Genomic DNA, 80,799 nt, shown 5'->3' with positions numbered 1-80,799 from the left:
CCTAAACAGGCTGGCATACAGCCGCCTAAAACACAAAATTAAAGTAAAAATCTCTTGACTTTTAACACAGAATCTCTATAAAGTCTCTATAAGCTGGGAGGAAATGTAAAATTTAGCATAGAAAATGTAGCATATAAAACCGGAGTCTGCTGAAATGGAAGAAACAAAGTGTTGAGATATGGAAAGATCGTATTTGATGTAAAGGTTATGAAAGTGGTGTTCTTAGTACTTTTGAGCTATGCAAAAGAAGAAACTCGTTGTATTAACTGGTGCTGGTATTAGTGCGGAGAGCGGATTAAAGACATTCAGGGATTCTGAGGGTCTTTGGGAAGGGTATGATATTGAGGAAGTGGCTACGGCTACTGCCTGGCGAAGGAACCCTGCATTGGTTCTGGAGTTTTACAATATGCGCAGGCAAAATGTTAAGGATGCCCAACCTAATGCCGCTCACATAGCATTAGCAGAATTACAGCAGGATTTCGATGTTCATATTATTACCCAGAACATTGATGATTTACATGAACGGGCGGGCTCCGAAAATGTATTGCATCTGCATGGTGAAATTTTTAAAATGCGCAGCGAAAAGAACGAGAACCTGATTTACCAGATAGAAGGATCTATAGAGTTAGGTGATTTAGCAAGTGATGGAGCTCAACTTAGGCCTCATATTGTATGGTTTGAAGAGCCTGTGCCCATGATTGAAAGAGCAGCGCAGTTGGTCCGTAAGGCTGAAATTTTTGTAGTCATCGGAACTTCTTTGGTTGTATATCCAGCAGCAGGGTTGGTAGATTATGCTCCCTGGGAAATTCCCAAATTTATAATTGATAAAAAAATCCCATATACTTCTTCATTATATAACCTGATTAGTATAGAATTGCCGGCTTCGGCAGGCTCACTGGAGCTAAAGGAAAGACTCAAGGGAATGTAGACAGAATAACGAATGAATAAAGGGGTTGAAAGCGAGATGGACAGAATCTATAAATTTGAATGTTCTTCATTTGCAAATGATTATAGAAATGTGAAAGAATCTCTAATCATCGAAATCAAGTTTTACAATTGAACTGCTTCCTTTATTTTGACCTAACTTTGCACCGTCTATAAACGCACCATGAAAAAAATTCATATTGTCATCCTGATTCTAATTATTGCTGGGATTTCCGGAATGTCTTTTTTTGTTAGGGATTTAACAACTTATGAAACTTTTGCCTCTGCAATGGAGAGAAAGGAAAAGTTTGTTGTTATTAAGGTGAAGCTGGATAAGACTTCTCCTATAGAATACGATCAGCTCAAAAACCCTAATTTAACTGTTTTTTACGCAATTGATCAGGATGGTCAAAAGAGTAAGATTGTTTACAACAATGCAAAACCTACTGATATAGAGAAAAGTGAAGGGATTGATTTGAATGGTTATATGCGCGAGGGCCATTTTGAATGCACTAAGCTGCAAATGAAGTGTCCTTCGAAGTACAAAGATGATATGCAAGCAGCTCAGAAGAACCTGCCTGGTGCCTCAACAAATATTGAATACAAATAAGAACTAATGGATTTTATCGGCGAAAACCTTTTGCCCGGAAGACTGGGTCACTTTTTTATTATCCTTTCCTTAGTTTCATCTATTGCGGCCTCGTTTACTTATTTCAAAAGCACCCAAAAAAGGTTAACTGATGACGGCCGGCAATGGAAAAGGCTGGCAAGGATCTTCTTTATCACAGAAGCCGTATCAGTTTTTGCCATTTTTGGAATCATTTATTATATAGTCAGTAGTCACCTATTCGAGTACAAATATGCATGGCAGCACAGCAGTATAACACTAGAACCTAAATACTTATTAAGTGCCATTTGGGAAGGGCAGGAGGGTAGTTTCCTGTTGTGGAGTATCTGGCATTGCGTTCTTGGTCTTATTGTAATCAGGAAGGAAAAAGAATGGGAGGCACCGGTTATGGCCGTATTGAGTTTTGTGCAGTTCTGCCTTGCAACCATGATTTTAGGTCTTAAACTCGGCAGTTTAAAAATAGGGTCAAATCCTTTTGTATTGCTGCGTAATGAAATGGATGCTCCTATCTTTTCCAGACCAGATTATCTTAGCCTAATTAAGGATGGTAATGATTTGAATCCGCTATTGCAAAATTATTGGATGGTGATTCACCCTCCGGTTTTGTTTTTAGGATTTGCTTCTACTGTTATTCCTTTTGCTTTTGCTATTGGTGGTTTGTGGACGAAGGATTTGAAAGGCTGGACAAAACGAGCTCTACCATGGTCATTGTTTTCAGCGGGAGTTTTATCATTGGGTATTATGATGGGTGCTGCCTGGGCCTATGAGTCATTAACTTTTGGAGGTTACTGGGCATGGGACCCGGTTGAAAACGCATCTCTTGTGCCCTGGTTAGTTTTGGTGGCAGGTATTCATACTTTATTGATTTACAATCACACAGGTCATTCTTTGAGGCCTACTTACCTGTTTTTCATACTTTCTTTTCTACTTGTTCTATATTCAACTTATCTTACCCGAAGTGGCGATCTGCAGGATACATCGGTTCATGCTTTTACTGATCTGGGCATGAACTGGCAATTGAGAACTTTCCTTTTTCTTTTAGTTATACCGTCCTTTATACTGTTCTTCAAGCGTTATAAACATATCCCTTATATAGCCAAAGAGGAAGAAACCTCTTCCCGTGAATTTTGGATGTTTGTAGGGGCTTTAGTATTGCTTTTATCAGCGGCATCAATTATCCTGATGACCTCGGTGCCAGTGTTTAATAAGCTGGTCAGCTTTTTTGCAGGTAAGGACACTGAAGTTTTCACTCCGTTGGCCTTTGGAGAAGATACTGAATTTACATATAACCGTATCCAGATATTTGTTGCCATTATTGTTGGCCTGCTCACAGGATTTGGTATGTACCTGCGCTATAAATCAACAGGTAAGTCAAATTTGAAAAGGCTGCTTTGGCCAAGTGTTGTTGCCCTGGTGGTAGCATCACTTATTCTGGTATTTGGAGATGTCAATTATAGAGAACATGGAATTGGATATCTAGGAGCTATTTTCCTTGCAATTGTTGCCAGTGTATTTGGTGTAATAGCTAATGCGTCTTATATATGGATTGGCATGAAGGGCAGTATGAAACGTTCAGGCGGAGCTTTGGCCCACCTTGGGTTTGGATTCATGTTGGTTGGTATACTGATATCTTCTTCAAAAAAGGAAGTAATTTCTCACAATACAAGTGGTGTTTTTATCAATTTTGGAGAGGGCGCTAAAGAAAAGCCAGGAGAAAATCTTACGCTTATTAAAGGGATTCGGAACGATATGGGCAACTATTGGGTGACGTATGAACGGGACTCTGCACATCCAGAAAAGCCTTTGTGGTTTTATCATGTTCGTTTTGAAAGCAAAAACGGAAAAGACAATTTTGTATTGACTCCTAATGCCTTTGTGAACTATAAAGGAAATGAAGGTTTGATGGCCAACCCGGATGCCAGGCATTATTGGGATCATGATATTTTTACCTACATAACATCTTTGCCTGATCCGGAGAAAAATAAGGATACAGCTTCTTTTGTTGCTAGAACGGCTTCAATTGGTGATACCATTTTTTACTCAAATGGTTTTGCAGTTCTGGCTGATCTGGCAAATCATAAAAATATTCCCGGAGTTGGTTTAGGCAGCCAGGACAGTGTTACTGTAGCTTCTTTAAAGGTATATGCTAAAACAGGGTCGACCTATGACCTCGAGCCAGTTTTAATTAATAAGGGCGGGCAGTTATTTGCCGAACCCGACACTGTTAATGCAGAGAGCCTCGTGGTACGTATCCAAAAGGTATCAGGTAAAAAAGTAGAACTAGGATTAAAAGAATCTAATTCTGTAATGCAGTACATTACTCTGAAAGCCTACAAGTTTCCATTTATCAATATTCTGTGGATTGGAACTATCCTGATGGTCTTAGGCTTCATTATCAGTATGATGCGCAGGATTGAAACCAACCGTTTGAGTTTGAAGAAAATTTAAAGTTTATTTAAAACAGCAATTTGGGGTAAGGCTGTGTCTATATCTATGATTAACTTACAATAGTTTTTCAGAAATAATGAACCGTCTGATTTATACCCTTTTATTATTCCTATCCTTCACATTTGGGCAAAGTTTATTTGCTCAAACTGGAACTCAGTCAAAGTGGGGGCCTAATGATACAATTATCGTTCAGGCAATCATTTATAATGGCGAATCTATGCCTTACAAAGAGCTGGAAATGGTATACGTTTCCAATTTGCCACCTAATCAATTAGCAAAGGCTGTGGAAAAGTATAACCGTCTGCGTAATGCTGTATATGTAACATATCCATATGCCAAAACTGCAGGGTATACATTGAATGATGTAAATGCCCATCTTGAAGGTATTGAGTCAAAGAAAGAAAAAAAGGCTTATATAAAATCACGGGAAAAAGAATTGAAAGATCAGTTTAGTGATCCTTTATCTAATCTATCCATTTACCAGGGTAAAGTTTTGATGAAACTGATTAACCGGCAAACTGGCAATAATTGCTATGAACTTATCAAGGAATACCGTGGTGGTTTAAATGCGAGAATGTATCAAACCGTAGCATTTTTCTTTGGAAGCAGCCTGAAACAAGAGTATCGGTATGAAGATGATGCTTATGATAGACAGATAGAAACAATTGTTCGGGAAATTGACGGTGTTTGGTATAATAATCCTTATAAACCAGGTATCAGATCTACTGCCAGCCAATAAGCTTTATTAAAGAAAAAGCTCATTTTCATCCTATCTCTGCAACCTTTTTACTAAGTACGTACTTTTGCAACCTGGTTAAGCTATTAAGCAGAATTTTTACGACTATTGAAAAGATTTTAGCAACTAATGAAATTAGACATATTAGCAATAGGCGCACATCCTGACGATGTAGAATTAGGGTGCTCAGGTGTAATCATTAAAGAAATAAAGCGAGGAAAAAAAGTTGGTATTGTTGACCTGACAGAAGGTGAACTTGGTACCAGGGGAACAGTAGAAAGCCGGTATCAGGAAGCAGCTGACGCCGCCAGAATAATGGGGGTTCATGTTAGGGAAAACCTGAAAATGCGCGATGGTTTTTTTCAAAACGATGAAGTACACCAATTGCAAATCATTAAGGTTTTAAGAAAATATCAACCAGAAATAGTTATCGGTAATATTTTAGATGATCGTCATCCTGATCATGGCCGTGGCGGAAAATTGATTTATGACTCTTGCTTTTTATCAGGGCTTAGACAAATAAAAACCTTAAGTAACGATGGACAGGAGCAAGAAAAATGGAGACCTAAATATTTGCTTCATTATTTACAGGACCGGTTTTACGAGCCCGATGTAATTGTCGATATCAGTGATGTTTGGGAACAACGTCTGGAAGCTATAAAAGCATTTAAAACCCAGTTTTATAACCCTGAGAGCGATGAGCCTCAAACTTACATATCCAGTCCAGAGTTTTTAGAATCCATTATTTCAAGGGCAAGATTATTAGGCAAACGAATAGGCGTGCAATTTGCCGAAGGATTTCTTTCAAAAAAGAACATTGGAATCAGCAATCTTGATGCTCTTGTTCTTAAGGAAACCTGAAATATATAAATCCTTATTAAGTAAAAAAATCCGTTCAGCTTCGAAACTGAACGGATTTTTTTACTTAATAAGTAGTGTTCTTAAGAATATGAGTCTGTACCATATCCACGTACTGAGTTGCTCACTTCAGCTTTCTGGTTCAGTCCACCAAGAGCTAAAGATGTTAGCTGTTCGTCACCCTGATGTTCTTCATCCAAAGTTTGTTCTAGCAATTGTGCAACATTGACCAAGTTCAATTGCCGTGCATAGGCCCTGGCTGTTCCGTAGCCACAAATTTCATAGTGTTCAATTTTTTGAGCACATGCAATGATTGCAGCATCCATAACTTCAGGGTTCATATCTTCTCCCATTATTTTTTCGCCTTCATTAATAAGTCCTTCCATTCCCTTACATGTCACACTATCTCCAAACAAACCCGCGAAAAATCCAGTATCTTCTTTTTTATCGTATTCTCCTAATAACTCTTGTACCTGAACCAACCTGTCCTTATGCGTTCTTGTATCCTGCAGGTGCATTTCGAGCGCTTGTTTCAGCGTTGGATTATTAGCTTTTTCGATCATTGCAGGCATGGCATCCAAGATTTGTTCTTCAGCAGAATACAAATCTTTGATTTCATGCTTTAAGAGATCTCTGAGGTCTTTCAACTTGTCCATATTAAGAATTTTAGTGAATAATCTATATTAAAAAACTGTGCCTCTACTAACACAATTTTTTTGTAAATGCAGTTGAAATATGTATTCAGATTTATTAAAAAGCCAATTTCTTACTAATGTTACCCTTATGCAATCACCTTTCCTTGCTTTTTTCAGGTTGTTGTTGTGAATCAAACCGAGGATTACCTACGGTGCCAGAAGTTCGTTCCCTGTAAGGCTCACGTCTTTGTTCAAAATTTACTTCATCAAAGCCCAGCAATTGTCTTTTTCGCTCTGGTGATTCGCTGTTTTCATTTGGCTCATATTTCCTGATTCTAGGAGGATTCATGTTTTTATTACTTTTCCTATTCTAATTATCGAAAAAATAGTGCCGTAGTTAATATGCTTTATTTTGCCTTTGCTAAGAACAAAATGGGAAAAAATAGCAGCAGCCTTAGTCAGAATTCTTTTAGATTACTTTCAGGAAGTAGTGATCAGGAAAGGAAAAAGAAGGTATAGTTCCTTTTTCAAAGATGCCATACACAGTTGAGCCGCTTCCACTCATAGAAGCAAACACCGCACCTTTATTATAAAGTAGTTCTTTGATTTGCTTGACTTCAGGAAAAGCCTCAAATACAGGCCATTCAAAATCATTAGTAATATAATTTTTCCATTCGGTTATTGGCGAGTTAATTACATCCAGAAGAGAGTAGGGCTGATTTCCCGGTTTAATTTTGGAAAAGGCCCAACCCGTATTGATGTGGATTTGGGGATTTACAATTACAAAAAAGAAGGAACTTAAATCCAGGATTACTTCTTTCATCACTTCGCCCCGGCTTGTGGCAAAGGAAGGTACATTTTTAATGAAAAAAGGGCAATCGCTTCCCAGTGTGAGGGCATAAGATATTAATTGATCTTCGGTTAAGCCTAAATTGAATTTTTTATTGAGCAGCAGTAGTGTAAAAGCTCCATCTGAACTGCCTCCGCCCAGACCGGCGCCTGTAGGAATTACTTTATGCAGATGAAAATTAACCGGAGGAAGATCTGGAAAGTCTGACTTCAGCAGGTAATATGCTTTTAAACAAATATTATCTTCCGTCTTTCCTTCGATTGAGTTGCCCGTTAAATGGAAGTTTGTTTCATTATTTTGTCCGTTTTGGACAATTTCTAAAGCGTCTTGTAAACCAATTGGATAAAAAACAGTTTGCAAGTCATGAAAACCATCCGGCCGTTTTTTCAGAATGTTAAGGCCTAAATTAATTTTGCAATTAGGGAAGACAATCATGAAATTAGGGTCGGAAGGAGTTCAATTAAGAAATATAATCGGTGAGGTAGTAATTAAGGGTTCTTTTTTCGACTGTTTATTTCATCCCGGATGGCAATAGCTTTAATATAATCTTCCTGCTCCAGCACTTCTCCTAACATTTTATTGAGCTCATCGAGGCTCATAGCTTTTAAATCATTTTTTTCGCCTCTTTCTTCAACTGTAGCTTCCTTCCTTTTTTTGGTACCGGAAGTTTCTTCCATCAGGATACCTGCACTTTCTAAAATGTGTTCAAAAGTATAAACGGGGCAGTTAAAACGAACAGCAAGGGCTAATGCGTCTGACGTACGTGAGTCAATTTCTACAGTGTCATTATCAGATGTACATACGAGTTTTGAGTAAAAAATGCCTTCCTGCAAATCTGTAATCACCACTTCATGCAGTTCGATATTAAAGGCATTCATAAAGTTTTTCATCAAATCATGTGTCAGAGGGCGACTGGGTTGCATTTTTTCCAAAGCGACTGCAATTGCCTGGGCCTCAAAACCGCCGATAACTATAGGTAAGCGTCTAAGCCCATTTACTTCGCCCAGTACAACAGCATAAGAATGTGTTTGGGTAATACTGTGCGATAAAGCCACGATTTCCAATTCTATTTTCTTCATAATACTAAACCTGAAAGACCAAAAATAGTGCAGGTTTACAAACCTACAGCATTTCAATAAATAAAAATGGCACAGATTCTAATATGATTACAGTAATTGTTTAACATTTAGAATAATGCCAATAAATAATTCAAGCGCAAGTTACTCTTTCCCAACCCAAGCTAAATGAAAAAGCTTGGGTTGGGAAAGGCTATATAAAATCTACGCTATTCCTTTTACCTTCTTTACAGCCTGGGTCAGTTTAGGCACAACTTCAAAAGCGTCGCCTACAATGCCATAATCTGCTGCTTTAAAAAATGGAGCTTCAGGGTCTTTGTTAATAACGACAATCACTTTACTTCTATTGACTCCTGCCAGGTGTTGTATGGCACCACTTATGCCAATGGCTATATAAAGGTTGGGTGCAATGGCTATTCCTGTTTGACCTACGTGTTCATTATGAGGCCGCCAGTGTGCGTCTGCAACCGGGCGGCTACAGGCCAATGCTGCGCCAAGCGTGGAAGCCAAATCTTCAATAATTTTCCAGTTTTCAGGGCCCTTTAATCCCCGACCGGCACTCACCACGGTTTCTGCTTCTGTTAATGATACAGTTCCTTTCGTTTTATTTGTACCGATTACTTTGACCTTTGGCGCTTCCACATCAATATTTAAGGAAACTACTTCAGCGTTTCCTGTTCCTTCACTAACCGAAAATGCATTTACATTTAAAGCAATCACTTTTATTTCAGTTTTAACTTCAACGTTAGCGAATGCTTTCCCGGAAAAGACATTTTTTCGAACATTGAAGCCATTACTTGTTTCCGGGAGCGCAATTGCTCCTGAAACATAGCCAGCATTCATGCGGACAGCGACCTTAGGGGCCAATGATTTTCCTGCGGAGTTATTTGAAAATATAATGATTTTTGCGCTTGTTTGCTGCGCTACCTGTGCAATTACTTTGGTATAAGACTGTGCATCAAAAATTTGCAGCAAACTGTTTTGAATATGGTAGACTTTTTTTATACCAAAATTTCCAAGGCTGGGTAAATCAGTTGAAACATCTCCCAACAAAACTCCTTCTGCAACCGCTCCAATTTGTTCTGCAATTTTAACTCCATAACTTAAAGCTTCCATTGAGGATTTCTTTACCTGGCCATCTGAATGATCTATATAAATAAGGACGCTCATGACAATTAATTAAAAAGTGAAGATTAGCAAATAATTAAAAAGTGAAGATTAGCAAATGAGCAAGCTGATAAAATAGTTACACTATCCCTCGCTTGCTGGTGAAATGAATTAGATTACCCTTGCTTCTTCATGAAGCAGACGAACAAGTTCCTCTACGTTTTCTGAGGATACTAATTTAACTCCGGCTTTAGCAGGAGGGAGGTTAAAGCCGGAAAATACTGTTTGGGTTTCTGTTTGTTTGGGTTCTACCACTTTAAGGGGTTTCGTACGAGCTGCCATAATACCCCGCATATTTGGAATGCGTGCCTCGGCAACTCCCTTCTGGCAACTTACGACCACAGGTAAGGGCACTTCGACAGTTTCTTCACCTCCTTCAATTTCCCTTGTAATTGTTGCTGTTTTGCCATTCAACAAAAAGCTGGTTGCAAGCCCTACGTAAGGAAGGTCAAGCATTTCTGAAAGCATTGCACCAACTGCACCTCCGTTATAATCAATGGTTTCTTTACCTGTAAAAATCAGATCATAACCTTCCTGACGGGCAAACTCTGCTATTTGAAATGCTGTGCTATAGCTATCTGCAGGCTGTGTATTGACGCGGATTGCTTCATCGCCACCTAAAGCAAGCGCTTTACGGATAATAGGATCGGAATCGGCATTACCGACATTGATTAGATGAATTGTTATTGATGGGTCTGCTTCTTTTAATTCAATAGCCCTCACTAAAGCATACCATTCATCATAAGGGTTGATAATCCATTGAACACCAGTTTCGGCAAATTTCGTGTTGTTATCTGTGAAAGCTATTTTTGCCGTGGTGTCAGGAGTTTTACTAATGCAAACCAAAATTTTCATACGGAATGTTTTCGTTAATGGTTGTTTATGCAACTAATATACAATAATTATTGAAGAAAAACACCCCATCAAAATAAGACTTTGGAATATGGAAAGGATTGTTCAATTAAAAGAATTTTTGGCAGCAAACCCAAATGATAGCTTTGTGCAACATGCGTTGGCATTGGAGTATATAAAGCGAGACGACGATGTTTCTGCCCAGCAATTGTTTGAAGATTTATTGGATAAAAATGAAAATTATATTGGCAGTTACTATCACTTAGGAAAATTGTTGGAACGAAATAATAATTTAAGCGGAGCCATAGCGGTTTACGAAAAGGGATTACGTAAAGCCAAAGAAGCCGGGGATCAACATGCCTATAATGAACTACTGGCTGCTTATGAAGACCTTGTATATTAAGTATCACAATTACTAATAGTGCTTTTTTATTTGATTTAAAGCTTTTTATCTGAATTTATTATTACATTTTACCGAATTCATAAAGGAACATCAGCTTTTTCATCCATCTGATAGGTTGTTGCTAGCCGTTAGTGGTGGTGTTGATTCAACTGTACTATGCCAATTATGCCACGAGGCCGGATTTTCCTTTTCCATTGCTCATTGCAATTTTGGCCTCAGGGGTGAGGAAAGTATACGTGATGAAGTTTTTGTGAGTACCCTGGCAGAGAAATATAAAGTACCTCTATATTTAAACCGTTTTAATACCAAAGATTTTGCAGAAGCTCATAAATTATCTATACAGGAAGCAGCCAGGAAATTGCGCTACGACTGGTTTGAAGATATATTAAAGAAAAATGATCTGAATTACCTGCTCACTGCTCATCATTTAGATGACAATATAGAAACTATTTTAATGAACTTTTTTAAGGGAACCGGTATCAGTGGTTTGAGGGGAATTCTTCCAAAGTCAGGTAATATTATTCGTCCCTTATTGTTTGAAAAACGGGAGGAAATAGAATCATATGCTATTGAGAAAAATCTTAGCTGGGTGAATGATAGCAGCAATGACGAATCAAAGTATACACGTAATTATTTCAGGCATCAAATTATACCTTCCATAGAAAAAGTGTTTCCGGAAGCCATCACCAATATGGCTCAAAATATTCCTCGTTTTATGGAGACTGAAATCCTTTACCGCCAGGCTGTTGCAATACATAAAAGGAATTTACTCCAATTGAAGGGCGCTGAAGTCCATATTCCGGTATTGAAACTGTTAAAAAGTAATCCTCTTTCAACTATCGTATTCGAGATAATTAAAGAATATGGTTTTAGTGGCAGGCAAGTCAATGAAGTCATCAGGTTATTGAATAGTGAAACTGGTAAGTATATCCAAAGTGTTTCACACAGGATTTTACGAAACCGGAAATGGCTCATTATCTCACCATTAAAAACAGAAAATGCTCAAATGATCATTATTGAGAAGGACCAGACTGAGGTTTTTTATGACGATCAGAAAATGTTAATTCACTTTCAGGAAGAGCGTCCTATTTCCTTTAGTAATGATAATAAAGAGGCTGTATTAGATTTTAAAGATATTCAATTCCCTTTAATAATAAGAAAGTGGAAGCCGGGAGATTACTTTTATCCTTTAGGGATGCCTAAGAAGAAAAAGCTTTCCCGTTTTTTTATAGATTTAAAATTATCTAAGGGAGGAAAGGAGCATGTTTGGGTCTTGGAGTCCAATAAACGAATTATCTGGGTGATTGGATTGCGGATCGATGATCGCTTTAAGGTAACTTCATCAACAAAAAAAACATTACGGCTACAATTAAGAGATGTAAGTCAGTGATCATTAATCGAAAGGTTACATCCAACCCTTTGACATTAAATAATATTTCACCCCATTTATAAAAGCTCTTATTGCATCATAACCAGCCAGTTTACCCGCAACAATAATGAAAAAAAGGCCAAAAATTGCACCCCAGATATGTGCAGAGTGATTAATGTTATCTCTGCCATTTCTATCTAAATAGGCGGAAATCAGCAAGTAAAGTGGTGCAAATATGAAGCCTGGTATAATTGGCGGTATGATAAAAAAGCCTACTTCTACGTAGGGCGCTATCATTAAACCGGCAAAAACAACAGCGCTTACTGCACCAGAAGCGCCAAGGCTTCGATAGTAATAATCATTTTTATGCTTTGCATAAGTAGGTAGCAGGGAGGCCATTAAAGCTGAGACATACATTACCAGGTAATACCATTTGCCTACTTCACCAAAAATTTGTAGAAATGAACCTTCTACGAATCTTCCAAACAGATACAAGGAAAGCATATTAAATAAAAGGTGGGTAAAATCGGCATGGATCAACCCACAAGAGAAGAAACGGTACCATTGTTTTTGTGCTGTAACAGCAGGAGGATAAAAAATTAAATCATTGGTTATCTTCTGATTGTTGAAAGCACTAAATGATACTATTGAAGTAATAACAATTATAGCTAAAGTAATGGAAAACTGCATATCGGTTTAAATATATTGAGGCTATGAACTTAATATTAATAAACAAGGAAATTTATTTATGGTGGTATTTTTCGTTGCGCAAAATAGTACAAGCGCGGTAAATCTGTTCAGAAAGTATCAATCTGACCAGTTGGTGAGGAAATGTAAGTTTAGAAAGGGACCATTTGAATTTGGCTCGTTGAAGTACCTGGTTATCAAGTCCAAAGGCACCCCCAATTAAAAAAACCAGTGATTTAGCACTTTCATTTGATCGTTGCTGAATGAAGTTTGCTAGTTCTTCTGAAGTGAGTTCTTTACCTCTTTCGTCAAGTGCTATCAAATAATCATCAGGCTTTAACAATTGCAGGATCGTATCAGCTTCCCGCTTCTTTAAATCCATCTCAGAAAGCATTCCTGAGTTTTTGGGCACAGGAATTATGTTCCATTCAACGGGGTAATATCTTCCAATCCTCTTTGTGAACTCATCAATACCATCTTTTACAAATGTCTCATTTGCCTTGCCAATTGACCAAAATGAAATTTTCATGTAAGTAAAATTAACGTGTTGTGTTATATTATTTCTTCACTTCTGACGCCCGTTGCCAACTCCTTTCTGATTCAAATCTGTCTGATTCAAATCTGTTAATTCTCCATAAATTATGGCTCTGATCCATATCTTTGCGACCGGAATTTTGTTCACCCTGCAAGTGACCTTAAAATTTCTATTTATGGCAGTATTACACAATCGTATCTCTCAGAAAGAGCTCAAGCAACGTCTGCTTCAGGAAACCGAGCACCGCGTTACAATTTCATTCTACCAGTACTTTCACATTGAAGATTCCAAAGCATTTCGCGATACACTATACAAAGCACTGAAAGGGCTAAACGTATTTGGCCGCATTTATGTTGCCCAAGAAGGCATTAACGCCCAGATCAGTGTACCTGAAAGCAATTTTGAAGCCTTAAAAAGCTATTTATACTCTATTGAGCCCTTGAAGGACCTTCGCCTGAACATTGCAGTAGATGATGATGGCAAATCTTTCTGGGTACTGAAGATTAAGGTGCGTGAAAAAATCGTTGCTGATGGTATAGATGATTCTACATTCGACATGCGCAATCGGGGTAAATATGTGAATGCAGATGAATTCAACACGCTAACAGAGGACCCCAATACAATTGTAGTAGATATGCGCAATCACTACGAGTATGAAGTTGGGCATTTCCAAAATGCTATTGAAGTCCCTTCAGACACTTTTCGAGAGCAACTACCAATGGCCGCAAAAATGCTGGATGAAGCTAAAGATAAGAATATAATCATGTATTGTACCGGCGGCATCCGTTGCGAAAAAGCCAGTGCCTACATGTTGCATAAGGGTTTTAAAAATGTATTTCACCTTGAGGGTGGTATTATCAACTACGCTAATCAAGTGAAAGAAGCCGGCTTAACCAATAAGTTTAAAGGCAAAAACTTTGTCTTCGACGACCGTCTGGGGGAAAGAATCACAGAAGAAATCATCGCCAAATGCCACCAGTGTGGTAAACCCGCCGACACACATGTGAACTGTTTCAATGAAGGCTGTCACCTGCTCTTCATTCAATGCGAGGAGTGCAAAGAAAAATGGGAGGGATGCTGTAGCAAAGAATGCCAGGATTTTATCCATTTACCACAGGAAACACAAAAAGAATTAAGAAAAGGCATTGATAAAGGCCGGAACATTTTCAATAAATCCAGGGCTCGTCTGCGTCCCAAATTATCTGAAATAGAAAAGGGTGCCCACTAGTACCCTTTTCTATTCATGTGTATTTCCCATTTGCGGAAATAAGCTAGGATTTTGGTAAAGCATTCAGAATCCGCTCAAATGTCTCTTCCTCACTCAGTTGCTCTGGCACAAACTTTTGGCCTACCACCTTCTCATATAGCTCAATATACCTTTGAGAAATTGTTGCAATCCAAGTATCTGTCATTTCAGGTACTGTCTGTCCTTCCTTACCCATAAATTCATTTTCGATCAGCCACTCACGCACAAATTCCTTACTTAACTGCTTTTGTTTTTCACCTTTTTGCTGACGTTCTTCAAACCCTTCTGAATAAAAATAGCGGGAGGAGTCAGGCGTATGGATTTCATCCATTAACACAATTTTGCCGTCTCTTTTGCCAAATTCATATTTAGTATCAGCCAAGATCAGTCCCCGTTTACCTGCTAACTCGTTTCCTCTATTAAATAGCTGCAATGCATACTGCTCGATCTCCTTCCATTCCGCTTCGTTAGTTAGTCCTTGTTTTAGAATTTCCTCTACCGAAATATCTTCATCATGGCCTGCACTTGCTTTGGTGGTTGGTGTAATGATTGGCTGGGGGAAAAAATCATTTTCCTTTAAGCCTTCAGGCATCAGCACACCACATAAAAACCTTTGTCCACTACTGTAAGTCCGCCAGGCATGGCCACATAAGTTGCCACGCACCACAACTTCAACCTTGAATGGCTCGCATTTAACCCCAATTGAAGCGTTCGGTGCAGGAACTTCCAGAAGCCAATTAGGGCATAGATCCTTCGTTTGTTGCAGCATATAAGCAGCTACCTGGTTCAGCACTTGTCCTTTATATGGTATAGGCTTGGGGAGAATAACATCAAAAGCTGATATCCTGTCCGAGGCAATCATGACAAGAATATCGTCATTGATGGTATAAACATCTCTTACTTTACCTTGATAAAAATTTGTTTGTTTAGGAAACTGAAACTGCGGCATAAAACTTTATTCTTAATTGAACGATTGCTGCAAAGTTGCAACACTGAAGCCTAATTACTAAAAAAAATAATTTTGAAACAGGGAAAATCTTAAATTTAATTCATAGAGGGTATAAAAACCGTATCCAAATTAACATCCACACCTAATCTGCTTATGTCAATGCTGTAAACTAATTGCAGAACTAAACCTCCTTATTATGTTTAAACGCTTGCGTCTCGCTGCAGTAACAATTGCTGCTTTCCTTCTATCTATTCAATTATTTGCTCAAGTTCAATTGACCGGTACCGTTAGAAATAGTAGCAATTCAGACTTGATCCCGTCGGCTTCAATTACAGTGAAAGGTACGATGTTGGGAACATTGACCGATGATAACGGAAACTTTAAACTCACAGTTCCCAAACTGCCGGTCGTATTGGTAGTAAGTTCTGTTGGTTTTATGCCTATGGAATTGAACATTGAAAATGGTGCTTCAGCTATTAAAGTGAGTCTTAAGCCTGGAGCTGCATTAGGCGAGGAAGTGGTGGTTTCCGCTTCCAGAATGGCAGAAAGGATATTAGAATCTCCCGTTACTATTGAACGTATGAGTGCCACAATTTTACGTACCAATCCAACACCCAATTATTACGAAGGCATTCAATACCTGAAAGGTGTGGATATGCATACCGCTAGTCTAACCTTTCGCACGGTCACTACTCGGGGATTTGTCAGCAGCGGTAATACGCGCTTAAATCAGTTGATTGATGGTATGGATAACCAGGCTCCCGGGCTTAACTTTTCTGTAGGAAATGTCATTGGTTTAACCGAATTGGATGTTGATAATATTGAATTACTCTCGGGAGCCTCTTCTGCTTTGTATGGCTCTGGGGGCATGAATGGAACATTATTGATCAATGGTAAAAATCCATTTACTTACCAGGGGCTAAGCTTTCAGGCAAAGCAGGGTGCAATGCACTTTAACGACCGCCAGCAGGATGTAACTCCTTTTTACAACTGGAGTCTTCGTTATGGAAAATCGTTTAATAACAAATTCGCTTTTAAAATAGCTGGAGAATATATAAAGGCTGATGACTGGCAGGCATATGACTATGATAATGTATTGAGAAGTAATGTCAGAAGTAAAGTTGTACCTGGCGATCGTCAAACAGATCCTAACTATGATGGAGTAAATGTATACGGCGATGAAACTTCTCAGAATATGTATGCTATTGCAAATCTTGTGCAGGGCGCCACAAGACAAGGAATTTTAAATGCAACCAATAATATGGTTGATATCGTTGCAATTATGAACGCTCTGCTGCCGTCCAATCCCACCCAGGCTCAGTTAAATGCTTTTATCAATGGTTTGCCTCCGCAATTACAAACGCCAGTAACAAATATGCTTCCTTTTTATTATGGTCTACGTAATCAGCTCCTTGATCCTTCTCAAAATGTATCACGTACAGGTTATTTGGAGAAAGACCTGGTCGATTACAATACAGAAAACCTGAAAGTGTCGGGGGGGGTGTATTACAAGTTTACTCCGGGAATTGAAGCTTCATTTAATTCTTATGTGGGGACTGGCACAACTGTCTATACAGGCGCAGACCGTTATTCTTTAAAAAACCTGAAAATTGCACAGCACAAATTGGAAGTCAAATCAAATAACTGGTTCATCAGGGGCTATACCACCCAGGAAAATGCCGGCGATTCCTATAATTCTACTGTTTTGGGACGCTTGATCAATGAGTCCTGGAAGTCGAGCCAGGTTTGGTACCCGCAATATATAGCTGCTTATGTGTTGGCGAGAAGCATAGGTGCTTCTGATGCCCAGGCTCATAATTCAGCCCGCTCTTTTGCTGATCAGGGTATGGTTTTGCCAGGAACTGATCAATTCAATAAAACAGCCGATTCACTTAAAAGTCTCCCAATTCCAAGAGGAGCAAAATTCTTGGATAAATCCGACTTGTGGGCTGCAGAAGGTCAACTGACTTTTTCAGAAGTATTTAACTTCTCCAATATTGTAAACATGATCGGCGGCTTCCAGTGGAAACTGAACGTACTCAATTCACAGGGTACATTGTTTGCCGATACTGCAGGATCTTTAAAACCATATGAATATGGTGGATATCTTCAATTAAAGAAAAAGTTATTTGATGATTTGCTCACACTAACTGTTGCAGGCCGATACGACAAGCATAGGAATTTTGAAGGTAGATTTACCCCTCGCGTCACTGGTGTATTTCAGGTGGCAAAGGACAACTTCCTGCGATTATCTTATCAAACAGCTTATCGCTTTCCAACCAATCAGAACCAGTACATCAATCTGAATGTTAGTTCAGCTATTTTGATTGGAGCTTTACCAGAGTTCCAAACATATTATCAATTAAATACTAATCCTGGCTATACAGCAGAAAGTATCACAACATACAGAACAACCCGCAATCCTGCCGATTTGCAGAAATATGATTACAAAATGATAAAGCCAGAAACTGTTTCGTCTTTTGAAGTTGGTTATAAAGGTGTAATTGGAACTAAGCTTTTGTTGGATGTATATGGTTATTATGCCACAAACAAAGATTTTATTGCTACAATAGCTGTTGGACAGTCAGCAACAGGAACTCCGCAAGGATTTTTAAATCCTGGTACTACTAATAATTTCTCTTATAATCAGAACACAGATCAAAATGTAAAAACATATGGCTGGGGCGCGACTGCTGAATACCAGCTTCCAGGAAGATATGTCGCTTATGGAAATATTTTCTCAGATAAATTGAGCGATGTACCCCCTGATTTCGTAGCCTTCTTCAATGCACCATTATATAGATTTAATCTTGGCCTTCGGAATGAGACTGTATGGAAGAATATTGGTTTTAATGTTGTATATAAATGGCAGGATGTGAATCAATATGAAGGCACTTTCGTTTCAGGCACTTTACCTGCTTTTGGCTGGCTTGACGCACAGGTTTCCTATAGATTTCCAAAGTATAAAAGTATGATCAGACTCGGTGGCACAAACGTTTTAAACAATTATCAGCGCACCGGATACGGCAGCCCTTATGTGGGAGGGCTTTACTATATAAGCTACGGCTACAATGTCTTTTAAATTAATTGAATGAAAAAGCCCTGTCCTTATGCAGGACAGGGCTTTTCGATCAAAGGCAGATTCAATTATCCAAAAATGCCACCTTTCTTAAGACTTCTTACACCTTCACCGATTTTGAAACCATTTTGATAGATTTCAATTTTGTAGTTTCCGGTTTGGAAATCATTTTGACGCAAAGGAACTTGAATGGTCTTACGTGTACCTTGTTCGTAATCTACTGTTGTTTTAAAGGTATAAGGTTTATCACCTTCAGTACGAGTAGTCAGCATTCCAGAACCCATTGATGCATCAGAAATTACTTGACCGTTAGGACCAGTTACAATTACATAGATGTCAGCAGGTCCGCTTCTTGCAACTCTGTTTTCAACATCAAAGGAAATCATCAACTTGTCAACACGACGAGCCGTTGAAGTTTCTTTCTCCTTACCATTCTTCTTTTCGTTGATTGGTTTGATGTTGAAGTTAGATGCAGAGAATGTAGATGCAACATCAACAGTGCTTGCTAATTCATCTCTTTCTGCAGTAGAAGTTTGCAAATTGGTTTCCAACACTTGTTTTTCTGCACTCAACTGGGTATTGGCTGATGCTAATTGTTGGTTTTCACCAGTTAAACGGGCAACTTCCTGCTCGAGATTTTCAATCTTGCTGTTTAATTGCGCAATCAGTGATTTAGCTCTAGCTAGTTCAGCCTGAGAAGCATTTTTCTTGGCAAGAATGCTGTTAATTTCTCTCTTTAATTTAGTGATTTCACTTTGGCGATCACTCAACTGTCCTTGAAGGTTATTGTTGCTACCTGTAATAGAGTCAAGTCGGGTTAAGGCTTCATTGTAAATCAACTGAACAGAATCTCTTGATGACATAGCAGTGTTGGCCTGAGCCTGTGTAATCTGAATTTGCTCGTCTGATTTGTTCCTGTCATATAAAAAATATCCCCAAGTTCCCAAAAGACCGGCTGCTAATAAGCCAATCACTATATTTTTGGTGTTAGAATTCCCGGACGGATTGTTTTGCGGATTCGCAGAAGGATAGTTTGTGTTTGCCATCATTTAAATTTTTGAGTTAGATATTGTTTTAAGAGACTGTAGGTTTGAATTCGATGCACCTTTTTCTAAAACCATGCCAGAAAATTTATTTGAGTGAATTTATAGCATTACAGTTAAGAAAATGTAAATAAAAAACAACATTTTATAAAAGATTATGACACCGGAAAAAATTATAGGCGACCTTAAAAAAAATATTCATAAACCAATTTATTGGCTGGAAGGAGAGGAGAGCTTTTTTATTGATAAGATCGTGCATTTTGCCGAGCATGAGATCTTAAATGAAAGCGAAGCAGGCTTCAACCTGACAGTTTTTTATGGAAAAGATGCTGATTGGACCACTGTAGTGAATGCCTGCCGTCGTTACCCTATGTTTTCAGAAAAACAGGTTGTTTTGATTAAGGAAGCCCAGGAAATGAGGGGAATTGAAAAACTCGAATCATATATCGAAAAGCCATTGTTGTCCACTATTCTGGTAATAGCCTATAAAAACAAAAAAGTTGATGGCCGAACAAAATTGGCAAAAATCATAAAAGACAAGGGTGTATTACTAACAACTAAAAAGTTATATGATAATGAGCTGCCTGATTGGACCCAGCAATTGGTAAAATCTAAAGGCTTTACCATAGCAGGAAAAGCGCTCTTTTTATTAATTGACCATATCGGAAATGACCTAAGCCGGCTAAATAACGAAATCGACAAGCTCGCCCTGAACTTGGGCGAAAGAAAAAACATTACAGAAGACGATATTGAAGCTTACGTTGGTGTTAGCAAGGAATTTAACGTGTATGAATTACAACATGCTCTTGCCACACGTGATCTGTATAAAGCTATTCGCATTGCTCAGTACTTTGAAGCAAATCCAAAGGCAGCGCCGCTACCCCTAATCTTTCCTTCACTTTATAATTTTTTCAGTAAGGTTTTGATGGTATACTCTGTACCAGCTAAAGATGAAAAAAGCTTGGCTGCGGCCATAGGAGTACATGCTTTCTTTGCTAAGGATTACCTACAGGCTGCAAAAATATACAGGCAGCAACAAGCAGAAAACATTATACTCCTCCTGCATGAATATAACCTCAAAAGCATCGGTATCAACGATTCCGGCACAGACGATGCTTTATTATTAAAAGAAATGATCGTAAAAATGATGAGTTAAAGAACTATCTAAATATGTTTCTCAAAAAAAGATTGACGCTTATTTAGTTGCGCGTGTTTGGGAGTTTATGTTATATATTCAAAAAAATAAAGCCTCGAATAAAATAATCAATTTTTTGAATGCTTATTACTATTGCTCTCAACAATTAATCCTTTAAGACCTTCAGGCTGTTTATCTTATCCTTGTCAATCTGTGCTTTCAAAGCATCCAGATTAGGGTATTTTTCCTGTTGCCTGAGGTACTTTTTGACGATTACTTTTATGGTTTGACCATATATATCACTGTCAAAATCAAAAATATTTACTTCCACTCTTTCCTTAATATCGTGTAAAGTAGGCCGCTTACCAATGCTGAGCATTCCTTTTTTAAGCACATCCTCAACTTGTACATATACTGCATATACACCCTCACCTAAATGAATTTTATCCTCATCGGTATACTCCAGGTTTGCTGTAGGGTATCCCAATTGCCTTCCCAATTTATCTCCGCTGACAACTTTCCCTTCAAAAAAGAAATCGTAACCCAATAATTTATTAGCAGTAAGCACATCACCTTCAAGTAAAGCATTCCGGATCTTTGTAGAACTGATCTCGATCTCATCCAAAACATGCTGAGGCACTTCAATAAGTTGATAGCCGTACACTAGACTTTTTTCCTCCAATAACTTAAAATCTCCAATTCGGTTCTTTCCAAACCGGTGGTCGTATCCTATAATAATTGAATGGGGATGAAATTTATTAATCAGGAACTCTTTTATATAATCATCTGCACTTAACTCAGAAAAAGATTTGTTAAAAGGAACCACAACAAGGTGATCAATTTGATGTTGCTCTAATAATTGGATTCTTTCTTCAGGAGTGTTTATCAGTTGAAGCGCAATATTGCTGTTAACAATTTTACGTGGATGTGGGTGGAAAGTGATAATAATCGTCTCACCCTGAATCTTTTGAGCTTCTTCCTTTAATGCATTGATAATCTGTTGGTGCCCGCGGTGTACCCCATCAAAAGTACCAATAGTGAGCACAGCATTCCGAAACTGAGGCAACGATTCAATACTGCTATGTACCTTCATACGACTGCAAATCTAAGAGTTGGAACTTGGAATCAGGAATTCTACCTCAGAAATGAGGCTTGGCTTTAATCCTCAACATATATATTAATTAAGGCAAATAACCCTTTCCTGCCAATCCTCAATAATTCTGTAAATATTAAAGCTCATTCTTCCTTAATTTTTCAAACTCACCCATATCTCTGCCCACTTTTACCGGAAATGGCCATTTATTATCGCTATTGGCTACTTTCTCACAAAGCATCCTTCATTGCTCCGCCATACCAACTCCATACTTACTTCGAACCTAAGCCTAGGTAAAGGCATTGCAACCCTATTAATTCCCAATCCAAATTCCTATTTCCCATCTTCATCCCATAGATTTGCAGCCTAAAAAGGTCAAAAATGTCATTATACGCCAAACGCGGGGTTTCTGCACAAAAAGAGGAAGTTCACGCTGCAACAAAAAACATTGATAAAGGTCTGTTTCCAAAAGCATTTTGTAAGATCTACGAAGATGTATTGGGCGGGGATGATGCTTGGGTTAATGTAATGCATGCTGATGGTGCAGGTACCAAAAGTATACTGGCCTATTTATTCTGGCGTCAAACCGGTGACCTTTCTGTATGGAAAGGCATAGCTCAGGACGCCATAGTCATGAACACTGACGACCTTTTGTGTGTAGGCATTTATGATAAAATGCTCTTTTCTTCTTCAATAGACCGTAATAAAAACCTGATCCCAGGCGATGTGCTGCAGGCTATTATAGAAGGTACACAGGAGTTTTTTGATACAATGCGCTCCCATGATGTCAATATTACTTTCATGGGCGGTGAAACAGCCGACGTTGGTGATGTGGTGCGTACTATTGCAGTAAATGGGACAATGGCGGCACGTTGGCCCAAAAACAAGGTAATTACCAACGAGAAAATAAAGCCAGGTAATGTCATCGTAGGTTTCAGTAGTTATGGAAAGGCTGTTTACGAGTCTGAGTACAACAGTGGTCTTGCAAGCAATGGTCTTACCAGTGCCCGCCATGATGTACTGAATAAAAAGTACAAAACAGGCTATCCTGAATCAATGGACAATCTGTTGCAGGATGATGTTGCCTATATTGGCCCCTACGACATGACAGATGAAGTTGCAATTAATTATAGGAATCAGACGTTTAATACCTTAGTTGGAAAGTTGTTATTGTCTCCAACCCGGACTTTTGCTCCCTTGGTTAAACAGATCTTAATACAGCATTTTGATTCGGTAAATGGAATGATTCATTGCAGTGGTGGTGGCCAAACCAAATGCATGAAATATGTACCGGAAAATGTACGTATTGTAAAAGACAACCTTTTTGCTGCTCCAGAGATATTTAAGATCATTCAGCAGTCAAGTGGAGCTGACGATAGGGAGATGTATCAGGTATTTAATATGGGTTGCAGGCTGGAAATCTATACTGATGAAAAGACGGCTGACCAATTAATTAATATTTCAAATAATTTTGGTATAGAGGCTCAGGTAATTGGACGGGTTGAAGAGGCTCCGAAAAAAGAGTTGAAAATTATTACGAATCAGAAAGAAATCGTGTATTAACTTCATTTTCAGAATTGAATAAAATGAACGACGCAATCATTAATATAAGGGATGCAAAGATTTACCAAGGTGATAATTTGATCTTAGAGGATGTAAACTTATCGGTAAATAAAGGGGAATTTGTTTATCTGGTTGGTAAAACAGGGACAGGGAAATCTAGCCTTCTGAAAACTTTATATGGAGAACTGCCCTTGAAGGAAGGACAAGCTACAGTAGCAGGATTTGACCTGCGACAGTTAACCTGGAAAACTGTTCCTTTTCTCAGAAGGACTTTGGGTGTTGTATTCCAGGATTTCCAATTATTAACAGACAGAAATGTCAATGAAAACCTGAAGTTTGTCCTGAAAGCCACAGGCTGGAAAGATGAAAAGTTGATGAATGAGAAAATTGCAGATGTGCTCGATAAAGTCGGCTTAAAATCAAAAGGTTTTAAAATGCCCTTCGAGCTAAGTGGGGGAGAACAGCAACGTATTGATATAGCCCGTGCACTGCTGAATTCACCAAAACTCATTCTTGCTGATGAACCTACAGGAAACCTGGATCCTGAAACTTCAGATGAGATCATGCAATTACTGTTTCATATCTCGAGAGATTACGGTACAGCAGTAGTAATGGCTACGCACGATTACATTGTGATTAGAAAGTTCCCCGCACGTATGGTTCGGACAGAAAAGAATAGAGTTTTAGATAATGCCAGTATAGCCTAGTTCTGCAATAATCTTCCTTGCATTTATATCATTATTATAGAGCTGTAACAAGTCCTGCCTTAAAGCAGACTCCCTCAGAGAAAAAGGAGTCTGCTTTAGGGTGTTAATAATTTTAATGTATTCATCGGCATCTTCAGCAATTAGACAGGCTTTCTCAAGTCCGCTACCTTTTATTCCTCTTTCATTTGTAATACAAAACCTGCCATTAAAAAGAGCATTAAGCAACTTTAGTTTAACACCTGTTTGATTTAATGAAGGAAGTATATGTACATGTGCGTTAGTTATTAGTTCATCTAATTTAGTTGTTGAGGGATCATCAACAATTGTAATGTTTGAGAACTGTTTGACTTTTGATTGTAATGCTCTTGAAGCATTTTTCCCTGCAATTATAAATGGATAATTAACATAAGAGAAGACGTTCTCGATGAGCCAAATAACGGATTCTTTATTTTCAGCAACAGTTAAGTTTCCATGATACAATCCATAGGAGCCAATTCCTTCCAAGGGTTTAATTATTTGCCAGGGCAGAAAACTGGGAACAAATTGAGTATATTGAAGTTTATTTCTGCTTGAAATATTTTTTTTATCTAATTCAGATATAAATGCATAAGTACAAAAATTAGGCAGTGTTCCTTGATATTTTGACAATAACTTACTCTCAATCTTGCAATATACTTTACGCAACCAGTTCCTTTCACTAATTGCTAAGAAATGATAATAAACAGCTTCATCATTATGCACCCTAATTATTATCTTTCTATTATCTTTTTTTAGAAATGGAATGATTCCAGTACAATGAAAGCCCTCTAATAAAACCGGATGATTATCTCTATTTAAATTATTTATTAATTGTTTATTTATTCTTGAAGCAATAACATATGGTTTATTTAATGCAAAACCAGCAATACTTGTTTCTCTCTTGTAAGCTGTGATTTCGCTGCAGTATTTCTCAAGTCCATTAATACTTCTCTCTTTTTTATAATGAAAATAATGCAGCTTAATCTTAATCCCTATTTCAGCCAAAGACTTTATTTTATAAAACATATCAATGGCTCCGCCATAGTCTGGTGGGGATGGGGCATCAAGGCAAACTATATGAAGAAACTTACTCAATTGTCAAAAACTTTATTATAAAACGATAACAACCTCTTTTCTTCCTCCTGCCAGTTTAATATTTCACGTGCCTTCAGGCAGTTCTCATGAAGTTGCTTCCATTTAACTTTATCTGTCATAAGACCATTAATCTTGGTTACAATTGTTTCTTCATTTACATCATCAATTAATAATGCTATTTCAAACTGCTGATTGATAAAACTATATTCAGGAAAGTTCATTGTTATTTGTGGTATGCCTGCATGTATATAATCAAAAAATTTATTTGCTAAAGAAAGATATTGGTTTAACCCTCCCCGCTCAACCAAGTTTATTCCTAATGCACATTGTTGGGTTATATGAAATAGTTCATTAGGTAAAATCATCCCTTTTAATTCAATCTTATTTTCAACTTTATATTTAATAATAAGTTCCTTCAATTGATTCATAAAATTACCGCTCCCACATACAATCAATTTGTAATCGAGAGATTGCATGGCTGGTATTAACTTTTCCAGACATCTACCCTCATTTACAGCACCCTGATAAAGTAATTTCTCGTTCCTTTGAATATCCTTGGGTAAGGACTTTAGTAAAGGCATGTTCCTAATTATTTCAAAATGCTTATTATATCGCCTATTAAATTCATTCGCTATGCCTTGTCCTACAGTATAACTATAATCAAAGTGTGGCACAGAAATACGTTCTACTAGGGTCCAGATCTTAAATATATGAGGTCTAGTTCTTACTTCTTTAAGTTCTGTAAATAACTCATGTGCATCATAAATACGTTTCTTGTTTTTAAGTTTAGAAGTAATTAAACAAGGAAGAATTGTATCAAGATCAATTGCACATATTGCATCTGTTTTTTGGAATAGGAGGAAGAGAAAAAGTCTGATATTGTACTCTGCATAAAATAAAAAACCCTTTGTAAAAAAACAATAAAGTCTTTTCTGACTATAATTTGACTGGCAAAGAGGTTTAGAAGATTTAAGTTTCCGACCAACCAAAGTTATCCTGTAACCATTGGAAGCCAGCGAATTGCAAATGCGTTGCATGCGCTGATCAAATGAAAGATCGTTTGTAACAGTAAAAGTAATATGCTTCAAGATTGTTAACAATCAATTTTATAAATAGATCTGTATATGGTTTCGATTGTTTCTACCGTTTTCATTCCATCAGAAGTATTTGTAAATTTGTGATCATCATTTTCAAGCGATAAAATTAAATTGTCATAAACCTGATCATGATGGCTATTGTTTCTTCTATTTATTTCTTTCATTGAGGCATCATTCCGGAAGTCTGTAAGTAAATTCAGGCTTTTTAATTGATTTAGAAATTCCCCACCTATTGCTATAATTCCTCTTTCTGCAATAACGGTTAATCCAATTTCAAAGTTTTTTTGAAAAGTATTTACAGACCAATTCAGCGTACCTAATATACCATTATTAAGCAGGAGAGAAGCCACGCCTGTATCTTCAAATTCCATTGAATCTTTATGGGCTGCATTAGTGGTAAAGCCTGTCACATTTTCCAAACTACCAAAAAGCCAGAGCATTGCGTCGATGTAGTGACTAAACTGCGTAAATAGTGTACCTCCATCAGGAAAGCGCTTACCATGCCAACTATTTTGATAATACTCTTTGGGTCTATTCCAGAAACAATTTAATTGAAAACTATAAATATTGCCCAAATCTCCATTTGCGATAAGCCTTTTTAATTCTTGCAGCAATGGGTTGAAACGCATTGACTTTACAACAAATAACTTTCTATTATATTTCTTTTCAGCTTCAATAATATCCAGCGCTTCAGATTTTTTGAGACACATGGGTTTTTCGCAAAGGACATGTTTGCCAGCCATTAATGCCTTGATGGAATGCTCGGCGTGGTAACCATTGGGAGTGCAGATTACAACTATATCTATTTCAATCCCTGATTGGAGAAGTTCTGTTATAGACGTGAAAGCTTGGGCATTGTATGTTTGGGCAAATGAGTTTGCCTTCATTTCGTCAATGTCACATACGGCAACAAGTTTTCCAACACGAATGATGTTTTCAGCGTGACGGATTGCAATTCTTCCACAACCAATTAGTGCGAATCGGAACATAAATGACAAAAATAGTTTATAGTTTCCGGTTTATTGTTGCCGATTATGACAAAATGATAAAAAGGAGGGACTTTCAACAGAAAGTCCCTCCTTTTTAGTTATTAAAAAATTAATGTTATTTATATTTTAGAAGTTCATTCCTTCTGATCCCTGGTCTCCTCCTTCTTCACGATTGTTCTTACGTTTGAATAAGTTTGCGTCGAACTTACCAAAGCGCCAGTTGAAGTTAAGACGCAGAATCTGAGGGTCTCTCCGGCGGAACACATCTTGAGTGAAGGAGAGCGACTGGGTATGACTGTCAAACTTTCTGGTTCTGAATACATCATTCATGCTCAAAGAAATAGATGCGGCCCTGTCTTTTAGGAAATCATAACGGATAGCTGCATCAACATCAAATTGAGGACGTATATAACCCTGCGCGGTGGAACCTCCACCACCAAAACCTCCTCCTCCAAATCCGCCGCCCCCGCCACGGCCTCCACCTCCGCCACCACCGCTGCCTCCGGTTAGGCGTTTAGAATCATAATCTCCGGAAATCTGAATTGAAAAGTTTTTAGGAAGCTTCAAGTTATTGTTCAACTTTATAAAATAACTAAGAAATTGATCAGGGTCAGCTACGTCTTTCAAATCAATTTTAGATGTATAAAAATTGACATTTGAGGTTAGTTCCCACCACTTTGTAATCTTGTTTCTAGAGGTAAGTTCCAGGCCTGTAACATAGCTGCTATTAGCATTTACATAAGATGATACAATTACTTTCCTGTTTATCACTGTATCGTATTCTTGACTGATATAGCGAGTAATAAGGTCGTTTGTATTCTTGAAATATAAAGAGGCTATAAAGTTATCCCTGTTTTTAAAGCTTTTTGAATATGAAAGCTCAAAAGAATTGGTGAACTCAGGTTTTAAGTTCGGATTACCCCGACTTATGTTCAATGAATCAGCATAATCGGTAAATGGTATTAACTGCCAGAAATTAGGGCGGTTTATCCTTCTACTGTAGTTAAACTGCAGTTCATCATTGTCTGTGACTTTTTGAGAGAGGAAAACACTTGGAAATAGGCTAATATCATACTTGATCTTAAAGGATTGTCCCTTATCTGTTATATCACCATTATATTCTGAATTTTCTGCCCTTAAGCCTAACTGATAACCAAAGTTTTTTATGCGGCTTGCATAATTTATATATCCTGCATAAACATTATCATTGCTTTCATAGGCAATGCTTTGACGTGTTATTGGTAATTTGATCCCTTCTTCACTTATGGAATAAAAGTTATTGGTACTACTTACTGAACGTATGGATGCACGGACACCTGCCTCAAACTTGGAATTTTCATTTAAGGGATTAACATAATCACTCTGTAAAACCAAGTTTTCATTAATACCGTTTCCAATTTGCTGTTGCTGGTAAGTTCTGTCAAATATTTTATCTCCAGTTCTATAATAATCTGTCTTGATCAGGTTTTCGTTATTATTTTCCCCCTGATTGTAAGTCGCATCAGCTGTCCATTCATGACCTGATTTAGGGAAATTATGTTTGAAACTTATTTGACCACCCCAATTTTTAAATTCATTATTAGAATTGGAGGTTCGATCATTATTGGACAACGAATCCCAATTATCATATTCGTGTGAAAAGGAGATACCGCTATTTGTGTTGGGCCTCATTTTTCCTCCTGAATAAGTGCCACTTACTGTTAAGGTATTACGGTTATTGATAAAGTAGTCAAAGCCAGCTCTTCCAAAACCAAACACCCCTTTATTAAGTGATCTATCGTTTTGGATAGAATGGACAATTGAATCATTCTGTGTTATGTCATTTTTAAAAAATTCTGTACGATCGGTAGTTCCTGTGCTTTTTGATTTTCGGGGAAATATATTCGCACTCAGGAAGGTGTTGAACTTACCCTGCCGTAGGTTTACATTTCCGCCACCGCCAATCCTTCCTCTGGAATCTGCACTTGCCCGAACATTTCCGCTATATCCAACTCTTTTGTTTTTCTTTAAAATTATATTCAGTATACCTGCGGTGCCACCAGAAGCGTCGAATTTAGCTGAGGGGTTTGTAATGATTTCCACGCTTTCTATGGCGTCTGCAGGGATTTGTTCCAGCGTCATTGTAGTGGGGCGACCATCTACAAAAATTTGAGGAGCGCTGTTTCGTACGCTTATATTACCATCAATGTCTACAGAAACAGATGGCACATTGCGCATCACATCAATAGCTGATCCACCAGCAGAAACCAGGTTTTGCTCTACATTGAATATTTTACGATCAATCCCCAACTGCAATTGGGGTTTCGAACTTGTAACTGTTACATTATTTAATAACTTATCATCTACTTGCAATTTGATGTTGCCCAAATCCTTATCCAGAGCTGCCATCATATTGTTTTGTCCACCAGTAGACTGACTTGGCCTTTCAAATGCAACAGGTTGTTCATGTGGCTTGAAACCGATACCCGTGATTCTTAATAAATAACGGCCACGAGCAGGTACATTCTCAATACTGAATTCTCCATTTGGTTTTGTAAGCATACCACCAATGGTCGTTTCTTTTCTTTGTTGGGTAGCACTATCCATGCGTACCTGCAGGAGGATGACAGAAGCTGCATCAACGCCTTTATTGGAGGCATCGACCACTCTACCATAAAAACGTCCATTCAACTGTTGGCCATTGCGGCCTTGCATTTGGCTAAATGAATTAAGGCTGAAAAAAGCAATTACAATTAACACAAGAAATCTTCTCATCTACTTCAATTTTTAATAACCTAAGGTTCTGGAGCTTATTATCTACTTAAAAAGTTTAAACGAGGCAAGTTACTTTCTTAATAAGTGATGCTGTTTGTAATTAACCTTATTTAACCATTAATAACATGGCTTGAAGAGAGTATATGTAGTTGGTAAAAATTAAAAGCCCCGAAATACATCGGGGCTTTTGGGTGACTGACCGGGTTCGAACCGGCGACCCTCAGAACCACAATCTGATGCTCTAACCAGCTGAGCTACAATCACCGTTTATTGGGATGCAAAAATAGGGAAGTAGGAATAAAAAAAGAAATACTAAAGAAGATTTTTTCATCACGTAATTCAAATTTTTGAAAAGAAGGCACTAAAGGAAAGTCTCTATTCTTGAATTTATTCTCACAGGTTTGGCTGTTTCTGATACGGAGTGCAGCCTTTGGAAACTAAATATTATATAGAAAAGTAGTGCATTGAGATGCTAGAGATGCTGGAAACTGGGAATCCGGTAGATAGGATTAAAACTGGTGGTAAGAGAACTGGGATTGAAAAATACCATTTTCATACACTCCTCATACACTATCCATACACCATCTATGCTTCATCTATACTCGGGTATGCTTCAGCAACAAAGGAAGAATTGACTGAATGTGGATTTAGGAGATCAGGGGATGGGAACAAAGGGGAAATTTACCATTTTCACGCTTTATCCTGGGCTTTGGGTGGGCTTTGATAGGGAGTATCCTGGGAGTATCTATACAGGAGGTAGCTTTAGCGTGTATGAGAGAAAAGAATAACGAATGAATTGAATCCGTCAGTGGCGGACAAGTTTGAATGAGGAATGGGAGTAAGGTAAAGTGAGGGGGGCAAAACTTTGAAAGTGGGGGTTGATTTTGTACCTTTAGACCCAGTTCCCTTGACTCCGTTCAGGGCTTTTTAGGGCGTTCTGCCTTCAGGTTGTTTTCCCCTTATTTATGAGCATTTGCTGCATTTAGATCGAAGCATAGTCGAAAGATGGTCGAAGGATAGTCGAAGGATAGTCGAAGGATAGTCGAAGGATAGTCGAAGGATGATCGAAGTAGCCTCGGCTTAGATACGGCTGATGTACGGCTTAAGTACGGAGTTGGTAAGGAGTAGACAGGGAGTACATATGGAGTTACTATGCAGTAAGTTCTCTATAAATCGGAGGTGGAAACTGTAACTTGCAGCAGCTAACCTGTAAAAATTAAACTGGGAATTAGTGATAAGTAACGAATCGCAATATTTGTGGTGATAATTAATGCGATCAGACAACCGGAAAGATTGGGTTGGAGGTGAAGGGTTATTAATGATGATATTGGGTTATTCGTTTTAATCCGGACTTTCGAGCGCCAGGAAGGGCCAGTCATAAGTAGTTAAAGGAGGGTGGACAAAATATGGAATATTTATTATAAAAAATAAATATGGGTTAAACGTTCAGGAAATTGGATATGCGTGGCGGTAGAAAGGAAATTTCCAGATTGTCGTTTGTAGCTTTCTGTGATTTATCTAATTGGTTTGAAATTTCAATAAAGCATTCGAGGGAACGTATTTTGTTAATTTTTAGAATCTTTGGCAAGGTGCAGAACTTAATTAGGAATTTTCCTTCGATTTGCTTTGTTTTAGGTATAACGTTTGATAATCCATATAATATACAAGTTAACTTCCAACCCAATTATTAAATTATCCTTCCCTTTGATTTGATGGAGATTTGGTTTTGTGAAAAATCGTTAAGAGAAAATCTATGTTTTTAATAAAAAACAAAAACTATAAACATGTTTAATCATTAAATGGTAAAATTTTCGACCAACCGTTCATCAAAAACGTTTGTTAAACAGCCATTACTTATTTTTAAACCTTTTTTTTCTCCTTAAATTTGATATGTATGCCTCAGGCAATCAAATATTTATTTAGTATGAAGAGACTCCCCTTATTGCTGCTAATGCTTGCTGCCGGAATATTTCTGACCTTTAGTTCTATGGGTAAGGACAAAAAAGATCCCCCATCTAAGTATGAAAGAATTTTGCGCAATGTTGGAGAAATGCTGACGCAGGGCCATTTTAGTCCAAAGGATATCAACGATAATTTTTCCAAAGAAGTTTTTAAAAAGTACCTGGAAGAACTTGATCCAGAGAAAAATATTTTAATGCAACAGGATATTCAAATCCTGAAGAGGCATGAAACGAGGATTGATGATGAGATAAAGGGGGCACCCGTTGAATTTTTTATTGAAGCCGGGAAGCTGTTTAACCAACGAATAGAAGAAGCTGCCAAAATTTACAAGGAAATTCTTTCTAAACCCTTTGACTTTACAGTTGATGAATATATTGTCACAGATTCTAAAAAGATTGAATTTCCAGCTAATGATAAGCAGCGTTATGATTCCTGGCGTAAGCGATTAAAATATATGGCGCTTGAACGCTATGTTGAATTGCAAGATCTAAGGGCAAAAAATAAGGGTAAGGATAGTTTTGCTGTAAAGACAGACGCAGATCTTGAGAAAGAAGCAAGAAGTAAGGTTACTAAGATCATGGACCGAACTTTTGAGCGCTATCGCTATAAATTCAATGATGATGACAAGTTCGCCCTGTATGTGAACACTATCACACAAATGATGGATCCATATACAGAGTTCTTCCCTCCGGCTGATAAAAGGTATTTTGATGAGCAGTTGAGTGGAGAATTTTATGGAATTGGTGCTTCTCTACAATATGATGACGGCAATATTAAGATTAACAGCTTACTTACAGGAAGTCCGGCATGGAAGTCAGGACAAATTGAAGTAGGAGATGTTATCATGAAAGTTGCACAGGGCAATGAACCTCCGGTTGAATTGACAGGGTATGTGGTTGAAGATGCGGTAAAACTGATTCGTGGAAAGAAAGGCAGTGAAGTGCGGTTGTCATTAAAAAAGAATGATGGCACTTTAAAAACAGTAACCCTGATCCGCGAAAAGATTGTTCAGGACGAGACTTTTGCCCGTAGTGCAGTTGTGCAACAAGGAACTTCCAAAATTGGATATATTTTCTTACCTGAGTTTTATGCCAACTTTAATGATCCTAATGGCAGCAGGAGCGCAGTAGATGTTGCTAAAGAAGTTATAAAACTGAAGAATGCCAAGGTTGATGGTATTGTCATTGACCTCAGGAATAATGGTGGCGGCTCATTGTATGATGTAGTGCAAATGGCAGGGCTGTTCATTGAAGATGGTCCAATTGTACAGGTAAAAGACCGCGAAAACAAGCCTACTGTGATGCGTGACAAAGATGGATCAGTATTGTATGATGGTCCATTAGCTGTTATGGTGAATGAATTCAGTGCTTCTGCATCAGAAATCTTTGCTGCAGCAATCCAGGATTATGGCAGGGGTGTTATCATTGGCAGTACCAGCACTTATGGTAAAGGAACTGTTCAGCGTTCAATTGGGTTGGATCCAGATAATTTTATGGCTACCAATTCTGAATTAGGTAGCCTGAAGTTGACACTTCAGAAATTTTACCGTATCAATGGAGGGTCTACGCAATTGAAAGGAGTTATTCCGGATATTGTAATTCCTGATCAGTTTGAATATTTACGTTTCCGTGAGAAAGATAATACTAATGCTTTGCCATGGGATGAAGTGAACAAGGCTTCTTATAAGTCATGGAATGCTGGTTACGATTTGCAGGCTATTAAAAACCTGAGCAATAACAGGTTGTCTAATAATGAAACCTTTAAAAAGATCAAATCAAGCACTGAATGGCTGGCTAAACAAAATGACAAAGAATATCCATTGAATATTGATAAGTTCCGTAAGGAACAGCAAAGCCTGAAGACAACTGTACAACAATTGGATACACTTCTTAAATTAAAGGATGAAATGAATGTTTCTTACCTTCCTGAAGATAAGGAGCGTTTCACTGCTGATAAAGACAGAAGCGAACGCTATAATCAGTGGTTAAAGAATCTAAGCAAGGATATTTACCTGGATCAGGCCATGAAGGTAATAGGAGATATTACTACTCAGCAGAACCTGGCAAAAACAGGTGGGGTGAAAAAACAAGAAGGAATGAAGGCATTCTAGATAAGTGCCTTTTTAATTATAGTAAAGGGGGCTGTCTCAAACTTGTGAGACAGCCCCCTTTTTTGTTTGAGATGGTGTATTATAAATATCTTTCTAAAAGAACTTTTTTATGATGACGACAATGGCCGATGATTACAAAACCGATTCCTTCTACATAAATATTTTTGTTATTTGCAGACCCTTCGGCCTGTAACTGTTCTTCATCAAAACTTGCAAATAGCCTAGCTGAAGAATTTTGTACAGCTTCCAGCTCTTCTATCAAATCCTGAGGAGTTCTGCGATCCGCTTTGGAAACTTCAGCATAATGGTTTTCATCAAATCCGGGTAACACCTTTTCATCTTTTCGGGCAAAGGTTAAGGCCCTATAGCAAAAGATGCGTTCTGCATCTATAACATGCTGAATCAGTTCTTTGATGCTCCATTTTCCTTCGGCGTATCTATAATCCCATTTTTCAGCAGGAATTCCTTTTAAGAGGGAGATGATTTCCTGTGAATAATTCTTAAAGGCTGTTTGAAGGTTGTCTTCTGTTACTAGTTGTACGTATGTGTGGTAAGAAGCAGGTACTTTTTGGAGGTTTATTTGTGCCATATGGTTTCATTGAGAAGACGAAAATATAAAACCTATGATTGATCATAAAAAAAAACAGGTTTTAAAAGTTGACAGCGCTAAGTTGATAATACTTAGTTGTAGCAACTTTTAAAACCTGTTATAAAAGTTCAGTTGTAAACGTTTGTCTTTGGGAATATATGAAGAACAAACGTTACTGTTTATTTTTTATTTCATTGCTTTTTGTGCTTTTGGCTGATTGGCTTTAGCAGGTTGTGATTTACCTGAAGAGATGCTATCGGCCAATTTCACGGCTTCAAAGGCATTAAGGATACCACCTGTTACACTGAGATCTGACAAAGAAACAGATTCGTCGGAACCAGGACTTACAACTTTCAAGTCAGTCTTTACTGCACTGTTTTCAATTACAGATTTCACCTGCTGAGGTGTCAAATTAGGATAATACGAAAGGATCAATGCTGCCACACCAGCCACTACCGGAGATGCCATACTGGTTCCCTGAGCATCACCATAAGTATTGCCGCCAGGAATTGAAGAATAGATTTTCACGCCTGGGGCGAACACATCCACTTCTTTTTTACCATAGTTGGAAAAACTTGCCACTAAGCCACCTGCTTTTGGGTCGCCACTTGCGCCAACAGTAATCCAGTTTGCTGCCTTTCCAGACTCATCTTTAAAAAGAGGATTGGGATAGTTTTCTACTGAATCAACATTTGCAGCGTCATTGCCAGCAGCATGTACCAATAATACGCCTTTGCTGGCTGCGTATTTAACAGCATCATCTACCCATTGTTTTTCGGGAGAAAAGCCTTTACCAAAGCTCATGTTGATCACTTTTGCACCATTGTCGACTGCATAACGGATTGCGAGTGCAACATCCTTGTCATGCTCATCACCATCAGGGACCGCACGAACAGCCATAATTTTTACATTATTAGCAATGCCATCGATTCCTTTTCCATTGTTGCGAGCAGCAGCGATGATTCCGGATACGTGGGTACCATGGAATGGAGTATTTGCCATTACATCGTTATTGCCATAATAGCGGTCATTGAAATCGTCGTAATTGTCTTTTACGATTTCGCCCCTATAATCTTTTGGAGCCTTATCGGCAGCTTCGGCCTTTTTTTCTTCACTGTCGAGGTAGTTTTTAAAATCATCCATTAATGCCGTATTGGTCATATCCATAACATTATTGGAAGTAAAGAAAATGAGCAAGGATGTTTTTGCCTTTTTTTGCTCATCAGTGGTTGGGGTGAAGGCCTCCAGGTCTCTTCCTGAGTAAGTTGGTTTTCCGATGGCCTTTTGAAGAATGGTATCATTCTTAACAGCAGCCTGAAAAGTTCTTTTCAAGATCAGGAGTTCCAATCCACTTTCTTTGCCACCTCCGGTAACTTGCTTTTCAGCTTTTTTCCACATTTTATAGGTGTAAAGGTCTTCCTTGCTTAAAGAAGCCGTATCAGAAACGTTTTCAAATTTAGCTTTGAACTTGTGGTAAACACGGGCCGCTTCATATGAATCTTCTTTCACATTGCGACCATCTTTACCGCCTATAAAATTCCAGCCATGAACATCATCCACATAACCGTTCTTGTCATCATCCTTGCCATTGCCAGGAATTTCTTTTGGATTGGTCCATAAAACAGGTTTCAAATCTTCGTGCAAAGTATCTATACCAGAGTCAATAACTGCTACAATAACAGTATTGCTTTTTTTATTTTTAAGGAAATCGTAAGCTTTATCAAGGCTAATGCCGTATAAGCCATCGCTGTTCAAATCTTTCAAGTGCCAACCTTTTGGTACTTCATTCACTGATGTCTGAGCTGATGAAGCCAACCAAAAACCAATAGCTAAGGATGCTAATACAGACTTTTTCGTTTGAAATATCATTTTTAATTATTTAATACTTACAAAGATGGTAAGGATGTAAAAATAATAGTTACCGCTCATAGAAATTTGTGAAAAAGGATGTGGTAGTGTTGGAATGTTGTTAGATTTTCCTTACAATGCTACCAAGCTACTTTTTCATTGAGCAAGAAGTAACCATGCGGCATGTTTTTGGAATCAATTATGCAACTTGAATATTCATGGAAATCCCATCAGATTTATATAAAAAGCTGATTATTAAAGAAATTCGGCAGGAGAGGAGAGATTTTAAGGATCTTATTTTTGAAGAAAGTTCACCGATTTCCTATAAAGCAGGTCAATATTTGACTTTTGTTGATTTTGTATATGGTGAGGAAGTGAGGCGTTCTTATTCAATTATTTCTTCCCCAGAGTGGAACGAGCCTTTAGGAGTAGGTGTAAAGAGAATGGAAAATGGGTATTTCTCAAGGAAATTGGTTGATCATGCTCAAATTGGCGACCAGGTTATTACGACCGGTGCGGGAGGACTGTTTACCTTGCCTGACGAAATTCAACCTTTTAAACAAATATTTTTTTTTGCAGCGGGAAGTGGTATCACCCCCATTTTTTCATTAATTAAATCTGCATTATTTCTATTTCCAGCTATCAAGCTTACCTTAATTTACAGTAATCCATCTCCTGAGCAAACAATCTATAAAAAGGAAATTATACAGATTGCAGAAAGATTTGCTCAACAATTTCATGTAGAGTTTTTATACAGCAATTCCAGAAACTTACAAAAAGCAAGGCTTTATCCAGAGCTCCTGATGCAGTTAGTGCAAAGCTTTTCGATTTCAGATAAAGAGAACATCCTGTTTTATGTATGTGGCCCCGAAAGTTATATGCGCATGATCATTTTTACCTTACAAAGAGAAAGAGTGCCTTCTATAAATATTAAGAAAGAACATTTTCTTGTGTATCAGAAGGCGACACCAACGGCGGAGCCTCCTGACAAAGAACAACATTTTGTAACTATACATTTTAGCGGTAAAACTTATCATTATCCGGTGCAATATCCCCAGACTATTTTAAGTGCAGCTAAAAGGGAAGGTATTTTATTGCCTTATAGTTGTGAAGTTGGCAGATGTGGGAACTGCTTAGCAAAATGCAAGGAAGGTACCGTATGGATGTCGTATAATGAAGTACTTACAGATAATGACTTGAATAAGGGAATGACTCTGACCTGTGTAGGTTATCCTGTTGGGGGAGATGTTACTCTAACAATTTAATTTAAATTGCCATTCATGAAATTTCACCACGTATTATTTAGTTTGTCAGCACTAATATTATTCTATTCAGAAAGCAAAGCTCAGCAAAAACTTGTTTGGTCAGACGAATTCAATTATTCCGGGTTGCCAGATAGCACAAAGTGGGGTTATGACGAAGGAAGTCATGGTTGGGGCAATAATGAGCTTCAATATTATACTGTAAATCGCAAGGAAAATGCAAGGGTAGAGAATGGCCATTTAATCATTGAAGCCAGAAAAGAAAAGTTTGGTAAGGCGAATTATACTTCTGCCCGTTTAGTAACGAAGGGAAAAGGAGACTGGAAATATGGCCGGGTAGAAGTAAAAGCAAAATTGCCAAAGGGAAAAGGCATGTGGCCGGCCATATGGATGTTGCCCACTCAATGGGTTTATGGTGGTTGGCCCAATAGCGGAGAGATCGACATTATGGAAAATGTTGGATATATGCCTGATTCTGTTTTTGGGAGTGTACATACCAAATCGTTTAACCATATACTTGGCACACAGACAACAAAGGGACTATGGCTTAATGATCTTTCTTCAGCCTTTCATATTTATGCAATAGATTGGGATGAGCAAAAGGTTGATTTTTTTGTTGATGATCAAAAATATCTAACCTTTTATAACAACAAAACCGGAAAGGATGCGTGGCCCTTTGACCAATCCTTTCATCTATTACTTAATATAGCAGTTGGTGGTAATTGGGGAGGCAAATATGGCGTAGATGACGCCATATTTCCACAAAAGATGGAAGTTGATTATGTAAGGGTTTATGCACCGGCGCCAGTCCCGGCCACTAAAGGGAGCCTCAGCCTAGGCTATAGGTTCTGATGGTTTTTATTGGTAAGGAAATTATAGATTTCTTCCTGGGAACGGACGGAAGTGCTGTCAGGAAAAAGTTCATTGTTGCGTAGAGCGTCATCGATTAGAACGGCCTGGGTGTTGTCTTGTAATTGGATGTTGATAATTTTTATTAGTTCTTGTTTGATCGCTTCATCGTATATAGGAAAACAAACTTCTATACGGCGGTAGATATTACGATTCATCCAGTCTGCAGAGCCGAGATATACATCTTCTTTTCCATTATTGTGAAATATAAAGACTCTTCCATGCTCCAGATACCTATCAACAATGCGTCTAACCGTTATATTCTCACTCATACCTGAAATGCCCGGGATCAGACAACATATACTACGAACAAGCAGGAATATTTTAACACCGGCATTTGATGCATCATACAGTTTTGAGATAAGTACTTTTTCTTCCAAGTTATTCAGCTTGATGATTATTTTAGCAGGCCTACCATTCTTTGCATTTTCTATTTCATTGTCAATTAAGTCTATAAATCGTTGTATCAAGTTGAACTGTCCTACCAGTAAAAAGTTGAAAGGAATGAACCTGTCTTTGGTTGGTTTTTCTCTTTTGCTTAAAAAATGGAATAACATTTCCGCTTCCTGTAAGAGTGCGCTATTTGAAGTTAGCAATATGTGGTCTGTATAGTATCTTGCTGTACTTTCATTGAAGTTGCCAGTAGCTAATAAGCCAAAAAATTTCACCATTTCATTTTTCCGCATCTTGACTAAGGCAATCTTAGCATGCACTTTCAGAGTTGGTATACTGTAAATGATTTTGATACCAGCCTCTTTCATCTTTTTAGACCATTTGAGATTGTTAGCTTCATCAAACCGCGCTTTCAACTCAACAAATACAGAAACTTTTTTGCCATTCTTTGCAGCACTAATTAACGCATTAGCTATGCGGGAATCAGATGCAACACGGTAAAGGGTAACTGCGATTTCCTCAACAGACTCATCGATTGATGCTTCATTAAAAAATCTAAGGACGGGGTTGTATGAATGAAAAGGCGTATGAATTATGATATCCTTTTTCAACAATTGCAGCAATAAAGACTCTTTTACATGAGCACTGCAAAGTGAAATTGGATGCATTTTGGGATATGAAAAATGTGAAGCTTTTATTGGTAAAAACAAAAGGTCTTTCAAATTGTGATAACGCCCCCCTCTAACCATTATTGCATTGGGTATACGCATTACAGATACTGCAGTGTTGACAAATTTCATAGGAGATACTGGTTCATACAGAAAGCGAGTAGCCAACCCAAAGTCTCTTTTCTGGATCTGTTTTTCAATCTTATCAGCAATATCTCCAGAAAATTCATCATCAATATTTAATTCAGCATCCCTGGTAATTTTTAAATTAAAACAAGCTTTAACCGTGTAGTCTTTCAGAACTTCTCCAATGTTCTCTTTAATTATATCTTCAATAAAAACAATATATTCCACTTGTCTCACCTTCACAGAATAAAAACGAGGTAAATCGCTAGAAGGCACATTCACAATAATAAATTCTTCTCCATTCTTTCCTTCTACAATGATAGCCAGATACAATTTATTATTTTCCGGAAAAAAGTTCTGCCCAGATCGAGATGCATTTACTATCTGTAAGAAAGCAAGTATTTCGGAGAAGAAATATTCAGTTGTCTGAGGTTTTATTTCATCAGGAATTGGTTCATCGTATAGAAGGTAAAAACCTGTTTCTTTTAATGATGGAATTAATTGTTGCGTAAGGACTTTCCCAAAAAAGTCGAGTTGTAGTTGAACAACACCTTTGACCTGGAATTCGATATCGGGATAATGTCGTTTTACAGACTTTTGAATATTGTCTTTCTTGTGCAGCTTATGTAAAGCCATCAATGCAGGCATTCTGATCCTGTAAAACTCATCCAGATTAGAGGAATAGATGGAAAGAAACTTGATTCTTTCCATTATGGGAACATTGGTTTTGGAAGCTTCCAAGAGCACACGTTCATTAAAGGACAACCAACTTATATCGCGATTAAAGAATGAATACTTACTCATAAAAGGGTGATCATGCAATTTATATAAAGTTTAGGAGTAATAAACGACTAGTGATGAGTTTAGAATGAGAGCCAAGGTTATTATGTTGAAGAATTAAAAGTTTAAAACAACAAAAATCAATTGGAGCTATGGAATTGATGTGTAAATATGAGAAATTGTATGGATGGGCAAAGCTTCAAAATAAAGTGTTATTTGGATTAATGGCATAAAATTTTCCTTAATAAGCATGTTAAATCATTAAACTATGAAAAAGTATGTTTTTCCATTAATGTTGCTGGGTACAACCGTTGTTATGTCTTGTGGTAATGGTGGCAATAAGGAGTCTGAAACAGATACTACTACCACTGTAACTACTACCGACACATCCACTTTAGCAGATAATACAGTTACTACGGGAACTACTTATAGTTCAACGCCATTAATAGGTGCGGACACCACTTTTGTTAAAGAAGCTGCCAGTGGAAGTTTGATGGAAATTGAATCAGGCAAGCTGGCTCAGCAGATTGCAATAAATCCAAGAGTTAAAAGTCTTGGAGAAATGATGGTACGTGATCACTCTAAGTTATATGATGAGTTGAAAAGTCTTGCATCAGCAAAAAACTTGATGCTTTCCGATTCGCTAAGCAAAAAAAGTAAAGATCATTTAGAAGCGATGCGTAAGATGACTGGAAAAGATTTTGATAAACATTATCCAGAAATGATGGTCAAGGATCATACAGAAGATGTGAGGAAGTTTGAAAAAGCTTCTAATAGTGCCAACGATAGTGATTTGAAAGGATGGGTTGATAAAACGCTGCCTGTTCTTAAGGTGCACCTTGATTCAGCAAAGGCAATTAATCAATCGAAGATGTAAGTGCTGTGAGCGAAACAGATTTGTGAAGTCGAATTCTGCTCGTTTATGCTCATAAAAAATGACGGTTAATTTATTGACCGTCATTTTTTTTCTTATTGAAAATTCTATAATTTATTCAGTAAGAACTATTTAGTAGTTGAATAAGTCTTTATCTAAGAAGAGTTCGAAACTGTCACTGCGCAGTCCTATTCGCATGGTTTCGAGGGGAATTACTTCGGAAGGTGCAATATTTCCGAGATTGGCATTGCAGCCAAGAAGTTTTATAAAGAACAATTGCTGGTCTTTGCCTGGGGCTTCCCAGATGATCTTTTCTGCAGGGATTTTGGTCAAAATTTCTTCTACAAGACCTTCGCGTACTTCGCCTGAGTTTCTATATAAACCTACTGTTCCAGTTTCTTTTGCTTCCGCTATGACGTATGATGAACCTGCGTCCAGTTCGGCTTGCATCAATTGGATCCATTTATAAGGTGGTGTGATGTGTACTTTATCTTTATCTTCTGAACCGATCTCACTAATCACAGTTCCGATTTTACAAAACTGACGGATGAAATCACATTTTTGTTCATGCGAAATTTTTATAGCACCGTCGGAGACTTCAATCAACGAAATATTATAATCTTCAATCAATTTCATGTAATCATTAAACTGGTTGCGTATTACAAAGGCTTCAAATAAAAGTCCTCCGAAGAAAACAGGAATGTTGTATGATTGATAGAGCTGAATCTTTTCTTTTAAAAATGGAGTAACCATCGCAGTTCCAAATGCCAGTTTTGCCATGTCGATATAAGGAGCTGAGATAGATAATACAGATTCCGTTTCTGCTATGCTTAACCCTTTATCACTAATAATTGTAAGTCCTGTTGTTCTTGGTTGCGTGGTTCGTGATGGTATATCGTTCAATGTAAAGTTCATACTATAAAAATAAGGAAAGAATTTATTGTAGTAATTTCCTGTATTTAGCAGTATTATAGTTATCACTTCCGTCGATTCGGTGGGTCAACTTGCCTTTTTCGTTAAAGATAAATGTTGTTGGTATTGACCGTACATTAAATAAAGGAGGCAAATTTTCTCCCGGATAATATATCGGGAGGTTCAACTTTTGCATCTGTTTGTATTTTATCGCTCTATCGAATGTATTGTCCAGTGATATCATCACAAAAGCAACTTTACTAGTGTCTACAGATTGTGCAAGTTGTTCTATAGAAGGCATTTCACTTCTGCATGGAGAACACCATGTAGCCCAAAAGTTTACAAATATTTTTTTCCCTTTGAAGTTTTGTAAGTTGATATTGTTCCCGTTGATATCCTGGATTATGAATAAAGGCAGTTCAGCAGGTGGTTTGGCTGGCTTTGAAAAGGTTAGTAAAAATAAAAGAATGATTTGCAGAATCATTATAATATATATTTAAATGGATTGGAAAATTATGCATCAATGTGGTAACTTCTCTCTAAAATAACCATATGTCCAAGTTCCGGCAATTGCACTTAGAAGAACGACAATGGCTACTAATGCGCCTGTACCAATTTGCGCAAAAATAGGTCCCGGGCATGCCCCGGTCATTGCCCAACCGAAACCAAAGATCAGGCCTCCAATAATTTGTCCTTTATTAAATTTTTTGGGGTGGAACTCTATTTCTTCGCCATAAATAGTCTTGATATTGAACTTTTTTATGAGCCAAACTGAAATCATAGCAATTATTACAGCAGTTCCAATAATACCATACATATGAAAACTTTGCAAGCGGAACATTTCCTGTATGCGGAACCATGAGATTACCTCAGCTTTCGTAAATGTAATACCGAAAATGATACCCACTAAAGCATATTTTATATTGTGGTACCATTTGTGTTGTATATGTGAATCATTTATGCATAAAGTATCCAATGACCTTACTTCATAATCAGTATCTGTCATTAAAATGCTTCTATTTTTATCTTTTTCAATGATAGTTGTTTCCATCTAATACGTTTTTCAATTTGACAATTACAATTTCATAATAATGGGTAAAAGTAGATTGGCCATTATAAAACCGCCCACCATAAAACTAATGGTAGCAATGAGTGAGGGTTTTTGCAGGTTGCTTAATCCCATGATAGAGTGGCCACTTGTACATCCGCCAGCATAGCGAGCACCAAAGCCAACCAGGAAACCACCACCTACCAAGAGTATGAGGCCGCGCAAGGAGAGGAGACTTTTGAAATTATAAATTTCAGAAGGCAATAATTTACTATAATCATTGATGCCATAATCTTTCAATTCCTCTACCAGCTTTGGATTCACCTGAATTGGGGCTGGATTAGATAAAAAATGTGAAGCTATGAATGCCCCAATTATAATTCCTCCAACAAAGAACAAATTCCACACTTCTTTTTTCCAATCATATTTAAAAAATTTGATATTAGCAGGCAAGCATGCTGCACATGCATGTCGGAAATTGGCTGAAATTCCAAAATGCTTGTTTCCCAATATAAGCAGTGCAGGGACTGTTAAGCCGACAATTGCTCCAGCGACATACCACGGCCAGGGCTGTTTCAATAGCTCAATCATTATTTTTTATTTTGATTTTTGTTTTATTCAGATGTTAAAATGAAGTTTATTCAATTTATCAGGATTCATTTTATTTTAAAGTTGAAGGAAATACATGATCTGTTATTGGTATGTATTTTACTTCTTTAATTGCTTTAAGACCTCCTTTTATGTCAATGATGTTATTAAAGCCCCTTGCTCTCATGATGGAAGTAAAGATCATAGAACGATAACCACCTGCGCAGTGTGCGTAGTAAGTTTTTGTACTGTCGATACGAGACATGTTTTCATTGATATAGTCCAACGGAAGATTTTCAGCATTTTTGATATGTTCGCTTTTATATTCGGCTTCCCTTCTGACATCGAGGATGTTCACATTGCCTTGTTTCATTTGCTGGGCTAATTCTTCAGGGGTTATAGATGTAATTGTATCCACTTCTTTACCAGCTATTTTCCATGCTTCGAAGCCTCCTTTCAAATAACCGATGGTATTATCAAAGCCAACGCGGGCAAGCCTAATGATTACCTCATGTTCTCTACCGGTTTCATCTACAATCAGAATCGGTTGTTTGATATCCGGAATCATTGCGCCAACCCAAGGTGCAAAGGAGCCATCGATACCTATATTGATAGAGTTTGGAATAAATCCCCTGGCAAACTTTTGGGCATCACGCGTATCAAGAATCAAAGCACCAGTTTCATTTGCAGCTGTTTCAAAAGCATCCGGAGATAATGCGTGTTCTCCTCTTTTCAATACCTGATCTATACTTTCATAGCCTTGCTTATTCATCATAACATTTATTGGAAAATATGTAGGAGGTGGGGTAAGACCGGAAAGCACTTCTTTCACGAACTCTTCTTTAGTCATGTTGGGTCTTAAAGCATAATTAGTTTGTTTTTGGTGCCCTAAGGTGTCTGTGGTTTCATTACTCATGTTCTTTCCACAGGCACTGCCGGCTCCATGTGCTGGATAAACAATTATATCATCGGACAGAGGCATAATTTGATTTCGTAGAGAATCGTATAGTGTTGCGGCCAGCTCTTCCTGGGTCATGTGGGCAGCTTTTTGGGCCAAGTCCGGGCGGCCAACATCACCTATGAACAAAGTGTCTCCGCTAAATAATCCTACGTCTTTCCCTTTTTCATCTTTGAGCAGATAGCATACACTTTCCATGGTATGTCCAGGGGTATGTAATACCTTAAAAGTAACGGTGCCCAGCTTAAATTCTTCACCATCTTTTGCAATGTGCGCGGCAAACGAAGGAGCTGCAGAAGGGCCATACACTATGGTTGCCCCGGTCTTTTTAGCTAAGTCAATGTGTCCACTCACAAAGTCTGCATGAAAATGTGTTTCAAATACATACTTGATCTTTGCATTGTTACGTTTTGCTTTTTGAACGTAAGGCTCTACTTCACGCAGGGGATCAATGACAACTGCTTCACCTTCGCTTTCGATGTAGTAAGCGCCTTGAGCAAGGCATCCTGTATAGATTTGTTCAATTTTCATATTTACGCTATTAATCGTTGTAAAAGTATTTATATATGCTGAAAGAAGATTTCTTTAATAATTATATATATGCCCATTATAAGAACAAACCAGCCAAAGACAAATTCCAATTTTTTTGAAGATACTTTATGACTTAGCCAGTTGCCAATAAAAATTCCAATTATGGCCAGAAAGGTTACTGAAATCAATAATATCCAATCCATCTGGTAATTAGATAAATCTCCAATAAATCCAATCAGAGACTTTGCAGCAATGATTAGCAGGGATGTGCCAATGGCTTGTTTCATAGGAAGGTTGCTTAAGAGCACTAAGGCAGGAATGATCAGGAAGCCGCCACCCGCTCCAACAAGGCCGGTCACCATTCCAACGACGATACCCTCAACCATTATTACAGGCACATTAAATTTTTGAACTTCAACTTTTTTTTCTTCAATATTATCTTTTTTATTTCTGATCATTGAAACTGATGCTGTAACCATGAGGATCGCGAATAACAGCATCATTAAAATGTTTTTAGTAATCAGAAATCCACCAAGAGAGATCAACTCTTCAGGGATCATAGGGACAATGTATTTACGAGTCGCAAAAACAGCAGCTATTGAAGGTGCTCCAAAGATCAGAGCCGTTTTTAGATTGACTAGTCCTTTCTTGTATTTTGGTAAGGCACCAACCAGACTTGTACTACCAACAATGAATAAAGAGTATGCAGTTGCCATAACGGGGCTAATACGAAAGAGGTAGACTAACACAGGCACTGTTAAAATGGAACCACCGCCGCCAATAAGTCCGAGCGAGATCCCGATGGCCAATGATGCTATATAGCCAATGAAATGCATTAGGTTATTCGTTTCTGCAAAAGTCGATTTATTTAATTTTTTAGTACGTGATGAAAGTCACGTAGGTGAAATGCGTAGTTTCTGTTATATATTGTAAGAGAACTCTGTTTTAATAGGGAGTTACAAAGTAATGACGGTAATCAGTAAGAAGAGTGAGTGATATTCTTGTTCTATAACTAGCTGAAGGATACTTTAGAGTAAGTATGATTTCATTCACTTCAAAAACTGCTGTTATGAAAGACGTAAACAAAGTATTAATAGCTGCTGCCATTGGCCTTGTTGCTGGTAGCGTTTTAGGTATTTTAATGGCGCCTGAAAAAGGTTCAGGATTAAGGAAGAAACTTGTTTCGAGGGCTAAAGAAATATCTGCAGATATCTTTGAGGATGCCAAAGAACGCCTAACTTGTTTGCAAGAAGAAAAGTCAAAGCAACCTGTATCTGTGAACTGAAGAATATAAAATAAAAAGTGGGCGTGTATTAAACGTCAAACAAATTGGTTTCAGTTTGACGTTTTTTATTTGTTATCAGCCCTGGAATAGGTTGCTACTGACATACCTGTCGCCCCGGTCACATACGATGAAAACTATGAGGCCTGAGGAAATTTCCTTTGCCAGTCTAATAGCGGCTGATGCGGCACCGCCACTGCTCATTCCAGCGAATATGCCTTCAGCATAAGCCATTTTTCTTGTCATTTCAGTGGCTTCGGCCTGAGACACATCAATAATTTTGTCGACCCGTTTGGGATTATAAATTTTTGGCAGGTATTCTTTCGGCCATCTCCTTATTCCTGGTATTGATGAATCTTCAGTTGGTTGGCAACCCACTATTTGAATATTGGGGTTCTTTTCTTTAAGAAACATTGAAGCGCCCATAATTGTGCCTGTTGTACCCATTGCGCTTACAAAGTGGGTAATTTCTCCATTTGTATCTTTCCAAATCTCGGGGCCGGTTGTTTTAAAGTGAGCCAGATAATTATCGTTATTGGAGAACTGGTTTAAGATGAAGTATTCACCTGTGGCAGCTTTCTCTTCTGCATAGTCGCGGCATACCTCAATCGAATCCATCAAGGTAACTTTTGCACCAAAGGCCTGCATTGTCAATAACCGTTCACGGGTAGAGGTTGAGGGCAGGGCGAGTTCTATTTCCAAATCAAACAGTCGTGCTATCAACGCTAGCGCTATACCAGTATTGCCGCTAGTGGCTTCAATAAGCTTGGTTCCAGGACCTATATCACCCCTTTCCCAAGCGCTCTTAATCATATTCAAAGCGGGCCGGTCTTTTACACTGCCCCCTGGGTTATTTCCTTCCAATTTTGCAAATATCCTAACTGCCGGGTTGGGGCTCAGCTTTTGGAATTCTACCATCGGAGTATTGCCTACCAAATCTAGTATTGTTGCCATGATTATGAAGATTGTAAATGGTCAATGGTGAATGATCAGTCAAATAAAATCTTTCCTTCTACAATAGTAATTTCAGAATTGTGGTATACCATTGAACCGGGGGGCACACTTTTCGTTAGCCAAACGTTGCCTCCAACCACACTGTGATGGCCAATTACTGTTTTTCCTCCCAATATTGTAGCATTGGAATAAATAATGACGTGGTCTTCCACTGTAGGATGGCGTTTTGTAAATGCCAAGCTTTTGTCTACACTCAATGCCCCAAGCGTAACTCCTTGAAACAGTTTAACATGTTTACCAATTTTGGTTGTTTCCCCGATCACAATGCCGGTGCCATGGTCAATGTGAAAGTATTCTCCAATTTCCGCTCCCGGGTGAATATCGATTCCTGTTTTAGAATGAGCCCATTCGGTAAGGATGCGAGGTATGAGTGGTACATCAAGTTTTTGAAGGGCGTGTGCCATGCGGTAGAAAGAAAGTGCATAAAATGCAGGGTAGGCTCTAATGACCTCAAATTCACTTCTTGCAGCCGGATCGCCGTTCAAGGTTGCGTTTATGTCTGTATTCAGGATTTTGCAAATGCGCGGCAGTTCTTCGAAGAAAGCTTCTGCGATGTGTTTTTTGTCTTGCTCTTTGCAAGCACTGGTAGCGTTCAGGATGGTGCCGAGGTCATCTTTTAATTTTTGCCATTCGCTTTCCATTTCCTCTACAGAAAAGAAGCGATTCATGGAAACTTCAGGGAACAGCAAGCTGATCACCTGCAAAGCCCATGTAGCAATATCTTCGTTTGAAGGCGTGGCCTCTATTTGTTTTTGTTTATCGAAAATATGTAGTAGAAATTTTTTTTCCATCGTTCTTTTTGCTTTTGACAGCGGTTAAAGGTAGGAAGGATTTGAAATTTGCGATTTACGAATTAAGATTAATGATATGCGATCAGGTTTTGGAAAATTGCCTGATAGCTTCTACCAAGACATCAAGCTCTCCTGTTGTTGTATAAACGTTAGGTGTAACACGTACGCCTTTCAGGTTTTCCCATTCAATGGGAGTTGTATGAATCCGGAATTTATTAAAAAAGAATGCATCCAATTCCTTTGGAGGTACTCCATCCATACCTATCAGCCCTATGGCACATCCAAAGCCAGGCTTCTGTGAAGTATAAAGTTTAACCTTTGGAAAATCATGAACTTTAGTCATCCAGTAATTTTTCAAGTAAAGAAGTCGCTCTTCCTTTCTTTTACTACCAATCATCTGGTGAAAATCAATAGCCTTACCGATGGCCTGTTCAATGTAAAATGGCCTTGTTCCTGTGTTCTCAAACTTACGAATGTCATCCTTTGCAGGATCATCAGAAGCAAATAGAGGGTACAAGTTCTTTATCTTTTCTTTTTTAACGTAGAGAAAGCCGCTACCAATACAGGCGCCTAGCCATTTATGGAGGCTAGTGCCGAAGTAATCTGCCCCAAGTGCCGCTATATCAAATTGAAAGTGAGCGAAACTTTGGGCTCCATCAACCAATACTTCTATGCCTTTTGCATGAGCAGCATCGGCTATATTTTTTACCGGGAGAATTTGCCCGTTCCAATTGATCATGTGGGTTATATGGACCACCTTTGTCCGTGGGGTAAATGCGCGAATATATGTTTCGGTCAAGTATTCGTTGTCTTCACTTGGCAGTTCCATGTTCACCCAGACAAGTTTGATCCCTTCCCGTTTTTCCCTTTGTTTCCAAGCATTAATCATATGAGGGTAATCCTGTTTGCTTAGTACTACTTCGTCACCTTTCTTCAGATTAAGGCCAAAGATCACTGTTTCCAAAGCTTCAGTGGCACTACGGTGAATTGCTATCTCTTCGGTATTACAACCTGCCAGTTTAGAAAGGTTTCCACGAAGAGTTTCCCGTCCCTGATCCAAAATCCGCCACATAAAATAGCTAGGTGCTTCGTTTGAGAAATCGAAGTAGCGCTTCATGGCATCCTGTACCACTTTGGGAGCGGGCGCCACACCTGCGTTATTTAAATTGATGATAGAGGGTGAAACAGTATAAGACTGCTGGACATAGCGCCAAAAGTCCTCGTCGCTTGCCAGTTGGGTAGGTGGAATACTGGCGGTTTGTTGCAATGCGTGCTGGAGGTTGCGGCTCCAGGCAGGCTGAAACAAGCTGGAAAAGAAGGCGACAGATGTGAGGCCTCCCCATTTTTGAATGAAGGAACGGCGGTTGAAGGGCATGGGTTTTACGTTTAAACGATGGGGAAATTAAGAAGGGTAATGTAAAATGAAAAATATAAAAATAAAATTGATAGCATGGTGGGCCGTTAACAGCCAGTTTGAAGCTGCGATTTACCAGGGAATGGGAGCAGCCAAGAAAGTGATTGCAAATTCAGGTTAATTATTATTCAAAATAAAGGCAGTTCATTATCATTCTTTTGTATTTTAATGCTAATATTATTACAAAAGTTCGTAATTACCGTATTGAAGAAGGCTAAAGAAATTGCTGTAAAGTAAAAGCGATTTTTATAAACTTTACCGTACCAAAACTTGATCAATGGATATAATCATTCTCATAGCTTTATTTATCATTTTTATTTTATTGTATAATTTAAAGTCTTTTTATAAAGATTCCCTAAAAGGATTGTTACAAACGGTTGATCAGCTGACCAAGGAAATCAGGGGCCTGAGATCGGAAATTAATAGTTTGAAACAATCTTCATCTACGATACTCCCTCAAGCGAAGCCTGTTACGCCCAGAGAGGCAATAACTCCTACAGAAGTTGAAGAAGTTCAAAAAAAGACACCAATTCCGCTAACAGAAAAGTCTACTGAGCAGTCCAAACCATGGTCGATACCACAACCGAAACCAGGGCTTGTACGTCAATCCTTATCCCAGCCGGAAGCGGTACAAAGACTTCCCGAACCTTCCCATGAAACCAAAGACAGCTGGTTTGATAACTGGTTGAGAAATAACTCTGACCTAGAGAAATTCATTGGAGAAAACCTGGTAAATAAAATTGGTATTGCAGTTTTGGTATTGGGTATTGCGTTCTTTGTAAAATATGCGATCGACAAGGATTGGATCAACGAAATCGGGCGTGTTTGCATAGGTTTGTTGTGCGGGGCATTACTTGTGGGCATTGCACATTACATGCGCAACAGTTATCGCTCGTTCAGCTCTGTATTAGCCGGTGGAGGTATTGCTGTATTCTACTTTACCATTGCTTTCGCCTTTCATCAATATCATTTGTTGTCGCAAACTGCTGCTTTTATCATTATGGTGGTGATCACCTCTTTTGCTGTAGTTCTTTCTGTTTTATACAATAAAATTGAGCTGGCTGTTATTGCGTCTATTGGCGGTTTTATCACACCATTCCTAGTGAGTACGGGAGAGGGTAATTATATAGTGCTTTTCACTTATCTTGCTATTTTGAATATCGGCCTTCTTTCGCTTTCTTATTTTAAGAGGTGGCCTCTGGTCAATGTTGTTTCTCTTTTCTTTACGGAATTTATTTTTGCCGGCTGGCTGATCCAAACTTTGACCAGTTCCAAATCTATTTCATATCCTATAGCATTATTTTTTGCAACGGCGTTTTACCTTATTTTCCTGGGTATGAACATGTTGTATCAGATTAAAAACAGGCTAACCTTCCGGGCTTTTGATTATTTCATCCTTTTGTTTCTCACAGCAACTTTTTATGCTGCAGGAATGGTATTACTCCACTACTGGAACGATGGTGCTTACCAAGGATTATTTACACTTGCGATAGGAATGCTGAACCTATGTTTTGCGTGGTATTTCTTTAGAAAAAATCTTGCCGAAAGGAATTTGCTTTACCTGCTGATCGGACTTACACTTACGTTTATTACCCTGACCATCCCTGTGCAATTGCATGGGCATGTCATTACACTTTTCTGGAGTGCAGAAGCCGTATTGCTACTTTGGCTGTACCAACGTTCACAAATCATTCTATTTAAAAAGTCATCAGCATTTATTGGATTGTTGACCATGGTCAGCCTGATGATGGACTGGTCTAATGCAGCACAAAATTCCACTTACCACCTTGATGTTGTCTTTACTGATTTTAAAGGCATTGTCACCAATATTGTAACCATTATTGCCTTTGGGACCTATGGCTGGTTGCTCAGTAAAGGCAGCCCCAATGAAGAATTCTTATTCACATTCAGAAATGAAATAGCAAAAAGAATGGTATACATTTTATCTGCTACTCTACTATTTGTTACTTGCATTTTTGGTGTAAATCTTTATTTTGGAATGCTGGATTCGTATAGTGTACCCAATGTATATCACCGGTTTATCACTTACACTTTTGGTATTATCTTTTTTGTCATTCATCAAAAGACGAAACAGCGAGCTGGATGGTTGCCGATTATAGTCGCTGCCATTTGTCTATTTGTACATTTTTTCAGTCACAGTCTTATTATTACTTTAAGGAATTATGTACTCGATGGAAAATATGACTGGCTCCACTTGATTGCGCATTGGATCGGTGTTGTAGTCTTACTGTATGTTGCTTTCCAAGCAATACATTATATCAAAAGCAATCAACAACATTTTGAGCGACGTCTGAACGTGTTGTCCTGGGCCATACCTGCCTTGCTGGTCATTTTATTCAGCAGAGAATGTTTGCATTTGTATGTTGTAGGTGGATATAGAGCTTATCCTATTGCAAGCTTACAACAGCAATACGGAAAAGCTGTATTGACCATTTTATGGGCAGTATGTTCATTCACATTGATGTGGCTTGGCATGAGGTTCAGAAACAAGACTTTGCGTATTGCATCTTTAAGCCTTTTTTCATTAGCCTTACTGAAACTGTTCTTCGCGGATCTGAGGGGGATTTCGGAAGGAGGTAAAATTGCTGCATTTATTCTTCTTGGCGTGTTGCTGCTGACGGTATCTTTTATGTACCAAAAACTAAAAAAAATGATTATTGATGATGTACAAGCATAATAAAACTGTTATTATATTTCTTTTATGCTGCATTGGAAAATTGTTATTTGCGCAAGATTTCAAAGTAAAAGCTACATTAAATACTGTGGCATCAACGGGATTTTACAAAATACCTGTTCATCCTGAATTGACAGCTCATACCAAAACAGATCTTTCTGACTTGCGCATTATTGATCAGAGCTATAAACAGGTTCCGTTCATCATCAGGCATTCACTTCCCTTAAATCCCGGGGGAGTCTTTATGAATTTCCAGATTCTGAAAACGACCATAGATTCCTTATCAACGACAATTGAGATAGTTTGTCCTCTCGAATCAGGTACTGACCGTATTTCGTTACACATTGGCAATAATGCAGTGGAAAGGATTATTTTCATCAGTGGCAGCAATGACCGGAAGCAATGGTATATCATTGAGGAAGGGGTTCCTTTCAGCCGGTATTCCTATTATAAGCTGGTGATCAGAAATGGCCATTCTGATCCTTTAAACATTATAAAAGCCGGTGTCTACACCAACAATAAAGATACAGGAACGCAACAATTTACTACCAACCCACCTGTATCGTTCGTTCAAAGAGACAGCAGTAATGGCTGCTCTTATATTACAGTAACACAAAAAGATTTTTATCATTTGGACAGGGTGGCGCTAAATATACATGGACCAAAATACTATAAGAGGGCAGCCCATCTTTATAATTTGGATGAAAAAGGAAACAAAATCCATTTGACAAGTTTTGAGATTTTAAACAGTCATTCACCTGTGGTATCATTTGGCACAGTTAAGGCAAAGCAATTGCTGATTGAAGTGGAGAATAAGGATGATCCGCCTCTAGTGATCGAACGAGTCAGCACAGAACAGAGCAGCAAATATCTGGTTGCTTACCTTGAAAAAAGAAAAAACTATTTTATTGTTGCCGGAAATGAAGATTTGAAAGCGCCTGAGTATGATTTGCAGAAATTCAGTGATAGTATACCGAATCTTCTGGCCTCGATTTCATATCATGATTTAAGATTGAATGGTGAGGTTTCTAGAAGTCAAAACAAAATGTATTGGAGCCAATGGCTTTGGCCTGTTATTATTTTATTTTTATTTGCTTTGGGATTTCTAACATACAAATTAATGGCCGATATGAAACGGTCCGGGTTTTGATTTATTTTTTTTATGCAGAGACGAACCTTTATTAAAAATACCGGAAGCGTAGGTTTGTTTGCTTTGTGGACGCCCTCATTTGCTTTAGAAACCCTAAGTGGGCAAGTTGTTCAGGAACTAGAAAATGATTTTGTAAGACCACCGCTTTCTGCATATCCTCAAACTTTGTGGTTTTGGATGAATGGGCATATATCCAAACAGGGCATCACCTTGGACCTGGAAGCTATGATGGAGGCAGGTATTGGAGGTGTCTATAATTTTGATGCGGGTACCGATATTCCAGCTGGTCCTATAAAGTATTTAAGTTCTGAATGGCTAGCACTTAAAAAACATGCCATCCTAGAATGCGAGCGACTTGGGCTCCATTTTGTGTTGCATAATTGTCCTGGCTGGTCTTCAAGTGGTGGTCCCTGGATCACTCCAGAATTGGCCATGCAGCAGGTGACCTGGAGCGAGATGTATATCAAGGGTGGTAAGGAAATAAATATTAGCCTACCCAAGCCTTTCCATAAATTAGATTTTTACAAAGATATTGCCATACTTGCCATTCCTTCATTAACAGGTGAAGCTCTCTTGCAGACTTTCCGTGCTTCAACAGCCAGTGGTTTTGTTGACAAGAAACAGTTAACTGGAGAAAATCCAGAGGGTATAGATCTACCTGTTGACGAAAAAAGCAAGGTTAAATGGATAAAATTTGAATTTGAAGCACCTTATGAAGCCCGATCAATCACGTTCTTAATTTCTTCTCCAAACAGTCCAGAAGCAAGCAGACGAGTAGATTATAACGACAGAACTTATGTTATACTGCAGTCTTCGCAAGACGGGCAAAGGTTTAAAGATGTAGTAGCAATCAATACAGGCCTGGAGTCTGAACTTGCAGCAGGTTATAAGTTTATAACATTTGATTTTCCAGCCACAAAGGCAAAATTCTTCCGTATTACTTCCAAGCATAGCCGAAGACTTGCCCAAGTAAGATTTTCCGAAATCACACGATTGGATCAATGGATGGAAAAAAGTGGTTATCGCTACCAGTTTTCAGGTGAAGGGACATCGCCTATATATAAAGATAACCATCAACAGGTTGAAAGTGGGTCTATTGTAGCTTTAGAGGAGATTGCTGATATTTCAGAGTTTGTCGATAAAGAAGGAAGATTGCAGTGGAATGCGCCACCAGGAGACTGGACCCTATTAAGAATTGGTTATACGCCGGTGGGTACACTAAACCGTGCAGCTCCAGACCAGGGAATCGGACTTGAATGTGACAAGTATAGTTCTGAAGCTTTTGAATTTCACTTTCAAAAAATGATGGAGTCATTTTTGCCTTTGCTCAAAACACTTGCATCCAGAGGTGCTGCTGGCGTAGAAATTGACAGTTATGAAGCCCGTTCGCAAAACTGGACCCCGTTGTTTCATCAAGAGTTTAAACAGCGCAGTGGCTATGAAATCACTAAATATCTTCCCATCCTTACAGGACGGATCATAGAGGATGTTGAGACTACCGAACGATTCTTGTGGGATTTCCGCCGCACGCAAGCAGGTTTAATTGCAGATCATTATTATGGACGATTTGCTGCCTTATGCAGGGAACATCAACTTACCCCTTATATTCAGCCTTATGACAGAGGGCCGATGGAGGAGATGCAAATCGGGGCAAAGGTGGATGTGAATATTGGAGAAAGCTGGTATGGTCTTCATTCTGTTTTACAAAGTAACCGTACATTGGACAGGACATTGAAGCTGGCAGCTTCCATTGCACACACTAATGGTCAAAAGTTTGTAGGTGCAGAGGCGTATACTGCTGAACCAGAGTCTGGGCGCTGGCAAGAATATCCTTTCGCAATGAAGGCATTAGGAGATAAGATGTTTACGAAGGGCATCAATAGGTTGATTATACACCGTTTTGCACATCAGCCGCATCCAACAGCTGTCCCCGGAATGACCATGGGGCCCTGGGGTATTCATTTTGACCGTACCAATACCTGGTGGAAAGAAGGAAGAAGTTGGCTCTCCTATATTGCCAGATGTCAGGGCATACTGCAACAAGGATTAGTTGTTGCTGATCTAGTTTATTTTTCAGGTGAAGATGCCAACTTATATACTAAAGTAAATCGATCGGATTTACATCCATCACCACCTGAAGGCTATGATTATGACATGATCAATGCGGAAACCATCATTCAAAAAGTGACTATCAAAAATGGCAGGTTAGAATTGAATGATGGAATGAACTACAGAGTGTTGATATTACAAGAATTTAAAGCTATAAGCCTGGAGCTACTTCTCAAACTCCGTGCACTAGTTCAGGAAGGCATGGTGATGGTGGGTGCAAAGCCACTACATTCATTAGGATTAAATGACTTTGCAGATAGAGATGCCGTTTTTCAGAAAGTTGCTCAAGAAATATGGGGAGGGATCGATGGTGAAGCCGTTACAGTGAATAAGTTTGGAAAAGGCTACGTTTATTATGGGCAATCATTAGTCAGTATATTTCAGGAATTAAAATTAAAGCCCGATTTTGAAGCATTAAGTCAAACGGGTAAAGCCCCAGTATGCTATATCCATAAAAAATCCGGTGACACAGACTTTTTTTTCATCAGTAATCAAAGAAGGACTTACGAACAATGGATCTGTACTTTTCGAATTGAAAATAAACAACCAGAACTTTGGGATGCGGTTACGGGCCGAATCATCAATTTGAATATTTATGAAATAGTTGAAGACTGTATTCGTATGCCTTTGCAATTGGAACCTTATGGCTCGGTCTTTATCGTTTTTCGTAAACCTGTTTCTTCCAGGAGGTTGCATGCTGTTTTAAAGGATCAAAAACCGCTACTTAGCACAGATATTTATCCTCCTTCCGCTTTTCAGCTTTACCAAAATGTTGTCAATAATTTTTCTATCAGTTTTTGGGCAAAGCCAGAAATGCCTGTTATGCTTCAATCCAGTATTTTTTCGGAAGGCATCAAACATCCCTGGACTGATTATTATGCCATTTATCCATTGAATGGCAAAGAAATTTATGGTGAAGGACATGTAACATGTGGAATTACTGTTGGTCGTAATGGTGTAGCCGTATGGGAACATGGTGGAGAAGCTCCCATTCTGATTTTAGCGGTTCCTATTTCCATTAGTGGTTGGACACATATTGCCCTTATTTATCATAATGGTGAACCAGTAGTTTATGTATCAGGGAAAAAAGCCGGAGAGGGTACAAAGGGAAAATCTATTGTTCATCCTCCATTGGGAGATATGAGCACTGAAAATATTTCCTATTATAATGGGGATATGACCAAGCCAGAGTTTATTTCAAAAGTCCTAAATGAAGAAGATGTCAAGCAGTTGGCTACTCATTTATCAGAATTGCAACATCCTCCTTTTGCGGTTGAAATTACGGCTTATAAAAAAACAGCGCTTCTTTTCTGGCAGAATGGGGAGTATAGTTTGTGTTATCATTCTGGAAAACAAAAAAAGTTTGTTGTATCAGAAATTCCAGAAACAAGAAAACTTGAAGGCCCCTGGGAAGTTCAATTCCCATATGGGAAAGGTGCGCCTTCAAATGTAATATTACCATTACTATCTTCCCTACACAAGCACGCAAATGCTGGTGTAAAGTATTTTTCAGGTACAGCGGAATATAAAATTTCATTTTCTACTTCATTCCAGAAGAAGAAGTCCGAGCTTCGCTATTTTTTGGATTTGGGAAGGGTAGAGGTCATTGCCGAAGTATTATTAAATGGAGTAAACCTTGGAATATTTTGGAAGCGACCATACAGAATTGAAATTACTAAGGCTGTTCAAGCAGGTACCAACACTGTAGTTATCAAAGTAACTAATCTTTGGCCTAATAGGCTTATTGGGGATGAACAAGCACCAGATCCTTATCGATTTTCTCCTGGGGCAGGCTCGAGTGGTATGGAAAGTCTTTTCAATGGTGGTATTTTGGAAGTTCCGGAATGGTATACCATAGGTGCTCCGAAACCTGAAGATGGTCGGGTGACCTTTACAACATGGAAGCATTATCATAAAGATTCACCTTTGTTGGAATCTGGCTTGATAGGACCGGTGTTATTGCTTTGTGGGGTTTTAAAAGAGGTATAGTTTGTATATTAAAATATGAGTATATGTATTTTATTCTTTGTTCCAAACAGCAAACAAATGTTAACTTTACAAAAGCTGTATATTCGATTACAAACACCAAATTCAATCAAACATGCTAACTACTGAACTGCTTATTATTTATGGGTTTGATAAGGTTGTAACTACACCTCTTGAAAAATGGTCATTTGAGCATTTAATTCTCCATATTGAAAAGAAATCAGGCAGTATCTATTTCCGTATTTATGATATTCATGAACCATCCATTAACCTTTGTATATATACAGAAGATCATTTCCTTCAATTCTTAAGAATCGTTGATAATGAAGGAAGTCTTGCTGATTATGTGTCAGAATCAAACTTGTTACATTTAAATGATACAGCAATAAAGCATCATCTCCAAGATATTCAGCTTTGCCAAATGAATTGAGGCAATAGACTATTCTGCTGGACCTGTAGTGGGCTTTCTTTGCAGTATTTTTTAACCTTTTAGTAAATAATAACCAATTATCTGTTCTCTGTGAAGTAAAAAGATGTGAATTAGCATTTTAGAAAAACAGATTATGCAGCATACAAAGAAACCTCCGTATTCTCTACTCTTCATATTTGGTGGAAGTGGAGATCTGAATTACCGTAAACTTATTCCAGCTCTTTTCAATTTATATGTAGATCAGCGAATGCCAGATCGATTTGCCATTTATGGTATTGGAAGGAGTGAATATACTAATGACCGATACCGCGACCATTTATTAAAAGGAATAAAAGAATTCAGCAGAAGGAAAGATAAAGGGGATGGAGCATGGGAAACATTTGCTAAAAATGTCAGTTACCTACAATTTGATGCATCGGATGCATCCTGTTATACACAAATTACAGACTGCATTACTGCCAAGGAAAAGGAATTTGGTGTTACCCCGATTGTAATCTTTTACCTAGCAGTAGCTCCACAATTAGTGCCCGTTATAGCAAAAAACTTACAGCAGTTACCCAGTTGTTTTCAAAGGGAATCAACACGTATAGTAGTTGAAAAGCCATTTGGGCATGATCTTCAAAGTGCTCACGAGCTTAATTTACTACTTAGTAATATTTTCGAAGAAGAGCAGATATACAGGATTGATCATTATCTAGGTAAAGAGACTGTTCAGAATATTCTTGCTTTTAGATTTGCTAATGCTTTATTTGAACCCATTTGGAATAGAAATTATATTGATCATATACAGATCACAGCTTCTGAAACTGTTGGAGTAGATGGGAGAGGTGATTATTATGAAGGATCAGGAGCATTAAGAGATATGGTTCAAAATCATATTCTCCAGCTTTTATGTATGATTGCAATGGAGCCGCCTCTTTCTTTTGACGCCAATGAGATTAGAAATAAGAAGACAGACGTATTAAATGCTATCAGAAAGATTACAAGGGAAAGTGTACATGGGTTTGCTGTACGGGGTCAATATGCCGGAGGATGGATGATGGGTAAACAGGTGAAAAGTTACAGGCAGGAAGATAAAGTTGCACCACAGTCCGGAGTTGAAACATTTGCAGCTGTAAAATTTTACATTGACAATTGGCGGTGGCAAGATGTACCATTTTATGTAAGAACCGGAAAGCGAATGAATTCCAAGGCTACAGCCATTTCTGTTGTATTCCGCCCAGCCCCAGTTTTTTCTTTTCCACAAGAAGCTGCAGAAACATGGAGGTCAAATCGTATCATCTTCAGTATCACTCCAGAAGCAGACATCAGGCTCAGATTTCAGGCCAAAAGACCAGGGACAGCAATGACATTGAATCCTGTAAACATGATGTTCAAGTATAAAGATGAGTATGAAGTAGCTGAGCCGGAAGCTTATGAAACATTGTTATTAGATGTTATGGAAGGAGACGCTACTTTATTCATGAGATCTGACCAGGTTGAAGCCTCATGGAAGGTTATAATGCCCATAATTGAAGCCTGGCAAAGCCGTCCTCCAATAGACTTTCCTAATTATTCTCCAGGTTCATGGGGACCAGAGGATTCTGAGGCTTTGATCGCTCGTGATGGGCACAACTGGATCACTCTCCCCTTAGCAGGGAAAGATGAGAGCAATCAATAAATTTACTTTTTAGAATCGCTATACAAATAAAATAAAGAATTAAAAATCTTATAAAGTGTCTTCAAATGAACAGGCAAAACAACTTGTAGGCAGAAAAGCAGCTGAATTAGTAAAGCCAAATATGACCATCGGAATTGGTACTGGTTCGACTGTTTATTGGTTTATTCTTGCACTTGCAGAAAAAATTAAAAATGGACTTAACTGTAAGGGTGTTCCTACTTCAATAGCAACTAAAAATCTGATGCAGCAACACAAAATTCCAGTATCCGAACTGAATGATGTAGAATTCATTGATCTTACTATTGATGGAGCAGATGAAATTACTCATCAATTGCAATTGATCAAGGGAGGCGGAGGTGCACTACTACAGGAGAAAATGGTTGCAGCTAACTCAAAACAATTCATCATTATTGCAGATGAACATAAATATGTGTCCAAGTTAGGTAAGTTTCCCCTGCCAGTTGAAGTCGTTCCATACGGCTGGAAACAAACCAAACATAAAATAGAGCATCTTGGTTGTACAAAAGTTGAACTAAGGGAGCGCGATGGACAAATATTTATTACTGATCATGGACATTATATACTTGATTGTTATTTTAACCAAATTGAAGATCCTACTTCATTGCATTTCCAATTAAAAAATATTCCTGGACTGGTAGAAGTTGGTTTGTTTTTAGGTATGGCAAATGGAGCATTTATAAGTTATTCTAATGGGGAAATACGCTATTTAAGTTAGTTTTTGTATATACCAATCTACTGTATAACGGGAATTTTACCTTTCCAACCATTTAGTTGATATACATAAAAGTTATGTGCAGGAAGGTTGTTTCGCATAACTTTTATAGTAGTTACGGAGTCGATATTGTTGTAATATTCAGCATAACGAACTTTTGCATTATAATATTCATCGGAGGGTATGATACAGTAGGCTGTAGTCATATTGACCTGGCCTATTTTTTCTTTATTTGTCCAGAAATATTCGTGGAGTGTATTCTTTCCGCCCAAACCAATCATTTCAATCTTCAAGGGGCGACAAAAGTAATATTCAATATGTGCTCCCCACCATTTGTAACTTACTACTGGCGTTCCTTTGGGAATTTTACTTTTGGCAATTTCACTTAAATAAAACGTTGAAAACTTTTTCCCTGCTATGCGCCAACCATATTTATCCAAGGTAACATCTCCTTTTCCCAACTCCAATCCTGTTTTATTTCCAAAAGTGCCAGGAAAAAAATTATTAACTACCGGCCAACCAATGCAAAATGAAATAAAACCTATTAGACCCGATTGAAATAATCTTCGATATAATGAAGTGTATTTCTTATCAGATAAGTATACGCCTACCAATGGGAGCAAAGTAATGTATGCAGGTCCGTTCCAATGTGGAAGCGTATCCCTGAATAGCGCAATAAAAAGTAATACCAATGCAAGAGGAAGTGCTATATAGTTAAAAAGAGATAATGATTCTTTTTGTAATTGCTTATCGTTCTTTATTGAAATAAGAGCTACTATGATAATGATGACATGAAAAGGGTTATTGAAGAAAAACTGTCCCAAAAGTTCTTCAAAAAATGCATAGGGGTTTAATATAAAGGCATTGATCGTAACACGGCTGCTGTGAAAAAGGTAGGTAGCAAAATTGTTTTGTATATTCCAGATAAGGATAGGGCTAGTTAGCAAAAGAGAGGTGACCAAGGCAACATAAAATTGAGGTCTTGCTAACCATGATCTTTTTTGAAGTAAAGTAAAGGTGGCAAGTCCAAACCAAAGGAAAACCCCATGAATCTTACTCATAATGCACAGACCAGCACCCAAGCCAAAAAAGATCCAAGTGATCCATTTCTGATTACCGGTAGTGATTTTGGCCAACATCCATAAACTAAATGTCCAGAAAACCATTTGAGGCGCATCTGGCATAGTATGCAGGCCGGCCATGATGGCTGCATAGAACGATGTGCTGTACATGCAAGCCGAAAGCCAGCCAGCTTTTTCTGAATGTATCGTTGCAGTAGCTTTAAACATAAACCAAGTAGACAAAGCACAACCTACAACACTACCCAACCTGATAAAACCCTCATATTGTTGCAATACCAGATTTGCAGAAAAAAAACGAATAAAGAAGGCAACCATTGGTGGATGGTCGAAGTAGTTGAATTTGAGGGACTTGCTATAGGTCCAATAATAAGCTTCGTCATTTCCTAATTCCAAAATAAATGAAAGCACGCATCTTAGAAAAAAGAAAAAAAGGATCAGTAGAATTGTTTTATTCTGGTAAGTGATCCTATCAAAGGTTTTCATTGAATGCCTGTAATTTTTAATTATACCACCTGATTTCGTTTTCCTTTTATAAAATTATAGACCAAAAGGAATTAATGTAAAAAAATATCTCCACACATGAAAGAATTTTAAAATAGGAGAATTCTATCCTGTGATGCATATTTGCGTCTAATTTTGGCCCTTGTAAACCCTGTTTATGGGTGTACTAAAAAATCAGACAACTTCGAATAATTGAGGAAAGATGAGGAAAGAACAAGCAATTAAAACAACATATTTAAGCATTGCAGGAAACGCCAGCCTCGCTTTAGTAAAAGGTTTAACTGGTTATTTTGGCAATTCATATGCTCTCATTGCTGATGCCATTGAATCAACTTCAGATATATTTTCTTCTTTTTTGGTTTTAGTTGGACTTAATTATTCCAGCAGACCTGCGGATGAGAACCATCCATATGGACACGGGCGGGCTGAACCTTTGATCACCTTTATTGTTGTAGGATTTTTAATCACCTCAGCCACAGTAATTGCTTACGAAAGCATTCAAAATATCCGGACGCCGCACCAATTACCTGCTCCTTATACATTAATTGTTTTAGGATTTATAATAGTTGTAAAAGAATTTTTTTACAGAATAGTTTCCAAAAAGAGTTCTGAAACCGGCAGTTCATCATTAAAAGCTGACGCCTGGCATCACAGGAGTGACGCCTTAACTTCTTTAACAGCATTTGTAGGCATTTCAATAGCCTTAATTCTTGGCAAAGGTTATGAAACTGCCGACGACTGGGCGGCATTAATTGCGTCCATAATTATATTTTATAATAGTTATCTGATTTTCCGTCCTGCTCTTGGAGAAATTATGGATGAACATTTGTATGATGATGTGGTGGAGGATATCAGAAAGAAATCACTTAGTGTTCCCGGAGTTCTCAATACAGAAAAATGTTATGTAAGGAAGTCTGGCCTCAGTTATCATGTAGATTTACATATTATTGTGAATGCGTATATAACGGTTAAAGAAGGACACGAAATTGCTCACCAAGTACAGGATGCGTTAAAGAAAGAGCTTCCGCAAGTGGGGCATGTATTAATACATGTAGAACCTGGTCATCTTCCCCAACCTCCCGCTGGAGCGGGACATGCTCAATAGGAGAGTATCAGCGATTTTATGACAAATTAAGATGTATTTTTTTCTATGGTAAGAAAACAAAAGAACTAAAACAAGAATGAATAAAGTGGGTTAGTCAAACCACTTAGTATATACTATTTTTTCCCCCTAATCCAATATTGAAGCTTTTTCAATTGATTTCTACCAATTACACTCAGGCTGTCTTCATTGGGCCGGGTTATATATAACAGATAGCAGATAAATGCTATCATAAAAATAAAAATCCACATCGGAAACATACTCACAATTTTAGGAGTACTATTTCAAACACCGTTCCAAATTCTCAAGCATGATTAGGAGCATTAAAGAACGGCCCGACAAGTAATTTATTTACTCATAGCCTGCATGATGCGCATTACTTCTACTCCATCTTCAGGAGGGCAGGGGTTTGGTATTTTATTTAGAAAATATTCTACAACTTTTGCAATCATAGGTTGTTGTACATGCGGTATTTTTTCGTATCCAATAGTTCTTGACTTATTATTTTGTGTCAGGTTAATTTCAAAATTGCCAAAGACCGGGAATGCTATTTTACCTTTAGAACCAATGATTTCGCAAATATCCTGGCGCTCGGACGCTGCTACGGTAAAACACCAGCTTCCATTGAAGATGATACCATTTTCGAATAACATTTGTCCTGCAACCAAATCATCTGCTTTGTATAGGCCAGCCTGGTTTATAGAAAACCCTTTTATTTCCTTTACTTTTCCAAAATAATAGAGCAACAAATCAATCTGGTGTGGTGCTATGTCATGGAAAATTCCACCGCCGGCAATGGTTGGATCAACCCGCCACTGGATACCTTCACTTTCCAAATTGTAAGAAGAGGCTGGTTGCCAATAACGAAGATTAACAAAACGGATATCACCGATGGCTTTTTTGTGAAGGAACTCTTTCACTTTTAAGAACATTGGCTGCTCACGGCGGTAATGCGCAACTGTAAGTTTTACACCTGTTTCTTTGGCTACCTCCAACATTTTCCGGGCGCCATCTGTATCCAAAGCCATAGGCTTTTCCACGTAAACAGGTTTGCCTTTTTTTAAGGCATTGATTGTGTATTCTTCATGGGAGGAGGGAGGAGTAGCAACATAGATAGCATTCACTTCTTCATCATCAATAAGATCCTGTGCATCAGTGTACCATTTATCTACATTATGTCTAAGGGCAAAATCCTTTGCTTTTTCAGCATTTCTCCGCATTACTGCTACGAGTTTAGAATTCGGCACCTTATTGAAGGCCGGTCCACTTTTCACTTCAGCCACATCTCCACAACCAATAATTCCCCATTTTATTTGTTTCATTGATTCAATTTGAAAAGCAAAATAAGGAGATATTAAGAAATTGTAAACATGAGATGCTACAACAATGCACTTTCTTTTATATTAATTTTTTCTCTTATAGTCTCCTCTTTTCCAAGCCTTGATGAATTCATTCCAGGCAGCGGGGTTAAATATATTTTGTGGGGGTACTTGTCCCGCATATGAAGCCTTATTGGCAATATTGCGAAATTGCACATTGGCGGCTTCACCAGCATCGCCAGGTGTGGCTGAGATTAATATCCTTCGTTTGGCTGCGCTATTATTTTGACGGGCAATCTCTATATCATCATCAGGTACTTTTGAATTGACGAAATCACGGGCAAACTGCTGTGGAGTGGGGCGTGGTTTAATGATTGTAGCCGGAAGGTAGACCGTATCCTGGATCATGAGTTGTACAACACTGTATTGGTTACCTTCCAGGTTTTTAGGGATGACCACTGTTTTGGGCTTATAACTTACGTGGGTAAACTCTATTTCATCACCTTTGAGCACAACAATAGAAAATACGCCCTGGCCATTAGTAATTGTACCCCGATTCTGTCCTTTGATTGTTACACTGACTGCCGGAATGCCAACGAGGCTATCGGATGTCATTACTATACCATATAACTGAACTACAGAGTCGCGCACAGTTTCAAATTGGGCGTGCGCTTTGTGCAAGGAAAAACAAAAGAAAGTAAATATGGTGAAGTAGAGTTTTTTCATCTTCTCAAAAATAATCCTCCCAGAGGAATACAAGAATAATGCTTGATTGTTTCAATTAACTTTGCCACTTCATTAACAATTTGATATGTATGACCAAAGATGATGTGCTCAAAGCACTAAGTACAGTCCAAGAGCCGGACCTAGGAAAAGATATTGTCACTTTGAATATGGTGCGGGATCTTACCGTTGAAGGAAATTATGTTTCCTTTACAATAGTATTAACCACGCCTGCGTGCCCTCTGAAAGAGCTTCTCAAGAAGAATTGTATCGATGCAGTTCAATCAATAAACAAGAATGCGTTGGTAACCGTCAATTTTACCTCCAGTACTACTACTTTGCGGAGCGATAAAGGAAGTGTGCTGCCTAATGTTAAAAACATCATTGCCGTAGTTAGTGGCAAGGGTGGTGTTGGCAAGAGTACTGTTGCTGCCAATTTAGCTTTAGCCTTATCCAAAGGAGGAGCAAAAGTGGGCCTTATGGATGCTGATATTTATGGACCCAGTGTGCCCATCATGTTTGGAGTTCGTGGTGAACGCCCTATGATGATAGAAGTAGAAGGCAAAGGGATGATTGTGCCTTTGGAGCGTTTTGGCTTGAAACTGATGAGTATAGGCTTGCTAGTTGATGAAAAGAATGCTGTTGTTTGGCGTGGCCCGATGGCCAGCAGTGCTATCCGCCAGTTTGTAACTGATGTTTACTGGGATCAATTGGATTACCTAGTCATTGATATGCCCCCGGGGACCGGAGATATTCATTTGACTCTTGTACAAACGGTACCTGTGACAGGTGTAGTCGTAGTAACCACGCCTCAGGATGTTGCCCTGGCTGATGCTAAAAAAGGTATCGCCATGTTTGGGCAGGCACAGATGAATGTTCCTATAATTGGGCTAGTAGAGAATATGAGTTATTTCACTCCTGCTGAATTGCCTCAAAACAAGTACTATATTTTCGGGAAAGAAGGGGGCAAGCGCCTAGCCGCAGAATATGATATTCCGTTCCTGGGGCAAATACCGTTGGTTCAAAGTATTAGAGAAGGCGGTGATATAGGCATACCCATACTTATGAGTGATGAAGATATCACTAAGCATGCTTTCCTTGAACTTGCAGGTAATGTAGCCCGCAGTGTTTCAATGAGTAATGCTCATATGAAGAGCGAGGAAATTGCTGAAGTGGTTGAGTAATGAAGTGAGGCGAGGTAATCATTTGCAATGAAATCCTCGCCTACATTTTTCTTATAATCTAACAAGGTTTCAACTTTTTCTCCTATTTACTTAATCCATTCTACGCCATTTGAGGAGAATTTTACAATGTTAATGGGCGCAGCCACTGAACTAGGGGTTGTTTGAGATTGAATCCGGATAAGTTGTTCTACAAAAGAAACCGGATCAGAAACTTTAGGTTTCGTATCAAAATACTTTTCAATACCAGAATAATCCCCTAAAAAATAAAATTGAGATTGTTGTGGCGGGCAATCGCCAGGGCATTTTTCGGTATAATCCTTCACATCAATCTCATTTTCGTCTGTAAATTCAAAGCCGATTATTTGAACCTGGGGCTTATTATCCTTAATGCTTACTAAAGCTACTTCCAATATATTTCGTTTGGAGGCTACCGATTTTTTATACAATTCCGGTTGGAATAGCTTCTGATACATAAATTCATTATGTAAAGCCTTTTTTATTTCCTGTTTTATCCTAGAAACAGCCTGGTTATAATCTTTAGCTCTCTTTAACTCTTTGTTGATGATTTTGTGTGCAGAAAATGTATTCCTGGAAGCTACCATACCAGCAAGCGCGTAACAATAATTTCTAACCCTATTTATTTTACAAACAGAAACTTTTTCTGAAACATTTGCATTTCCGTCCAGGATTGTTCGCCTGCTATCTGTACCCATTACAACATAATATGGCGTTACCAATATTACAATAGAGGTTGCAAACAGAGGTTGGGCCAAGAGAAACAATAAAGTATAAAGCAAGAAACGTTTCATAACACCTTACCAAAACATTGATGGCAACCAGTCAACTTGCCTGTTAAAAATTATTATTACAATGGTTTCAGGAATACAGTAAGGGGAAATGTTAGTTAAGCGTAGGCTTATTTACCAGCAAAATAACACTTAAATGCCATATATTAAAATTAGAAACGATTAAGAATGTAGATTGATCGTTAATTCATGATATAGATTAGTGTAAACACTTATGCCTTCTTGATAGTTTTCCTTTCATGTTGTGATATTTAATTTTAAACGATGAATTATATGGGATAAGATTGCCTGGTTTAATACTTAATTATCTGCACTTTACGGAATTATTTGTATCGTTATTTTAAATTATTTTGCGCGAAAACGCAGAAACTGATGCCACTTAGCTGGAGTGAAATTAAAAGGCGTGCACAGGATTTTTCTTATGATTGGAGGCAAAAGAAGACTAAAGCTAATAAAGTCAAAAATTTCTTTCCTGAGTTTCTTAATGTTTTTGGTATTAGCCGCAGGCGTGTTGCCAGTTTCGAATGCGCTGCCCAGGAATTATTTTCAAAAGTGGAAAGCCCAGGAAATATTACTACCAATTCAAGCCTATTATGGAAAGGTGTCATACTTATTAATTTTGAATCTAACTTAACAGATGAAAATTTCTCCTTTAAGAGTAGGATTGATGTTCTATCCAAACTGCCAGAAAAAGAAAGGCCGCGTTTTATTTTAGCCAGTGATTTTGTCAATTTCTGTTTACTTGATCTTGGAAATGGCGTACGTGTTGATTTTTCTTTAACCAAATTTGTAGACCACGTTCAACTTTTTGGGTTACTAGCAGGTTATCAAGTTCGTCCTTTTAAAGAGCTGGATCCAGTAAATATTGAAGCCGCAGAACTAATGGGGGGACTGCATGACAAATTAAAAGACCTGGGTTATGCCGGGCATCCTCTTGAAGTTTTCTTAATCAGGCTAGTTTTTATATTGTTTGCAGATAATACTAACATCTTTGAAAAAGGTATTTTTTTAGATTATATTCAAAGTTGTACTGCTGAAGATGGAAGTGATCTTGCTCAATATTTCATGCAATTGTTCCAGGTATTGAACACACCAAAGGACAGCCGTTCAATTACATTGGATGAAACGCTTCAGGCGTTTCCTTATATTAATGGGAAGCTGTTTGATGAGCGTTTCTCTTACTCCTCATTTGATACCGAAGTCCGGCAAATGATCATTGATTGTTGTCTTCTTGATTGGGGCAGGATATCACCTGCCATTTTCGGTTCGTTGTTTCAAAGTGTAATGGATGAAAAGGCAAGACGTAATTTGGGAGCCCATTATACCAGTGAGAAAAACATTTTAAAGCTCATTAAGCCTCTTTTTCTTGACAAGTTGTGGCAGGAATTTGAGAGCATAAAGACAAGCCGGACAAAGCTTCTACAATTCCATAATAAAATCAGCAACCTACGCTTTCTAGATCCGGCTTGCGGCTGTGGCAATTTTCTCATTATTGCCTACCGAGAGGTACGTTTATTGGAAATAGCTATCATCAAAGAATTATTGTTCCGTCATATGAAACTTCGTGAGGAAGTTGCAGCTAGTGCCGGAATTGATATTTCTGTCTTACTCAAGTGTCATGTGGACCGGTATTATGGAATAGAGTATGAGGAATTTCCCTGCCAGATTGCACAGGTAGCTATGTGGCTGATGGATCACCAGATGAATATGCAAGCCTCCCAAATATTTGGCTGTTATTATGTTCGTCTGCCATTAAGAAAAAGTGCACACATCAGGCATGGAAATGCACTTAGATTTGACTGGCAAAGGATGCTTGTTGAAAGTTCAAATGAAACATCTGCGGAGCGGTTTGATTATATTTTTGGCAACCCACCATTTGTAGGAAAGCAACTCCAAAATGCCTTTCAGAAAGAGGATATGGACCTGGTGTTTGCTGGGATTAATGGGGCAGGGGTGTTAGATTATGTTACTGCATGGTATATCAAGGCTGCACAATATATGCAAGAATACTCCGATCATCCAGCAGGTGGGGTTAAAGAAAATAAGACTCGTACTTACAAAACTAAAACAGCATTTGTTAGTACCAATTCTATAGCACAAGGAGAGCAGGTTGGTATATTGTGGAACGAGTTATTTGGCAAGTATGCGATTAAAATACATTTTGCACACCGCACCTTTAAATGGAGTAATGAAGCCAGAGGAAATGCTGCAGTACATGTTGTGATTATTGGTTTTGCCAATTTTAATGTTTCTGGCAAATTGATTTATGATTATGAGGATATTAAAGGAGAGGCATTGGAAACTGTGGTGAAAAATGTCAACCCTTATCTTGTTGAAGGTAAAGATCAATTCATTGTAGCTAGGGCTTATCCTATTTGCAATGTTTCCAAAATGTATAAAGGAAGCCAGCCAACTGATGGAGGTTATTTACTTTTCACTGATGATGAAAAAACAAATTTTATCCATCAAGAATCAGGAGCTATTCCTTATATCAAACCTTTTATCAGTGCGCATGAATTTATCAATGGAGAAAAAAGGTGGTGTTTGTGGCTGGCAGATGCAACTCAGGAAGAATTGCATCACTTGCCACATGTTATGGCAAGGATCGAAGGTGTAAGAAGTGTACGATTGAAAAGCTCCAAGCAAGCCACAGTAAAGTGGGCCAAATTTCCTACATTATTTACAGAAAACCGGCAGCCGGATGGTGATTACGTTCTGATTCCATCACATTCATCTGAAAACAGAAAATACATACCAATCGGTTTTATGTCAAAGGATGATATTTTAAACAACTCCTGTTTCGCAGTACCAAATGCAACATTGTATGAATTCGGTATATTAACTTCAGAAATGCATACAGTTTGGGTTAAAAACACTTGTGGCCGGATCAAAAGTGACTTTCGCTATTCAAACACTTTAAATTACAACAACTTTCCCTGGCCAAAAGGTCCGAATGAAAAACAAATCAAAGGCGTGGAAGAAGCTGCTAAAGAAGTTTTGAATGCAAGGAGCCATTTTCAGAAATCTTCGATAGATGGGCAATACCAAAGAGAAGCATCTCTTGCTGATTTGTATCATCCTAACTCTATGCCTCAGCCTTTATTAAAGGCACATGAGGCTTTAGATAGGGCTGTGGATTTTTGTTACAGGCTTCAACCTTTTACAAGTGAGACCAACCGGATGGCTTTTTTGTTCGAATTGCATGAAAAATACACAAAGAAGGAACGGGTAGTCAATGAAGAGCATTTATAAAGAAAACCAGTACTTTTAAGGTAAAGACGATAGATGACCAAGTTTACATGCAGCCTTGACTGCATATTACAAATCATATTATGGCAGAAGATCTAAACATAGTTTCTGGCACAAAGGAAGAGCAATACCAAACATTGATTCCACAAATTAAGGGATTGCTTGAAGGAGAGGCAGACCTTATAGCAAATCTTGCCAATATTGCAGCTGCTTTAAAAGAGCAATTTGGATGGCTTTGGGTAGGTTTTTACATTGTAAAAGGAGAAGAACTTGTGTTGGGACCATTCCAAGGTCCAGTAGCCTGCACAAGGATCAGGAAAGGCAAAGGGGTTTGTGGCAACAGCTGGGCTGAATCCAAAACTTTAATTGTACCAGATGTAGCAAAATTTCCAGGGCATATTGCATGCAGCAGTTTGTCGAAGTCTGAAATTGTAGTACCTGTATTCAATAATGGGAACATACTAGGTGTGTTGGATGTAGATAGTGAAGAACTTGATCAATTTGATGAAACGGATCGGAAGTATCTAGAAGAAATTGTTTCTATGATCAAAGTTTAATAGAGTTCAGATATTAGTATATCTTAAGAGAAGGCTCATATAACAATGATTTTAGTAAGGAAGTTTATGAATATATGATGATTTGTGTTCTTTGAACACAGTGCATATTTAAAAAAAAGTTGAATTTTATTACGAATTGTTTCTATAATTCAATAATTTCCGACAAATCAATAATTTTTATAAATCTTACATTTGCACCCCTTAACCCAAAAGCATATGAATACAGTTAACAGACAAGTTCTTACACTGGATGAATATACCATACAGCAGTTACGTGGCATTCCTGGCGCCACAGGTGAATTAAGTTCTTTACTTCGGGACATTGGCCTGGCAGCCAAGCGGATAAATGTTGAAGTTAATAAAGCCGGCCTGGTGGACATCCTGGGTGATGCCGGTTCCATCAATGTACAGGGAGAAGATGTAAAAAAACTGGACATCTATGCCAATAATCAGCTTATGGGCGTATTGCAACACGGTATTAGTTGCGCAGGTATTGCCAGTGAGGAACTGGATGAATTCATAGCTTTTGATGATGAAGTGAGTAAGAACTCCAAATATGTGGTGCTCTTTGATCCCTTGGATGGTAGTGGTAACATTGATGTCAATATTTCCATTGGAACTATTTTCGGTGTATACCGGAGGGTTACTGAGAGAGGATCTAAAGTGACAGAAGAAGATATCCTACAGCCAGGTGTGCGGCAGGTAGCTGCAGGCTATATCGTATATGGGTCCTCCACCATGCTAGTGTATGCTACCAGACGTGGAGTGAATGGATTTACGCTGGATCCTTCCATTGGGGAGTTTTGCCTCAGTCATCCTGATATCAAGTGCCCTGAATATGGAAAGATCTATTCTGTTAACCATGGTAACTTTTTCAAGTATACGCACGGAGTAAGAGAATATATTAATAATTGCCAAAAGAAAACGAAGGAGGATGGTGGTCCATACACACAACGCTACATTGGTAGTATGGTGGCAGATGTACACCGTAACTTACTGAAAGGCGGCATTTTTATGTATCCAGGTCTGGCAGATAAACCAGGAGGCAAGCTTCGTCTTTTGTATGAGTGCAATCCTTTTGCCTTTATAGTTGAAGTTGCCGGAGGGAAAGCAACTGATGGCACACAAAGAATTTTGGACATTCATCCCACAGAATTACACCAGCGTTCCCCTCTTTTTATAGGAAGTAAGGGTATGATGAATGAACTTGAAACATATATGATGAAAGAAAAACAGTTGCATGGATAAGGTGATGATCTCGGTCCGGGACCTGGTCAAAAATTATGGAAATTTTCAAGCAGTTAAAGGGATCAGCTTTGATGTTTATGAAGGAGAAATTTTTGGCTTACTCGGGCCTAATGGAGCCGGGAAATCTACTACTTTAGAAATTATTGAAACACTAAGACCCAAAACGAGTGGTAAAATCATTGTTGACGGTATTGACCTAGATGCGCATCCCAATGAAATTAAAAAGATCATTGGTGTACAATTACAATCAAGTGGCTTTTATCCAGGCTTAAACTTACTAGAACTAGTTGACTTATTTTCCGGTTTATATAACCGGAAAGTAAATGCGATGGAGTTGCTTGAAACAGTTCATCTAAAAGACAAGGCCAAAGCGAAAGTGAAGGAATTGAGTGGAGGACAAAAACAACGGTTTTCTGTAGCTACTACACTGATTAATAATCCCAAGATTGTTTTTCTTGATGAACCTACCACCGGTTTGGATCCACAGGCAAGGAGAAACCTTTGGGCTTTAATAAAGAATATCCGGCAGAACGGTACTACTGTTATCATCACTACACATTATATGGATGAAGCAGAATATCTATGTGATCGTGTGGCCATTGTAGAATCAGGCAAAGTTGTGGCTTTAAATACTCCAGATAAACTTATTGATGACTTAGTCGCTACAGGATTTGAACGTCCGAAGGAAGTGAAGAAGGCTAATTTAGAAGATGTTTTCATTCATTTAACAGGACATAAGTTGAGAGAAGAATAATTGGAATGATGAATGATTCGAATCCGCCAGAGGCGGACAAGTTGCGAATGGAGGGAGAAGATAACAAATATCAATAATAAACTTGAAATGATCATGTCTGATATACAATATCCAATTGGGCAGTATGTAACTCAAGAATATAATGAAGAAAAGAAAGAGGAGTGGTTAGCAGATATAAAGTTTTTACCTCAAATGCTAGAAAATGCAATCAGCAATTTAGATGAGCATCAATTACAAACGCCCTATCGCCCGGGAGGATGGACCCTCCACCAAGTAGTGCATCATGTTGCAGACAGTCATTTGAATGCTTATTGCCGGTTTAAACTTGGGTATACAGAGCATAATCCAACTATCAAGCCTTACGAGGAAAAATTGTGGGCATCTACATCGGATGTACAGAACCTTCCGGTGAATATTTCTATCACTTTACTTTATTCTCTTCACCATCGACTGCATGAATTTTTAAAACACTTTTCGGAAAGTGACTGGCAGAAGACAATTGTGCATCCTGAACATCAGCAACAAATGACTCTTTGGTTTTTGCTAGGCATGTACTCCTGGCATGGTCGACATCATGTGGGTCATATTATATCTCTACGGGAAAGGATGAATTGGTAACCGTTTTAAAGAATTCAATTTAAGATTGTCTTAAACCATCAATTTATATTTTGTAAATATGGAATGGAAAGTATTATCCAGTGAGTATATCAATAGAGAACCCTGGTTAACGACGCGTAAAGATGTTTGTGAATTGCCCAATGGAAAAATCATGAGTGCCTATTATGTACAGGAGTTTCCAACATGGGTAACGGCTTTTGCGTTGACCAAGGACAATCAAGTAGTTTTAGTGAAGCAATACCGACATGGTTTGGGAGAAATATGTATTGAAACGCCTGGTGGATGTGTTGATGAAAATGAACCTTTAGAGCAAGCAATTATCAGGGAGATGAAAGAAGAGACTGGCTTTGAATTTAAAAGTATCGAATACTTGGGTAAAATATCTCCTAATCCATCCACCAACAACAACCTGATGCATATGTACCTGATGAAGGAAGGAGAGAAGATCGGAGAACAAAGTCTGGATGAAACTGAAGATGTTGAAGTACTACTTTACACAATTGATGAAGTAAAGAATTTACTTCGTGAAAATAAAATCATGCAAAGCCTGCACGCCACTTGTATCTTTTATGCATTAAACAGAATTGGCGAAATGACCTATTAGTGGGGGAGAAGGAGTTATTATTCAATATTAGAAAAAGATGAGGGCTCAAACCTCATCTTTTTCTATTTCTGCAACTAAGAATATACTGCCACATACAATGACCAAATCGTCAGGGGATGCATTTGCTATTGCGGTTTTAAGGGCTTCATTCACATTGTCAAAAGTAATTCCTTTTAATCCTGCCAATTTTGCCTGCTCTTGTAAATGCTTAGCTTCCAATGCCCTTGGAATATGGGCATTTGTAAAATAATAATTTGCTTTTTGGGGGAGTAGGTTAAGCATTGTGGTTACATCTTTATCTTTCACAATACCTAGTACCATATGTAAGTTTCCAAAATTTAACTTTCCCAGGTGGTCCACCATTTGGCGGATACCATCCTCGTTATGCGCAACTTCCAAGACAACCGTAGGGTTTTCCTTGATGATTTCCCATCGCCCAGACAAGCCAGTTAAGCTTTTTACATGCTGAAGGGCTTCAAAAACATCCTGGTCTTCTATGTTCCAACCAATTTTTCTTAAAATATCGGTGGCCTGTAAGACCGTTAAAATGTTTTTAGTTTGATAAATGCCTGGCAGATCTAAAACATACTTGTGTATTGTACCAGATTGTCTTTCCTGAACCTGTATTTCTAAAAACTGGTGAGAGAAGTTATATTCATTAAGGATAAATTGATCATTAGCAAAAGAAACAGGTGCGTTTTTACCAGATGAGAGGCTTGTAAAAACGGGTGCTGTTGCCGGATGTTTTTCACCAATAACAACCGGCACCTTCTCTTTGATAATACCTCCTTTTTCTGCTGCAATTTCTTCTAAAGTATTTCCCAACATATTGGTATGATCCATACCGATGTTGGTAATAACTGCCAATTCGGGAGTAATTACATTGGTGCTATCCAGTCGGCCTCCAAGACCAACTTCAACAACAGCTATATCTACCTGTTGTTCAGCAAAATAAGCAAAGGCCATTGCTACCGTTATTTCAAAAAAGGAAGGTTGAATTTTTTCAATCAGGGGCTTTACCTTTTCGACAAATTGTATAACGAAATCTTCATCCACCCAATCGCCATTGATTCGTATGCGCTCGCGGAAGTCTTTTAAATGGGGGGAGGTATAAAGGCCGGTTTTGTAACCAGACTGTTGCAATATTGCAGCCAACATATGGCTAACTGATCCTTTGCCATTGGTGCCAGCTACATGAATAGACTTAAACTTATTATGAGGATTTCCCAGACGTTCGCAAAGAATGAGCGTATTAGTAAGGTCTTTCTTAAAAGCTGTGCAACCCATTGTGCTAAACATGGGGAGCTTATTGTATAGATAATCTATTGTTTCAGCGTAGTTCATCAACCGCAAAAGTAATAGTGGAATTGCAGTTGATGAAAATGATTCTTAACCTTTTACTTTAAAATCTACTATTATGGTTTGCCTGAATCCACCATCCATTTTCGGATAGTCTATTTCATGAGCCCGCCGGATCGCAATATTGATTTGATTTCTATTTGAAAGGGTAGATCCCTTTGGCTGGAATGTGGCAGATTTTAAATTACCATCAGCATCAACTACTATATCTAAGGCAATCTTTCCGCTTTCGTCAAAGTCGTCTTCAAAGTTTTTTGTAGGAAAGCTATACGTACGAATCGCTAGTCTTTTAGGCGTGCCGGTATAATCTTTACCCCCAGGAACACCACCCGGACGTCCCTGGTCGCCGGTTCCACCGGCTATACCTTCACCGCTACCCGGAGAATAGCTATCTGCGCCATTACCGCCATTGCCTTGTCCACCAACTGCGCGTCCTAACACAGCCTTTGGACGAGGTGGCGCCTGAACTACAGGTTGTGGGCTGGTTGTATTTTTTGTTTTAACTGTTTTATTGTTGTCATCAATTCTTGTTGCTTTTGGACTGGTTACGGCAGGTTTGGTAATAGCCGGAGCGTCATTGTCCGGGCGATCGTCTGTTTCCACATCCTTAGCTTCACTTGTTACGGCTTTTACAGGTTGGGGAGGCGTATAAGCAGTTTGTTTTGCAGGAGCAGGCTCACCAGGCAGCATCGGCTGGTCGTTGCCAGACCCTTCATCACCCGAGCCAAGGTTTACCTCCATTACTTCAACGACTTCTGGTTGAGAAATTACAGGCAGAGGCCATTTGACAATATAGATCAGCAACAGTAGCATTCCAGCCACACCTAAAGTAATGGCAGAAGCCTTCCTGTTTTTTTCCCTTTCGAAATCAGCCGTCATATTGATAGTGTTGCTCATACAAATTTATGGGTAGAATGCTTTTAATCTTCTTATAGACCAACAAACGGTGCAAAAGTTATACAAATTGCATTGATTACAACATTTGGCCCCCTTGTTTTAACATTTATTCAAAAACTTGGTGTGTATGAAGGCAACTGCACTATAAGTACTTACGTATTTAAAGATAGATCTAGCCTTTGAACTACAGCAGAATTAAAAAGAATAATGTTCCCTTAACTAAAACCATTATTATGAAAAAAAGTGCATTTCATCTATTGCCTTTCTTATTCGGCGGTTTACTGGTTTCTTTTATAACTATGGGATGTAGTGACGACGATGATGAAACTGTAAAACAAGTGACTTATGACCTTAGCGGACAAGCCAGTGCAGCAAATGAAATACGGACACCTCCTGTAGTTTCATCGGCAACAGCCACTATTTCAGGTACTTATAATGAAAGTACTAATGTATTGCAGTATAAAATTGATTGGTCAGGTTTAACTGGTAATGCAACAGCTATGCATTTTCATGGTCCAGCCACCCCTCAGCAAAATGCATCTGTAATGATCGCAATACCGGGGTCAAATACACCGTCTGGTTCTATCAGCGAGTCCATTACGTTGCATGATACCGTAGAAGCCCATTTATTAGGAGGTAAGGTTTACTACAATTTACATACTCAAGCATACCCAGGGGGTGAAATAAGAGGTAATATAGTTACCACCAAGCGGCAATAAGTTTAGTGTGCAAAGTCTGCATCGAATTTTCCTTTGATCCGCTCTATGGGAGGATTGTAGTATCCGAACTTCAGGTGGGGAAACTCCTCATGTATTAATTCCATTAATTGTTTCACTCCAAGAATTTCGCCATTATCAACTACGCCAATCTTTCCAAGATACCAATCAGGATCGATATTGAAATTGCGCCATTGGATCATGCATAAATCCGTATCAATTATCAATTTACGCAGTGCTTCATATTCCGCAACGGAGTCGGTCATGCCTGGAAAAACAAAGTAATTGATCGATGTCCATCCACCAAAGCCCCTTACTACTTTAAGGCTTTCAATTATGTCTTCAAATTCGTAATTGTTTGGTCTGTAGTAGGGGGTATATATTTCACGACGGGCAGAGTTTGTACTCACCCTGATACTGTCCAAACCAACTTCGCAGAGCGCCTTCACCGCATCGGGGCGGGAACCGTTCGTGTTGATATTAATACTGCCTTTAGACGTATGTTTCCGGATCTCGATAATTGCCTTACGAATAGTTTCCCACATCAGTAAAGGCTCGCCTTCGCAACCCTGGCCGAAACTAACAATAGGGTAAGGAGCCGTTTCCAAGTGAGGAACGGTATATTCCACTATTTCTTCAGCAGTAGGCTTAAACGTCAGCCGGTCCTGAGTGGATACGATTGCCTCTTCTTCGGGCTGGAATGAAATACAGCCAATGCAATTGGCATTACAAGCCGGCGAAGAAGGAATTGGGCACTCCCAGCGACCCATGAAATAGTTGCGTGCAGCCGGACAATGGTAAGTCAGCGCACAAGTATTCGCTAAATGAGCTACGAGGCGGTTGTGTGGATATAATTTCAGCAGGTGTTGCACTCCTGTTGTAACAGACTTATCATTAAAACCACCACATTCCTGCCTAATATCCTGTTCTATGCGGACGGCGGGAACATAGAATTTATCATTATACCAGCCCGCAGCCGTATAACAGAAAAGTGGTAGCGTAGGAGCATTGGGTCCTGTTTCGTAGGCAGCCAGGTAAAAGCCAGTATGTGCAGGAGGAATGAATGCCGCAACGGCCCAGCCTTTGTCGCAAAGGCGCATTTCGCCAGTTTTGACGTCAATGCCAATGCCGCGACGGCCCGGAAGTTCGTAAAGCTGACCGCCATGAGGCAATTCAATCCATTCATCAGAAGGAACCTGTATAGCATCCCAGCCTGTGCGGCCGGTTACATACAAACTTGTGTCTTCAAAAATGTTTCCTTTTCCGTCTGAATAAAGAATATATGGTGATCTCACTGCAATAACTGATTAAAAATGAATTAATAATTAAAGATAGAATCCTATTTTTCAAGGATTTTTACCTTTTGATCTTCTGCTTTATCGAGTTGCTCCCTACAGAATAAGTTTATCCGCTCAATTTCCGTACCTGTCAGCATTTCCAAGATTTCAAACTGGAGGTATTTATTATTACCAAACATTAAGGTAATATAATCCTGACGAACCGCCACACTATCCAAGTCACTCCATGCAAAGATTTTAGAGGCAATGCTACCCGGAGTTCTAATACCATCATTTCCAATCTTTACAGAGGGCTGATTGAAAATAAATCTCTCTGTAAAAAGCAAGGAAAGGCAAATTCCAGCCCAGAGAAAAAGGCTAATGCTATGAATTGAACTTTCTGAACGAAGTTCAAAGACTGCCAGCCCCAGAAAGGTCAAGAATTGAATCAACCTTAATGACCAGCTATATTTATTTGGAGCATCGATTTTTTTTCGGAGAAATCCATAAATCAAAGAAATTATTGCTACAATATAAACTGGAAGTAAAGGCCAAAAGTCACTGTAATCCAAATATTTAAATGCCAAACTAGCGTTGGCTAGCAAGAAGAGCCCAGCAAGTATATGGAATAAACCAACACTCCGTCTCCGTTTATCTAATCCCTCAATTTTTACGGGGATATCAAACATGCTTTTCCGGATTACCTGATACTAACAAATTACATAATTTGAATAGAACACGAGCGCCCACATTGGCATCCCAACCAGATTCGCTGGTACTTACCTCACACAGGTCAAAGCCTATGATTTGTCTACCTGACTGCCTGATCTTGTTCATCAGGTAAAATGTCTGCTCTACTTCAAATCCGCCTTGAACAGGTGTCCCTGTGTTAGGGCAAAGTTTAGGATCGAGTCCGTCTATATCAAATGAAATGTAAACCTTTTGAGGCAGATTGCTTACTATTTCGTCTACTATAGCTTTATAGGTTTCACCTTCAAATTGGCGAATCCGAATGTCGCGGTCAAAATAAGTTTTCACCCGGTCGGAATTATCCTGGATGAATTCCCATTCTCCAAAAGAATAATCACGGATGCCTACTTGCACCAGTTTTTTCATTTGGGGTATTTCCTGGATCGCATTGTACATGATGCTTGCATGGGAGTAAACGAAGCCTTCATATGATTCCCTTAGGTCGCAATGGGCATCTACTTGTAAGATTCCAAAGTCGCCATGTTTTTCGGCTATGGCTTTCATAAAACCAAGGGGTGTACTATGGTCTCCACCCAAAAGGCCAACCAGCTTCCCGTTGTCCAACAAGGCTTTAGTTTGCTGGTATACCCAATTATTTAAGAAAACACTCCCTTCGTTTACATCTTTAAGGGTACGCGTCATGAATTGGTTGCTTTCCACTTCATCGCCCCTGGAGATAAAGTCTATATAGAGTTCTGCTTCTTTACGCAGATAATCGCTTTTTAACAGCACTTTCTTGTCCGATTCTTTCAGAAAAAAGCCTTCTTTCCAACCGTCAGGAACATCCGGGTCAAAAAGGTCAACTTGTAAACTCGCCTTGAAAATTTGTTCTGCAGAGCGAGCAGTTCCGGACCCAAAGCTTACAGTAACTTCCCAGGGAACAGGTAAGAGGATAAGGCGGGCATCTTCTTCTGTAAAGGGCAACCCATAAATATTATTTTCCGGATTACTAACACTATTCGGATCAAATTGTGCGAGATCAGCCATTTTATTTTTTTAAAAGCGGTGCAAGTTACTGCCATAATTGTCATTTCAATAAAAAAATAAGCCCAGCGGCTATAAAAAGCTCGACGGGAAGGATAAGAGCGTGGTTATAATGAATACCCCAGCCCCTAAAAGGGAGCATCCACGCTCATGATCCTGGTTAGGAATGGATTTAGAGATGGGTGGAAAGGGAGGTGGTGACTGGAAATGGGAAATTGTCATTTTCGGGCATTAATTGGGGTATTGGAATGGCATGATATGGGAGATAAAAGTGGTTTTCTAGGCTTTTCCTAGGCTTAGCTATGGATTCA

General features: G+C 38.5%; 68 protein-coding genes and 1 tRNA gene. 32 read left to right on the top strand and 37 right to left on the bottom strand.

Going from position 1 to position 80,799, the window contains the following annotated elements; genetic code table 11:
- Window positions 1-238: 238 nt before the first annotated feature.
- The 5 genes from OCK74_RS23955 to bshB1 all read left to right on the top strand — a co-directional run bounded on the left by OCK74_RS23955 (window position 239) and on the right by bshB1 (window position 5,597).
- Complete coding sequence (locus tag OCK74_RS23955; protein ID WP_279299636.1) at window positions 239-928, top strand: SIR2 family NAD-dependent protein deacylase; 690 nt, start codon at window positions 239-241, stop codon at window positions 926-928.
- 180 nt (window positions 929-1,108) lie between these two features.
- Complete coding sequence (locus OCK74_RS23950; RefSeq protein WP_279299635.1) at window positions 1,109-1,534, top strand: cytochrome c maturation protein CcmE domain-containing protein; 426 nt, start codon at window positions 1,109-1,111, stop codon at window positions 1,532-1,534.
- A 6-nt stretch (window positions 1,535-1,540) separates the two neighbouring features.
- Window positions 1,541-4,000: a cytochrome c biogenesis protein CcsA gene (ccsA, locus tag OCK74_RS23945; protein ID WP_279299634.1), complete on the top strand. Its 2,460-nt coding sequence runs from the start codon at window positions 1,541-1,543 to the stop codon at window positions 3,998-4,000.
- Between the two features lie 76 nt (window positions 4,001-4,076).
- Window positions 4,077-4,739: a DUF4294 domain-containing protein gene (locus OCK74_RS23940; protein ID WP_279299633.1), complete on the top strand. Its 663-nt coding sequence runs from the start codon at window positions 4,077-4,079 to the stop codon at window positions 4,737-4,739.
- 126 nt (window positions 4,740-4,865) lie between these two features.
- On the top strand, window positions 4,866-5,597 hold the full coding sequence (gene bshB1, locus OCK74_RS23935) for a bacillithiol biosynthesis deacetylase BshB1 (RefSeq protein ID WP_279299632.1): 732 nt from the start codon (window positions 4,866-4,868) through the stop codon (window positions 5,595-5,597).
- Window positions 5,598-5,677: 80 nt separating this feature from the next.
- On the opposite strand, the gene OCK74_RS23930 is transcribed toward bshB1, so the two are convergent.
- The 6 genes from OCK74_RS23930 to OCK74_RS23905 form a co-directional block, all read right to left on the bottom strand.
- The gene (locus tag OCK74_RS23930) at window positions 5,678-6,250 is read right to left on the bottom strand and encodes a YciE/YciF ferroxidase family protein (protein ID WP_279299631.1); all 573 of its coding nucleotides are present in this window, start codon (window positions 6,248-6,250) and stop codon (window positions 5,678-5,680) included.
- 133 nt (window positions 6,251-6,383) lie between these two features.
- Window positions 6,384-6,578: a hypothetical protein gene (locus tag OCK74_RS23925; protein ID WP_279299630.1), complete on the bottom strand. Its 195-nt coding sequence runs from the start codon at window positions 6,576-6,578 to the stop codon at window positions 6,384-6,386.
- A gap of 120 nt (window positions 6,579-6,698) precedes the next feature.
- Entirely contained in the window at window positions 6,699-7,514 is an 816-nt protein-coding gene (ispE, locus tag OCK74_RS23920) for a 4-(cytidine 5'-diphospho)-2-C-methyl-D-erythritol kinase (protein ID WP_279299629.1), read from the bottom strand.
- A gap of 53 nt (window positions 7,515-7,567) precedes the next feature.
- Window positions 7,568-8,158 (bottom strand): bifunctional nuclease family protein, encoded by a 591-nt coding sequence (locus tag OCK74_RS23915; protein ID WP_279299628.1) that lies wholly within the window; start codon window positions 8,156-8,158, stop codon window positions 7,568-7,570.
- Between the two features lie 201 nt (window positions 8,159-8,359).
- The gene (locus OCK74_RS23910; RefSeq protein WP_279299627.1) at window positions 8,360-9,325 is read right to left on the bottom strand and encodes an electron transfer flavoprotein subunit alpha/FixB family protein; all 966 of its coding nucleotides are present in this window, start codon (window positions 9,323-9,325) and stop codon (window positions 8,360-8,362) included.
- Window positions 9,326-9,433: 108 nt separating this feature from the next.
- Complete coding sequence (locus OCK74_RS23905; RefSeq protein ID WP_279299626.1) at window positions 9,434-10,177, bottom strand: electron transfer flavoprotein subunit beta/FixA family protein; 744 nt, start codon at window positions 10,175-10,177, stop codon at window positions 9,434-9,436.
- An 88-nt stretch (window positions 10,178-10,265) separates the two neighbouring features.
- On the opposite strand from OCK74_RS23905, the gene OCK74_RS23900 reads away from it, so the two are divergent.
- Together OCK74_RS23900 and tilS are read left to right on the top strand one after the other, a co-directional pair.
- Window positions 10,266-10,577: a tetratricopeptide repeat protein gene (locus OCK74_RS23900; RefSeq protein ID WP_279299625.1), complete on the top strand. Its 312-nt coding sequence runs from the start codon at window positions 10,266-10,268 to the stop codon at window positions 10,575-10,577.
- Between the two features lie 115 nt (window positions 10,578-10,692).
- Window positions 10,693-11,967, top strand: a complete 1,275-nt coding sequence (gene tilS, locus OCK74_RS23895) for a tRNA lysidine(34) synthetase TilS (RefSeq protein ID WP_279299624.1) — start codon at window positions 10,693-10,695, stop codon at window positions 11,965-11,967.
- Between the two features lie 15 nt (window positions 11,968-11,982).
- Here the strand turns inward: tilS and OCK74_RS23890 are convergent, their stop codons facing one another.
- Window positions 11,983-12,636, bottom strand: coding sequence for a rhomboid family intramembrane serine protease (locus OCK74_RS23890; protein WP_279299623.1), 654 nt, complete (start codon window positions 12,634-12,636; stop codon window positions 11,983-11,985).
- A gap of 52 nt (window positions 12,637-12,688) precedes the next feature.
- Entirely contained in the window at window positions 12,689-13,162 is a 474-nt protein-coding gene (locus tag OCK74_RS23885) for a 23S rRNA (pseudouridine(1915)-N(3))-methyltransferase RlmH (protein WP_279299622.1), read from the bottom strand.
- Window positions 13,163-13,343: 181 nt separating this feature from the next.
- On the opposite strand from OCK74_RS23885, the gene trhO reads away from it, so the two are divergent.
- On the top strand, window positions 13,344-14,396 hold the full coding sequence (gene trhO / locus OCK74_RS23880) for an oxygen-dependent tRNA uridine(34) hydroxylase TrhO (RefSeq protein ID WP_279299621.1): 1,053 nt from the start codon (window positions 13,344-13,346) through the stop codon (window positions 14,394-14,396).
- 43 nt (window positions 14,397-14,439) lie between these two features.
- Here trhO and OCK74_RS23875 read toward each other — a convergent pair whose 3' ends face one another.
- Window positions 14,440-15,363, bottom strand: coding sequence for a phosphoribosylaminoimidazolesuccinocarboxamide synthase (locus OCK74_RS23875; protein ID WP_279299620.1), 924 nt, complete (start codon window positions 15,361-15,363; stop codon window positions 14,440-14,442).
- Between the two features lie 196 nt (window positions 15,364-15,559).
- Here OCK74_RS23875 and OCK74_RS23870 point away from each other — a divergent pair, with 196 nt between their 5' ends.
- Window positions 15,560-18,445: a TonB-dependent receptor gene (locus OCK74_RS23870; RefSeq protein ID WP_279299619.1), complete on the top strand. Its 2,886-nt coding sequence runs from the start codon at window positions 15,560-15,562 to the stop codon at window positions 18,443-18,445.
- A gap of 65 nt (window positions 18,446-18,510) precedes the next feature.
- Here OCK74_RS23870 and OCK74_RS23865 read toward each other — a convergent pair whose 3' ends face one another.
- Entirely contained in the window at window positions 18,511-19,491 is a 981-nt protein-coding gene (locus OCK74_RS23865; RefSeq protein WP_279299618.1) for a hypothetical protein, read from the bottom strand.
- 151 nt (window positions 19,492-19,642) lie between these two features.
- On the opposite strand from OCK74_RS23865, the gene holA reads away from it, so the two are divergent.
- On the top strand, window positions 19,643-20,641 hold the full coding sequence (gene holA, locus OCK74_RS23860) for a DNA polymerase III subunit delta (protein ID WP_279299617.1): 999 nt from the start codon (window positions 19,643-19,645) through the stop codon (window positions 20,639-20,641).
- A 145-nt stretch (window positions 20,642-20,786) separates the two neighbouring features.
- On the opposite strand, the gene OCK74_RS23855 is transcribed toward holA, so the two are convergent.
- Window positions 20,787-21,713 carry a bifunctional riboflavin kinase/FAD synthetase gene (locus tag OCK74_RS23855; RefSeq protein ID WP_279299616.1) on the bottom strand — a complete coding sequence of 309 codons (927 nt, stop codon included), beginning with the start codon at window positions 21,711-21,713 and terminating at the stop codon, window positions 20,787-20,789.
- 381 nt (window positions 21,714-22,094) lie between these two features.
- Here OCK74_RS23855 and OCK74_RS23850 point away from each other — a divergent pair, with 381 nt between their 5' ends.
- A complete protein-coding gene (locus tag OCK74_RS23850) occupies window positions 22,095-23,276 on the top strand; it encodes an AIR synthase related protein (protein ID WP_279299615.1) in 1,182 nt (393 codons plus the stop codon).
- 23 nt (window positions 23,277-23,299) lie between these two features.
- A complete protein-coding gene (locus OCK74_RS23845; RefSeq protein ID WP_279299614.1) occupies window positions 23,300-23,983 on the top strand; it encodes a cell division ATP-binding protein FtsE in 684 nt (227 codons plus the stop codon).
- Here OCK74_RS23845 and OCK74_RS23840 read toward each other — a convergent pair.
- The 5 genes from OCK74_RS23840 to OCK74_RS23820 all read right to left on the bottom strand — a co-directional run bounded on the left by OCK74_RS23840 (window position 23,960) and on the right by OCK74_RS23820 (window position 30,200).
- Entirely contained in the window at window positions 23,960-25,096 is a 1,137-nt protein-coding gene (locus OCK74_RS23840) for a glycosyltransferase family 4 protein (protein WP_279299613.1), read from the bottom strand. The genes OCK74_RS23845 and OCK74_RS23840 overlap by 24 nt on opposite strands.
- The gene (locus tag OCK74_RS23835) at window positions 25,093-26,184 is read right to left on the bottom strand and encodes a glycosyltransferase (protein ID WP_279299612.1); all 1,092 of its coding nucleotides are present in this window, start codon (window positions 26,182-26,184) and stop codon (window positions 25,093-25,095) included. Before OCK74_RS23835 ends, OCK74_RS23840 begins: the two co-directional genes overlap by 4 nt.
- A gap of 5 nt (window positions 26,185-26,189) precedes the next feature.
- Complete coding sequence (locus tag OCK74_RS23830) at window positions 26,190-27,182, bottom strand: Gfo/Idh/MocA family protein (RefSeq protein WP_279299611.1); 993 nt, start codon at window positions 27,180-27,182, stop codon at window positions 26,190-26,192.
- A gap of 126 nt (window positions 27,183-27,308) precedes the next feature.
- On the bottom strand, window positions 27,309-29,936 hold the full coding sequence (locus tag OCK74_RS23825; RefSeq protein WP_279299610.1) for a TonB-dependent receptor domain-containing protein: 2,628 nt from the start codon (window positions 29,934-29,936) through the stop codon (window positions 27,309-27,311).
- A 190-nt stretch (window positions 29,937-30,126) separates the two neighbouring features.
- A tRNA-His gene (locus OCK74_RS23820) sits at window positions 30,127-30,200 on the bottom strand.
- Between the two features lie 1,660 nt (window positions 30,201-31,860).
- Between OCK74_RS23820 and OCK74_RS23815 the strand changes: the two genes are divergently transcribed.
- On the top strand, window positions 31,861-34,008 hold the full coding sequence (locus tag OCK74_RS23815) for a carboxy terminal-processing peptidase (protein ID WP_279299609.1): 2,148 nt from the start codon (window positions 31,861-31,863) through the stop codon (window positions 34,006-34,008).
- A 79-nt stretch (window positions 34,009-34,087) separates the two neighbouring features.
- On the opposite strand, the gene OCK74_RS23810 is transcribed toward OCK74_RS23815, so the two are convergent.
- Both OCK74_RS23810 and OCK74_RS23805 read right to left on the bottom strand, forming a co-directional pair.
- Window positions 34,088-34,597 carry a DinB family protein gene (locus OCK74_RS23810; protein ID WP_279299608.1) on the bottom strand — a complete coding sequence of 170 codons (510 nt, stop codon included), beginning with the start codon at window positions 34,595-34,597 and terminating at the stop codon, window positions 34,088-34,090.
- Window positions 34,598-34,783: 186 nt separating this feature from the next.
- Complete coding sequence (locus OCK74_RS23805) at window positions 34,784-36,466, bottom strand: S8 family peptidase (RefSeq protein WP_279299607.1); 1,683 nt, start codon at window positions 36,464-36,466, stop codon at window positions 34,784-34,786.
- Between the two features lie 197 nt (window positions 36,467-36,663).
- Here OCK74_RS23805 and OCK74_RS23800 point away from each other — a divergent pair, with 197 nt between their 5' ends.
- Both OCK74_RS23800 and OCK74_RS23795 read left to right on the top strand, forming a co-directional pair.
- Window positions 36,664-37,710, top strand: a complete 1,047-nt coding sequence (locus OCK74_RS23800; protein ID WP_279299606.1) for a flavin reductase family protein — start codon at window positions 36,664-36,666, stop codon at window positions 37,708-37,710.
- Window positions 37,711-37,725: 15 nt separating this feature from the next.
- Window positions 37,726-38,559 (top strand): glycoside hydrolase family 16 protein, encoded by an 834-nt coding sequence (locus OCK74_RS23795; protein ID WP_279299605.1) that lies wholly within the window; start codon window positions 37,726-37,728, stop codon window positions 38,557-38,559.
- Here the strand turns inward: OCK74_RS23795 and ppk1 are convergent.
- The gene (gene ppk1, locus OCK74_RS23790; protein ID WP_279299604.1) at window positions 38,547-40,607 is read right to left on the bottom strand and encodes a polyphosphate kinase 1; all 2,061 of its coding nucleotides are present in this window, start codon (window positions 40,605-40,607) and stop codon (window positions 38,547-38,549) included. The two genes, OCK74_RS23795 and ppk1, sit on opposite strands and share 13 nt — an antisense overlap.
- Window positions 40,608-40,851: 244 nt before the next feature.
- Between ppk1 and OCK74_RS23785 the strand changes: the two genes are divergently transcribed.
- Window positions 40,852-41,460: a DUF4142 domain-containing protein gene (locus OCK74_RS23785; protein WP_279299603.1), complete on the top strand. Its 609-nt coding sequence runs from the start codon at window positions 40,852-40,854 to the stop codon at window positions 41,458-41,460.
- Window positions 41,461-41,589: 129 nt separating this feature from the next.
- Here OCK74_RS23785 and OCK74_RS23780 read toward each other — a convergent pair whose 3' ends face one another.
- The 6 genes from OCK74_RS23780 to OCK74_RS23755 form a co-directional block, all read right to left on the bottom strand.
- Complete coding sequence (locus tag OCK74_RS23780; RefSeq protein ID WP_279299602.1) at window positions 41,590-42,372, bottom strand: phosphosulfolactate synthase; 783 nt, start codon at window positions 42,370-42,372, stop codon at window positions 41,590-41,592.
- 22 nt (window positions 42,373-42,394) lie between these two features.
- Window positions 42,395-42,853, bottom strand: a complete 459-nt coding sequence (locus OCK74_RS23775) for a TlpA family protein disulfide reductase (RefSeq protein WP_279299601.1) — start codon at window positions 42,851-42,853, stop codon at window positions 42,395-42,397.
- Window positions 42,854-42,889: 36 nt separating this feature from the next.
- A complete protein-coding gene (locus OCK74_RS23770) occupies window positions 42,890-43,420 on the bottom strand; it encodes a DUF6691 family protein (RefSeq protein ID WP_279299600.1) in 531 nt (176 codons plus the stop codon).
- Between the two features lie 24 nt (window positions 43,421-43,444).
- On the bottom strand, window positions 43,445-44,008 hold the full coding sequence (locus OCK74_RS23765) for a YeeE/YedE family protein (RefSeq protein ID WP_279299599.1): 564 nt from the start codon (window positions 44,006-44,008) through the stop codon (window positions 43,445-43,447).
- Window positions 44,009-44,078: 70 nt separating this feature from the next.
- Window positions 44,079-45,494 (bottom strand): MBL fold metallo-hydrolase, encoded by a 1,416-nt coding sequence (locus tag OCK74_RS23760; RefSeq protein ID WP_279299598.1) that lies wholly within the window; start codon window positions 45,492-45,494, stop codon window positions 44,079-44,081.
- Window positions 45,495-45,523: 29 nt separating this feature from the next.
- Entirely contained in the window at window positions 45,524-46,330 is an 807-nt protein-coding gene (locus tag OCK74_RS23755) for a sulfite exporter TauE/SafE family protein (RefSeq protein ID WP_279299597.1), read from the bottom strand.
- Between the two features lie 233 nt (window positions 46,331-46,563).
- Here OCK74_RS23755 and OCK74_RS23750 point away from each other — a divergent pair, with 233 nt between their 5' ends.
- On the top strand, window positions 46,564-46,779 hold the full coding sequence (locus OCK74_RS23750; RefSeq protein WP_279299596.1) for a YtxH domain-containing protein: 216 nt from the start codon (window positions 46,564-46,566) through the stop codon (window positions 46,777-46,779).
- Window positions 46,780-46,854: 75 nt separating this feature from the next.
- Here the strand turns inward: OCK74_RS23750 and cysM are convergent, their stop codons facing one another.
- From cysM to OCK74_RS23735, 3 genes are all read right to left on the bottom strand, one after another.
- Entirely contained in the window at window positions 46,855-47,730 is an 876-nt protein-coding gene (cysM, locus tag OCK74_RS23745) for a cysteine synthase CysM (RefSeq protein WP_279299595.1), read from the bottom strand.
- A gap of 35 nt (window positions 47,731-47,765) precedes the next feature.
- Complete coding sequence (epsC, locus tag OCK74_RS23740) at window positions 47,766-48,581, bottom strand: serine O-acetyltransferase EpsC (protein WP_279299594.1); 816 nt, start codon at window positions 48,579-48,581, stop codon at window positions 47,766-47,768.
- 82 nt (window positions 48,582-48,663) lie between these two features.
- Window positions 48,664-49,956 (bottom strand): aminotransferase class V-fold PLP-dependent enzyme, encoded by a 1,293-nt coding sequence (locus OCK74_RS23735; RefSeq protein ID WP_279299593.1) that lies wholly within the window; start codon window positions 49,954-49,956, stop codon window positions 48,664-48,666.
- A gap of 316 nt (window positions 49,957-50,272) precedes the next feature.
- Here OCK74_RS23735 and OCK74_RS23730 point away from each other — a divergent pair, with 316 nt between their 5' ends.
- The 6 genes from OCK74_RS23730 (at window position 50,273) to rpiA (ending at window position 60,761) form a co-directional block, all read left to right on the top strand.
- The gene (locus OCK74_RS23730; RefSeq protein ID WP_279299592.1) at window positions 50,273-52,693 is read left to right on the top strand and encodes a DUF2339 domain-containing protein; all 2,421 of its coding nucleotides are present in this window, start codon (window positions 50,273-50,275) and stop codon (window positions 52,691-52,693) included.
- Complete coding sequence (locus OCK74_RS23725) at window positions 52,677-53,840, top strand: hypothetical protein (protein WP_279299591.1); 1,164 nt, start codon at window positions 52,677-52,679, stop codon at window positions 53,838-53,840. The genes OCK74_RS23730 and OCK74_RS23725 overlap by 17 nt, the downstream gene beginning before the upstream one ends.
- Before the next feature lie 12 nt (window positions 53,841-53,852).
- Window positions 53,853-57,938, top strand: a complete 4,086-nt coding sequence (locus tag OCK74_RS23720) for a glycosyl hydrolase (RefSeq protein ID WP_279299590.1) — start codon at window positions 53,853-53,855, stop codon at window positions 57,936-57,938.
- A 112-nt stretch (window positions 57,939-58,050) separates the two neighbouring features.
- Window positions 58,051-58,365, top strand: a complete 315-nt coding sequence (locus OCK74_RS23715) for a hypothetical protein (RefSeq protein WP_279299589.1) — start codon at window positions 58,051-58,053, stop codon at window positions 58,363-58,365.
- Between the two features lie 133 nt (window positions 58,366-58,498).
- Window positions 58,499-60,025: a glucose-6-phosphate dehydrogenase gene (gene zwf / locus OCK74_RS23710; RefSeq protein WP_279299588.1), complete on the top strand. Its 1,527-nt coding sequence runs from the start codon at window positions 58,499-58,501 to the stop codon at window positions 60,023-60,025.
- Window positions 60,026-60,080: 55 nt separating this feature from the next.
- Window positions 60,081-60,761, top strand: coding sequence for a ribose-5-phosphate isomerase RpiA (gene rpiA / locus OCK74_RS23705; protein WP_279299587.1), 681 nt, complete (start codon window positions 60,081-60,083; stop codon window positions 60,759-60,761).
- A gap of 17 nt (window positions 60,762-60,778) precedes the next feature.
- Here the strand turns inward: rpiA and OCK74_RS23700 are convergent, their stop codons facing one another.
- Entirely contained in the window at window positions 60,779-62,323 is a 1,545-nt protein-coding gene (locus OCK74_RS23700) for an ArnT family glycosyltransferase (protein WP_279299586.1), read from the bottom strand.
- A gap of 220 nt (window positions 62,324-62,543) precedes the next feature.
- Between OCK74_RS23700 and OCK74_RS23695 the strand changes: the two genes are divergently transcribed.
- Window positions 62,544-63,446: a cation diffusion facilitator family transporter gene (locus OCK74_RS23695; RefSeq protein WP_279299585.1), complete on the top strand. Its 903-nt coding sequence runs from the start codon at window positions 62,544-62,546 to the stop codon at window positions 63,444-63,446.
- Between the two features lie 344 nt (window positions 63,447-63,790).
- On the opposite strand, the gene OCK74_RS23690 is transcribed toward OCK74_RS23695, so the two are convergent.
- A complete protein-coding gene (locus OCK74_RS23690; protein ID WP_279299584.1) occupies window positions 63,791-64,765 on the bottom strand; it encodes a Gfo/Idh/MocA family protein in 975 nt (324 codons plus the stop codon).
- A gap of 81 nt (window positions 64,766-64,846) precedes the next feature.
- Window positions 64,847-65,488 (bottom strand): carboxypeptidase-like regulatory domain-containing protein, encoded by a 642-nt coding sequence (locus OCK74_RS23685; RefSeq protein ID WP_279299583.1) that lies wholly within the window; start codon window positions 65,486-65,488, stop codon window positions 64,847-64,849.
- Between the two features lie 89 nt (window positions 65,489-65,577).
- On the opposite strand from OCK74_RS23685, the gene OCK74_RS23680 reads away from it, so the two are divergent.
- Window positions 65,578-66,669: an Mrp/NBP35 family ATP-binding protein gene (locus OCK74_RS23680; RefSeq protein WP_279299582.1), complete on the top strand. Its 1,092-nt coding sequence runs from the start codon at window positions 65,578-65,580 to the stop codon at window positions 66,667-66,669.
- Window positions 66,670-66,755: 86 nt separating this feature from the next.
- Here the strand turns inward: OCK74_RS23680 and OCK74_RS23675 are convergent, their stop codons facing one another.
- The gene (locus OCK74_RS23675) at window positions 66,756-67,478 is read right to left on the bottom strand and encodes a hypothetical protein (protein ID WP_279299581.1); all 723 of its coding nucleotides are present in this window, start codon (window positions 67,476-67,478) and stop codon (window positions 66,756-66,758) included.
- A gap of 369 nt (window positions 67,479-67,847) precedes the next feature.
- Between OCK74_RS23675 and OCK74_RS23670 the strand changes: the two genes are divergently transcribed.
- The 6 genes from OCK74_RS23670 to OCK74_RS23645 all read left to right on the top strand — a co-directional run bounded on the left by OCK74_RS23670 (window position 67,848) and on the right by OCK74_RS23645 (window position 74,505).
- Entirely contained in the window at window positions 67,848-70,727 is a 2,880-nt protein-coding gene (locus OCK74_RS23670; protein ID WP_279299580.1) for a DNA methyltransferase, read from the top strand.
- An 80-nt stretch (window positions 70,728-70,807) separates the two neighbouring features.
- Window positions 70,808-71,281, top strand: a complete 474-nt coding sequence (locus OCK74_RS23665) for a GAF domain-containing protein (RefSeq protein ID WP_279299579.1) — start codon at window positions 70,808-70,810, stop codon at window positions 71,279-71,281.
- A 216-nt stretch (window positions 71,282-71,497) separates the two neighbouring features.
- The gene (gene fbp / locus OCK74_RS23660) at window positions 71,498-72,529 is read left to right on the top strand and encodes a class 1 fructose-bisphosphatase (protein WP_279299578.1); all 1,032 of its coding nucleotides are present in this window, start codon (window positions 71,498-71,500) and stop codon (window positions 72,527-72,529) included.
- Entirely contained in the window at window positions 72,522-73,283 is a 762-nt protein-coding gene (locus tag OCK74_RS23655; RefSeq protein WP_279299577.1) for an ABC transporter ATP-binding protein, read from the top strand. The genes fbp and OCK74_RS23655 overlap by 8 nt, the downstream gene beginning before the upstream one ends.
- 93 nt (window positions 73,284-73,376) lie before the next feature.
- Window positions 73,377-73,901 carry a YfiT family bacillithiol transferase gene (locus OCK74_RS23650; protein WP_279299576.1) on the top strand — a complete coding sequence of 175 codons (525 nt, stop codon included), beginning with the start codon at window positions 73,377-73,379 and terminating at the stop codon, window positions 73,899-73,901.
- Between the two features lie 58 nt (window positions 73,902-73,959).
- Complete coding sequence (locus OCK74_RS23645) at window positions 73,960-74,505, top strand: NUDIX hydrolase (RefSeq protein ID WP_279299575.1); 546 nt, start codon at window positions 73,960-73,962, stop codon at window positions 74,503-74,505.
- 45 nt (window positions 74,506-74,550) lie between these two features.
- On the opposite strand, the gene OCK74_RS23640 is transcribed toward OCK74_RS23645, so the two are convergent.
- Together OCK74_RS23640 and OCK74_RS23635 are read right to left on the bottom strand one after the other, a co-directional pair.
- The gene (locus OCK74_RS23640; protein WP_279299574.1) at window positions 74,551-75,849 is read right to left on the bottom strand and encodes a bifunctional folylpolyglutamate synthase/dihydrofolate synthase; all 1,299 of its coding nucleotides are present in this window, start codon (window positions 75,847-75,849) and stop codon (window positions 74,551-74,553) included.
- A gap of 45 nt (window positions 75,850-75,894) precedes the next feature.
- A complete protein-coding gene (locus OCK74_RS23635) occupies window positions 75,895-76,761 on the bottom strand; it encodes a hypothetical protein (protein WP_279299573.1) in 867 nt (288 codons plus the stop codon).
- A 233-nt stretch (window positions 76,762-76,994) separates the two neighbouring features.
- On the opposite strand from OCK74_RS23635, the gene OCK74_RS23630 reads away from it, so the two are divergent.
- A complete protein-coding gene (locus OCK74_RS23630; RefSeq protein ID WP_279299572.1) occupies window positions 76,995-77,480 on the top strand; it encodes a CHRD domain-containing protein in 486 nt (161 codons plus the stop codon).
- Window positions 77,481-77,482: 2 nt separating this feature from the next.
- Here the strand turns inward: OCK74_RS23630 and OCK74_RS23625 are convergent, their stop codons facing one another.
- From OCK74_RS23625 to OCK74_RS23615, 3 genes are read right to left on the bottom strand one after another with little or no spacing between them, the layout of a single operon-like run.
- Complete coding sequence (locus tag OCK74_RS23625; protein ID WP_279299571.1) at window positions 77,483-78,772, bottom strand: radical SAM family protein; 1,290 nt, start codon at window positions 78,770-78,772, stop codon at window positions 77,483-77,485.
- Window positions 78,773-78,816: 44 nt separating this feature from the next.
- Window positions 78,817-79,443, bottom strand: coding sequence for a hypothetical protein (locus tag OCK74_RS23620; protein WP_279299570.1), 627 nt, complete (start codon window positions 79,441-79,443; stop codon window positions 78,817-78,819).
- Window positions 79,436-80,491: an agmatinase family protein gene (locus OCK74_RS23615; RefSeq protein WP_279299569.1), complete on the bottom strand. Its 1,056-nt coding sequence runs from the start codon at window positions 80,489-80,491 to the stop codon at window positions 79,436-79,438. Before OCK74_RS23615 ends, OCK74_RS23620 begins: the two co-directional genes overlap by 8 nt.
- Window positions 80,492-80,799: the final 308 nt, after the last annotated feature.

The sequence above is a fragment of the Paraflavisolibacter caeni genome, assembly GCF_025628885.1.
GTDB classification, from domain to species: Bacteria; Bacteroidota; Bacteroidia; order Chitinophagales; family Chitinophagaceae; genus Flavisolibacter; species Flavisolibacter caeni.
Note: the sequence above shows the minus strand (reverse complement) of the source record. Positions and strands in the feature narration are given on the sequence as shown.

Coding starts and splice junctions, on each gene's coding strand:
- OCK74_RS23955 (WP_279299636.1), top strand. CDS start 239: ATGCAAAAGAAGAAACTCGTTGTATTAACTGGTGCTGGTATTAGTGCG.
- OCK74_RS23950 (WP_279299635.1), top strand. CDS start 1,109: ATGAAAAAAATTCATATTGTCATCCTGATTCTAATTATTGCTGGGATT.
- ccsA (WP_279299634.1), top strand. CDS start 1,541: ATGGATTTTATCGGCGAAAACCTTTTGCCCGGAAGACTGGGTCACTTT.
- OCK74_RS23940 (WP_279299633.1), top strand. CDS start 4,077: ATGAACCGTCTGATTTATACCCTTTTATTATTCCTATCCTTCACATTT.
- bshB1 (WP_279299632.1), top strand. CDS start 4,866: ATGAAATTAGACATATTAGCAATAGGCGCACATCCTGACGATGTAGAA.
- OCK74_RS23930 (WP_279299631.1), bottom strand. CDS start 6,250: ATGGACAAGTTGAAAGACCTCAGAGATCTCTTAAAGCATGAAATCAAA.
- OCK74_RS23925 (WP_279299630.1), bottom strand. CDS start 6,578: ATGAATCCTCCTAGAATCAGGAAATATGAGCCAAATGAAAACAGCGAA.
- ispE (WP_279299629.1), bottom strand. CDS start 7,514: ATGATTGTCTTCCCTAATTGCAAAATTAATTTAGGCCTTAACATTCTG.
- OCK74_RS23915 (WP_279299628.1), bottom strand. CDS start 8,158: ATGAAGAAAATAGAATTGGAAATCGTGGCTTTATCGCACAGTATTACC.
- OCK74_RS23910 (WP_279299627.1), bottom strand. CDS start 9,325: ATGAGCGTCCTTATTTATATAGATCATTCAGATGGCCAGGTAAAGAAA.
- OCK74_RS23905 (WP_279299626.1), bottom strand. CDS start 10,177: ATGAAAATTTTGGTTTGCATTAGTAAAACTCCTGACACCACGGCAAAA.
- OCK74_RS23900 (WP_279299625.1), top strand. CDS start 10,266: ATGGAAAGGATTGTTCAATTAAAAGAATTTTTGGCAGCAAACCCAAAT.
- OCK74_RS23890 (WP_279299623.1), bottom strand. CDS start 12,636: ATGCAGTTTTCCATTACTTTAGCTATAATTGTTATTACTTCAATAGTA.
- OCK74_RS23885 (WP_279299622.1), bottom strand. CDS start 13,162: ATGAAAATTTCATTTTGGTCAATTGGCAAGGCAAATGAGACATTTGTA.
- trhO (WP_279299621.1), top strand. CDS start 13,344: ATGGCAGTATTACACAATCGTATCTCTCAGAAAGAGCTCAAGCAACGT.
- OCK74_RS23875 (WP_279299620.1), bottom strand. CDS start 15,363: ATGCCGCAGTTTCAGTTTCCTAAACAAACAAATTTTTATCAAGGTAAA.
- OCK74_RS23870 (WP_279299619.1), top strand. CDS start 15,560: ATGTTTAAACGCTTGCGTCTCGCTGCAGTAACAATTGCTGCTTTCCTT.
- OCK74_RS23865 (WP_279299618.1), bottom strand. CDS start 19,491: ATGATGGCAAACACAAACTATCCTTCTGCGAATCCGCAAAACAATCCG.
- holA (WP_279299617.1), top strand. CDS start 19,643: ATGACACCGGAAAAAATTATAGGCGACCTTAAAAAAAATATTCATAAA.
- OCK74_RS23855 (WP_279299616.1), bottom strand. CDS start 21,713: ATGAAGGTACATAGCAGTATTGAATCGTTGCCTCAGTTTCGGAATGCT.
- OCK74_RS23850 (WP_279299615.1), top strand. CDS start 22,095: ATGTCATTATACGCCAAACGCGGGGTTTCTGCACAAAAAGAGGAAGTT.
- OCK74_RS23845 (WP_279299614.1), top strand. CDS start 23,300: ATGAACGACGCAATCATTAATATAAGGGATGCAAAGATTTACCAAGGT.
- OCK74_RS23830 (WP_279299611.1), bottom strand. CDS start 27,182: ATGTTCCGATTCGCACTAATTGGTTGTGGAAGAATTGCAATCCGTCAC.
- OCK74_RS23825 (WP_279299610.1), bottom strand. CDS start 29,936: ATGAGAAGATTTCTTGTGTTAATTGTAATTGCTTTTTTCAGCCTTAAT.
- OCK74_RS23815 (WP_279299609.1), top strand. CDS start 31,861: ATGAAGAGACTCCCCTTATTGCTGCTAATGCTTGCTGCCGGAATATTT.
- OCK74_RS23810 (WP_279299608.1), bottom strand. CDS start 34,597: ATGGCACAAATAAACCTCCAAAAAGTACCTGCTTCTTACCACACATAC.
- OCK74_RS23805 (WP_279299607.1), bottom strand. CDS start 36,466: ATGATATTTCAAACGAAAAAGTCTGTATTAGCATCCTTAGCTATTGGT.
- OCK74_RS23800 (WP_279299606.1), top strand. CDS start 36,664: ATGGAAATCCCATCAGATTTATATAAAAAGCTGATTATTAAAGAAATT.
- OCK74_RS23795 (WP_279299605.1), top strand. CDS start 37,726: ATGAAATTTCACCACGTATTATTTAGTTTGTCAGCACTAATATTATTC.
- ppk1 (WP_279299604.1), bottom strand. CDS start 40,607: ATGAGTAAGTATTCATTCTTTAATCGCGATATAAGTTGGTTGTCCTTT.
- OCK74_RS23785 (WP_279299603.1), top strand. CDS start 40,852: ATGAAAAAGTATGTTTTTCCATTAATGTTGCTGGGTACAACCGTTGTT.
- OCK74_RS23780 (WP_279299602.1), bottom strand. CDS start 42,372: ATGAACTTTACATTGAACGATATACCATCACGAACCACGCAACCAAGA.
- OCK74_RS23775 (WP_279299601.1), bottom strand. CDS start 42,853: ATGATTCTGCAAATCATTCTTTTATTTTTACTAACCTTTTCAAAGCCA.
- OCK74_RS23770 (WP_279299600.1), bottom strand. CDS start 43,420: ATGGAAACAACTATCATTGAAAAAGATAAAAATAGAAGCATTTTAATG.
- OCK74_RS23765 (WP_279299599.1), bottom strand. CDS start 44,008: ATGATTGAGCTATTGAAACAGCCCTGGCCGTGGTATGTCGCTGGAGCA.
- OCK74_RS23760 (WP_279299598.1), bottom strand. CDS start 45,494: ATGAAAATTGAACAAATCTATACAGGATGCCTTGCTCAAGGCGCTTAC.
- OCK74_RS23755 (WP_279299597.1), bottom strand. CDS start 46,330: ATGCATTTCATTGGCTATATAGCATCATTGGCCATCGGGATCTCGCTC.
- OCK74_RS23750 (WP_279299596.1), top strand. CDS start 46,564: ATGAAAGACGTAAACAAAGTATTAATAGCTGCTGCCATTGGCCTTGTT.
- cysM (WP_279299595.1), bottom strand. CDS start 47,730: ATGGCAACAATACTAGATTTGGTAGGCAATACTCCGATGGTAGAATTC.
- epsC (WP_279299594.1), bottom strand. CDS start 48,581: ATGGAAAAAAAATTTCTACTACATATTTTCGATAAACAAAAACAAATA.
- OCK74_RS23735 (WP_279299593.1), bottom strand. CDS start 49,956: ATGCCCTTCAACCGCCGTTCCTTCATTCAAAAATGGGGAGGCCTCACA.
- OCK74_RS23730 (WP_279299592.1), top strand. CDS start 50,273: ATGGATATAATCATTCTCATAGCTTTATTTATCATTTTTATTTTATTG.
- OCK74_RS23725 (WP_279299591.1), top strand. CDS start 52,677: ATGATGTACAAGCATAATAAAACTGTTATTATATTTCTTTTATGCTGC.
- OCK74_RS23720 (WP_279299590.1), top strand. CDS start 53,853: ATGCAGAGACGAACCTTTATTAAAAATACCGGAAGCGTAGGTTTGTTT.
- OCK74_RS23715 (WP_279299589.1), top strand. CDS start 58,051: ATGCTAACTACTGAACTGCTTATTATTTATGGGTTTGATAAGGTTGTA.
- zwf (WP_279299588.1), top strand. CDS start 58,499: ATGCAGCATACAAAGAAACCTCCGTATTCTCTACTCTTCATATTTGGT.
- OCK74_RS23700 (WP_279299586.1), bottom strand. CDS start 62,323: ATGAAAACCTTTGATAGGATCACTTACCAGAATAAAACAATTCTACTG.
- OCK74_RS23695 (WP_279299585.1), top strand. CDS start 62,544: ATGAGGAAAGAACAAGCAATTAAAACAACATATTTAAGCATTGCAGGA.
- OCK74_RS23690 (WP_279299584.1), bottom strand. CDS start 64,765: ATGAAACAAATAAAATGGGGAATTATTGGTTGTGGAGATGTGGCTGAA.
- OCK74_RS23685 (WP_279299583.1), bottom strand. CDS start 65,488: ATGAAAAAACTCTACTTCACCATATTTACTTTCTTTTGTTTTTCCTTG.
- OCK74_RS23680 (WP_279299582.1), top strand. CDS start 65,578: ATGACCAAAGATGATGTGCTCAAAGCACTAAGTACAGTCCAAGAGCCG.
- OCK74_RS23675 (WP_279299581.1), bottom strand. CDS start 67,478: ATGAAACGTTTCTTGCTTTATACTTTATTGTTTCTCTTGGCCCAACCT.
- OCK74_RS23670 (WP_279299580.1), top strand. CDS start 67,848: ATGCCACTTAGCTGGAGTGAAATTAAAAGGCGTGCACAGGATTTTTCT.
- OCK74_RS23665 (WP_279299579.1), top strand. CDS start 70,808: ATGGCAGAAGATCTAAACATAGTTTCTGGCACAAAGGAAGAGCAATAC.
- fbp (WP_279299578.1), top strand. CDS start 71,498: ATGAATACAGTTAACAGACAAGTTCTTACACTGGATGAATATACCATA.
- OCK74_RS23655 (WP_279299577.1), top strand. CDS start 72,522: ATGGATAAGGTGATGATCTCGGTCCGGGACCTGGTCAAAAATTATGGA.
- OCK74_RS23650 (WP_279299576.1), top strand. CDS start 73,377: ATGTCTGATATACAATATCCAATTGGGCAGTATGTAACTCAAGAATAT.
- OCK74_RS23645 (WP_279299575.1), top strand. CDS start 73,960: ATGGAATGGAAAGTATTATCCAGTGAGTATATCAATAGAGAACCCTGG.
- OCK74_RS23640 (WP_279299574.1), bottom strand. CDS start 75,849: ATGAACTACGCTGAAACAATAGATTATCTATACAATAAGCTCCCCATG.
- OCK74_RS23635 (WP_279299573.1), bottom strand. CDS start 76,761: ATGAGCAACACTATCAATATGACGGCTGATTTCGAAAGGGAAAAAAAC.
- OCK74_RS23630 (WP_279299572.1), top strand. CDS start 76,995: ATGAAAAAAAGTGCATTTCATCTATTGCCTTTCTTATTCGGCGGTTTA.
- OCK74_RS23620 (WP_279299570.1), bottom strand. CDS start 79,443: ATGTTTGATATCCCCGTAAAAATTGAGGGATTAGATAAACGGAGACGG.
- OCK74_RS23615 (WP_279299569.1), bottom strand. CDS start 80,491: ATGGCTGATCTCGCACAATTTGATCCGAATAGTGTTAGTAATCCGGAA.